Below are 82249 nucleotides of genomic sequence, written 5' to 3'. Positions count from 1 at the left end.
ACCTGCGCGGGCTTGCCGCGGCCAACTGCATGGCGCCGGCCAACGATTTTTGGCTGCTCGGGGCCTCCACCACGGTGGGCACCACGTCGGTACTGAAGCTGCACAACAGCTCCGAAACCCCGTCCTCGGTCAACCTGGAACTGATGTCCGGCGAGGGACCGATCCAGGCCGCCGGCACCCGTGGGCTGCTGCTGGCACCGGGGGAATCCCGGTCCATCGTGCTGGCAGGTCTGGCCGCAAACCAGGAATCACTGGCCGTGCGCGTCCAGTCCTCCGGCGGGCCAGTGACCGGCTTCATCCAACAGAGCGTCCTACGCCAACTGACGCCCGGCGGCGTCGAACTGCTGCAGGCATCGGCTCCGGCCGGCACCCGCCAATTGGTCACCGGCATCACCGTCGACGATGACAAGCTGGCGCGGAAAATCCGCGAACAGGACGGCTATGAGAATGCTGCGCCGGCGTTGGAAGTTGCGGTCCCGGGCGTAACCGACGCCGTCCTTGAAGTGCGGGTCATTGGCTCGGACGGGCCGGTCAGCCTCCCCGGCGGCGGCGTGATCACTGCGGCCGCCGGCAGCGTCACACGGGTTCCGCTTGACTCGCTGCCCAACGGCACGTATTCCGTCGAAGTCAGCGCCGATGTTTCCATCGCTGCCGCCGCACGCGTCAGCCGGGCGACGGAGGAAGCGGCCCCGGTGGACTTCGGGTGGGCACCGGCCGCCGGGCGGCTAGGCAGCAACCACCTGGCCGTCGTCCCCGGCGGACTTAACTCCCGGATGGCCTTCAGCGCGCCGGCCGGCGCTGCAAAGCTGGACATCACGCCGGTGGATCTGGAGGGCCGGCTGGGGAAGAAGCAGACCGTCGATGTTCCTGCCGGAACAACCGTGACGCTCAACCCGAAGGCCAACGACGCCGATCCCGCTGCCTTGCTGATCAGCGCGTCGGGCGAAGCGGTCTACGGTGCCCAGGTGCTGACCAGCGGCGGTTCAGCCGATGTCGCCGTCCTTCCGGTGCCGGCCGGGACGCAGGCGCAGAACGCTGTCCCGGTCAATCTCGGGTACTGACCCCGGCGGTCAGGGGCGGGTCCGGCCGTAGCCGGGATCGACGGCTTCCGGAGCCATGTTGAGCAACTGCGCGGTCTGCTCCACCACCACGTCGTGGATGATCTCCGGGAGTTCGGCCCGCAGCCGGGCAGCCATCTGCACCGGATGGCGGAACACTGTCACCACGGCCGGACGGCCCGGCGCGGCCGGAGTGAAGCTGCCTAACGGCGCCGCTTGCCCGCGCGCCAACAGTTCTTCGAGATTCGGCGGAATGTCCTCGACCACGAATTGGGCCGCTTCAATCCGCTCGCCCCAGAAGTACTCCAGCCGCTCGGCAGACTCGGAAACCCACTGCTCGAACTGTTCGGGCCGGGTCAGATGGCCGGGCAGATGGGCGGGCAGCAGATCGCCGCGCAGTCCGCGGCCGCGGCGGTTCCGGCGTCGTACGGGAAAAGGACGGCGCCAGCCACCGCCGTCGCCACCGAGCGACACCGTCAGTGATGGTCCGTTCTCCATATACCGACTTTAAGCCCGGCAGAGAGAATTAGGCACTGCCTATCAGCGGTGTGCCGAGAGGGCCCGCCGCGGCAACGCGCGGGGTAGCCTGATTGTGACCTAATCTTTCCGGGCCTGTCAGTGCCGGTGGCCCGGAAGCAGAGCGGCCCGGAGTAGGATTCTTTCTCGTGGGATCCATTCGTCAATGTTCACGCTCGGCCTGTCAGCGCTCGGCCATCGCTACTTTGACGTACGTGTATGCAGATTCCACCGCCGTGCTGGGCCCGCTGGCCACCTACGCCGAGCCGCACTGTTACGACCTGTGTGCCGACCACGCTGAGCGGCTGACCGTGCCCCGCGGCTGGGAAGTCATGCGGCTGGCGCTGCCCACACAGGCACCGGCCCCGAATCCTGACGACCTGCTGGCCTTGGCGGACGCGGTGCGCGAAGCTGCCCGCACACCGGAGGTCCCTGATGAGCTGCCGCAGCCCCGCGGGCAGCGTGAACCGCTGGAACCGCCGGCTGGCGCTGCCGGCACCCGGCGCGGACATCTTCGCATTCTGCGCGGACAACCGTAGAACGATACGCTGGGGAAGCGGGCAGCCCGCATTCCCGGCAACCTGCTGTCAGCTGCGAGGCCCCGCCCGCCGTCCACCTGACGCCGGCACAGCTGAAGCCGCTGATCGACCGAAGGACAACATTCGCATGGCACATCTGACACCCGAACTGCTGGCCGTCCTGCGCTGCCCGACGACCGGTTCTTCGCTGGTTCAAGAGGGAGACGAGCTGGTAGCGACCGGACGCACCGCAACGGGTGAGCGGCTGCGCTACCCGATCGAAGACGGCATCCCGGTGCTTTTGCCGCAGGCTGCCCTGGCCGCCGACGCCTCCGATTCCACCCCCGACGGCCCCGCTGACAACGCTTAGGAGCATGACTGTGACGATCGACTACAAGGTCAAAGACCTCTCGCTGGCCGCTGCCGGCCGGCACCAGATCCGCTTGGCGGAGCACGAGATGCCGGGCCTGATGGCACTGCGCGAAGAGTTTGGCGCAAGCCAGCCGCTGGCCGGTGCCAGGATCGCCGGGTCACTGCACATGACCGTGCAGACTGCGGTGTTGATCGAGACCCTGACTGCCCTCGGTGCCGAGGTCCGCTGGGCATCCTGCAACATCTTCTCCACCCAGGACGAGGCCGCCGCCGCCGTCGTCGTGGGCAAGGGCACGCCGGAGGACCCGCAGGGTGTGCCGGTCTTCGCCTGGAAGGGCGAAACGCTCGAAGAATACTGGTGGACCGCCGAGCAGATCCTGACCTGGCCCGGCGCGGCCGAAAACCCCGAGCTGGGGCCAAACATGATCCTGGACGACGGCGGCGACGCCACGCTGCTGCTGCACAAGGGAGTGGAGTTCGAAGCCGCGGGTGCGGTGCCGTCGGCCTCCGCCGACGACCCGCACGAGTTCACCATCATCCTGGATGTGCTGCGCGCTTCACTGGCCAAGGACCCGCAGAAGTTCACCCGGGTGGCCGCCAGCATCCGCGGCGTCACCGAAGAAACCACCACCGGCGTGCACCGCCTGTACCAGCTCGCGGAGCAGGGCCAGTTGCTGTTCCCCGCAATCAACGTCAATGACGCAGTCACCAAGTCCAAGTTCGACAACAAGTACGGCATCCGCCACTCGCTGCCGGACGGGATCAACCGGGCCACCGACGTGCTGATGGGCGGCAAGACCGCGGTGGTGTGCGGCTACGGCGACGTCGGCAAGGGCGCAGCCGAGGCGCTGCGCGGCCAGGGCGCGCGGGTTGTGGTGACCGAGGTGGATCCGATCTGTGCCCTGCAGGCAGCCATGGACGGCTACCAGGTCACCACCTTGGACAAGGTCGTGGGCGAGGGGCACATCTTCATCACCACCACCGGCAACAAGGACGTCATCATGGCGTCCGACATGGTGAAGATGCGCGACAAGGCCATCGTGGGCAATATCGGCCACTTCGACAACGAAATCGACATGGCTGGGCTGGCCCAGGTAGCGGGCGTGCAGAAGGTGGAGATCAAGCCGCAAGTCCACGAGTGGGTCTTCGACGCCGGCTCCGGGACCGAACGTTCCATCATCGTGCTGTCCGAGGGCCGGCTGCTGAACCTCGGCAACGCCACCGGCCACCCGTCGTTTGTGATGAGCAATTCCTTCGCCAACCAGACCATTGCGCAGATCGAACTGTTCACCAAGCACGGCAAGCCGGCCGAGGGATCGGCCACCGGCGAGCCGGAGTACGCCAATCAGGTCTACGTGCTGCCGAAGGTGCTGGACGAGAAGGTTGCCAGGCTGCACCTGGACGCACTCGGCGTCGAACTCACCGAACTGAGCAAGGAACAGGCCGAGTACTTGGGCGTGGATGTTGCCGGCCCGTACAAGCCGGACCACTACCGCTACTGAGTCCGGGCTAACGACGACGGCGATGGGCACCGACGGAGGTGCCCATCGCCGTCGTCGTTCGCGGAAGGTTACCGGATTGTTGGACGTCCTACGCCGCGCCGTGGCCCGGCGCATGCCCCCGGGCGACCTACCATGGAAGCAGGGCCGTGCTGTGCCCGGGCGGCGAGCACCATGCCGTGAGTCTCGTGAGTTTGGGTTGGGATGACTGAGGAAAAAAAGAAGCGCAAGGGCCTGAAGATCGCACTGCTGTGCATCGCCGGCGTGCTGGTGGCTGCCGCGGCAGCCGTCACCGCAGCTACCGTGGCATCGCCCACCTTTGCCGCCCAGTTGGGCCGGGTGTTGGCCGTCGCGCCGGCCGAGCGCCCGGGTTTCTCGGAGCCGGTTGCCAAGGCGATGTCCTTCGGTGTCTCCCCGGAGGACAAGGCCGTTGAGGTCAATCCGGCCACCGTTGCCACGATTACCGCCAAGAACGCCACCATCAAGGACGTGGTGCTGGCCCCGGCGAAGGGCGGTGAACCGGTTGCCGGTGAACTGTCCCAGGACGGCAGCGCGTGGAAGGCCACCGAGCGGCTGGACTTCTTGACCACCTACGACTTCAGCTACACGCTGGTGGACAGCGCCGGCGACGAGACCGCCAAGCAGCAGAGCTTCACCACGGTGCTGGCGCCCAACCAGGCCGACGGCTGGATGTACCCGCTGGACGGGCAAAGCGTGGGCATTGCGCAGCCGCTGGAGTTCAATTTCAGCGAACCCGTGCTGAACAAAAAGAAGGTGGAGGAGGCCATCAAGATCACCACCTCCGCCGGGCAAAAGGGCGAGTTCTACTGGTACTCGGACACCAAGGCCCGGTACCGGGCGGCCAAGTACTGGGCGCCCAACAGCACGGTCACCGTGGACATGAAACTCTTCGGCGTGGAGTTCGGCAACAAGATGATCGGGATGAACGACGAGAAGATCACCGTCAACATCCTTGATGACCGGCGGGCCATCGTCGACAACAAGACCAAGACCATGAAGATCTACGTGGCCGGCAAGCTGGCCCAGACTTTCCCGGTCACGCTGGGCGACCCCAACTGGCCGTCCAGCAAGGGAATCCACCCGATCATGGACATGCACAAGTCGCTGCCCTTCAACCCGCGCAGCATCGGGCTCAAGCCCGGGGATCCCGACTGGTACGAGCCGTTCAACGCCAAGTACGCCAGCCGGCTGAGCAACAGCGGCGAATTCGTCCACACCACGCTGGACCCCTCGGCGCTGGGCGTGCGGAACATTTCACACGGCTGCGTGGGCATGTCCGAGGCCGGCGCTAGGTATTTCTACGAAACGATGCGCACCGGGGACATCGTTGATATCCGCAACACCGACGGCGGCTTCCTAGACCCGACGGACGGCTTCGGCGACTGGAACGTGGACTGGAAGACCTGGACATCGCAAGACAAGGGCTAGCGGCACGGCGGACCGCTGCTGAGCGGACGAACTCAGCGAACCGGCCGGCGATCCTCATCTTGGAACGGTAACGAATGCAGCCGCGCGCCGCGCTGCACGGCGCGTTCGTGCTGCCGGGCCAACCGGTAAAAGTCGCGTTCGCGCCGTTCAGCCATGACCGCCAGCAAGTACATTTCCGGCGGAGTCCCCGCCGGCGGCGGGGGAGAGACGTAGCCGGAGGCCTCATTGGCCAGGGCGGTGGCCAGCCTGGCCCGGGAGGCGGGGATCATTTTGGGCGCCTGGGACAGGAACTGCACAATCCTGCGCGCCAGCGGTTCCGGCAACCGGCCCATATCGGCCAGCTTCACCCACGGCTCCAGCTGCGGGGGAACTTCCGGCAGGATCTTCGGCATCACGCCTACCCGCTCCCGCATGCTGTAGGTGCCGGCCAGGAGATCGCCCAGCCGCTTGGACCTGTCGTTGAACAGCGCGGCCATGAAGGCAACCGAACCGAGCAGCAAGTACAGCTCGAACACCGCCAGCAGCCCCCGGATGAGGGCATGCCGGAAACGGATGGCGCCGCCGTCGTCACGGACAATCCGCAGACCCATGACCCAGCGGCCCAGCGACTTCCCGCGGGTTAACGTTTCGACGGCAATGGGCACCACCACCAGGAAGAACAACACCACGGTGATGGCCAGGGCCCGGGCGGCCGCGGCGTCGAAGCCCACGTCCAGGGTTTCGGCCATCAGTACGAAGGCGGCTATCAGCAGCGCCACGTTGGCGAGCACGTCGATGATCGAGCTGAGCGCGCGGACCCCGAATGATGCCGGCCGCAGCTCCAGCACCACGGCTTCGCCGGTGATGACGTTGCTCATCGGACCCCTTTCCCGGGCGGCCGGTGCCGCCTGGTTCCACTCTATCCATCCGTGCGCCGCTCGGCGGCCCTGCGGAGCGTTGCTCCGGCCCGGTGCCGGATAGGCTAGGGGTGTGGATATTGATGCCTTCACCGCTGTGCACCAGCACGATTGGAAGCGGCTGGACGAACTGAGCGCCAAGCGCAGGCTCACCGGGGCTGAGGCTGATGAACTGCTGGTGCTCTACCGGCGTACCTCGACCCACCTGTCGATGATCCGCTCGGTGGCGGCCGAAGGCCAACTGTCGGCGGCCCTTTCCACGCGGCTGTCCCGCGCCCGTACCCGCTTCACCGGTGCCCGCTCCAATTTTGCCCGGGACGTTGCCGAATTCTTTGTGCTGTCTTTGCCAGCCGCGTTCTACCGGCTGCGGTGGCTGACCGTGGTCATCGGCGCCGTTTTCATCCTGGTCGCGTGGCTGTTCGGCGTCTGGGTTGCAGGGAACCCGGAGGTCATCAAGGCCATCGGCTCGGACGAGGAAATCCGGAAGTACGTGGAAGAAGACTTCGTCAATTACTACTCGGAAAACCCCAACGCGTCGTTCGCCGGAATGGTGTGGACGAACAACGCCTGGATCGCCGCGCAGGCGGTGGCGTTCGGCGTCACCGGGCTGTGGGTGCCGTACATCCTGTTCATGAACGCCCAGGGCGTGGGCATGGCCGGTGGAATGATGGCAGCCTACGACCGGCTGGACGTTTTCTTCCTGTACATCCTGCCCCACGGGCTGATGGAACTGACCGCCATCTTCATTGCCGCGGCGGCCGGCCTGCGGATCTTCTGGTCCTGGGTCTCGCCCGGGAGGCTGACCCGCACCGCATCGCTGGCCCGGGAAGGCCGGTCGCTGATCACCGTTGCCTTGGGCCTGGTCCTGGTGCTCTTCATCTCCGGCCTGGTCGAGGGCTTCGTGACGCCCAGCCCGCTGCCGGACTGGCTGCGCCTGGGCATCGGCGCGCTGGTGCTGGCGGGCTACTGGGTCTACACGCTGGCGCTGGGCCGGCGGGCCTACCTGGCGGGGGAGCGCGGCGACCTGGGCCGGTTCGACGCCGGCGAGACCGCCGTCACCGGCTAGAAGCCGGGCGGGCCGCGCCCGGGGTGGCAACCGCGAAGCATCGCCGGCCAGCGGTAGTCTCATAACCAGAGAGGCCAGCGGTACAGAAAGAGGCGACGGACGTGGCAGTCGAACAGACGAACCCCGGCGGAGACGGACGCAGAGCCCGAACAGCGCCCGTAGAGGCAGCCGGTGTTGAGTCAGAGCGGGCTCCCGCACCCCCGGTACCTGCCGCCAACGGCCGTTTTCGGGACGGAGCCAACCCGCTTCCGATGCGCCGGCCCAGCAGGCTGCCGGATTTGAGTGCCGTGGGGCAGGATCGCGGGACCGCGCCCGACGGCGGTGCCGCGGATAGGCGCGGAGCCGAACCTGCGCCGGCGGCTGCTGCCGGGCGCCCAGACCGAAGCGGAGCGGCGGCTGTCCCCGCCGCTGCCGCCTCAGGCAGGGAGGGCCAGAGTGGCAGCCCAAACCCGTCCCGTCCTGACACTGCCAACGCAGGCACGACAGGCCCAGACGCCGGCAGTGCCGGCCCGGCCGGCACGGAGGGCGAAGTGCCCGCTGCCCGGAGGCCGGTGCCGGCCGTAGCAGCGGCTCGGCCCGCCGGAGTGGACTCGACCGCCGGCGGTGACGCGAACCCTGCGACCACTGCGCTCTCGGTCCGTCCGCCGCGTTCGGAAGTGGTGCGGCGCACTACCGCACGCGAGGAGGCAGTGAACGCCAAGCCCTTGGCCGGTCGCATCCTGCAGGTGGTGCTGGCCGTGCTGTTCCCGCTGCTGCTGATCATCGGGGCCATCCGGCTGGTGGCCACCCCGCTGTTCCTCTGGGTCGAATACCACCGGCCCGGCTTCCCGGCCGACAGCTTCGGCTTCAGTACCGAGGACCGAATGACGTTCGGCTCCTACGCGGTGGACTACCTGCTGAACTTCGCCGGCCCGCGGTACCTGGGCGACCTCACCGGTCCAAACGGCGGCAGCCTTTTCCTGGACTCTGAGGTCAGCCACATGGCTGACGTGAAAAGCGTTTTCCTCGCGACCATGATTGCCGGAGCGGTGATGCTGATCCTTGCAGTGGTGTGCGTGGTGTACCTTGCCCGCCGCTACCACGGCGGTGTCCGGCGCGGACTGTTCGCCGGTTCGGCCGCTACGTTGATCCTCATCCTGGTGCTGGGCATCCTGGGGGCGCTCAACTGGCAGCAGTTCTTCACCGACTTCCACCGGATCTTTTTTGCCGACGGAACCTGGACTTTCTATGTGGACGATACGCTGATCCGGCTGTTCCCAGCCCAGTTCTGGATGGACTCCGGAATCGTCATCGCCCTGTTGGTGCTGATGGTCTCCTCGCTGGTGATGGCACTGACCTGGCCGACGCGAGGACGGCGGAACCGGAGCGCGGCCGCTGCGGAAGAACAGCGGCGCCGGCATGAACTGCTGCTGGCCCGGGAGCAGGACCAGACAGCGTAAGGCCGCAGGCGGCCCGGCCGTCACCAGGGCAGGGTCTATCGACGAGGGCACGGTCCATGGAGGGCGCCCTCGACGAAGTACCCCGCCGTCGCGAGAGAAACCGGCTAGCCGTAGAGCCCGTCGATCTGCCCGGCGAAATCCTCCAGCACGGTCATCCGCTTGAGCTTCAGCGACGGCGTCAGGTGCCCGGAAGCCTCGGTCAGGTCCTGCCGCAGCACATCGAATTTCCGGATCTGCTCCGCTCGGGAGACCAGCCGGTTGGCATGATCCACGGCTTGCTGCAGCTCCGCCCGCACCGCCGGATCTTCCGCCGCGGCAGTGAGGTCCATCGGGCTCCGGCCGGCCGCCGCCAGCCATCCGGCGAGTCCCTCTTCATCGAGGGAGACCAGTGCCCCGATGAAGGGACGGCCTTCGCCGACCACCACGGCCTGGGAGACCAGCCGGTGCTCACGCAACGCATCCTCCAGCGGCCCCGGTGCCACATTCTTGCCGCCTGCTGTCACCAGCAGATCCTTCTTCCTGCCGGTAATGGTGAGGTAGCCGTCGTCGTCCAGTGTGCCGACGTCGCCGGTGCAGAAGTAGCCATCCCGGAAGGATTCGGCATTGGCCGCCTCGTTGTTGTGGTAACCGGGAGTGATACCGATGCCCTTGATCAGGACTTCGCCGTCGTCCGCAATCCTGATGGTGGTGCCAGGCAACGGCAGGCCAACGGTGCCGATCCGGTTGGCTCGCGGCAGGTTGACCGCCGCGGGGGCGGTGGACTCAGTCAGCCCGTAGCCTTCCAACACCGGCACGCCGATGCCGGTGAAAAAATGCGCCAGCATCGGATTTAGCGCCGATGCACCGGAGACGGTGTACTCCACCTGGCCGCCAAAGGCCGCCCGGAGCTTGCCGTACACCAGCTTGTCGAACACGGCACGCTTGGCCTTCAACGCCAGGCCGGGGCCGGCCCCGGCGCCGCGGGCCTGGGCATCCCGAGCCTCCGAGTAGGCGACCGCCGTCTGCGCTGCGGCGTCGAAGATCCGGCCTTTGCCGCCGTCGTGCGCCTTCTGGCGGGCAGTGGCGTAGACCTTTTCGAAGACGCGCGGAACCACCAGCAGGAATGTCGGCTGGTAGCTGGCCAGGTCTTCGATCAATTCGGCCATGCTGGAGGTGTGGCCCATCTTCACTCCGGCGGCCAGGCAGATCACCTGCACCGCCCGGGCCAGGACGTGGGCCAGCGGCAGGAACATCAGCGATTTGGCATCCGGACGCTTCAGGATGTCCGGCAGGAACTCCACCGTGTTGACCGCCAGCTCGGCGAAGTTGCCGTGGCTGACGATGCAGCCGCGCGGCCGACCGGTGGTGCCCGACGTGTAGACCAGCGACGCCGCGTCCTGCATACCGCGGGAGGTGCGGCGCAGTTCGAGTTCCTCGTCGGTGGTGTCGGCTCCGGCTGCCTTCAGCTGGGCCAGTCCATCGGCGTTCCCATCCAGCTGCCAGACCGGCAGTTCGGCCGGCAGGCCGGACATGGCCTGGCGCACCACGGCCGCCTTGGCAGCGTCCTCGGCGAACACCATCTTCGCCGCGGAGTCCTGCAGTATCCACTGCACTTGGAGCGGGGAGGACGTCTCATAGATGGGGACGACGACGGCGCCGGCGAACCAGCCCGCCAAATCCACCACCGTCCACTCAAAGCTGGTCTTGGACATCACCGCGATGGTGTCGCCAGGTTCGATGCCGGAAGCCATCAGACCCTTGGCCAGCGCCGTGACCTGGCCCAGGAGCTCCGCCGCCGAGACGTCGGACCATGCGCCGTTGCGCTTGACGGCGTAGAGCGCCCGCTGCGGGTCGCGCTGGTGCTGTGCCACCAGGATGTCCGTGATGTTCGACCCGGCCGGCATGGTCGCCAGGAGTTCCGTTACCGCTTCTCGCACTTCGTGCCCCTCTTTCTGCTTCCGGGAAAAGTTGTGCCCTCTTGCCTGCATTAGATCCAGCTCGGCATCCACATGCGCCAGCGCCACTGGTTGTAATCGATCAGCTCCGCGGTCCATACCGGCAGGAAAAAGGCCGATACCAGGAGCGCTGCCGCCACAAAGAGCCCGACCACCAGCACGCCCTGCCGCCGGCGCCACGGCGGGTCGGTGGGCCGGCCCAGCGCCAGCCCCAGCGTGTAGGTCAGCGCCAAGACCAGGAACGGCTGGAAGGAGATGGCGTAGAAGAAGAAGGTAGTCCGTTCCGGGTAGAGGAACCACGGCAGGTAGCCGGCCGCGACACCCGACAGGATGGCACCCGCGCGCCAGTCGCGGCGGCCGGCCCAACAGAACAGCAGCACCAGCAGGCAGGCCGCAGCAGCCCACCAGATGAGCGGATTCCCGACCACCGTGACGGCTTCGGAACAGCCCCCGGCCGCATGGCAGGCACCTTGGCCGGCTTCTTCGGACTGGTAGTAGAAGGACGTGGGGCGGCCCATGAACAACCAGGTCCAGGCGTTGGATTCGTACGGATGCTCCGCATGCAAGCCGTTGTGGAAGGTGTAGGCGCTGCGGTGGTACTCGGCCAGGGAACGCAGCCAGTCCGGTAACCAGCCCCAGCTTCCGGAAGGGTTCGACGCCGCCCAGTTCCGGTCATACGCGTTGTCGGAGCGCAGCCAGCCGGTCCAGGACGCCAGATACGTCAAGGCCGCCACAGGAATCATGGTGAAGAACGCCGGCACACCGTCGCGGAGCACGCCGGCCGAGAACCATTCGCTGATGCCGGCGGTCCGGCGGGCGCTGAGGTCCCAGAACACGCACAGGAGCCCGAATGCCGCGACGAAGGCCAGTCCCGACCACTTGGTTCCCACCGCCAGGCCCAGGCAGACGGCGGCGGCCAGCCGCCACGGCCGCCAAAGGACCCACGGTCCGTACAGCAGCCGCGACGGGTGCGGTACCCCGGAGGAGCCGGTGAGCCGGGCAATCTTCGCGGCCAGCCGGCGTCGTCCGTCGCTGCGGTCCAGCAGCAGGCAGCCGAACGCGGCGACAATCCAGAACATCAGGAAAATGTCCAACAGCGATGTCCGGGAGTGGACCAAGTGGTGGCCGTCGATGGCGGTCAGCAGGCCGGCGATCCCGCCCAATGCCGTCGACTTGAACAGGGCCTGCGCGATCAGGGCGATGAGCAGGATAGACAGGGTGCCTGTCAGCGCGGCGCCGAACCGCCAGCCGAAGGCATTGTCCGAGCCAAAGAGCCACATCCCTGCCGCGATCATCCATTTGCCGACGGGTGGGTGCACCACATACTCGGGGGTGTCCAAGAGGACGTCCGGACGGCCGGCGTTGAAGGACTCGTTGGCGTCGTCTGGCCAATCCCGTTCATAGCCGGACTGCAGGTAGGAGTAGGCGTCCTTGACGTAGTAGGTTTCGTCGAACACCAGCGAACCCGGTTCGCCCAGGCGGTAGAAGCGGAGCACGCCGCCCAAAACGGCGATGAGCAAAGGAAGCAGCCAGGCCCAGATGCCGAACTGTGCCGGAACACCCAGCAGGCGGCGGCGCAGCACGGCCTCGCTGAAGGCCCAGCCAGGCGTTTCCAGCCAGCGTCCGTGGCGGGCTTCCGCAGCAGGAGCGGGCGTGCTATGGGTCACGGCCATCATGTTACCGGCCGGTAAGTATGTGGATGTGCCGCGACGCCAGAGGGGTTGCCGGCCGCACCAAGGCGGCCCTCGCTGCGGTCGGGCACATACTGACTCTATATAATGTGCGGACGAAACAGGCCATGGGCTGCCGCCGAAAGCAGCTGGATCCCCGTCCGCCGGGCTGCGGGTAGGGTTGTCCATGTGAATGAGCGGGAGGCTGGCGGTCCGGCACTGGGCCAGCCAGGGCAGATTGTGTTGGCGGGGACGCCGATCGGCAATGTCAGGGACGCCTCACCGCGGCTGGTCGAACTGCTCCAGACAGCCGATGTGGTCGCGGCGGAAGACACCCGCAGGCTGCACAAACTGCTGCAGCTCTTGGGCATCACCACCAGCGGCAAAATCATCAGCTACCACGAACACAATGAAGCCAGCCGCACCGCCGACCTGCTGGAACTGGTCCTGGCCGGCAGCACGCTGGTGATGGTGACCGACGCGGGCATGCCGGCCGTCTCCGACCCGGGCTTCCGTTTGGTCGAAGCGGCCGTGGCGGCCGGAGTCGTGGTGACCGCGGTCCCCGGCCCCTCGGCTGTGCTGACGGCGCTGGCGCTGTCCGGTCTCCCCACCGACCGCTTCACGTTCGAAGGGTTCCTGCCCCGCAAGCAGGGGGAGCGCGCGGCGAGGCTGGCGGAGCTGGCCGGCGAGCGGCGGACCATGGTGTTCTTTGAAGCACCGCACCGGCTGGCGGCCATGCTGCGCGCGCTCGACGCCGGGTTCGGTCCGGAACGACAGGCAGCCGTGTGCCGGGAGCTGACCAAGCTGCATGAAGAAGTACTGCGGGGTCCGGTCCGCGAGCTGCTCGAGTGGGCAGAAGCAGAAGAAGTGCGCGGCGAGATTGCCGTGGTGGTGGCCGGCGCTCCGGAGGCAGCCCCCGAACGGCCGGAAGACCATGTGCAGGATGTCAACGCACTGGTGGCCCAGGGCGCCCGCCTTAAAGAAGCGGTGGCCGCAGTGGCAGCCGATGCCCGGATTAGCAAGCGAGAACTGTACTCGGCAGTGCTGGCTGCCCGCTCCGACACCGTCAGCTAGGCGCGGACGGTGTCGGCCGCCGGCGTCGTCACATAACGCCCTCGCCCGGGTTCGATGCAGGTGCTGCGGGGCAGCCGTTGATATTGTCGATCTGCACAGTAGGGACCGCGGAATGTAGTGCACCCTCGCATTTACACCGGTGAAGCGGAAACCTACTGTGAAGGAAACCGGGCACTGCGCCCACGGACTCAATCCTGAACACTTGGAGGCACCGCCATGGCTGAAACCGCAGCCCGCGAAGCAGAACTGCTCGCCAAAGTACCTACCGGCCTGCTGATCAACGGCGAATGGCGCGACGCCTCCGACGGCGGCACCTTCGAAGTGGCGGATCCTGCCACCGGCAAGGTGCTGGCCACCCTGGCGTCTGCCACCAGCGAGGATGCGCTCGCCGCCCTCGACGCCGCCGACAAGGTACAGGCCTCCTGGGCCCGCACCGCTCCGCGTGAGCGCGCCGAGATCCTGCGCCGCGGTTTCGAACTGGTGACTGAGCGGGCCGAGGACTTCGCCCTGCTGATGACCATGGAAATGGGCAAGCCGCTGGCCGAATCCCGCGGCGAGGTCGTCTACGGCGCCGAGTTCCTTCGCTGGTTCTCCGAAGAAGCCGTCCGCGACTACGGCCGCTACCTGACCACACCGGAGGGCAAGAACAAGATCCTGGTCACGCGCAAGCCGGTCGGTCCCTGCCTGCTGATCACCCCGTGGAACTTCCCGCTGGCCATGGCCACGCGCAAGGTCGGACCCGCCATCGCCGCCGGCTGCACCATGGTGCTGAAGCCGGCCAAGCTGACCCCGCTGACCAGCCAGTACTTCGCCCAGACCATGATCGAGGCGGGCCTTCCGGCCGGTGTGCTGAACGTGGTTTCGTCCAAGAGCGCGTCCGGGATCTCCGGTCCGCTGATGCAGGACTCCCGGCTGCGCAAGGTCTCCTTCACCGGTTCCACTCCGGTGGGCAAGCAGCTGCTCAAGGACGCCGCCAACAACGTGCTGCGCACCTCGATGGAGCTGGGCGGCAACGCGCCGTTCATCGTGTTCGAGGACGCCGACCTGGATAAGGCCGTCGAGGGAGCCATGGCCGCCAAGATGCGCAACATGGGCGAGGCCTGCACCGCGGCCAACCGCTTCCTGGTCCAGGCCTCCGTGGCTGAGGAATTCACCACCAAGTTTGCCAATGCCATGAAGGCGCTCAAGACCGGACGCGGCACCGAGGCCGACACCACGGTTGGCCCGCTGATCGACGGCGGCGCCCGCGACGACGTGCACGCCTTGGTGACCGCAGCAGTGGAAGCCGGAGCGTCCGTCAGCACCGGCGGCGCGCCCGTGGACGGCGACGGCTACTTCTACCAGCCGACCGTGCTGGCCAACGTTCCGAACGACGCTGACATCCTCCGCAGCGAGATCTTTGGCCCGGTCGCACCGGTAACCACGTTCGAAACCGAGGAGCAGGCCATCGCCCTGGCCAACGCCAGCGAGTACGGACTGGCTTCCTACATCTACTCGCGTGACGTGAACCGCATGTTCCGCGTCTCCGAGCAGATCGAATTCGGCCTGGTGGGCTACAACGCCGGCGTGATCTCCAATGCGGCCGCCCCGTTTGGCGGAGTGAAGCAGTCCGGCATGGGCCGCGAAGGCGGCGCAGAAGGCCTCGACGAGTACACCACCGTCCAGTACATCGGCATCGCGGACCCCTACGCCAAGTAGTTTTGGTCCAACCGCCGGCCGTCCGCTCCGGACGGCCGGCGGCTGAACAGCGAGGCGGGCCAGAACAGCCCCGCCAAGCGCCGCTTCCAGCCGGCCCGCTCTTGGAGCCGGCCCTTGACGGCTTCCACGTCTGCCCAGCGGGCAGCGTTGTGGCCGTCCGGCGCCGGAGTCTCCGGCGCTGCATACGCCGCCCGTTCGTAGCCCGCCCGCAGCCGGGACAAGGCGGCGGCAGATTCGCCGGCGACCACTCCGGCGTCGTCCAGACGTTGTTGGAAAGCCCGCGGCGTCTCCGTGGCGGCCGCTGCCCAGCCGAGGTCCTCTGCGGCGTCGACTGCTTCTACCCACGCGGCGACGGCGGCCCTGCGCCCCGTTCCCCCGGCCGCGAGCGCCGCGCGGCGCCGACTGGTGCGACGGCGGCGCAGCAGCAGCGGCGTCAGCATGAGGCCCAGCACCACGGCCGCGGCCGCCGCCGACCACAGCTGCCGGGACAGTACGTCGTCCTCGGCAGGAACCGGCGAATTTGGTTCCGTCTGCTCGCCGGCCGCCCCGGCGCCCGGCCGGGGCTGGTCCGTGGGCCGGAGAACGTCCTCCGGCTGCGTGGGGGAGCCGGGGGTGGTTTCGGTCTGCGCGTACGCCGGCAGCACGCCGCGTGACGGGGTTGGCTCGAAAGAGACCCAGCCGACGCCGCTGAAGAAAAGCTCCGGCCAGGCGTGGGCGTCCCGGGAATCGATCTCGTACTCTTTCAGGTCCGCACCCGGGCCGTCAGTGAGCACGGTTCCGGTGGGACGCCCCGGTGCATAGCCGACCGCCATCCGGCTGGGGATGCCGGCGATCCGGGCCATAATGGCCATGGTCGCCGCGTAGTGGATGCAGTAACCGGACTTCTCCTCCAAGAAGGCCGCCACCACGTCGAACCCGCTCTGGTCGTAACCGCCGTCAACGGGGGCCTGTTCGGAGTACACGAAGCCGGAGGTCCGCAGGTAGGTCTGGATGGCCATGGCCTGCTCGAACGGACTGTCCAGGCCGTCAAGAACCGTAGCGGCGGTATCGGTAATGATGTCAGGCATGCTGCGCGGAAGCTCGGAGAAGACCGGGTCGACCACAGCATTGTTGGCGGGCTCGGCGGCGCGAAGCATGTCCCGGGTCAGCCGAGGCTTGACGCTGCGCACTTCGTAGTCTTGATTCGCGGTGGTGGTGCCCGATTCCCCGCGGATATTGAGCGTGCTTGGATCCCAGCTCCATTGGCCGCGGGCGCCGGAGACCTGCGCCGGAGCGTACGGAACCAGCAGCCAGGGGCTGGTGAAGGACGCCGTACTGATGAGCGTGGTGGTCACCTCGCCGGATGCCAGCAGGTTTTGCACGCCGGGTACGTCCAGTTCGTCGATGCCGATTCGTTTGTTGCCTCCGAACGGGCTGGGGCTCCAGCGCGCACCGGTCAGGTTCTCCAGCGTGACCGAGCGCAGGTACAGCGGCTCCTGTGCATCCGTGGCATAGGTCATCCGGCCGAAGGCACCGGGCCGCCGGAGGTTGTCGCCCAGGCTGACCACCGGATTCAGCCCGGTGGGCGCCCCCCAGTTCAGCCGCGACCCCTCCGGGAACAACCCGGAGGAGAAGCCGGGAATGGCCAGCGGGAGCACCATTGCGGCCGCCAGTCCGGCTGCGGCGATGCCTGAGGCGCGGCGCAGATGCTCAGCCGAGGCCAGGCGGCCCCTCCCGCTGCCATCGGCGGCGAGCCAATGCGCGCATCCCAGCAGCAGCAGATAACCGGCGGCGGCCGCCAAGAACCCGGCCGCACCGATGCTGTTCGGTTTGATCATTGCCGGAACAGAGACCAAACCCAGCAGGCCCAGACCGCTGATGGCAGGCATCTGCAGCGGGACGGCCAAGGTGTCCACCAGGAGGGCGATCAATCCGACTCCCACACAGGCAGCCAGGGCAACACCCGGGTTGACCAGCACCGGCGCCACCTGCGAGACCACGGTGTCCCGGGCTTCCTCCAGCAGGGGATCCAGGGCCGCGAACGTGTCCGGCCCGGGGATGACGCCCAGAAAACTGGTGGGCGCAAGGAACATGGCATTGACCGACATCACCAGAGCGGCCAGCCCCAGCAGCGCCCCGGTCAACGGCGGCCACTCCAACCGGCGTGCCAGGCCGGTGGCGGCCTCGATGGCACCAACGGTGACGGCGACTTGGAACAGCCAACTCCAGCCCTCGAGGACTCCGTGCAGGTTGGCGGCGGTGAGCAGCACAGCCACGGCGACGGCGGCGCTCATCAGCCACGGCGCGAAGCCGGGGGAGGGCGGCGGGCTGCCGGCGCGGCGGGAAGTTCCAGGCGCCAAGCGGTCGGCGGGCTTGTCCAGCGTGACGGTCACGACGCCGCTCCTGTTCCCACTGGCTCGATGCGATCGCTGACGTCGAAGTGCGCCCAGGCAGCCGACACCGAGGCTTTGGGGCTTACCGCCACGGTCCGCCAGCCACCGGCGCGCAACAGGTCCATGGCCGCCCTCGCCTGTTGCGGGCGGTCGCTAACGATCAGTGCGAAGGCATGCGAGCCGAATTCGGCAGCAGGTGCCAGCAGGCGCGCTTCGTCGATGCCGATCTGGCCCAGGATGGCGACCAGCGGCCCCTTGTATTTATGCGCCGCAAGTTTGTCCATCAACCGATCCCCGAAGGCAGGCGCGGCCGGATGCCGCTCGGACTTGCGGTGGTCGTCGGCCAGGCCCAGCGCGGCCAGCCCTTCAGCCAGATCCTGATAGCCAGCGGGCCCGTCGAATTCTTCCTGGCCCGGCGACGGAGCCGACGGGGACTCCAGCACGGCCGCGGCGGCGTGGGTGTCGAGGAGCCGGACGGTGTAGTTGCGCTGGAGGAAGTCGTTGGCAGCCGAAGCGACGGCGGTGACGGCCCATTCGAAGGTAGGCGAAGTATGCAGCAGGTCGCCGTGATGGCTGCCGCCATCGCCGAACGAGGGCAGGAGGCCGGGACCGAAGGCCGACGCGCGCCGGTCCAGCACGATCGTCGCTTGCGGGGTGGTCACTGATTCTTCCTGCCGGACCATGAGCTCGCCGTGCCGGGCGGTCGCTGCCCAGTGGACCCGCCGCATCGGATCGCCGTACCGGTATTCGCGGGTCATAACGTCGTCGTCGCTGGGATTGGCTTGCCTCCGGGTGCTGGCTGTGCCGTCGGAACCGCGTGCCCCGGTGAGCGACGTGGTGGGCAGTTGCACCGGGGCCGGAGTAACCACCAAGGGGCTGGTTTCCCCCAGATGGTGCCGGTGATTGGCCAATCCAAAGGGATCAGTGAAGTCGGCAGTGACCGGTCCGATGGCGAACAGCCCGCGCTGGCTGGAGCGCAGCTTGTATTCGTAGATGCTCGCTCCGGACCGGGACGGGTGCCGTGCCGGGAACCGGAACGACGGCGGCTTGCCAAAACGCAGCGGCAGCTGCTCCTCCATATAAACGAGTCCGGCCGAACCCCCGCTGCGGCGCACCGTCAGTTCGACCTGGGCGACGACGCCGGTTTCGACGGCGGCGGGCCGGAACTTCCGCTCCACGGTGAATTGGGGTTTGAGGAGCACCATCACGGCCGCCGCCAGCAGCGGCAGGGCGATGAGAAACACGCCCAGCGCCAGCAGGTCGCGGCGTCCCAGCACCTGCGCCAGCAGCAGCGCCAGCGTGCCGGCTGCCACAAATCCCCAGCCGCGAAGCGTGATGTACCGGGTGGGCAGCCAGCCGAACGCGTCCATGGCCGTCAGGGGGAGACGCGGCGGGACTCGCCGCCTACCGGGACCTTGGCGACCACCGAGGCCACCACGCTGGAAGCGTCTTCGCCGGCCGTCACGGCTTTCCGGTCGAGGATCAACCGGTGGGCCAGCACGGCTTCGGCCACGCTCGCCACGTCGTCGGGCAGGACGAAGTCGCGGCCGTTCAGGGCCGCCGTCGCCTTGGCCGCGCGCAGCAACTGAAGCATGGCGCGCGGGCTGGCCCCCAGCCGCAGATGCGGATGTTCCCGGGTGGCGCGGCCGATGTTGACCGTATATTCCTTCACCGCGGGCGATACATAGACATCGCGGACCTTGGCCACCATGCTGCGCACCTCGTCCACGGTGACCACGGGACGTACGTCCACCAGCGGCGAGACGGACTGATGGGTCTCCAACATGTCCATTTCCGCACGCAGGTCCGGATAGCCCATGGAGATCCGCGCCATAAAACGGTCGCGCTGGGCCTCCGGCAGCGGGTAGGTGCCCTCCATCTCGATCGGGTTCTGGGTGGCGATCACCATGAACGGAGTGTCCAGCGGGTAGGAGGTGCCGTCCACGGTGACTTGGTGTTCCTCCATGCATTCGAGCAATGCCGACTGCGTCTTGGCCGAGGCACGGTTGATCTCGTCGCCGATGACGATGTTGGCGAACACCGGTCCCGGCCGGAATTCGAACCGGTGCTTGTCCTGGTTGTAGATGGAAACGCCGGTGACATCGGAGGGCAGCAGGTCCGGGGTGAACTGGATCCGGTGCACACTGCAGTCGATGGTCTTGGCCAGTGTCTTCGCCAGCATGGTCTTGCCGACGCCAGGCACGTCCTCCAAGAGCAGATGCCCCTGGGCCAGCAGAACGGTCAATGCCAGCCGGGCCGCTTCCGACTTGCCATCGATGACGGTCTCGATCGCAGCCCTGATCCGGCCACAGGCGTCATGGAACTCGGCGAGTGCGAGCCCCTCACCTTCTCCCAGCCCAGCACTTTGTCCCAGCTCAGCGCTGTTGGAGCGGATAGTCCCGGCCTCTGCCATGTCCTGCTGCGTATCCATGAAAGTACCTTCCGGTATGCCTTCCCCGAGGGCCGGTTGTCTCAACCCTACTTGCTGCCTGTGTGATGCGGTAGACACATGAAACGTTTGTTTGAGACGCCCCTGACGGCCGCTCAATCGCAGCCGGTGCTTCAGTAGGCTGGCATCATGGCCAATTTTCCAGCCGCGGTTGCCGGCGAAACACCCCCCGCCTACACAGTTGACAGCACAGCAGCCCAGACGTCGGCCGTGCGCAGCCCCACAGAAGGCGACGGCCGTCGTCGTAATCTGAGCTATCCGCCGGCCCCCGAGCCACTGCCGGTGCCGGTGATGGACAACCACACCCATCTGGACTTTCGCGACGGCCTGGTGTCGGTCACGGTCCGGCAGGCAATGGACGCTGCCGAGGCGGTTGGCGTCGCCGGGGCCGTCCAGGTTGGCTGCGACCTGGAGTCCTCGCGCTTCACGCTCCAGGCGGTCCAGGCCGAGCCCCGGCTGCTGGGTGCGGTGGCCATCCATCCCAATGACGCGCCGCCGCTGGCCGAAGCCGGCACGCTGGAGCAGGCCCTGGCGGACATTGAGGAGATAGCCAGGCACCCGCGCATCCGGGCCATCGGTGAGACCGGCCTGGACTACTACCGGACGGAAGCCGACGGCAGGAGCGCCCAGCACGACTCGTTCCGCCGCCACATCGACATGGCCAAGCGACTGGGCCTGGCCCTTCAGATCCACGACCGCGACGCCCATGAGGACGTGGTCCGGGTGCTGCGCGAGGAGGGCGCACCGGAAAAGGTGGTCTTCCATTGCTTCTCCGGGGACGCGTCGCTGGCCAGGATCTGCAATGACAACGGCTGGCACATGTCCTTCGCAGGAACTGTCAGCTTCAAGAATGCCGACGGTCTGCGCGAGGCGCTGGCCACCGCCGAACCGGACCTGGTGCTGGCCGAAACGGATGCGCCGTTCCTGACGCCACATCCCTACCGCGGTCGCCCCAACGCCAGCTATCTGGTGCCCTACACCGTGCGTTCGATGGCCCACGTGCTGGACAAGGATCTGGCCACGTTATGCACAGAAGTGGCGGAGAACACGCAACACGTTTACGGCTCGTGGCACAGCGAATGACACAAAGGTGTTTTTCCTAGCCAGCCCCCGAAAGCAGGCAAGCTAGGCTACCGGAGCCAGGTGCTGCGCAGTGCGGCCCGTGGCTACCCGCCGGTAGCCCGGCTTGTCGCCATGTCACGTTTCGATTACGGTAGGTAGCTAATGGCCGGGGTCGGGGAAGGCATCCGGACATTGCCACACCTTTAGCGGTTGCCGTTGGACGTTCCGTTCGTACGCCCAAACAGCCGTTGTAGGTGCTGCCTGCACTCGCACCGTGCCGTGGAAATCGGCGCGACCTTGGCGTGTGCCTTTATGTCCCCGTGCCCGGATACTGCAACAGATTCGGGAACCGTGACTAACGCGCTGAAGAACCGCTGGGTGAAAATCGCCGGCCAGGTCGTCGTCATGACGGCACTGGTCCTTGGGCTGGTTGCTTTCGTGGGCAACAACAAGTCCGTGACGCTGACCGTTGACGGGCAGGCCAGCACTGTCTCCACCTTCGGTTCGACAGTGGCGGACGTGCTCGCCGAATCCGAGGTTGAGGTGGGCGAACTCGACGACGTCAGACCAGCAGTCGGCGAGGAGATCTCCGACGGCGCCAGCATTGAGGTGGTCACCGCCAAGCCGGTGAACGTGAACGTGGACGGCGACAGCTCCACGGTCCACACGACGGCCGCAACGGTCCGGGAACTGCTGGACGAGCTGCAAGTGACGAACAAGTCCGCCCTGTCGGCTCCGCTGACCGCCGAACTGGCCTCGGTGGGTGCGGTCACCATCTCGACCCCGAAGCAGGTCACGATTGCCGTCGACGGAAAGACCCGCAAGGAAGTCACCACCGCGACCACCATCGGGGACCTGCTGCAGGAACATGACATCAAGGTGCGCAAGGACGACAAGCTCTCCGTTGCTGCCAAGGAGCCCGTCGAGGAGGGCATCAAGGTCAAGGTGACCCGGATCGACCGCGAGCGGGTCGAAGAGACCGAGTCCATTGCGTTTGGCACGGACGAGACGACGAACTCCTCCATGTACGCCGACGAAGAAAAGGTCACCCGGGCCGGCGAGGCCGGCGAGCGGGTCAAGGTCTACGAGATCGTCCTGACCGACGGCAAGGAAACCAGCCGGAAGCTGGTCCGGGAAAAGGTCACCCGCGAACCGGTCAGCCAGAAGGTCACTGTCGGTACGAAGAAGCGCCCGGCCAAGGTCAACAACGCCAACGTGGGCGGCACCTGGCAGGCGCTCGCAGAATGCGAGTCCGGCGGCAACTGGTCCATCAACACGGGCAACGGCTACTCCGGCGGCCTGCAATTCAGTGCCAGCTCCTGGCTGGGTGCCGGCGGCGGCAAGTACGCCCCATACGCCTACATGGCGACTCCGTCGGAGCAGATCGCGACCGCCGAAGTGCTGCGCAGCAACGGCGGATGGGGCCACTGGCCGGCCTGTGCCTCCAAGCTTGGGCTGCTCTAAGCATCCCGCCAGCCATTCCTCCCTCGTCGGGCCCGGGCGTCACTACCCGGGCCCGACGTGCACTCAGCCGGCGGAGCGGCGGCCGCCCCGGCAGCGGCCGCCGGACCGATACGATGGCACAGTGACAGAACCACATTCCGCTCCCGGCAGAGGCTCCCGGCAGAACGACGGGGAAGCCGCGGCCGCACCCACCAAGCCGCTGCTCGGGGCAGCCGACATCCGCAGGCTCGCCGCCGAACTGGACGTTCGGCCGACCAAGACCCTCGGCCAGAACTTCGTGATCGACGGCAATACCATCCGCCGGATCGTGGCCACCGCCGACGTGGAGCCCGGCGAGACCGTGCTGGAGGTTGGTCCCGGCCTTGGCTCCCTCACGCTGGGACTGCTGGATGCAGCCGGGCACGTGGTCGCCGTCGAAATCGATCCTAAGCTGGCCGCCCGACTGGAGCAGACGGCGTCCGAATGGCGCCCCGAGACTGCCGGCCGGTTGGACGTGGTGCTGGCTGACGCGCTGCAGGTCACCGAACTGCCGAAGGCACCGGACGCCCTGGTTGCCAACCTGCCCTACAACGTTGCCGTGCCCGTGGTCCTGCACCTGCTGGAGCACTTTCCGTCGCTGCGGCACGGTTTGGTCATGGTCCAGGACGAGGTGGCCGACCGGCTGGCGGCCAAGCCCGGTTCCAAAATCTACGGCGTTCCCAGCGTCAAGGCCGCGTGGTACGGCAGCATGCGCAAGGCGGGGGTGATCGGCATGAACGTGTTTTGGCCGGCACCGAAGATCGCCTCAGGCCTGGTGGAATTCACCCGCGGCGAACCGCCGGTGACCCGTGCCCCGCGCCGCGAAGTCTTCGCTGTCATTGATGCCGCCTTCGCGCAGCGCCGCAAGACGCTGCGCGCGGCCTTGGCCGGGTGGGCCGGCAGCGCGGCCCGGGCGGAGGAGGCACTGCGCCAGGCGAATGTGGATCCCAGCGCCCGCGGGGAAGTGCTGGATGTTGCTGCCTTTGCCCGGATCGCCGAATTCAAGCATCCGCTGGTCGGCTAGGAAGATGGTGGCATGAGCAGAACACGTCCGGTCCGCGTGATGGCGCCGGGAAAGATCAACGTCTCCTTCCGGGTGGGCGGTCCCCGGCCGGACGGCTACCACTCGGTGGCCAGCGTTTATCTGGCGTTGTCGCTCTACGAGGAAGTCACTGCCACGGCACGCGACGACGAGGCCATTACGGTAAGTGTGCGCAATGGAGCAGGACTCGACTTCGACCTGGACGGCATCCCGCTGGACGCCTCCAACCTGGCCGTGCAGGCCGCGGAACTGATCCGCGAAACCTCCGGCCATCCGCAGGGCGTGCACCTGGACATCACCAAACGGGTCCCCATCGCGGGCGGGATGGGCGGCGGGTCCGCCGACGCGGCTGCCGCCCTGGTGGCCTGCAGCGCGCTGTGGAACACCGGCTACTCGCGCGATGAACTGATCGGGCTGGCCGGCGGACTCGGCGCGGACGTGCCGTTCGCGCTGCACGGCGGAGTTGCCGTCGGACTCGGGGTGGGGGACCGTTTGACTCCGGCGCTGGCGCGCAGCGAAATGCACTGGGTGCTGGTTCCGGCCTCGTTCGGTCTGTCCACGCCCAAGGTTTATGCCGTGGCGGACGACCTGCGGGCCCGCCGCGGAGAAGTGCCGGCCGAGCCCGAACAGGTGGAGCCGGCGATTCTGCAGGCGATGCAGGCCGGCGACGTCCACCAGCTGGCGGGTTGTTTGCACAATGACCTGCAGGAGGCAGCCATCGAACTGGCACCCGAGCTTGCCGATATCCTTGAACTGGGCCGGGGCGAAGGCGCGCTGGCCGGACTGGTTTCCGGTTCCGGCCCCACCGTCGCCTTCCTGACCGCAGGACGACAGGAAGCGGCAGAACTGGCACAGCGGCTCTCGGACGTCGCCGGTGTGGTTGCCTTGCCGGTCCGCGGACCGGTACACGGCGCCCGCATTATGGCCTGACGCCCCGCCCGCGCGAGGCCAGCCTGCGGTCCGCCTGAAGCACTCCGTCAAAGCAACAGAAAGCAGCATCCTTGGTCCACTTGCTCGGCGCAGAAAACGTCAGCGTCTCCTTTGCCACCCGCACCATCCTGGATTCGGTGTCCCTCGGCCTGAACGAAGGCGACCGGATTGGCATGGTGGGGCGCAATGGCGACGGCAAGTCCACCCTGATGCGGCTGCTGTCGCAGCGCAGCACACCCGACGACGGCCGGGTCACCAAACGCGGCGACGTCAACGTGGGCTACCTGGACCAGCAGGACGTACTCGACGGCGACCTGCCGGTTGGCGTGGCCATCGTGGGCGAGGCAGCCGAGCACGAGTGGGCGTCGAACCCCCGCATCCGCGAAATCATGGACGGGCTGGTGGGCGACGTCGACTGGCATGCCACCGTGTCCTCATTGTCCGGCGGGCAGCGGCGCCGGGTGGCCCTCGCCAAGCTGCTGATCGAGCCGCATGACGTGATCATGCTCGACGAGCCGACCAACCACCTCGACGTCGAGGGCGTGGCATGGCTGGCGCGGCACCTTAAGACCCGGTGGCGCCCGAATGAGGGTGCCTTCCTGGTGGTCACCCACGACCGCTGGTTCCTGGACGAAGTGTGCACCCGCACGTGGGAAGTCCACGACGGCGTCGTCGACCCGTTCGACGGCGGATATGCCGCCTACGTTCTGGCCCGTGCCGAACGCAACCGGATGGCCGCCGTCGTCGAAGGGAAACGGCAGCAGCTGGTCAAGAAGGAGCTGGCCTGGCTGCGCCGCGGGGCGCCGGCCCGGACCGCGAAGCCGAAGTTCCGGATCGAAGCCGCCAACGAACTAATCGCCGACGTGCCCGAGCCCCGGGATACCGTGGCGCTGAACAAGATGGCCACCGCCCGGCTGGGCAAGGACGTGCTGGATCTTGAACATGTGACTTACACCCCGCCGCCCCGGCCCAGTGATCGAGCGCGCCCCGGTGATCGACCAAGCGAGGAACGAGCGCGCCCCGGTGATCGACCAAGCGAGGAACGAGCGCGTGGAGATCTCGACGGTGGATCCAGTCCGCTCTTCGACAACATCACCCTGCGGCTGGCACCGGGCGAACGGCTTGGCCTGGTGGGCGTCAACGGCGCAGGCAAGACCACCCTGCTGCGGCTGCTCAACGGAGAAATCGAGCCGACCACCGGCAAGGTGAAGCGGGGCAAGACGGTGCAGACCGCCATGCTGACCCAGGAGGTCCGCGAACTCGACGATGTCTTGGACCTGCGGGTTGTGGAAGTGATCCAGCGCGAACGCCAGGTCTTCAACATCGGCGGGCGCGAGGTATCAGCCGGGCAACTGGTGGAACAGCTCGGCTTCTCCAAAGAGAAGCAGTGGACGCCGGTGCGGGACCTCTCCGGCGGCGAGCGGCGGCGGCTGCAGTTGCTGCGGCTGTTGGTCGGCGAGCCCAACGTGCTGATGCTGGACGAGCCCACCAACGACCTTGATACCGACACGCTGGCAGCGGTGGAGGACGTGCTGGACGGATGGCCGGGCACGCTGGTGGTGGTCTCGCACGACCGGTACCTGCTGGAACGGGTGACAGACCACCAGATGGCCCTGCTGGGCGACGGCAAGCTCCGCGGGCTGCCTGGCGGAGTGGACCAGTACCTTGAGCTGCGCGAAGCGGCGCTGGCCGGCAAGTCCTCGGCGGTTCCGGCCGGCAGCAGCGGCTCTGTCGAAACGACTGCCGGAACCGTGCACTCCGAAGCGGACAAGCGTCAGGCGAAGAAGGACCTCAACCGGATTGAACGCCAGCTGGGCAAGCTGGGCCAGCAGGAGGCCAAGCTCAAAGAGCAGATGGACGCGGCCGGCGCCAAGGCCGACGTCGATTTTTCCGGGCTGGCGGAGATGAACCGGAAGCTGCAGGAGATCGCCGAGGAGAAGGAAGGCCTGGAAATGGAGTGGCTGGAGGTTTCCGAAATCCTGGAGTGACCGATGCCGCCCAGCGCGTCTTTCCGGTCAGGACGACAGGGCCAAGGCGTCCTGCCGCCCCGAGAGAGTTTCCGGTCAGGACGTCTTTCCGGTGTTCCCCCAGAGGCCGGCGTCGCGGACGGACTGCTGGATCTTGGTGGTTGCCGAGAGCAGTGCCTCGCGCTCCGCGGCCGAGAGCGGATCAAAAACGTTCTCCCGCACAAAGGTCACGTGGCCGGGCGCTGCCTGGTGGATGAGACTCCAGCCGGCCTCGGTCATTGAGACGTTGAAACCGCGGGCGTCGGTGGGGCACGCTACCCGCTCCACCAGCCCGCGGGCTTCCATTCGCTTGAGCAGGTGGGACAGCCGGCTTCGCTCCCAGTCCAGTTGCTGGGCGATGTCCCGCGCCCGCATGACGCCATCCTCGGCCTCCGACAGGGAGGCCAGAACCGAATACTCCACTGCGGAGAGGTCGGAGTCCCGCTGCAACTGCCGATCCAAGGCCGACTCGAAGCCCCAGAGCAATTCGCGGAAGGCGCGCCAGATCTCCTGCTCGTGATCGTCCAACCAACGGGTTTCGGAGTTCACGCTGTTCCCTTTCTCGCCCTTAGTTGACAATTCAAGTTTGCGTCCTGCATCATTGACGTGTCAACAAAACCATGACGTGTCAACAACATCGGCACGTCGGGACCAGACCTCGAAGGGGTTCATTCATGACCAAGATCGCTATCGTCACCGGCAGCACCCGTCCGGGTCGAGTCAACAAGCAGGTTGCCGACTGGGTTCTCGCCCAGGCAGCCGGCCGCACCGACGCCGAGTTCGAGGTTGTCGACATCGCCGACTTCAACCTGCCCCTGCTGGACGAAGCTTACCCGGCCGCCTACCAGAACTACCAGAACGACCACACCAAGACCTGGTCGGCCAAGATCAGCGAGTTCGACGGCTTCATCTTCGTCACCGGCGAGTACAACCACACCGTCACCCCGGCCCTGACCAACGCCCTGTCCTACCTGAACGTCGAGTTCAACAACAAGGCTGCCGGCATCGTGTCCTACGGTTCGATGGGTGGCGCCCGCGCCGCCGAGCACCTGCGCAACATCCTGTCCGAACTGCAGATCGCCCACGTGCGCAACCAGGTCATGTTCTCGCTCTTCACCGATTTCGAGAACTTTGCCGATTTCAAGCCGACCGAGCAGAACGCCGGCACCCTGGCCCCGATGATCGACCAGCTGGTCCCGTGGACCAAGGCCATGGAGTCTGTCCGCGCCGCCGCTGTCGCTGCCAACTAACCTGCGGAACCGGCGGCCGCTGGCTGCCTGACGCTCCGCGCAGCAGGGCGCTCCGTGCTTCCCGGAAGGGAGCCGGGGCGCCCTGCCGCCGTTAAAACCCTGCGCTGTTAAGCTGGTTCCCGGCCGGAGCGGCTGAACGCATGGAATCGACAGCAGCCTGAGGCTCAGCGTTGCGGCGGATCGGGAGAAGGAGGGCCTGCGTGGACGCGGGAAACACTGCGGCGGTCCGGCCCGGCAAGGCGCGCACCCGGCGGCGCCTGCTGGACCATTTCGAACGATCTGCTTCCGCTGCCGGCTTCCGCCTGGATGGTGACCAGCAGGAGGCGGTGCGGTTGCTGGCCAATGCCGGTGCCTCGTTGACGGCGGGCACTACACTGGCGCTTCCGGCCAGGCGGCGCGGGCTCTACCTGTGGGGGCCGGTGGGCCGGGGCAAAAGCTGGCTGGCCCGAGAGTTCTTCGAAGCGCTGGACCTGCCGGAGAAAAAGCGCTGGCACTTCCACGACCTCTTCCGCCAATTGCACGCCCACCGGCGCGATGCGCAGGATCCGGCTGCCCGGCCGCCGGGAACCAGCGCCGTCGACATGGCCATTGCCACCTTGCTCAAGGACTGTTCTCTGCTGGTCGTGGACGAGTTCCACGTCCATGATCCAGGCGACGGACAACTGCTGGCGCGGCTGCTGCGTGAGATCCACCGCCGCGGCATCACCCTGGTGGCCACCTCCAACTATCCGCCCGAGCGGCTAATGCCCAGCGAGAACTTCCACTCCCTGTTCGAGCCGACGATTGCGCTGATCCGCAGCACCATGCACGTTGCCTCCGTCGCCGGCCCCCTGGACTACCGAACGCTGTCCGCCGGCCGGCCCAGCGGCCGGAATAACGACGGCGGCGCCCGCCCCCAGCGATTCAGCGACGGCGCCATGGTGCTCGCCCCGGAAGGCCCCAACGACCCGCGGATCGCCGAAGCCGGCCTGACGTGGCCGGCCGCGCCCGAGGCCCGTGAGCTGCGGCCGGGGAGCCAGCCGCTCCCTGCGCTCCGGTGCACGGCGGATGAAGCCTGGTTCGATTTTCAGGATCTGTGCGAAAGCCCCACGGCGGCCTCCGACTATTTGGCCCTGCTGCCGCACTCGGCCCACTGGATCATTTCCGGAGTGCCGGGCCGCGGGGACATCAGCATGAATGGATGGCAGCGCTTGAGCAATATCGTGGACATCCTCTATGACGCAGACGTGCCGTTGACGCTCATTTGCGCTGAGCCGCTGGATCTGGGGCCGTCAGCCAGCCCGTCCGCGGTGGACGTCTCCCGCATTGCCAGCCGGCTGCGGACCCTCGGCAGCGTTGGCGTCGGCGGCTGACGGCCCCGCCAGCCGGCCGCGCCGGCGGGAAAGGGCCACGCCCAGCAGGCAGACCATGCCGCCGACTATGGCCACCGCCGACGGAACTTCCCCGAGGAACAGCCATCCGAGCAGGATGGCAACCGGTGGAACCAGGTAGGAGGAAACGCTCAATTGCCCGGCCGGCATCCGCGCCAGGGCATAACCCCACGTGCTGAAAGCCAGCGCAGTGGGAACAATGCCCAAATACACCACTCCCATGGTCGCTGCCGCCGGCGCACTGGCCAGGTCGGCCAGGAGTTCGCCGGCGAAGGGCAGCGATGAGACCGCCCCGACGGTGCAGGCCAGCCAGGTGACTTGGCTCGGGGGAACGCTGCCGAGCGCTGGCTTCTGCAGCAACACGCCGGCCGAATAGGTCAACGCCGCCGCTAGCGCCCACAGCAGTCCGGTCCCTCCGGCGGCGCCGCCGCCAGTGCCGAAGCCAATCAGGACCACGCCCAGGAAGGCCACGCCGGCACCGACCGCCAGCCAGCCGGGAATGCCTTCCCGCAGGAACAGTCCGGCGCCCAATGCCGTCAGGATGGGGGCGAAATTGACGATCATGGCGGTAGTGCCGCCGTCGAGCGTCTGCTCGGCGGTGTTGAGGGCAAAGTTGTAGACGCCGAACCACATGAGGCCGCAACCGATGATCAGCAGCCACGCCCTGCGGTTCGGCTTCACCCAGGGCCGGCCAATCAGCAGCACGGCCAGTGCGGCCGCGCCGATGGCGAGCCGCAGCAGGCTGAGCGGACCGGGCCCGAAATGCGGCAACACGCCGCGGATCACGATGAACGCGCTGGCCCACGCCAACACAGTCACGGCGATGGCCGCGAGGACCAGCGGCGGGACGGCGCCGATCTGCCGCGCGACGGGTGGCTGTGCTGCGGCCCCGCCACTCAGGTGCGGTTTCATATGGTCTGTTTCCTGGTGGTGCGGATGCCGATCGCCAGCCCGACGGCGGCCGTCAGCACCGCGGCCAGCAGACCCCACAGCACATCCGTGCCGACGGTGCCGGCGAAGAGTTCCCGTTCGGCGTTGACCAGATAGGTGAGCGGGTTGTACCGGCTCAGCACCTGCATCCAGCCGGGCCCTGCCTCGATCGGCAGCATGATGCCGGAGAGGATCATCAACGGGAAGAGCAGGGTTTGCTGCACGCCCCAGAAGACCCATTCGGTCCCTTGGGTCATCAGGGCCAAGGTGTAGGAGAGCGCACCAATCCCGATCCCAAAGATTCCCAAAATGAGCAGGCCCAGGAGCACGTGCAACGGATAAAAAACGAATCCGAACGGGATGCAGACCAGCGCGATCAGCAACCCTTGTACCACCAGCGGCGCCCATTCCTTCAGCGCCCGCCCTATCATCAGCGAGGACCGGGACAACGGCGTGGCCAGAATCCGCTCGTAGGATCCGGTCATCAATTCGTACTGCAGGTTGGATCCGGTCATGGTGGTGCCGAAGAGGGAGATCATCACGACGACGCCGGGCAGGAACCACTGCAGCGAGCTCTCCCCGCCGAAAGCCTCAGTGCCAACGGCGGCGCCGAGCAGGGGACCGAACAGTGCCAGGAAAATCAGCGGCTGCAGCAGCGAAAAGACCAGCGAGAACGGATCCCGCAGAACCAGCAGCAGCTCCCGCCAAAACACGAACCTTGTATCTTGGACGATTTTTCCCAGGCCCGGTTTTGTGACGGCGGCACCGTCGGGGTGGGCGAGATCGATCGATGAGGCGTGCATTAGACCTCGGCTCCTTCCCGCAGGCTGCGGCCCGTCAGTTCCAGAAACACGTCGTCGAGGGTCGGTGGGTTCAGCTTTAGCGACGTCGCCGGAGCACCGGCATCGTCGAGCGCTTTGAGTAGCCCGGGCGCAAGCCGCGCTCCATCGGGCAGCCGGACACGGAAACTGGCACCGCCGTCGTGCCTGCTCTCTTCCAATTCCCCGTCCGCTGCCGCTTGGCCCAGGACAGCGCGCGCTGCCGGGACGGAGGTGAGAGCGACCTCCACCGCCAGCAGGTCTCCGGCCAGATTGGACTTCAATCGGGCAGCTGTGTCGTCGGCGATGATCTCGCCGTGGTCGATCACGATCACCCGTTCGGACATGGAGTCGGCCTCGTCCAGATAGTGCGTGGTCAACACGATGGTGGTTCCGTGCTCAGCGCGCAACCGCATGATGTGGTCCCACAGGTTCGCACGGTTCTGGGGGTCCATGCCGGTTGACGGCTCGTCGAGGAACAGCAACTGGGGCGAATGCATCAGTCCCAGGGCCACATCCATCCGGCGGCGCTGGCCGCCGGAGAGTTTGATGACCGTCCGCTTTTCCAGGTCCTGCAGGTCCATCGTGACCAAGAGTTCGCGGGCCCGGGCGCGGGCATCGGCGCTGTTCATGCCGTAGAAGCGGCCCTGCATGACCAGCTCGTCGATGACCCGGTAGCTGTGGCCGCCGCCGTTGCCTTGGCCGATGTAGCCGATGCGGGAGCGGACCCCAGCGGGATCTGCCACCACGTCGACGCCGGCCACCCTGGCACTGCCCGAAGTCGGGGAAAGCAGCGTGGTCAGCATCCGAAGCGTGGTGGACTTGCCGGCTCCATTGGGGCCGAGGAAGGCCACCAGCTCGCCTGGCGCAATATCGATGTCGACGCCTTTAACCGCCTCCACCGTTTCCTTCTTGTTCTTGAAGTGCTTCGTGAGCTTGTCGGTATGGATCACTGGTTTTCCCCCGTCGGTGCCATGCCAAAAACGCTACGCCCACGGGAGTGACGAGTCTATGGAGTGCGGAGGGATTCAGGACAGGAACAGTCCTCGAACAGCTGGCCCCGGGCGGGGTCGCTCCGCCGACGTACGGTGTCTTCGCCGCGGTTGGGAACTCCTGCGTAATCTGCCATTGACCGTCCTAGTGCACTGCTAGTCTTCATTCATAACGTCAGGGGGACCGGGACGACGCCGGGCCGCGTTCAACGCAGGAGGAATCGCCGTGCGGACCGTTGCAGGTGAGCTCGGGCCAGCAGTTCGCCCAACGGTACTGGTCGGTGCAACCGACGCGGCAAGCCGGGAGTTTCTGAGCGCGGTCCTCGAAGCCGACGGGATGGCCGTGACGGCCTTTGCCACCGCCGCAGAGGTATTGGACGAGCTGCAGCGAAATCCACCGGATATCCTCCTGGTGGACGCGGGCGATATGTCGCTCGCAGGGATGGAAGCCGTTCGACGGTTGTCCGACCGCCAGGCCGGGAGCCAATGGCGCGTGATGTTGATGGCTACGGAAGACGAACTCCCGCTGGTTGAACGCGGCTATGCAATGGGCGTCTCGGACTATCTGATCAAGCCGCTGTCGACGTCGACCGTAGTCAACCGCGTGCGCGTGACACTCGCCAGGTCGGAACACCGGAGGCGTGAGCGCAACGGCGTGGCTGTCCTTCGAGACCAGATCCGGCGCGTATCCGAGGGCATCCGCAGCACCAACGACCCGAACGAGATGATTTCCCTTGCGCTGAGCGGGATCGGCGCGGCCTTTGAAGCGGACCAGGTCTGGATCCGCACCTTGGACGACGAGCGGGTTCCGCACACCGACGCCCAGTGGGCCTGCGAATCCGCGCAGGACACCATGGCCATGCCGCACCGCACCGAGGAGCAGGTGCTCCAGTTGGCCTCCGCTCTCTGGACCAAGGGCAGCGTCCTCACGTCAACAGACGACGGCAGGATCGACATTGCAGAACACCCGGATCTGGCCGAATGGTTTGCTACGGCGCGTGGCAAAGCGTCAGCGCTGGCGCCGCTGGGACAGGGGGCGAAAGCGTTCGGGCTGATGTGCCTGATCCGGCACGGCCAGCCGCGACCGTGGTCACCGGCCGAAATTTCGCTGCTGCAACATGTGGCAGGGAACCTGGCCCACGGCCTGATCCAGGGACACTTGATCACGGCGCAGCAAGAAGTCGTGGAGAAGCTCCGCGAGCTGGACCAAGCCAAGTCGAACTTCGTGGCCACCGTCAACCACGAGCTCCGGACCCCGTTGACGTCGATCACCGGATACCTGGAACTGGTGCTGGACGGAGACGCGGGTGAAGTCCCGGAGTCGGTCGCCCGCATGCTTAAGGTCGTGGGGCGCAATGCCACTCGCCTGCGCGAGCTGATCGAAGACATGCTGACGCTGTCCCGCATGGACTTCCAGAGCAGCGGATTAGCCACGGAACCGGTAGACCTGCCGCAGTTGTTGCGCATGGTGTCCACGGCACTCGAGCCGGCGGCCCAGGCCAAGAACGTCAGACTTGTGGCCGAGGGAATGGATACCCGGCTGTGCGCAGACGGTGATGCCAAGATGCTGGAGCAGGTCTTCGCCAACATCATGTCCAATGCCGTCAAGTTCACCCCGCAGGATGGGGCGGTGCGGGTCACCGTCGGCTCTGGCCCTGATAACGACGACGGTGTGCCCTGCGCCATTGTGACCGTCGCCGACAGCGGGATCGGCATTCCGGAAGAGGACCTGCCGCAGTTGTTTTCCCGTTTCTACCGCGCGTCCAACGCGCACGCCATTCAAGGCACCGGCCTGGGTCTGGCGATCGTCAAGGGAATGGTGGACCAGCACCGCGGCAGCGTTTCCGTCGAGTCGACCGTCGGAGTGGGCACTACATTCACCATCACGTTGCCGCTTTCCTCCGATGACGGTCAGCACCACGCCGCCGAAGCCACAGACTCCGTGAGTGTTTCCTAAAAGTAGAAAGGCCGTGACACGCATCCGAAGATGCGCATCACGGCCTCAGCCGGTGAGCGGAACGAATTCCGCTCGCCTCAACAACTTAGTGCGGCCAGTTGCCGATCAGGGGCTTCTGGGTGCCGCCGTCAATCGTCTTGCTCTGAACGATGATGGAGGACGAGTCGGTTGTATCCGCCGCAGCAGCCGGAGCCGCAGCACCAACAACTGCCAGGACTGCAGCTACCAGAACGGATGCAGAAAACTTCTTCATCAGGTTCCCTCGTTTCTTTCTTTATGCACGGATCTGCAAATCCATACAGGTTGCGGTGACAAAGATAGTGTACATTCCGCATTACAAAGCGCCTAGGGGTTAAACGACACATTGCGTCGGTGCCGGATCTAAGCGTGGCCACCGAATATGATCGACAGTAAGGCCGTCTGATGATCGTACGCACGGCTCCGGAAGTATGGAGGACGTATGGGGCTGGCAGCTGGTGCGGGCGATGAAGTCTTGCTTGAGTTGCGTGCACGGGAAGCGTTCTCGAAGCGTGACTATCAAACAGCAGGTCAGCTAGCGAAAGTTTGCGCTGAGCAAGCAGCCGCCGGCGGTGACCAGGGCACCTGGTGGCATATGACATTTCTGGAAGCGGAATGCTACCGGGACATGGGCCAACAGCAGGATTGCATTGCAGTGACTAAGCGACTGCGCGTGCACTCCCTTACCGCCGAGTCCTCGGAGTTAATGTGTAGAGTGCTCACCCTGCAGTCCGTATCCTTACAGGGATTGGGGGAGTTGGACGCCGCCTTGGCAGATGCGGAAGCGGCAGTCCACATCGGCACGGATAACCGCTTGAGAACAGAGATCCGGATAGAGGCCCAGACCGCGTTGGTGGCTACCCTGGCCGAGCGGGGTGACAATGACGAGGCTTGGGACCAGTGTCGAGTCCTGATCAAACTACTGGAGGCATCCACGGACGCCCAAGCGGCAGGCAAGGGCTATTGGGCGGTAGGCAACGTCGCCTTCCTTCGGCAGGAGTCCGGCCACGGTGTGCACTACCATCAATTGGCGGCTGAACGTCTATCGCCATCGAACGATCTTGCTCTTTGGGCCTGGTTCAACCGCGCCTCGGCGGCGATGCGCCTCGCAGCGGGTATTGCGGACGCGGAAACTGAAGATTGCATGGATCGAGCGGAACTGGCGGCATCAATCATCGGAGTGACGGACGATATCCGTCGGTCGAACAATATGAACCGGGCGCACTGGCACTTTCAGCGAGGCGAAATTGATGAAGCTGCCCAACTTCTGGTGCCGATCTGTGAGGAGTCGCCGTCAATGGCTCATCAAACCGCAGGCGAAGCCAACCTATTGCTCAGCAAGACGCTCAGAGTGAAAGGTGATTGCTCGGCGGCCCTGCGTCATTTGAAAGAGAGTCGAGCCTATTTCGACCAGTCGGGCGCCAAGGACCGTGCTGCCCAGGTGGCGGCGGAGATCGCAAGGTTCCCGCAGGCTTCGTAAATGTATTATTCGTCGTGTCATTGCGCGTGTCGTGAACGCCGTTCGTTTACGCTATGAACAAATGACGGACAGTCGTTGTGGCAGTAGGTAATGAAGCAGTAAGTTCTGGATTTGTTGGACGGGAGCGCATGCTCCCTTCGAATCGTTGGGGAGCGAATGCACGTGTTAGGTCATGGCTGGTCCGCAAGGGTTACAGGAGCGGTATCCAACGACAACACGGCCGTATGGGCCGCGTGACCGGCGCGGTCGGCGCCGCTGCTGCCGACGTCAGCCGTTCGGGCGACGGGATCATCAGTGTCGACCTGCCGAGGGGCGCTGCTTTCACGGACGAAGTTGCCGTCAGCACGTCGTCCCAGCTTCAGGTGCTCTCCGGCGGCCGGCCCTGCCGAGTACTGATGCGGTTGAAGGGCGTGGCTTCGATTTCGCGCATGGCTCGTTCGATGCTTGGCCGGCAGACGAATGCTTCCGCGATTGCCCTGGTCGGTGAATCGCCCGTGGACCGGGTGATTGCCAACTTCGTGCTGGGGGCTGAACCTTCCGAATGCCCCGTTCGATATTTCGACTCCGAACCGCAGGCCCTTGAGTGGCTGGAACGGGATAATGCCGCATAACCCCGACCCGCGGCTCCAGAGGCTGGTCGATGGCATGGTTAGCCTGGCCGGCGGGGATCTGACCACACGAGTCGAACCGTCGGCGGCACGGGACGAGATCGACGCGGTGATCACCGGGGTTAATCTCTTGGCTGAGGAATTGCAGCTGAGCTACTCGGAGCTGGAACGGCGCGTTGAAACCCGCACCGCGGAGTTGCGGCAGGCTCATCGGGACATGAGCCGGATGGCACTGACCGATGCCCTGACCGGTCTGGCCAACCGAACCGCTTTGGCCAACGAGATGGCCGCCGCCCTCGAGGACGCACGGTCCGGCCAGCGAGCTCCCGCCCTGCTGCTGCTGGATCTGGATTCCTTCAAGCAGGTCAACGACAGTTTCGGACACGACGCCGGCGACCGCGTGCTGACAGTGGTTGGAAACCGGCTCCGGTCGATCGTGCGCGATGTAGACACAGTGGCGCGGTTGGGCGGAGATGAATTCGCTATCCTGCTGCCGCGCGCCACCACCGATCTTGCGCTCCAAGTGGCCCACCGGATCCTGGGCGTCCTGAACGACGACATCCGGCTGGACGAACTCACGGTGTGGCCGCAGGCCAGTATTGGCGTACGAGTGGCAGATGCCGGGCAGAGCTCGCAGAGCCTGCTACTGGATGCGGATACGGCCATGTATGAGGCGAAGAAGGATCCGCAGAACCGCATCAAGGTTTTCCAGTCCCACATGCTGCAGGCGCGCCAATTGCACAACCAGATGGCGTCCGAGCTCCGCGGGGCCATAGCCACCGGGGGATTCGAGCTGGAGTACCAGCCGGTGGTGGATCTGTGCACCGGGCGCCCGCTGGGGGTGGAAGCGCTGGTCAGGTGGAACCACCCGGTTCGGGGCCGCATCATGCCCAGCGACTTCATTCCGATGGCCGAGCAGACTGGCCTGATCATTGACCTTGGCCGTTGGACTCTGTCGGCGGCTGCGCATCAGTTTGCTGAGTGGTCCGCGGCACTGGAGTTGGAGCCTGGGTTTCAAATCCGTGTGAATCTCTCCGTAGCCGAACTGCAGCGGATCGACTTGGTGGACTACGTCCGTGGCGTCTTGAGGGATTCCGGGATAGCCGCCGAATCGCTGGTCCTGGAAATCACCGAAACCGGTCTGGTCACCGGCGGCGAAGTGGAGACTTACTCGTTGCTCGCCCTGCGCAAGCTCGGCATCGGCATTGAAATAGATGACTTCGGCACCGGCTACTCGTCGATCAGCTACCTGCGCGAGTTGCCGGTGGACCTGGTCAAAGTCGACCGCTCCATCATTGCCACGCATTCGGCCGACGGATCGCAGCAGGATTTCATCGCGGCGGTGCTGCAGCTTATCCGTGCGGCGGGCCTGGATGCGATTTTCGAAGGAATCGAGACGCGGGAACAGGCCGAGCAGTTGCGTGATCTGGGCTGTACCGGGGGCCAAGGGTTCTACTTCAGCAAACCCGTATCAGCCGACCGTATCGCCCATCTGCTGCGCAGCGGCGATCGGCTCCCCGTCGCACCCGAGGCAGCAGACACCGACCTCGCCAGCATGACGTCCTCGGTGCTCCCCGAATAGCGCCCCGGTCATAGTTCAGCGGGCCCGTGGGGCAAGTGGGCTGCGGGGTAAGTGGCCGCTGGGCCCCCGGGCCAGGTAGAGGAGAAACGCTCCCGCAACAGGTCCATAGCCGCCGGCGGATTCACCGAAACGACACCAGTCGGACGCCAAGTCGCATTGGGGTCAGAAACCGTGGCAAAATGGACACTTGTGCCGAGCAGGCAATCCTGCTGCGGCACATTCCGCCCTGGTGTAATGGCAGCACCCCAGCCTTTGGAGCTGCGGAGTATAGGTTCGAATCCTATGGGCGGAACGATCACCGGCCGGTGAAGATGCGGTGTGGCAGGTAGGATGCCGTTAACCCCAACGCTCCGGCTACACCGGAATCAGCGCAGCGAGGAGTGCCACTTAGTGAGCCCCCAGGACGTCCCTGAAAAAAACGTCACATCAGCTTTATCGCCGGCAGCGGTCATTGTTCTGGCCGCGGGGGCAGGCACCCGGATGAAGTCCAAGAAGCCGAAGATCCTGCATGAGATCGGCGGCATTTCCATGGTGGGCCATGCGCTCGCTGCAGCCCGCGGTCTGGCACCCCAGGTGCTGGCCGCCGTCGTACGCCACGAGCGGGACCGTGTGGCTGAGCACATTTCCGCACATGACCCCGACGTCCTGGTTGTTGATCAGGACGAGATCCCCGGCACCGGTCGGGCCGTGGAGGTGGCGCTCGAGGCGCTCCCGGCGGGACTGGACGGAACCGTGGTGGTCACCTACGGGGATGTGCCGCTCCTGACCAGCGAACTGCTCCACGACCTGGTTGCCGAGCATGCCTCCAGCGGCAACGCCGTCACCGTGCTGACCGCGGTCCTCGACGACGCGGGCGGGTACGGCCGCATCATCCGGGCCGCCGACGGCAGCGTCCAAGGGATCGTTGAGCACAAGGACGCGACCGAGGAACAGCGCGCCATCCGCGAGGTCAATTCCGGCATCTATGCCTTCGACGCCGCGGTGCTTCGCGGTGCGTTGGCCAAAATCACCACCGACAACGCCCAGGGCGAGAAGTACCTCACCGACGTGCTGTCGCTGGCGCGGGCCGACGGCGGGCGCGTGGCCGCCGTCGTCACCTCCGACCGGTGGCAGGTGGAGGGCGCCAATGACCGGGTCCAGCTGGCGGCGCTTGGCGCGGAACACAATCGGCGGATTCTGGATGCTGCCATGCGCTCCGGCGTCAGCATCGTGGATCCCGCGACCACGTGGATTGATTCGACCGTGACGTTCGGAACCGACGTGACGCTCCTGCCCGGGACGCAACTGCACGGGACGACCCATGTTGCCTCGGACGCGGTGGTGGGACCGGACACGACGCTGAAGAACGTGACGGTTGGCGAGGGAGCATCCGTGGTCAGGACGCACGGTTCCGACTCAGAGATCGGACCCGGCGCCACGGTTGGCCCCTTTACCTACCTGCGCCCCGGAACCGTGCTGGGTGAGAAGGGCAAGATCGGCGCATTCTACGAAACCAAGAATGTGACCATCGGCAAGGGCGCCAAGCTGTCCCATCTTGGCTACGCCGGGGATGCTGAAATCGGTGAGAACGCCAACATCGGCTGCGGCAACATCACTGCCAATTACGACGGCGAAAAGAAGCACCGCACCGTCATCGGCTCCAACGTGCGCACCGGCTCCAACACGGTTTTCGTCGCCCCCGTTCAGGTTGGCGACGGCGCCTATTCGGGTGCCGGTGCCGTGATCCGCAAGGATGTCCCGGCCGGTGCGCTCGCCGTCAACGTTGCGCCACAGCGGAACCTGGAAGGGTGGGTCCAGAAGAACCGCCCCGGCAGCTCCTCCGCGGAAGCTGCCTCCCGAACCTCCTCCGATCAATCTCCAACTGTAGAAAGTGATCCTTCATGAGCGGAATCAAGGCACAGGGCGAAAAGAGGCTGGTACTGGCTTCTGGACGCGCACATCCTGAACTGGCGCAGCAGATCGCCAAAGAACTGGACATCGAACTGCTGCCGACGTCCGCCTACGACTTCGCAAACGGCGAGATCTACGTGCGGTTCGAGGAAAGCGTCCGCGGCACCGACGCCTTCGTCCTGCAGGCGCACCCGGCCCCGATCAACGAGTGGCTGATGGAGCACCTGATCATGGTGGACACCCTCAAGCGCGCCTCGGCCAAGCGGATTACCGTCGTGGCGCCGTTCTACCCGTATGCCCGACAGGACAAGAAGCACCGCGGCCGCGAGCCCATCTCGGCCCGCCTGGTGGCGGATATGTACAAGACTGCCGGCGCCGACCGGTTGATCTCCGTAGACCTGCACACCGCGCAGATCCAGGGGTTCTTCAACGGACCGGTCGACCATCTGATGGCCATTCCGCTGCTTGCTGACTATGTCCGCACCAGGGTGGATCTGGACAACGTCACCGTGGTTTCCCCTGACACGGGCCGCGTCCGCGTCGCCGAGCAGTGGGCCGAGCGCCTCGGCGGTGCCCCGCTCGCCTTCGTGCATAAATCCCGCGACGTCAGCGTGCCCAACCAGGCGGTATCCAAGCAGGTCGTGGGCCTGGTGGAAGGCCGCACCTGCGTGCTGATCGATGACATGATCGACACCGGTGGAACCATTTCCGGTGCTGTCCAGGTCCTGAAGAACGCCGGCGCCAAGGACGTGATCATCGCGGCCACGCACGCAGTGTTCTCGGATCCGGCTGCCCGCAGGCTCTCCGAAAGCGGAGCCCGGGAAGTGGTGGTGACCAACACCTTGCCGATCCCGCCGGAGAAGAACTTCAAGGAACTGACCGTCCTGTCGATCGCCCCGCTGATCGCCCGTGCGGTCCGCGAGGTCTTCGAAGACGGCTCGGTGACCAGCTTGTTCGACGGTAAGGCCTGATAAAAGACGTTGCCGGCTGAGCTTGCCTCGGCCGTCACGGCTCTCTGCGAGGGGCCGACGATGGAAGCCTGAAGAAATTCGGGCCAGCAGTGCCATCGTCGGTCCCTTTGCCATGTTCCCGTTTCACGCCTAAGTTCTGTGGCCGGCGCTGGTCAATCCACCTGGTGAACCGGAGCTGACCCTCTTCCCGTGAGCCCGTGCGGAGCGCATTCCATCCGAGTGTTCGCTACAGTCCCGTTGGGCCGGACCGGCTGCTGCAACGTTCAAGGTTTGCCCAAGAATCTGGTGATATTCCTAGGACGTCAGCATCACCGGAGGGGGGCCGCAGCATGACTGTGGTAAGTCGCATGCCGCTAGGATACGCAGGCAAAGGGCGGTTCCGCGGCTCCTCCGAGCCGCACTCATTCCCACACGTCCGCCGCTCATCCCAACGCGGCTGGAGACGTTCCCTGCTGATTGGCCTGCTGGTGTCGGATACGGTCGTTATCGTCGGTTCCGTTGTCTTCGCCCAGAGCCTGTGGGCCGGAAGGAGCCTGGAACGGCTTCAGATCATGTCCGGGTCCTCCTGGCTTCTCGCGGGGACGCTGTGCGCCATCTGGCTGGCAGCGATGTCCGTCGGCCAGAGCCGCGCGATTCCGATCCTGGGCTCAGGGACCGATGAGTACCGGCGCGTCATCAATGCGACGTTTGCGGCCTTCGGGCTATTCGCCATCTGCGCCACGCTCCTGAAAATCGACGTGGCACGAGGCCTGCTGGTCACGGCGCTTCCGACCGGGGTTGCCGCGCTGTTGCTGACCCGGCACTGCTGGCGGCGCTGGCTTGCGAACAAGCGGGCCACCGGCGCGCTGTGCGAGCGGGCACTGCTGGTCGGACCCGCCGCCGATGTGGAGTTTGTCGGCCGCCGGATGCTCAAGACGCCTGGTTGTGGCTACCGGATCGTCGGCGCCGCGGTGGGGGAGACAAACTCCGGGACTGTCGAGCTTGGGGGCTCTTCCACCATTCCGGTCGTGGCAGCGCCCGACGACGTGCATGAAGCAGTCAGGCGCCTGGACATCGATGCCGTGGTGATCACCGGATCCGAGTTGGGCCGGACCGAACTCCGTGAGCTGGGCTGGGCGCTGGGGGAGACGGGCACAGTCCTGGTGGTGGCCAGCAGCGTGGGGGACATCTCCGGACCCAGGATCAACTGGCGCCCGGTCGAGGGGCTGCCCCTGATGCGGATTGAGTTGCCGCATTTTGACGGTGCAAAGTACGTCCTCAAGCGGGCCTTCGATGTGGTTGCGGCAGGTGCTGGACTGATGATCGCATTGCCGCTGCTGTTGTTGGTGGCGGCCGCTGTCAGGCTGGACAGCCCCGGACCGGTCCTGTTCGTCCAAGAACGGATCGGGCTGGGCGGCAAAGCGTTCCGGATCCTCAAATTCCGCTCCATGACCGTCGATGCCGAGCAACAACTGCTCAAAGTCCTCGGTGGCGGAATGAGGGCGTTCTATAAGACGAAGCGGGATCCGCGGGTAACCCGGGTCGGGGCCTTCATCCGCAAGTACTCCATTGACGAACTGCCGCAGCTCATCAACGTTCTCCGCGGCGATATGTCGTTGGTAGGCCCCCGTCCTCAAGTGGCAGAAGAAGTGGAGCTTTACGATGCGGCCATGCGTCGGCGGCTACTGGTCAAGCCCGGCATCACCGGGCTGTGGCAGGTCAGCGGGCGCAGTGACCTGGACCTGGATGAAAGCGTCCGATTGGACCTGTATTACGCGGAGAACTGGTCGCTCGCCGGTGACGTGGCCATCATCCTCCGGACGGTTCGGGCTGTGCTCCTCGGAGCCGGGGCCTATTGATGGCAGTGCCAGGAGTCAGCGTTGTCATCCCGGTATTCAACCGCGCTGCCACTGTAGAGCGGTCGGTGCGGAGCGTCCTTGAGCAGTCCCCGCCGGTGCTGGAGGTGCTGGTAATCGATGACGGCTCCACGGACGAGACAGCCCGCGTTGTCGGCCAAATCGCCGAAGAGGACTCCAGGATCCGGTATATCCGGCAGCCGCATGCCGGGGCCAACGCGGCACGCAACCGGGGCATCGAGTTGGCCGAAGGAACGCTGGTTGCTTTCCAAGACAGCGACGACGAGTGGTTGCCGGGCAAGTTGCAGGCGCAACTGACGGCGCGGCAAGCTGCTGGGGGACCGGCGCTGGTTTTTTGCCGGCAGGCCGTGCACGAGCCGGGCCGGCCGTGCCGGCTGGTGCCCGACGAAGTGGTTCCTCCCGGGGGGCACCGTCGTCAGCTGCTGCGTGAAAACCACATATCGACCCAGACGGTTTTGGTCGACAAGGCGCTGTTGGCTGCCAGCGCAGGGTTCGATCCTGTGTTGCGCAGGCTTCAGGACTGGGACCTGTGGCTCGGAATGCTGCGGCAGCGGAGGCAGCAGGTGGTGCTGGTTCCGAAGGTACTGGTCAATGTCTACCGGCAGCCGGACAGCATCAGCGAAGACGACCCAGCGTACTACGCCGCCTTGGAACGTATAGTCTGCAAGCATTGGCCCTTGCTGGCTGCACACCCCTACGCTCTACTGCGGCATTTGTATCGGATCGCCAAAGGCCGCCTCGCAGGTGCGGTGCCGCCGTGGCTCTTTGGTTCCGGCCGGACGGCACCATGAACTCCGCGCACCTGGGCCGATACGTGGCGCTCACCACCTTCGGCAATCTGGTGCCACCGCTGGCAGGCCTTGTCATCGCCCCACTGCTGGCCCAGTCCCTGGGCGTCACGGGACGTGGAGAACTGGCAGCGGCCAACGCCGTTTTGCTGGTGGCCACCATTGCCGCGGCTTTCGGACTGCCCGAAGCACTGACCTACTTTGTGGCGCGGGGCCGGGACTATGTAGGAGGCCTCCTGGCCCGTTCCGGGGCATTACTTCTGCTGGCGGGCATCGTCGGCACGGCAGCGCTCATGGCGGCCGCCCCGCTGCTGTCCGGAGGGGACGATCGGGTTGTCGGCCTGATCCGGTTGGCAGTCCTGGCCCTGACACCAGCCCTGTTGGTAGGAGGTTTGCGGGGCGCGGCCGCCGGCTGTCAAGCGTGGGGGCTGATCAGCGCGGACCGCATCCTCGCCGCCCTGGTGCGGCTGGCCGCCGTCGCCCTGTTGGCGCTGTCGGGGGCTTTGACCCCCGAGTCTGCGGTGGCCGCCATCGCGGTGAGCTATTTCATTGGTGCAGCCGTCTATATCCGGTTGCCTGCCCTGGTCCGGCAACTCCCGGGCTGCCGTCCGTACGGTCCGGAGAGCGACAGCGGGCTGTTCAGGTACGGAATGGTCCTGTGGCCAGGAGCTTTGACCGGGATTCTGTTGATGCGGGCAGACCAACTGCTGCTTGCCCCGTTGGCGGGCGTCGCGGAGCTGGGCATCTACGCCGTTGCCGCGACCATAGCCGAGGTCTCCTTGGTGTTCAATGCGGCGGTGAAGGACGTCATTTTCAGTGCAGAATCGGCTGACCAGGACGAGCATCGGCTGGGGGCGGCAGCACGGATCTCCACCTTAATCACCGTCCTGGTTGCCGCCGGCCTGATCGCGTTGTCAGCCTGGGCTGTGCCGCAGTTTTTCGGGACTGACTTCATGCCGGCCGTGCCGGTCCTGTGCGTGCTGCTGGCGGGGACGGTGCTCGGCAATCCGGGTTCCGTGGCAGGCGCCGGCCTTGGCGCGCGGGGCCGGCCGGGGCTGCGCAGCTGGTCTTTGGGGGCCGCCTTGCTGGCCAACGTGCTGCTGCTGATGCTGCTGGCCGGACGATGGGGTGCCATGGGGGCGGCCATCGCGGCCTTGGCTGGCAACGTCCTCGCCGGCGGCCTGAACGTCTTGTGGCTCTGGCGTTGCTTCGCCATACCACCGGGACTGCTGCTGCGCCCGCGCCGTTCAGATCTCTGGGCGCTGGGACAGGGGCTGAGAACTGCGGCCGCCCGGCTCTCGGTTCGGGCCCGGGCGGATCGGCCCACGAGAGTACCGTAGGCACCGCAACGGCTCTTCCGCAGGGGAGCCGGGCAGAAACCGGACGAAGCATGCGCACGCCCTTGCCTGCGGGGAACTTCGAAGGTGCAGCCGAATTAACGCTCCAGCGCCACGGCGGGGCTATGGATTTCGGCCGGATTGGAAGCCGCTATCCCGGTAACCAACGGCGACGAGGGAACCCCGTTGTGCGCGGCATGAACGGCACGTTCCCGGTGATCGTGGCGCTCGCGGGCAATACGGGAGGGCAGGCGGTTCATCACCACACCCAAGATGGACGCGCCAGCCCGCGCCAGGGAGCGCACGGCGTCACCCAGTTCGTCGTCCTGGGTATCCTCCCGAACCACCACCAGCGCCCCGTCTGCCATCTTGGTCAGAACCGCCACCTCCGGCGCGGACCGAAGGGGCGGCGCGTCCACCAGCACAATAGCCCGCTGGGCCAGCTGAGCGAGCAGGACGCCGGCGGCGGGCGTGCCGAGCAGCTCATCGGGTTCGCCCATGCTGCTGCCTGCCGCAATCACCTGCAAATTGCTGCGGCGCGCCCAGGTTTGCAGGACGTCCTCAGGCCGGCAGGTGCCGGCCAACAATTCGCCGAAGCCTGGGCCCTCTTGGACGCCGAAAATGTCGGAGATGGAGTGTGCATGTAACTGGGCGTCGACCACGATCACCGGCTGACCGGATGCCGCAATAGTGACGGCCAACTGCGCGGTAAGGAAAGAGCGACCCGACCGCGGCATCGGACTGGTAATGACGATGGAGCGCAGTGGCCTGCCGACGTCGGTAAAGCGCACGCCGGTCCACAGTGACCGAAGAGCATCCTGCATCGCCTCGGAACGGGGCCACGGCAGCTCGACGCCGGTTCTCCCTCGGACCGGCCGGCGATTCCGTTCCCGCGGCAGGACGCCGAGCACCGGCAACTGGAACATGGCTTCTACTGTCTCGGCGCTGCGAACCCGGCGGTCGCTCGCAGAGCGAACGGCGGCAATGGCCAGGCCGACGACCAGGCCGCCCAGTCCGCCGAGGCCTAGCGACAAGACGGGATTCGGGAACACGGGCCGAAGGGGCAGGGACGCCGTACCAAGCGGGTCCAGCCGGATCAGTTCGTCGGCACCGCCGGAGTGCCCTTCAATCTGACGGATTTGCCTCGACAGAGCCGCAAGCCAGGCGTCAGCCAGGGTGACGGCGTCATCAGCCTCGGCCGCTTCCGCCGTGATGCGCAGGATCGTCGTTCCCGTGGGATTGTCGACGCTGATTTGCTCCAGCAGTTGCGCGGCCGGAGCGGACAAACCCAGTTCCGAACGAACGCGCTCCGCGACGGGAAGGGACTCGGCGATGAAGAGATAGCCAGCAGTTTTGGACTGTGCCACGCTTTCCGCCGACTGCAGTGAGGCAACGTCCGGGCCGGGTGCAACTACTATGTAGCCGCTGGCCTGCGTGGCATACAGCGGACGTTGGACTTGAGTCCATGCCAGGGCGGTGCCCAAGCCAAGCGCAAGACAGGCCACCACGATGATCCAGTAGGTTGCGATCAGGCGCCCGTAGTCCCGAATCTCCACCGGACCGCGCTTCGCACCGGATGATGCATCGTTCATTTCCGTCTCTCCCCCAAGTCGACGCGATGCCTCGCAGTCTAGTCCAGCCACGACCCGCCAGCCTTGGGATTTTCTGACGACCGGGTGTCGGAAGCCCAGAAAGTCACCTACATTGAGCGGATGGGGATGCGCGTGGGGGACGCTCGGCCGGCAGTTCGGCAGGCGCCGGCTGCTGCCCCACTGTTGGCGGCCGGACTCATTGCCGCTGTTTTCACGAGCGGGATCATCAACCTGCTGCCAGCGCCGGCCGGGATAGCGCCGGGCAGCCTGGTCATTGATGCCCTGGTCATGATGATGGCGTTGGCAGCCGTGGCAGAAACCATTCGCTGCCGAGGCAGGGCCGTCGTCCCGGCGTGGCTGCCTCTATTTGGGCTCCTGCTTGCCACCTACCTGGCTCTGCTGCCGCACGGGCCGGAAGCATTCCCTGCGAAGCTGCTCGACCTGCGAAGCCAAGTGCTCTACATCGTGGCGGGGGTCGCGGTAGCCATTGCGGTTCCCCGCAGCAGCGATCGACGGATGCTGGTCCGGGTGGCGATGTGGTCGGCTCTCGCCAGCGCGTTGTTCGGTATCTGCCAGTTCGTGTTCCGCGGCGTGCTGCCGGTGTGGCTGCTGCATCCGGCAGACGCAGACCTCTTTGGCTATTGGGGGACGGATATTATCCGGTCCAACGGGTTGCTCGGCAACACCATCGTCTACGCGAACGTGCTGGTGCTTTTCCTTGCGCTGTGGGCCGCCCAATTGGCTGTCGGGTTTAGCTGGCGACGGCTTGCCGCCGTGTGCGTGCTGTTCGCGGCGGTTCTGACCACTTTTTCCCGGATCGCCATCGTAGGTGCCGTGGCCGTTTGCGCCGTGCTGCTCATTCCTGCGCTGCTCCGGTGGGGCGTTCGGCTACGCCGGATGAATCGCGGAGCTGCCTGGGGGCTTTTCGGCGTGCTGCCTGCCTCGGCGGCGCTCGCCGGTCTGGCACTGGGGGCCGCCGGGGCGTTTGACCGGGTCGCCTCAAGCTTCCTCATTGGGGACCTCTTCCTCAATCGAAACCCCTCTGTGCAGGCTTCGACGGCGATCCACAACGATTTCATCGATGTCGCCTGGCGGATTCTTGCGCAGAGTCCACTAGTGGGGGAGGGCATCCACACGCAGAGGGCCGATTCGATCAACGCCCGAACCTCGGTGGTGATTCTTGATGGCGCCGCCTGGCAAGTACTGGCCGAGGGGGGCCTGCTGCTCTTCGCCGCGTTTGCTGTGTTGGCGGCCGCAGTGGCTTTGGTGCTGGTGCGGCTGATCAAGGCTACCGGGCACTTTGCAGCAGCAGGGCTGTTGGCTTTCTGGATCTACGAGTTCTGCGCCGCTGTGTTTGTGAACTCGGCCTTGTTCGGTAAGGCGAGCTTTCTGCTGATGTGGGTATTGGTCGGCGCAGTCACTGCGGAGGCTGCGTCGCGAAACCGGGGACAGCTCAATGGGACGCTGACGCATAGATCGATTCAAGACGCGCCGTCGTCCTCATGATGTCGAAGTCCCTCATCACCCGCTCCCTGCCAGCCAGCCCCATTCGGTCCCGTAAATCTGCGTCTTCAAGTAGAACGGTGATGTTGGCCGCGAGATGCATGAGGTCACCCTCCGGTGCCAGCAAGCCCGTAATTCCGTCTTGGACTGCCTCCGGTATGCCTCCGCTTCGGTAGGAAGCCACCGGAAGACGGTGCGCGGCCGCTTCCAGAAACACCAATCCGAATCCCTCAGTCTGGTGTGTGGGCGTTGTCACCGAGGGCCCACAGAAGACTTTCGCACCGGCGAGCAGGGTGTGGATACCAGGCCCGTCCAGCATGCCCAGGAAGTCCGCTTGAACACCAAGCTGTTGGGCAAGAAGGACCAACTTGTCACGCTCTGGTCCGTCTCCGGCGATGCCTACACTGATTTTCCGGTTGCCGTTCCGTTCTGCTGAAGCGACCGCGCGCAGCAGATGGTCCACGCCTTTCACCGGCACCAGGCGGCCAACGAAGACAACGTCGTACCCGCCGGCGCGGTCCACCCGGTCCGGCACCGGAATACCCACATGCGCCACGCTGCAATTCGGTTCGCTTGCCCCCAGCGCGATGGCTTGCGCCTTGGTGAAATCCGAAACCGCAACCACGTGGGCGGCGCCGCGAAGCACCCGCGCAACGGAGCGCCGGTACAGGTACCCCATGAATCCCGGCCGGCGCGGCGCTTCGGTCACGTCGTTGCCATGAACGGTCACCACATACGGAATGCCCAGCCGCCGCGCTATCAGGTCAACGCCCCGCGCCTCTGAGGCGAAATGGATGTGGATGAGGTCCGGCTGCAGGGATTTCAGGTAGGCTGCGAGCCGCGGATGCCAGCCACAGAAGGTCAGAAGACGTTCTTCCAAGCCGCCGCGCAGACCCGGGCGCCCCAGCAAGATATCCGATTCGCGGGCCAACGGGCTTGGCTGCCGCCGTAGCCCCAGCGGCCTCGGGGTCCAGTTGACCAGGGCATCCATCTGGTGGCGAATGAAGGTCTCCGAACCGGGGAGCCAGCAGCTCTTCCACACCACGACCTCGCCCATGAATGCTCTCCTTCTTGGTTCTAGCTCCGCGCCGCCACCGCTGAACGCAGCTCATCAACGGCAGCATGCCCACTGCCGGAGCCAGCAGCCAGCCCCAACTTGAGGCCTCGCATCACCCAGCGGGACGCTGCCCATTCACCGCGGAGGACGCGCACACCCAGGCGGAGCATGGCGCGCCAAGCCAGCCCACAGTAGGCCGCGCCGCCAAGCCGCCGAGCCAGCACCGCCAGTCCCATCATCGAGTACGCATCAATCCATCCACCCGCGCGTCCATGCGAGGCGGACAGCCGATGCAGCACCGTCGCGTCGGGCACAATGTGTGTCTCCAGCCCGAAGCGGCGGCAGCGCAGGCAATATTCGACGTCTTCCCAGTACATGAAGAAGCCTTCATCGAGCAGTCCCACCCGGTGGAGAACATCGATGGGCAGCAGAACGCAGGCGAAAGTGGCGAAGTCGGCGATGCTGCCGGCCGCCGGCGGCAGCACGGACCCGGTGGTTGGCCGGAAGCGGTGCCCGGCAGATTGCAGCCTGCCGTCCGGGAAGCGGATCACCGGGGCGACGATACCGGCCTCAGGGCGGCGGACGGCATGGCGGATCAGGAGGTCCAGGCACCCAGGCGCCAGCTCGGCGTCGTTGTTTATCAGCAGCAGATATCTGGTGTCCGGGCTGCGGGCACTGACTCCCAAATTCACGCCGGCGGCGAACCCCAGGTTTTTTCGGGACTCGATCAGCTTCACCCGTCCGGCATGCGCCGCTGCAAACTCGCGCAGCGAACCGCTTGATTCGTTGTCCACGACGATCACCTGGCCCGGTCCTCCCGGCGCCAGCAGCGATTCGACGCACCGGTTGGTGCCCACCGGATCTTTCCAATTGAGCACGACGGCGGTGACGGCGAGCAAGTCAGAGCCCACGCAGAACACCCCCTACCCGGTCAGCAACCCTGTTCCAACAAAAGCGTCCGGCGTCGAAGCCACTCACCGGCTGAGGCTGCTCTAACGCATTGCGGAGTGCCTCGCGCCACTGCCCGACGTCCGTGGCCGACGCAACGGCGGTGCCATAGCCGGCGCAGATTTCGTGAACGCTGTTGCAGCCCTGCCAGTAGACCACGGGCGTGCCGCAGCTCAACGATTCCACTGCCGGCAGCCCAAAGCCCTCCGCCGTGGAGGGCAGCACGGTGGCGGCCGCGCCCCGGTAGAGGGACGCCAGCCTGCGGTCGTCCAACCCGGAGAGCACTTCAGACCGTTGGCTGAGTCCGTGCCTGGCGAGCGCTGTACCGAAGCGTGTGTGGTCGGGGGAAACCACGATCAACCTCGCCTCCGGCAACCCGGCGAGTGCCGTCAGCATGGTCGGAACGTTCTTGTGCGGCCGAAGCGCCCCAACGTAGAGGAGGTAGGGTCGCTTGGGCGTGGAAGCAGCAGCATCCGGTGTGAACTCACCCGAGCAGCCGTTTCCCGCATTGATGACTTCGACCGTGTCGTCACGGAGCCATCGGCGGATTTCTTCGGCGGAGGTTTCCGATACCGTGAGGACCCGCCCGAGCCGCCTGATGACTGGACGGATCAATGCTTCGTAGTAAGCCAGACGCTGGGAGCGGTTGGGCAGGCCTGGACGCAAATGGATCAAGTCGTGCAAGGTCAGCAACTGGGGGACCGCGCTGGCAAGCGGGTTGAAGCCGGGCGTATAGAACAGGCGGGTGCTGCGGCCCAGCCGGAACCCGTCCAGCAGCCCGGCAGGAGATGACGGATTGCGGCCGCTGCTTAATCCTGACCATTCGAGCCCGCTGAGCCGGCCCGTGACCTCCCGGGCGTAGCGGGCTATGCCATGGTGTCCCGTGAACCGGGTGTCGATGGTGATCACCGTTGGGCTCCCGGGCCAGCTGCCGCCGTCAGCAACGGGGGTGCCTCGCCGGTGTGGCGGCTGACCCAAGCCCCCATCCGCTGTTGGAAGATGTCCTCGCCGAAGTCCATCGCGCGCTGGCGGGCGGCACTGGCGCCAGACGTGAGCGCGGCGGCGATCCCCGCGCGGAGTGAGTCCTCGTCGTCGAAATCGGCTAAGCCGCCGGTGACGCCATGGACTACGGTTTCTGCCGCCCCGCCGAGAATATTGGCTAACACGGGAGCCCCGGCGGCCATCGCTTCCACGGGCATGATCCCGAAGTCTTCGACCGCAGGAAAGACGAACAGCCGGCAACGCTGGTAGAGGGCGAATAGCAAAGCGTCCGAAATCCTGCCGGTCAAGTGGACGGGCACGCCGGCGGATCGGCCTGCTGCCATGAGCTGCTGGGCCAGCGGACCCATCCCGGCGATGACGACGGGCAGCTGCAGCAGACGGCCGGTTTCGATGACCTTGTCCAACCGCTTGTAGGGGACCAGCCGGGAAGCGCCCAGGACAAAGTCTGCCGGTAGTGCCGCCAAGGCGGCGGACTCCTGCTCCGTCAACAGCGACGACCAGTCGCCAACCGAAGCGATCCGGTGAACACCGACGGGAGGGTGGATGACCTCGGCGTCCCGTCCCCAGTACCGCCGGATCCGTGCCCGGACAAAGCTGCTGTTGGCGGCCACCGCGGAACTCTCTTGGGCGCGGAAGGCATCCAGTGGTTTTAGCGCGGCCGCGGCTGCGCGAGCCAGCGGATGGCTTCCGCGGGGATCGAATTCGGGCGTCCACAGGTAGCGGGCGGGGGAATGCACATAGGAGAGCTTGGGGGTATCCCGGGTGCAGTGGGGGAACTGGACGTGGTGGGCGAACAGATGGGAGCTGGTCAGTATCCAGGAATAGCGTGCGGGGGCACGCCGGTGGCGCCAGACGAGGGGCATCAGCGGAAGCGCCGCCAGCTTGTGCCGGCGCAAGGGGGTGCGGGCCAGCCAGCTCTCGTTCACCGTCTCCGGCAGGAATCGATCGGGGGCATCGTTCCACAGGCAATGCAGGTGGGCTGTCGGGTACAACCGGCTCAGCCCTGCCAGGACGTTTTCGGAGCCGCCCAGCGGCGCGATCCATTCATGAACCAATGCCCCGACCATGATGATGATCCTCCGTCCCGCCCGTTCGAATGACAGGAGGCTAAGTCTGGGCGGATGGGAAAACCTTGGAGTCATAACCTTGGCCACCACCAACGCTTGATCGGCTGCTGGCTCAGTTCCGCCGACCCCGTGGTTTTCCGCAGCTGCCACAGCACTGGTAAAGTAGGGCCATTGCCTAGGCGAGGGAGAGCCGGAACCGGCTCTCCGTTATCGACGGTGGCTAGCAGCTTCGCTTCTCTGCGCTGGTATTCGGTGCGGCGGGACGGTTTCTAGACACCCGCCCTGAACCATCCAGCACAAGGAGTAACACCATGTCCGAGCAGAAGCTCGCCGCTGAAGTCCGCAACGAATTCGGTAAGGGTGCCGCACGACGCGCCCGCCGCAATGCACAGATCCCCGCCGTGATTTACGGCCACGGCGCAGAGCCGCTGCACGTTCTGCTGCCGCAGAAGGCCACCACGCTGGCCCTGCGCACCGCCAACGCCCTGCTGACCCTGGATGTTGACGGTGAGGAGCACCTGGCCCTGGCCAAGGACGTCCAGCGCGATCCGATCGCCCAGATCATCGAGCACGTTGACCTGCTGACCGTCCGCAAGGGCGAGAAGGTGCACGTCGACGTCAACATCCACGTTGCCGGCGAAGTTGCCGCCGGTGCCGTCTTCGATCTGGAAGAGTTCACCGTTCTGGTTGAAGCCGATGCGACCGCTCTGCCGGAGACCCTCACCATCAACGTGGAGGGACGCGAGATCGGCGAGCACGTCCACGCCACCGACATTGAGCTGCCCGCCGGTGTCAGCCTGCTGATTCCGGAAGATACCGTCATCGCCACCGTTTCCGCACCGGCAGTGGCAGAGCCTGAGCCTGAGGCCGAGGCAGCCGAAGCCGCTCCGTCCGCCGAAACCCCGGCCGAGTAGCAACTCCCCGTCGAAGCCCCCGGCGACTGCCTGACGCATTCGCCGGGGGCTTCGGTCTATCCCCAGGATGATCCTGGGTCCCCTGCATCTACCATCCAAGGAGCACCTGTCCCGTGAGCAGCGACACCTGGCTGATGATTGGTTTGGGCAACCCCGGTCCGGGATACAGCGGCAATCGCCATAACGTTGGCCAGATGGCCCTCGACGAGCTATCCCGCCGGATCGGCGGTTCGTTCAAGTCTCACAAGACCCACGCGCAGGTAGTGGAAGGCCGTCTGGGTATCGGAGGGCCACGGGTGGTGCTTGCCAAGCCGCTCACGTTTATGAACCTTTCAGGAGGTCCGACGGCGGCGCTGTGCAAATTCTTCTCGATCGCACCAGACCATGTGGTTGCCCTGCATGACGAGATCGACATTCCGTTCAACACGATTAAACTCAAGATCGGTGGGGGAGAAGGCGGGCACAACGGCCTGCGCGACATGTCCAAGGCGCTGGGTACCAAGGACTATTACAGGGTCCGCATCGGTGTGGGCCGCCCGCCTGGGCGCATGGACACGGCGGACCATGTGCTGCGCGATTTTTCCACGACGGAAAAGAAAGATCTCCCGTTCCTCGTGGACGACGCCGCCGACGCAGCCGAACTTCTGCTGCGCGAGGGACTGCTGGCGGCACAGCAGAAATTCCACGGCACGGCGAAGCAGCAGTGAGTCTCTAGCGTCACAAAACCGTCGATTGGCCAGTCCGGGCGCGGATGCCTAGAATCGAGTTAGCCATATTTGGCTCCACACGCGGGGGTCGACGATGGGCGGCTTACGAGACTGGGCCACCCCCATCCCATCGTCGGCCCCTTTCCAATGCCCACGCCCCGCCAGCGGCACCACTTCGGTGGCCGGCCGGAAGAACGGCGTCGGCATCGAAGACAAGTTCCGGGCGCATTTCGGGCCACCGCCGGGACGTGAATCTGTGCTCGCACGCGCCCCGCCGACCGGCTTCGTTTCCTCAATGTACCGAGGTCGCCCTGAATAATGGCCCTGTTGGGAATCGCGATTTGCAGGTACGCTGAGCTTCAGCCAGCAGGAAGGCTCATCGAGCGGGGGGCCTGCGGCTGCAACTTTAGATAGTGAATCCGGACTTGGGGGTCCGAATTCAGCAATAACGGTTTCTTGGGGGGACCGGTATGACCCAGCCAACTTTGTTGTGGCCTTTCTCCGGCCGCACAGCTCAGGTCGAGGCTCTTGGATCGTTGCTGTCTGGTCCTGACCGGCGAGGTGTTGTGGTTGTCGGCGAAGTTGGAGTGGGGAAGACGGCCCTGATCCAGCACGTCCTGCGACGTGTAGGGGACCAGACGCACGTAGTGCATCTGCGCGGTTCTGCTTCACTCGAAGGCACGTCCTACGGGGCATTCAACGTCATCCTCAGCCGGCACCAAGGGGAACTGAGTCATCCTTTGCGGATCCTCAGCGGCATCGCCGATGCGATCCGAACTATGGCCGCAGGCCGGCCCGTGATCTTGTTCCTGGACAACGCGGAATTTCTGGACAGCCACTCCGCCATGGCCGTCGCACAGTTGGCCGCAGCCGGCATCGTGACCCCGGTGGCCGCAGTCCGCGATCTGACCCACGCCCCTGAGCTGATGCGCATGTGGACCGACGGCGGGCTGGAGCGGCTTGACCTGGAAGGGCTGTCGCCCGAGGAATGCCGGGAGATGCTCGCCGAAGCCCTCAGCGGCCCCATCTCAGAGACGGTCACCATGCAACTCTGGGGAGCGTCCAGCGGCAATCCAATGCTTCTTCAGGCGCTGGCAGAGGAGCAACGCGACGCCGGCCATCTGCTGCAACGCGAGGGCGTGTGGGTTTGCCGCGATGACCTGATCGAACACGGCGGACGCATCGCCGAAGTCGTGGATCTGGGGCTCGGACCTCTCACCGCGGCCCAGCGTTCCCTCTTGGAAATGTGCGCGCTGGTCGGGGAACTGCCGCTGTGGGTTGCGACCGCGGTGGCAGGCCGGGACGAAATGGACCAACTGGAGGCCCGGCGGCTGGTCAGTATCAGGTTGGCCAACGGGCCGGTGCTGGCCGTGGGCAGTCGGTTCTTGAGCGAGGTCATCAGGGACAACGTGCCTCCCGGCCGGGCCAACAGACTGCTGGAGCGGCTCGAAGGACTCACCGATGACACGGGCTTGACCCCCAACGGCCGGCTCGCGCACACCCTGTGGCGGCTTGATTGCCGGAGAGACGCAGACCGTGGACTGGCCTTGGAAAGCGCCCGATTGGCGAACCGTGCAGGGGATTTCGAGACCGCTTTGCGGATTCTTGACTCGCTGGGAAACGAAAACGGCGATCCGGAAGTAGCCCTGGTCCAGCTGGTTGCCCTGGTCGGTTCTGGACAGGAAAACAAAGCCCGGCAGTTGCTTGTATCGCTGGGGGACATGCAGTTGGACCCCAGGGCACAGTTGGAGCTGGACCTTGTCACGGCGGAACTGGCCGATCACGGCGGCGACCACGAATCCGCCCACCGGACGATCGCTGCGGCCAAGGACCGGATAGGAAATGTCCCAGAGGACGCTGACAAGGCGGAGCTGCGCCTTCGGATCGAGCTGGCCGAAGCCGAGTTGTTCGCGCGTGAAGGTCAGCATGCCTCATCCATTCCTGGGTTGGAGCAGGCTCGGAAGGACCTGCCGGGCAACGGTGGCGAAGATTCTCTCCGTGCGGAGAGCCTCCTTGCCGAAGCCATGGCTGTGGCGGGCAGGAACGAGGAAGCGTTGCAGCTCGCCCAGACGCTTCTGGAGCGGCACAAGCGGGACGGGCACCCCGCCGAGGTACTGGAATCAGCCGCCCGGGGCCTGTCCGTAGTCCGACTTACTGCCCGGGAATGGCAGGTGACTGACACCGTTTCCGAGGTTGAGCAGTCTCCTGAGGCCGCACAGGGGCGCATTCCCAGCGTAATTCCCAGCGTGGCGGCGGGCGTCATGCAGGTCCATTGCGGCCGTGCGGCCCAGGCCTTGAAGACGCTCCGACCGCTGATTAGCCAGCTGCGGCAGTTTGATCCTGACGGTCTCGTCGGGATCGCCTCGGCTGCGGCCGCTTATGCAAGTTGCCTTTGCGGCGATGTGGAAGAGGGCCGCCAGTATCTTCGCATGGCGCAGGAATGCCGCAGCGTCCACAGCAGGGCTGCCTGGATCTTCGACTGCGACAGGGACTACTTCCTGGAGATGGCGACTGCTTCCTTCACGTCCAAAGATGTGGCCGCCGCCAAACTGCTCGAACAGGCCGAGCAGCACCGTTTACGAGGGGCGCTCACCGCCGAACTGTTTGCCATCAGCGGCGCGGTGCGCCTTGGAGAATCCGCGGCCGCGGAAGAACTAGCCACTAAGGCCTCGATTGTCCAGGGTGCGTTCGCCAGGCTCTGCGAGCACTATGGCAAAGGGTTGGCGGGCGGGGACCCCGATCAGCTGTTGTTGGCCGCCGAGCGCGCCCACCTGATCGGGCATGATTTGTTTGCCCTGGACGCAGCGTTGGCTGCGGTCTCGTTGGCTCAGGTCGCCAACGATGGGCCAAGGACCGCAGCGGCGAGGGCGCGCACCCAGCAGTATCGGGCAATGTTGGGACCGGTCGGAGTGCAGGGTGAATCACACACCCCGCTCACCGCAAAGGAAACGGATATCGCTTTGCGCGCCGTCGGCGGCTTGACGAACCGACAGATCGCGGACGAACTAGTCGTGTCCGTCCGGACCATTGAGAGCCACTTGTACCAGATTTACGCGAAGCTGCATGTCAGTGGCAGGGCGGAGCTCTCAGATGTGCTCGAGGTGTCCTGCAAGTGAGCCCCTTCGGCGCGGGGGACGATTCCTTCGTCGGCCGCGCCCTTTTCCGCCAGGGTCTCAAATCGAGCCTGGACTCCGATCTGGTGAATGGTGCAGTGCTCGTGGCCGATGCCGGGATGGGAAAGTCCGCGCTCGTCCGCCACGTTCTCAAGGACCCAGCGGATGGAACACTGGCCATCTGGATCCAAGGGTCTCCGGTTCTCAGCGCCGTCCCGTTCGGTGCGATGGCGCCGCATCTATCCCTCGGGACCTCTGCGGACGCACTCTCCGCGCTCGCCGTCCTGCGCGGCTTTCGGGAGTTTCTGGAGATGATTCAAACAGGCGCTGGGGTCCGGCCAGTGGTTGTTGTTGACGATGCCCAGCATCTCGACACGGACTCCGCATTGCTTCTGGCCCAGCTGACAGCTGCCGAAGAAGTGCGGCTGGTGGTGCTCACCCGGTCAATAACAGAGTTGCCGAATGACCTGCTCGCGTTGGGCAAAGATGGACTGTTGCGTCGGATCGATCTTGCGCCCTTGACGGCTGCAGAAGCACACAGCCTGTGTGCTTCCCACCTAGGAGGCGATGTCCTGCCATCCGCGAGCCGTTATTTCCACGCCGCGGCCGGGGGCAATCCCTTGTTCATGAAACTGCTCATTGACCGTAGCCGAAGCGTCGGCCACGTGGTGCAGCGCAAAGGGTTCTGGGTGCTGTCGGGAGAACCGCCCCAACCAGGCCGGCTGATCGGTGACCTGGTGCAGGCCCAACTGTCCAGCCGTACCATATCGGAGCGGATGCTGCTGGAAACTATTGGACTGGGCGAACCGGTGCCGCTTTCGGCGCTGCTGGACCTGGGCAACCCATCAGCTGTGGACGCCCTGGAAAATGACGGACTCATTACGCATGAAGACTCGCCGATGGGCCTCGCTCGGCTGACGCAGCCCCTGGTCGCCGCCGTTATCCGCGAAACCGTGCCTATGGGACGCCGGATGGACCTGAGGAATGCGCTGACCCAGGTTTTCAATCCGGAGGATGAACCCGCTGCACATACACTCCGCTGGGTCGAGTGGGCGCTTGACTGCGGTAGCCCCGTGTCCTCCAGCGCCCTGCTGCGTGCCGCAGCCGAGGCCAACCAGTTCTTCGATCCGGACTTTGCCATTCGGACTGCCGCGAAGATTACGGACCCAGAGCTGGCAGTAGAGGCAACAGTTGAACTTGCCCGCGCACGGATGCTCCGAAATGAGCTCGAAGATGCGGAGGAACTTCTCGGTGGCCTCATAGCTGCGGCAACGAGTCTCGAAGCGGCTGAAGCCGCGGCGTGGATGTCGGCCAGATATGTCTTGGCGGCCAAAAAACCCGGATCACGTGTGGGGAAATACGCCGAAGAATGGCGCGCAGCGATTGAACGCATAGCTCAGCTGCCTGACGGTGAAACCGGCGCCGAGCAGCTGAAGATCGCCCGGGACAGCAATCAATTGCTGGAGTACTACGCGCTGAACGGTGAAGGCCTGTACTCACGTTCGCTGCCCGGATTGACTGCCATGGCCCAGAAGGACGCGAGTACACCGGTCAACAGAATGCTGGCGCTGGCACTGTTGGGCGAGGCCCTGGCGTACTCCGGAAAAATTGAGTCTGGGCTCCGGGCCAGTGCTGAAGCCATGCACCTGATGGGCACCGGCGGCCATACGACGGCGGTTCACGCCGGGCTGGTAGTTCGCCGGCACCTCGAACTGCTGATCCTCGGGGGCAGATGGGAACAGACCGAAGCTGACCTCGCCTTGTACCCGTTCACCGAACCGCGGGCATCGACTTACTTCGGCGGCACCGTCGGTCTGGCCCAGGCAAGGGTGCTGTGCCGGCAAGGCCGGTTTGACCTGGCATTGCCGCAGATCGGCATGAGCATCGAAGCACTGCACCAACATGACATGGAACAGCTGTTGCCACTGGCCTTGGGACTGGGTGCCTACGCCGCGGCTGTCTGCGGCGAAAGAGAACTGGCTGAACGCTACAGCGGCGAATTCGAGGCGGGTCGTGCCACCGGACATGCCCCCACATTGATGCTCGGCCGCTGTTACGCTGTGGCGGCGCGGGCAGCCTTGGACGAAAATCCCGCGGAGCTGATGAAGCTGGCGGACCAGTTGGCCGCCCTCGGGCTGGTCGCCGTCGAAACACAAGCTCTGGAGCTGGGCCTTCATTTGGGGTGTGTGGACCTGCTGCTCCGCCTTGCGGATACCCCTGATCAGGGGGAGGGGACGGACCGCAGGATTCTGGCCAGCATCGCGAAGGCCCATGTCGACGGAGACCTTGAAGCCATGGCCTCCGCCGCAGCCGAGGCCACCGACGCCGGCTATACGCTGATGGCTGCCGCCTGTTTGGACAACGCCCTCGCATACGCCCAGGAGCTGCCCCGACATCCGCAGCTCGCCAAGGTGCGCCGCGACATCATTGCTGCCAGAGAGCAGTTGTCGGAGGTTCCCAGGCCCATACCGGCCCAGGCGGCTGGAGCACTGCCGCAGCTGACCCGCAGGGAGTTGGCCATAGCTGCACTGGTGCGGCGCGGTGCTTCGAACAGGGAAATCGCCAACGAGCTCTCCGTGTCCACACGCACGGTGGAAGGCCATCTCTACCGGATGTTTTCGAAGCTGGGTATCAGCCGGCGGGAAGATCTTCCGAAACTGATCGGCAAGTAGCCGTACGCCACGAGCACTGCCCGGCGCTTGGGTTGCCCCTGACCGGCCGCCGTGCATTCTGGTGAATCGTACTTCCGAGTACCCGTCCGCCGGTACTGAGTGGGAGCCCCCGGCTGGCCCAAGGACTTCAGAAAAAACCCAGTGGTGAGTACTCGTGAGAGCCCATGACTGGATCCGTAGGCTTCTGGGCACGAAGAACTTCTCAAACAGTTTGCTGTTTGTGGGGGTTTAGCTGGGGGTTCGACATCATTGATGGTCTTTTCGGGGGAAAAGTGCGGCCCGGCCGCCCTCCCTTCCTTAATCTCGCGTGTTCTGCCGGCCGGTGGGGGGATACCCGCCGGGAGCACGCAGATCGCCCTGCCTGCCGCTGCCTCAATGCAGCCGAGCCGAGCCAGGGCCCCCAATACGGAGCCGGCGGCGCATGGGCTTGATTTCAAAGCCCTGCCCCCAGCCGCCGCCGGCTCCTTTTACGTCCAGACCGGGAGGCCGCCCCGGTTCCAGTTCTCGACGCTCAGGCTGAGGGAGAATTGCTGTGCACAGTCCTATGACCTTGACCCGCGAATTTGGCTTTCGCACCGTCGTTCCGCGACCGCAGACAAGGGCTGCGGTTCATTCCGGAGTTGCGTGGCGCCGGCGCTACCTGCTGATGCTCCGACTCACGGACGGTTTGTTGATCGCCGCGACGATGGTGGCTTCGACGATCTGGCTGGATTCGGCCGGCGAGCAATCGTCACGAGCCGTCCTCGGCCCCGCCGCGGTTGCGGGATTCATCGCCGTGGTGTGGTTCGGGATGACCAGCCTGATGCGCACCCGGGATCCCAGGCTGATCGGCGTCGGTGCGGGGGAGTACAAGCGCGTCGTGGACGCCAGCGCAGCGACGTTCGGACTGGTGGCTGTGTGCTACGTGTTCCTGGACGCTCCCGGCCCGCGCGGATTCTTCTTCCTGACCTGGCCCGCGGGGCTGATCTTGCTACTGGCGGGGCGATGGGCCTGGCGGCGCTGGCTCAACTACCAGAGCCGCTTCGGCCACTATCTGTCCAAGGTCATCGTGATGGGGAACCGCCACGACGTGGGCTACGTGGTGGCGCAGATCGCCCGAAAATCCGGTGCCGCCTACGACGTCGTCGGTGTGGCGCTGGAAGGAAAGCTGAAGTTCCCGGCCCTGCAGGTCGGAAAGAACGCCGTGCCAGTCCTGGGGAATCTGGATACGATCCAAGACGCCGTAGCTGCCAGCGGCGCCGACGCGGTCATAGTCGCCGGACAATTGCACCGCGGGAACGGGTACATCCAGCGGCTCAGCTGGGACCTGGAGAAGACCTCCACCGAACTGGTAGTCGCCTCCGCCCTCACCAACGTGGCCGGACCGCGCATTCGCGTCCGGCCGGTTGAAGGCCTGCCGTTGATGCACGTCGAACTACCGTCATTCACCGGTGGCCGGCACGTCATCAAGCGCTGTCTCGACGTCGTTGGATCACTCATCGCGCTGACCATCCTTGCCCCGGTCATCGCCATCCTGGTGGCGGCCGTGAAGCTGGACAGCCGCGGCCCTGGCTTTTTCGTCCAAGAGCGAGTGGGCAAGGGCGGCCGGACCTTCCGGATGTACAAGCTGCGCTCGATGGTGGACAGCGCAGAAGACGAACTCGCACAACTCAAGCATTTGAACGAAGGCAACTCAGTCCTCTTCAAGCTTCGGGACGACCCCAGGGTTACACGGGTTGGCCGCTGGATCCGGAAGTATTCGCTGGACGAGCTGCCGCAGCTGTACAACGTCTTGCGGGGAGACATGTCCCTGGTGGGGCCGCGACCGCCTCTGCACGACGAAGTCAGCAAATACGAAACCCATACCCACCGGCGCCTCTTCATCAAGCCGGGCTGTACCGGGCTGTGGCAGATCAACGGACGCTCTGACCTGGACTGGGAGGAGAGCGTCCGGCTCGACCTCTATTACGTGGAGAACTGGTCGGTCTTGGGCGACCTGATCATCATGTGGCGGACAGCGAAAGTCATGCTGAATCCCGTGGGGGCCTACTGATGAATAGAAGTGGGCGGCTGATGGCCGCCGCAGCCCTGATCGCCGCCTTGACCTCGTGTTCCAATGCAGCGGCCGTGGCAGAGCAGCATCCGGCGCCCGGAACCGCAGGCGCTTCGGCGGCGCCAATCGATGACCCCAGGCCAAGTCCGGAAGCAGGGCAGCCTAAGGGCCCCGTCGGGGGCCCCGCATACGAGGCCAAGAAGCCCGGATTCGCCATGGTTGACCGCGGGAAGAGCGGGAAACAGAGACGAATAGCGGTCTCAGCCGCCAGTTTCGCCGGCGAAGCGAAGTACGACGACGGGGTCACCGTTTCGACCGGCAACTTCAGCGAGGGAGTGGTCACCGAGCAGGGCGCCGGCGCGATGACCGGGGCACGGTACGTGCGCTTCACGGTCAGCGTCCGCAACGGTTCGGCGGAAACACTGGATCTATCGGCAGTAGTGCCCACCCTGGTGTACGGCTCCGATCAGGTACCGGCCGCGCCGCTTTACACCGGCGTCCAGGTAGCGGACCTGGTGGGCACAGTGGCGGCGGGCGCTTCAGCGGAAGGAACGTACGCCTTCTTGGTCCCTGCGGGTGCTCCGAAAACGGTGCTGTACCTTGACCTTAACGGCACCCACGCTCCGGTCTCCTTCACGGGTGATCTGCCGTGATCGCCAGGCGGATACCTGCTTCCCTGACCGGCGCCTTTTGGGCGCTGGCTGCCCAAGGGAGCCAGGCAGTGGGCAGTTTCCTCATCATGGCCCTTGCGGCCAGGACTCTGGGGATCGAAGAGCTGGGCAAACTGGGCGTCCTTTACGGTGTGCTGGTGCTCTGCGCGGCGACGACGAGCGGGTTTGTTGGAGATTCCCTCACCGTGCTGGACCGCTCAGGCAGAAGACTTCGGGCCGGGATGCAGCTGTGGTTGCTGACTTTGAGCTGTGCCTGCGGAGTCCTTGTGCCGGCCGTTAGCTTCACCATCGGCTTCGTGTCCGGAATGGAAGCGCTACTGCTCGGCCTGGCCGTTGCGGCCTACCTTGTGGAGGATGTGCTCCGTCGGCTGCTGATGGCACATCTCGGCTTCGCCCGGATCGTCGTGATGGATCTGTCGGTCACCTGCGTCGCACTGTCCATGGTGTGGCTGCAGAATGTGAACGGGCAGCCGTCGCTGACCGGATACCTGGCTGCGATCGCCTGCGGCCAGGCAGCAGGAATAGTTGTGGGCGCCCTGCTGGTCCCGGGGCCGGACCGCTACCTGGTGCGGCTCAACGGCGCGGATTGGAAAGCCGTGGCAGCCTACGGATCGTGGCGAGCGGCGCAGCAGATGCTTCGACCGGGCCTCATGACGGCCATGCGGCTGGCGCTCCTGATTCTGGTCGCGCTCGCCGCCACGGGCCAACTGGAGATTGCGCGCATTTACGCGGCTCCGGCCATGCTTTTTGTCGGCGGGATTTCTTCCTACCTCTTCGCGGCCTACGCGAAGAACAGGGCGTCCACGGTTGCAGCCCTGCTGGCGCAAGCCGACCGCGCGATCCTCGCGGTGCTGGGCGTCACTGCCGCAGGCGCGGCCGTCGCGCTGTGGGCGCTGCCCGTTGCTGGTCCGCTGGCAACCGGCCAGACCCCCAACTTCCTCGCAGTCGCCGGCTGGCTGGCCTATGCCGCCTCGGTGGCCCTCGTTTCCCCCTACGGGGCGTTGGCAGCCATCAAGGGGAGCGCCAAGCGTGTTTTCGCGCTGCGGTTGGCTGACACGGTCCTGTCGCTGGCCTGCGTTGTTCTGGTCTTGCACGTGACCGGGGAATTCGCGCTCGCGCCGTGGGCCGCGGCGCTGGGGTCAGCCCTCGGTGGTGTCGCCATTCGACTTCTTCTGTTGGTTCCGCTGAAACGGGACGAGATGCGGACAGCCCGCAACACGTCACCTTACGAAAGGCAGTCGGGTACGCATGTCTGAATCCAAACGGCACGTTGAGGCTTACCCCGGCACCTTCGCCATCCGGGGACGTATCTGGCGCAGCCAGGTGCTCCTCATCGCCGGCGCCATGCTGGCCAGCCTGTTTGCCGCAGTACCGGCGCACGCTGCGGACTCAACGCAGGAAGGCACGGTGCTGCCGCAGACAGTGAGCGCGGACGTCTTGCCCACCCCTCAAATCAACGGCGTCGTCTGGAGCACCGCAGTGAACGGGAACACCGCCTACGCCGTCGGCAGCTTTACCCGGGCCCGGCCGTCCGGGGTTGCCGCCGGGGGCGCAGGCGAGGTCCTCCGGAATAACGCCATGGCGTTTGAGATCAGCACCGGGAAAATCCTGCCGTGGAATCCCAATCTGAATGCCCAAGGCAAAGAGGTGGAAATCAGCCCGGACAAGACGCAGATTTTCGTCGGCGGGGACTTCAGCGCGGTCGGCGGCCAGCCGCGCAGCAAGATCGCAGCATTCGACCTCGGCACAGGGGCCCTGCAAAGCTTCGGTACCAGCGTCGGCGGCCAGGTGGAGACCATCTCCGTCACCGGGAGTACGGTCTACATCGGCGGTTCCTTCGGCAGCGCGGGAGGCCAGCCCCGGCAGAATGTCGCTGCCCTCAACAGATCCAACGGCGCGCTCCTGCCGTGGGCGCCAGCCGTGGACAGCATCGTGCACGGCGTCATCGCCTCGGCCGACAACAGCCGGGTCGTTATTGGAGGCCGGTTCCAGAGTCTCAATGGCGAGCGCAAAATCGGCATCGGTGCCGTCAACGGAATTACGGGTGCGTCGCTGCCTTGGAGCAGCACTCCGATCCCGCAAACCCGAGGCGTCGACACCTCGTGGGTAACCCAGATGATCGAAAAGGACGGCGTTGTCTACGCCGGGGCCAACGGAATGGGCGGGCACTGGTTCGACGGCCGGTTCGCCGCCGACTTCGAGACCGGCGACCTGATCTGGATGGACAACTGCTACGGCTCCACCTCTGACATCGCGGTGATGGACCAGGTCATGTACAGCGTCTCGCACGCGCATGACTGTTCTTCGCTGGGCGAGTTCCCGGAAGAGGATCCGCAGGTCTGGAAGCGGGCGCTCGCGGAGACCACCTTTGCTACCGGAACGGACCAAGCCCCGCCGGGCAGCAACAGTACATACTCCGGACAGCCTGTTCCCACGCTGCTGCACTGGTATCCCGCACTCAACACCGGCTTTTTCACCGGCCAATACCAAGGCGGGTGGGCGCTGGCCAACAACGACACCTATCTGGTGGCCGGCGGAGAATTCACCACGGTGAACGGCGTCGCACAACAGGGGCTGGCCGTCTTTGCTTCCCGCACCGTCGCACCGAACAAGATACGGCCCGAGTACACCGCCGACCTCAAGCCGTCGACCGTTTCGCTCTCGGCCGGATCCGTCCGCGTCGCCTGGCCCACCACCTGGGACTACGACGACGCAACGCTGACCTACGAAGTCCTGCGGGACAACAGCCTCACGGCAATCGCGACCCTCAACGAACCCTCCATCTGGTGGAAGAAAAAGTCCATTGGTTTCATCGATATGGGGCGGACGCCGGGTGCCACGCACACGTATCGAATCAGGGTCAAGGATCCCGCCGGCAATGAGTACATCGGGCCGCGATCCGCCCCGGTGACGGTAGCCGCCACGGCGCCGAACGCTTACGGCGACGTCATCAAGGCGGACGGGGCATCCACCTACTATCCACTGAATGAAGCCTCTGGCACGGTCGCTTTCGACCATGCCGCGTTCAACGACGGCGATGCCGGCGACGGGGTCACCCGCCCCGTCGAAGGGGCGATGCCCGGCGACACCGCAGCAGGCTTCAGCGGGGCCGCCACGGCGTCGATCGCCACCCGGAACTTCGCTCCGGCACCGGATACCTTCTCGCTGGAGACCTGGTTCCAGACCACGTCCACCAGGGGCGGCAAGATCGTGGGCTATGGCAATGCGCGCACCGGTGACTCGAGCAGCTATGACCGCCACGTCTGGATGGATAATTCCGGCAGGCTGTGGTTTGGAACCTGGCTGGGCTATGCCGCCACGGTGAATTCGTCGAAGAGCTACAACGACGGTCAATGGCACCAGCTGACTGCCACCCTGGGGCCCCAAGGCATGGTGCTTTATGTTGACGGCGTGCGCGTAGCCGATCGCTCAGATGTGACCTCCGGGCAGAAATACGGTGGCTACTGGCGAATCGGCGGCGACAATCTCAACGGGTGGCCGAACCAGCCGAGCTCAAGCCGGTTCACCGGCAACCTCGACGATGTGGCCATTTATCCGACAGTGCTTGACCGGCTGACCGTGGCCAATCATTACCGGGCCAGCGGGCGCACGCCGGACATCGCTCCGGTGCCGACCGACGGGTACGGGGCCGCGGTGTACGCCGACGATCCTTCCCTCTACTGGCGGCTCGAGGACGCCAGCGGTCCTACCGCAGCGGACACCAGCCTGTACGGCAACCCGGCCCACGTTGCGGGCGGTGTCACGGTGGGAGTGCCCGGCGTCATCAGCGGGCCAGGCGGCAAAGCGTTCACCTTTGACGGCGCCAGCGGCATGGCCGCGGCCAGCAGCGCCGTCAACAACCCCAGGGTGTACTCCGCGGAAGCGTGGTTCAAGACCAGCACCGTCCGGGGCGGCAAGATCATCGGCTTCGGCAATTCGAACACCGGGCTCTCCAACAGCTACGATCGCCACGTCTATATGCGCGACGACGGAAAACTGACCTTCGGCACGTATACCGGAGCGATGAACACCATCACCACCGCGCTGCCGTACAACGACGACAAGTGGCACCACGTGGTGGCGACCCAGTCCGGGGCGGGCATGAAGCTGTACGTGGACGGGATGCTGACCGGCTCACATCCGCAGACCGCCGCCGAACCCTACACCGGATACTGGCGCATCGGCGGGGATCGGGTCTGGGACGGGGCCTCCAGCGGCTATTTCGCGGGGACCATAGATGAAGCCGCGGTCTATTCGACCTCCTTGACCCTGGAACAGGTGCAGGCCCACTACGCCTTCGGCGGCACCCTGAACAAGGCCCCGGTCGCCCACTTCACCAGCGTCGTGGACGGCAAGAACGTGGTCTTCGATGCCCGGGAATCCTCCGACGCAGACGGACGGATTGTGGCTTACAGTTGGGACTTTGGCGACGGTACAACGGGTGAAGGGGCCGGCATCCAGCACCTCTACAACGAGGTGGGAACGTTCACGGTCACGCTGACTGTCAAGGACGACGGCGGTGCCACGGCGAGCAAGCAGGTGGAAGTGACCACCGTCCGACCGAACGCGGCTCCGACGGCTGCTCTGACCAGTGACTCCACCGGGCTAAGGGTTTCTTTCGACGCCGCGGGCTCGGCAGATTCCGACGGCACGATCGCCAGCTACGCGTGGGATTTTGGCGACGGCAGCACGGGGACCGGCGTCGACCCACTCCACCGCTATGCTGCCGACGGCGAATACCAGGTAACCCTGACCGTTACGGACAACGACGGCGCATCGGCCGCTGCTACGGTGCAGCTGCTGGTGGCTAATGTCGAGCCGTCCGCGGTGTTTAGCTTCAGCACCGACGGGCTGGACGCTGCCTTCGACGCGGGCGGATCGGACGATCCTGATGGCGGGGTCTCCGGGTACGCCTGGGATTTCGGTGACGGCAGTACCGGTAGCGGCAAGACAGCTTCCCACCGCTATGCACAGGCCGGCACGTATGAAGCAGTGCTCACCGTCACCGACGACTTGGGCGCCAGGAGCACGGCGAGCCAAAGCGTGACCGTGAACGTGCCCGAAGGGCCCGGCGCCGTCTTCAGCAAGGAGGTCAGCGGCAGGACTATCCGGCTGGACGCGTCCGGCTCCGGTTCGCCCAACGGCACGGTGACCGGCTACGCGTGGGACTTCGGTGACGGCGACAGCGCCGCCGGCGCCACGGTCAGCCACGCCTTCGCTGCCGACGGCACCTACACGGTCACCCTGGTGGTGACGGGCAGCAACGGGGGGACCAGCAGCTACTCCGAAGAGATCACCGTCGCCAATGCTGCTCCGGTTGCCGTCTACCAGTCCACGGCGGAGGGGCTAAACGTCGCTTTTGACGCCACCGGGTCCGGCGATCCGGACGGCACGGTGGAATCCTACGCCTGGGACTTCGGCGACGGCAGCCAAGGAACGGGGGCCACGGTCGAGCACCAGTACGGCGCTTCAGGCGACTACGAGGTGTCGCTGACCGTTACCGACAACGCCGGCGCCGAGGCAACGGTCACCGGCACCGTTTCCGTGGAGGGCAGCCAGGGGCCGCTCACCTACGCGCAGGATTCGTTCGGACGCACCGCCACCGGCGGTTGGGGCCAAGCGGACCAAGGCGGAGCCTGGCAGCGGCTGGGGTCGGCCGCCAACTTGAGCGTGGCAGACGGCCAAGGCAAGCTGCGGATGGGCAGCCCGGGTGCCGGGCCGAGGGTCACCTTGCCGGGTGTAGAGGCCAGCGATACGGAAATCGCCGTCCAGCTTGGCAATGACAAGGCCGCCACCGGAGGCGGTGTCTACAACCACATCGTGGTCCGCGAGGTTCCGGACGTGGGCAGATACGAGGCGGCCGTCCGGTTCCGGGCCAGCGGTCAAGTAGCGGTGAGCCTGTACCGCGTCCTGAACGGCGTGGAAACGTTCATCGCCAACGAGACGGTCATTTCGGGCCTTACGATCCAGCCAGGGGAACTGCTGAACGCCAGAGTGCAGGCAACCGGGACGTCGCCGACCCAGATACGCTTCAAGATTTGGGGCCATGGCTCCGCCGAACCCGGGCAGTGGCAGTTGACCGCGGCCGACTCGACGTCCGCCCTGCAGATGCCGGGACGGATCGGACTCGGAGCCTACCTGTCAGGCTCGGCCACCAACGCACCGGTCCACTCCCTGTGGGACAACCTGTGGGTGGGCCAGACCAAGGCCGAGTGATACCAGCGAACGCACTCGCCGACCGGTCGTTGATGGCGCGACCGGCCGGACGGGACTAAGGAGGAAGGTAACGGTGCGGGAACGCACCCGCCGCCGGTGTGCCGCGGGTGCTATGTTGTGTACACCTCCGGTTGGGGCACTGGAAAGGTGGGAGCAATGGATTTGCGCGACTACGGCCGGGCATTCGTGAGCCGCTGGGTCATTATCCTTGTCTTGACGCTGGCAGGCATCGCAGGTGCCTTGGCAGCAAGCAATGCGATGCCCCGGGTCTACGAGGCGCATGCCACCCTGTTCGTGAAGGTTGAAACAGGCTCGGGTTCGGCCTACGAAAGATCGCAGTTCAGCCTGCAAAGGGTCAAGTCCTATCCGAGCCTGGTCAAGAGCCCGGAAGTCTTGGAACCGGTGATCCGCGAACTCGACCTTGAACTCAGCCTGAGCGAGCTCAGGGACAGCATTGCGGCGGACAATCCGTTGGAGACGGTCTTCCTCAACGTCATCGCCGAGTCGTCCGAACCGCAGATGGCGGCGGACATCGCCAATGCGGTGGCAGAACACCTGGGCCAGCACATCCAGCGGCTGGAAACCACATCCGGGGACAGCAGGGTTACCGTCGTCCCGGAGCTGACAGTCCCGGCCTCGGCGCCGTCCAGTCCTGCTTCGCCGCGGACCGTTTTGAATGTGGCCGTGGGGGCGCTCATCGGACTGTCCGGCGGCCTGCTGTTCGCCATCGCCGCGTTCCGCCTGGACTCCCGCCTTCGAACCAGCCGGGACGTTCAGTCAGCCGTCGGCATGGCGGTAGTGGGGCAGCTTCCCCGCTACCGCGGCCGAGACGGTAAACCGGGTGAGTGGCCTAGCAACAGCAAGCATTGGTTGGCGCACCGCGAACTCCTCACCAACCTGCTGCTGGCGGGGCGAACGGCGCTGCCGCCACTGCTGTTGCTGGTACCTGCTTCCGCGCGCGCCGGCGCTACTTTCCAACGCAGGAACTTCGCGCTCATGGTGGCGGAGCTGGGTAAGGACGTCTGCGTTTTGGAGGCGGACTCCACGCTGCCGCCGGCCTTTGGACAGGAGCACGACGGCGCTGGGGTGGCCGAAGTCCTCAGCGGGAAGACGAACCTGACCGCCGTCATCAGGACCACCGATTCCGAATCCGTCTCCTATATCTTGCCGGGCAGTTCTGCGGACATGAAGGGCCGCAGCCTCGACCGGGCGCGCCAGGCCGTGCCCGTCCTGGACGAACTCAAGGTGCGATTCGACATGACGCTGGCCGAAAGCGCCGTTACGTCCAGCCCCTTGAACGCGCAGCAGCTGGCTCCTTCCGCGGACTACACGCTTGTCATCTGCCGCTACGGCAAGACCAAGAGGGACGATTTGCGCCGGACTTTTGCGGAACTGGCCGCGGCCGGGAGTCCGCCGCAAGGAGTGGTCATGACGGGGGTGCCGTTGCGCAGGCGGCCGTCCGCGGTGCCGCTCATCCAGCAGGCGGAGGCAGTGGCCGGCCGGCATGCGCGGGTCCGCGACGCTGACGTGAATGCCTGAAACCGGCGTCAAGCGGGCCGTCGTCCCGTTCTTGATCTGGCTGCTCGTGGTGGTCAGCCTGGTGCGTTGGCGTCAGGGCAGCATCTACAGCGGAGGCGCCGATCCGGTTGTGGTGATCAAGGCAATGATCCAGTGCGTCGCCTTGCTGGCAGCCGTGGTTGTACTCATCCGTACCCCGGTGCGGCAACCGCTGGGCGGACGCTCGCTGGGCCTGTTGTTGTTGATCGTGGCGGTATCAACCATCGGCGCCTACGCTCAGGGCACCACGGCGCCTTCCACGGTACTGGCGCTGCGCGTGGTGCTGCTGGCCGCTACCGTCATCATGCTGCTGCTCTCGTTTCCCGCCCGGTTGGCGGTGAAAACACTGCTGGCGGCCATGGCGGTGGTCGGAGCATTCAGCGCCATTACCGGCCTCGGGCTGATGCTCTCCGGGGGAAGGCTCGGCGGAGGCATTCCGCCGTTGTCGCCCAACGACATTGCCTCGTTGTGCGGCCTTCCCGCCCTGGGCGTGCTCCACGAGATCGCCCACGGGCGCGGCTCGGGCAGACTCGTGGCTGTTTTCGCCGTGCTTTCAGGCCTGGTCCTGGCCACCGGATCCAGAACGGCACTCTTCGCCTTGGTTGCCGCGATGCTTGTGGTCCTGCTGCAGGTCCGCAGGCCGCCGATCGCCGTCGCCGCCATGGTGCTCATCGCGGTGCCCACCGCCGTCGCAATCCTCGCGTACACACCTACCCTGGCCAACATCGTGACCCGGGGGGGACAGCTCGTCGCTGGTCACACTCAATTCCCGCACCATCAGCTGGGAAGCGGTGCTGGAGATCCCCTTCCATACCTGGCAAAGATGGCTGGGCAGCGGGCTCTCGGTGAAGCAGATTGCGGTTGCCGGCCAGTACTGGGATGAGCAGGTTTTCGATTCCAGCTGGATCTCCGCGCTGGCCCAGGCCGGGCTGGTCGGAACTGCTCTGCTGGCCGTGTGGGTGGTGCTCACCTGCTGGGACAGCCTGCGCACGCCACACCTGGGCACGTTCACCAATGGGGCGCTGCTGTTCATCCTGTTCCGCAGCGTGACCGAGAACGGGCTGGTTGATGCCAGCGTAGACTTCGTGGTTTTCTTCACCTTGTCCGTGCTGCTGGAAAAAGCCAGCTCAGGCAGCCCGCCGCGTGCTGCGGCTGGCCACACATTCCCGGGTCCGAAGGAATACCCCGCCACATCACCCTCCCGGCCCTGAGACCCCGGCCTTGAAACTCCAGCCCTGAGCCCCCGACCTTGAGCCCCCGACCTTGAGCCCCGGCCTGTAGGCCACCAGAGGCAGGCCATACCGACCCGGCCGACCTTCCACGACGCGAAGGGCAGCGCCCGCCTGCTGCGAGTACATACCGGCTCACTATCAGTATTGCGCGACCTGCTGCGAGTAATGGGTCCGGTTGACTTACGTACCACCCACTCATGTGCCCTCAGCTGATTTTTCCTAGGCTGTGGCTTGGGGCAGCGGAGCGGCCAAACGATCCGTAGATTCGGTAGTTGCCGCCTCGCTGAGCAATGCATGTGTGATCCATCTGGGGGAATGACCATGACGGTAGTTGGCTATGCGGCAGGCGCATTCGATCTGTTCCATGTTGGCCATCTGAATATTCTTCGCCAGGCACGCTCACGGTGCGACTACCTGATTGCCGGTACGGTTTCCGACGAAATCTGCTACGCGACCAAGGGCCGCTACCCGGTGGTGCCGCTGCAGGAACGTTTGGAAATCGTCCGCCACATCAGCTTCGTTGACCGGGCCGTGGCCGAGGTTTCACCGGACCGGCTGCAGACGTGGGCGGAGGTCGGTTTTGACGTCTTCTTCAAGGGCGACGACTGGAAGGACACCGAGAAGGGGCGCCGGCTGGAGCGTGATTTCGCGACGGTTGGCGTCTCGGTGGTCTATTTCCCGTACACCGTCCACACCTCGAGCACAGCGCTGCGCCAGGCGCTGGCCGCCCTCGACGGCACTCCGTCGTCCCGGGGCAGGCCAGGCACGGTGGTGAATGAGTAACCGACCGCCGGGTTGCGGCCAAGCAACCGCACCAAACACAGACACAACCATGCTGGGGATGGGGATATGTCAAAATCACGCGAAGACCGACGGCCGTTGCGCATTGCGCTGATGGGAACGCGGGGAGTACCTGCGCGCTACGGCGGTTTCGAGACCTGTGTGGAGGAAGTGGGCGGGCGGCTGGCAGCCCGCGGCCATGAAGTGGTGGTCTACTGTCGGAACACCACCGGGGCCGACGCCACACTGCGCGAGTACGCCGGCATGCGGCTCGTGTATCTTCCGGCGCTGCGCCGCCGCAGCCTGGAGACGCTGAGTCATTCCGGGCTGTCAGCCATCCATCTGGCGGCGAACCGCGTGGACGCCGCAGTGGTGTTCAACGCGGCGAACGCCCCGTGGCTGCCGCTGCTGCGTGCCGCTCGAATTCCAGTGGCCACGCACGTGGACGGGTTGGAGTGGAAGCGGGGCAAGTGGGGGCCGGTCGGGCGGAAGTACTACCGGCTGGCTGAATCCATGGCGGTGCGTTGCTCGGACGCCCTGATCGCAGACGCCGCCGGCATCCAGGATTACTACAGCGACCAATTCGGTGCCCCCACCCGGCTGATCACCTACGGCGCGCCCCTCATCGCCCCGGGACGGCATGAGCGGCTAGCCGAACTCGGGCTGGAACCGGGCCGCTACCACCTGGTGGTAGCCCGTTTTGAGCCGGAGAACCACGTCCACCTGATCGTGGAAGGCTATGTTGCCAGTGAAGCACGGTTGCCCTTGGTGGTGGTCGGCGGCAGCCCCTATGGCGACGAGTACACGCGCCGGGTCATGGACCGGGCTGACGAGCGGGTCAGGTTCCTGGGCGGGGTATGGGACCAGGAGTTGCTGGACCAGCTCTATGCCAACGCACTGGTCTACTGGCACGGGCACTCCGTGGGCGGCACCAATCCCTCATTGCTGCGGGCTATCGGCGCGGCGGCCCCGACCAACGCGTTCGACGTGAACTTCAACCGCGAGGTGCTCGCCGAGACCGGCAGCTTTTTTTCCACGGTTGCGGAGGCAGCCGCCCTGGCTGCAGAAGCCGAAGCGAGTCCGGAGGCCGCCAAGACCCGGGGCCTGCTGGGGCAGCAGCGTGCCGCACACTACGACTGGGACGTGGTCGCCGACGGTTATGAGCAGCTCTGCCGGGATCTCCGCGCACGCAGGGTGCGGCAGTCCGGTGGCCGCCGTCGTCCCTCCGCCGCGGACCGGACCCCGGCGGGTGTGGCATGACCCGGCAGTTGCTGGGGCGGGACCGGCCGAGCTACTTGGAGACCGTCCGGATCCTGGCCAACGCTCAGAAATCGGTGGCCCCAGGGGCCCCGGCATATTCGGTGCTGGTCAACCGCCGTGCCGGCAGGTTGCTCGCCGCTGCAGCCTACCGGGCCGGCCTGACACCGAACATGGTCAGCGCGATCAGCGCGCTGTTCACCCTGTCCGCCATCGGCTTTCTGGCCTTCACGCCGACGGACGGCGGGGCAGACGGTCCGGCGGGGCCCGTGGTCTGGGCCGGACTGGTGGTGTGGGCAGGGCTGGCCGTTGGCTATGCCTTCGACTCCGCGGACGGGCAAGTGGCGCGGCTGCGCGGAGGGGGCTCGCTCAGCGGCGAGTGGCTGGACCATGTGCTGGACAGCCTGAAGAACTCCAGCGTGCATCTTGCGGTCTTGGTCTGTGCCTACCGCACGTTCGGACTGGAGGATCCGGCCTGGCTGCTGATCCCGATCGGCTACTGCTTGGTGGACGGGGTGGGTTTCTTCACGATGATCCTCACCGAACAGCTGCGGAAGACGCATTTACTGAAGTCCGGCACCGCGGCCACACCGCGCAGCGGGTCCAGATTGAAATCGCTGGCCCTGCTGCCGACGGACTACGGAATCTTCTGTTTCGTGTTCCTCTTCGTGGGCACACCCGTGCTGTTCATGTGGCTCTACACGCTGTTCTTCGTAGCGAATCTGGCCTACCTCATCTTGGCCGGCGTGAAGTGGTTCCGGGAGCTGGGCCGTCTGGATCCAGCGGGTCCCCGTGCCGACGGAGGTGGACGGAATGCCTGAACGCAGCGACGAAACCGAGGCCGGCCTTCCCACATCCGGCAACGCAGAGCGCGGACGGCGCAAACAGCGCTGGATAGCGGCCGCTCTGGTAGGCGTCGCGGGAGCGGCGGTGGCCGTCGCCGCGGCCTGGTCCGTCTGGACCGGCGCGGGAACGACGACGGCGCCCCCTTCGGCTGGCGCGGTGGCTTCCGCCGCGGCGGGCCAGAAGGCAGCCTCCGGAAAGACCGGTCAGGCGGGCGAGACCGCGACACCCTCCGAAGACGATGCGGAGAAGTCCGATGAAAAATCCGGAGAGGAGAAGACCGGCCAGGCCAAGACGAAGCCCGGTGAAGCGGCCAAAGATCCCGGGGGCGGACCGGTCGACAACGCACCCTCCGGCTCGCTGGCCGTGGCCAAGGACGCTGATCGCGCTGCGACGCCGAAGCCCGTTGCTCCGGCCGTCGAACTGGAGGAGACCGCCGAGGTCGCAGGCGGCGTCGCCACGATCTCCAAAATCGAGGCCATCGAAGCCAAGGCGGACGGCATTGGGCAGATCGCCGGGCCGGCCATCCGTTTTGTGGTGGAAGTACGAAACACCTCGGACCAAGAACTGAAGCTGGACACTGCCGAGATCACCGTGGAGGCAGGCGCGCAAAAGCTACCCGCCATCCGGCTTGACGGTTCCGGCACCAAGCTCTTCCCGCTGGAAGTCGCGGCGGGCAAGAGGGCCTCCGGCACCTTTGTTTTCCTAGTACCCGAGGACCAGCGAGGTCAGGTGCGGATTTACCTGAACTACGCTGCGTCCGAGTCTGTGGTTGCGTTCGAAGGCGCAGCTCCAAGAAAGGCAGGATAGCTATGCATACACGCTGGCGCAGGAGCGCCGTCTTCCTATCCTCAGCCGCATTGGCAGCCTCCATAGCCATCGTGGGTGTTCCGTCCGCGACCGCGGACTCAATGCCGGAGAACCCAGCGGATCCGCTGACTCCGGCCACCGTCACTGCCGACCGGCTGCCGACGGCCCAGATCAACGGCGTCGTCTGGTCACAGGTGATCATCGGCAACACGGTGTATGTCGGCGGGAAGTTCACCTCCGCCCGGCCGGCCGGTTCGGCGGCTGGAACCAACGAGGTGGCCAGGTCGAACATCATGGCCTACAACCTCACCACTGGGGCGCTGATCGGTTCCTTCGCCCCGCGTTTCAACGCCCAGGTGCTCACCCTCGCGGCCTCACCGGATGGATCGCGGCTGTACGTGGGCGGGGATTTCACGCAGTACAACGGAACCACCCCGGTCTCGCGGATCGTGGCACTGAACCCGTCCACGGGTGCATTGATCCAGGGCTTCCAACCGCAGGCCTCCTCGTCCGTCCACGGCATCGTGGCCACGAACAACACCGTCTATTTCGGCGGCGACTTCAACTTTGTGGGGAGCGTGGCGCGCGGCAAGCTGGCGGCTGTTCGGGCATCGGACGCGGCGCTGCTGAACTGGGCACCGCAGGCGGCGGGCGGCCAGGTCAACGGGCTGGCCCTGTCTGCCGACAACACCAAGATCGCCGTTGGCGGCGCGTTCACCAGCCTGAACGGATCGGACCGGCCCGGCTACGGGCTCGGCGTACTGGACACGGCAACCGGTACCCAATTCCCGCTGCCGGCCAGCGCCTACATCCGCAACGGCAGCGACAACGGTTCAATCACCAGCCTGACCTCGGACGGAACCCACTTCTACGCCAGCGGCTACACCTTCGGCCGCATCAGCACACTGGAGGGCGTGGTCTCGATCAGATGGTCGGATCTGGGAACCGAATGGGTCAACGACTGCCACGGTGACACCTATTCGGTCTACGCGGGTCAGCCCGATCTGATCTATCTGGCCGGGCATCCGCACCACTGTGCCAACGTTGGCGCCTTCCCGCAGGAAGTCGATTGGGAATGGAAGCGCGGAATGTCGTTCAGCAAGGCTGTGGGCGGCACCATCACGCGGGAGCTGTACGACTACACCAACTTCGAAGGACTGCCGCGGCCCGAGCTGCAGAACTGGTTCCCGGACATGAACTCGGGTACTTTCACCGGACAGTTCCAGGGACCGTGGTCAGTCACCGGCAATGACCAGTACGTGGTGATGGGCGGCGAGTTCACCAGGGTAAACGGCGTGGCCCAGCAGGGACTGGTGCGCTATACGGTGCGCCAGAATGCACCGAACCTGCGCGGACCGGAAGTCAGCGGGGCCAATTTCGTCCCCACGCTCAGCTCCCCGAAGAAGGGCACTGTCCGCGTCCGCTGGCAGGCCAACTGGGACATGGACAACAAGAAGCTGAGCTACAAGGTGATCCGTGACGGCAACCTTGCCAGTCCGGTCTACACCACCAGCGCTGCCACGACGTTCTGGGACCGGCCGGGCATGGCCTTCCTGGACACCGGGCTGGTGCCCGGGCGGCAGTACTCTTACCGGATCATCGCCACTGATCCCACCGGAGTGGAGGTCCGCGGCAACACGGTCACGGTCACCGCAGCGGCGGAGGATCCGGCGGCCAGCGCCTACGCAGCCACGATCAAGGCCGACCAGCCCGCCAATTACTGGAGGTTTGGCGAAACATCGGGTGCCGTGGGCATCGACCAGTCGGGCAAGGACGACCTGCGGCTGAACGCCGGAGTAACCCTGGGCACCGCCGGAGCGGTGGCTGGCGATGCGGACGCTGCCGGAACCTTCAGTGGAGCGTCAACAGGGTTTGCCTCTACAACCTCCCGGGTGAAGCCGGCGAACACCTTCAGCACCGAAATGTGGTTCCGCACCACCACCACCCGTGGCGGGAAGCTGATTGGCTATGCGAACTCGACCACTATCAACTCGGACCTGATGGACCGTCACCTGTACATGGCCAACACCGGCCAGTTGTACTTCGGCGTCATCCAGAACGGTGCGCGGCAGACAGTCAACACCACCGGCAGCTACAACGACGGCAAGTGGCATCATGCGGTGACAACGCTTGGCCCGAACGGCATGCAACTGTTCGTCGACGGACAGGTGGTGGCGCAGCGGGCGGACGTGACCAAGGGCCAGGAGGTTCTGGGCTACTGGCGGATCGGCGGAGACAGCCTGAGCCGGTGGACGCCGCGGCCGACCAGCGCCTACTTTGCCGGCGACATCGACGAAGTGGCCATCTACCCGGCCGTGCTCAGCGCCGCGCAGGTGCAGAACCACTTCACAGCCGGCACCACCGGGACGCCGTCCAACGCGGCTCCGACGGCCTCCTTCACCGCCACGACCAATGGGCTTGGCGTCGCTGTTGACGGGTCCGGGTCTTCGGATCCGGACGGCACCATCGCCAGCTACGCGTGGGAGTTCGGCGACGGCGCGACGGCCAGTGGCGCGACGGCGTCGCACACCTACGCGACGGCCGGCGCCTACACGGTGAAACTCACCGTGACTGACGACGACGGCGAGTCGCGGAGCAGCAGCCAGGAGGTCTCCGTCGATGCCGGGCCTCCGCCCGCGACCAACATCGCGGCGGACGCCTTCGGACGGACCTTGGCCTCCGGCTGGGGGAGTGCCGACACCGGAGGGGCATGGACCCTGCGCGGATCGTCCACGCACTTCACCGTCGCCGACGGCGTCGGACGGATGCGGATGAACGCACCGGGGCACGGGCCGGGCTCTTCGCTGAATGCAGTCTCGGCGACTGGCACGGACACCAACGTACGGTTCTCATTGGATAAGCCGGCCACCGGCGGCGGCATCTATGTAGATGTCGTCGGGCGACAGATTGGCACCACCGGGCAGTACATGGCCACGGCCAGGGTGGCCTCCAATGGGGCGGTGACACTGCAAGCCCTGAGGGCGGTGGGCTCCACGGAGACCACATTGCGGCAGGCCACGGTTGCTGGACTGACCTATCAAGCCGGACAGCAACTGCAGCTACGCCTGGAAGTCACGGGCACCTCGCCGACCACGGTTCGGGCCAAGCTGTGGCCGGTCGGAACGGAGGAGCCCGCGGACTGGCAAGTGTCCGCCACGGATACGACGCCGGAACTGCAGGTGCCGGGAGCCGTTGGGCTGGGGGTCTACGCCTCCGGCTCCGCGACCAACACACCGGTGTTCGCTTCGTTCGATGACCTGATGGTGAAAGCGAGCAACTGACACCATAAGGTAGCGGCGACAATGCTGGGGCGGGACCGTGAAGGTCCCGCCCCAGCTTCCGTTTCCGGCGCTCACCGCGCTTCCGGCGCGCATCGCGACTCCGGCGCCCACCGCGCTTCCGGCGGGCACCCCCAATCCCCGGAGACGGGCGGTACGGCGACCAAGCCCTGTCCGGCTCGGCTCCAGGCGAGCGGACTATCTGCCAAAGGCGCCGAGAGAGCGCGTACCGGCCGGCTGACCAGCCAGCTGCGCGATCTCCCGGGGCAGCGGTTGGGCGAAGGTGGAATTCCTGCTGGTGACGGTGTCGTCCGGTAGGTAGCCGGAGACGAAGGGAGCAGCACCCTCGAGGTACAGGTGCTGGAGCTCCTGGCCGGTGGCTGCCCTGAAGTCGTCCGGACTCGCAAACAGTGCGGGTTCGCCGGCATCCATGGCCCAGATCACGGCTGACCCTGGTGGCGCCGGCAGCGCACGATGATAGACGTTGCCCAAGGCCGTGACCTTGAGCTCCTCGGCACTGTAGGTTCCGGAATAGTCCTCCACGCACAGCAGGCAGTCGGCAGGCGAGCCCGGGTTGGACATGATGTTGTTGCGGACCTCAACCGGGCCGTTGATCCAGGACATCGCCGGATCCGGGAAAGGCTGCCGCGGGTCATGCCCGGGCGTGTCCGGGTCGCTGGCACGCCTGCCGTCCTGGACGATATTAACCGCGCGCCCGCTGGCGCTGATGGTGTTGTTCCAGATTCGTACATCGCTGGTGTTGTTGACTTTCAACCCATGCCCGGCATTGCCGGCTATCACGTTGTTGACGACATCTGCTTGCGCCGAAAGTTCAAGCGTCAGCCCGTGACCGGAGTTGTCCAGCAAGTCGTTCCCATGGACAGCAGCATCAAAGACCGACTCGTCCAGCCACAGGCCCGGTCCGTTATTGTCCCGGAAGACCGAGTCGCCGATATCAACACCGCGGCTGCGGCCGACCTTGACGCCGCCGGAAACCGGTGCGGTGTTGAATAGTTCGGTGTTGTTGCGCTCCGCCACCAGGCCGGACACCTGCAGCCCGTCGGCATAGGTGGCCGCCGCCCCCAGCATCCCGTTGCCGACCAGGCTGACATTGCGTAGGGCCACGCCGCCGGCTCCGACAAAGAGGCCGGTGGTTGCATTGTCGGTGACGGCCACATCCTCCAGCACGGCGTTCGGGGCCTCCACCGTCACCGCCCCCATCTGCGGAACCGCGGTCGCGTAGCGCCGGATCCCCACGCCGTGCAGCTCGGACCCGGCTCCTTGGATGCTGAGCGCCCTGCCCAGCGTGCTGGCCCGGACGGCGCGGTCCTGCGGATCCGAACCGAGGTACAGGCGGTTTGCGGCATAGTCCACGTAGAAGGTGCCCGCCGTGACTTCGTTCCGGCTGCCCACCTGCCGCTGCGCAACGCCGTCGATCCAGACCTGGTCCGGGTGCGCAGCCATCGGGTGCTGATCGCTGACAAACTGCCACCCCTGCGACGTCCCATCGGGGGCACCGCGCTTGTAGGTGGGGCTGGCATCGAACTCGGCCGTCCAACCGTCGACTACATAGGCGTTGCCCTGCCGGGCGAATCCGGTCACCGGCTGGCTGCCGTCCAGCCACACCTCTTCCCCCGGGTAGGACCGCAGAATCAGTTTCTTGGCTGGCGGAATGGTCACGAACTCGTGATAGCTTCCGGCACGAAGCACGATCGTTTGGCCGGAGGCTGCCCTCGCCACGGCGGCCCGGACGGTGCGCAGCGGCGCCGCCGGTGTGCCGGCCGCGTCGTCCGACCCCTCGGGCGAAACCACCACGGTGCCGGGCACAGCCGCCACCGCAGCGGAAAGCCCTGCAGCGGAACCCGACGTGGCAGCCTGGCCGGCGGCGGACGGACCAGGAGGCGGCGGAGACAGGCACAGCAGGCCAAGGGCCGTTACGGCACCGGCGACCAGGAACTTCACTGGCGGCCGGCGGTGTCGCGAGGTGGAACCGTCCGTCATCGCAGATCTCCCCGCTCTGGTGGAGGCGGAAGTTGCACAACTTTATTGCCGTTGGCCGCAAGCCGCAACCTGTCCGCTAGACTGGCGCGCACCGGCTGGCCGCAACGGGGCGGCCTGCTCGAGCGCATCGACGGCGGTACGCATGTCCCCTGGGGGCGGGCGCGTCCGCCCGAACCGAAAGGGCTGATTATGTCCGGCTTCACCGTGCAGCGCGAGGACGACTTCGACTTCCTCAGCAGTGAGTACGACGACCTCTATGCGCAATCCGCTGCGACGCCGTTCCAGCACGGCGTGTGGCTGGACCGTCTGTACACCCTGCTCGCACCCGCCCGGGAGGCGACGAAGGTGGTGGTGACTGTACGGCGCGACGACGGCCACCTGGCCCTCGTCCTGCCGTTTGTCCGCCGTCGCGTGGGTCCGATCCGCCTCGTGGAATACGCCGACTTGGGCGTGGCCGACTACGCTGCCCCGGTACTCGACGGGACCGCCGGTCTTGGTGCCGACCCCTCGGTGGCCCGCCGCATTCGCGAGGCCTTGGGCCGGTTCGACCTGCTGCGGATCGAACGCGTCGCCGACTCGCCCGATGCCGTGACCGCACTGCTGGCTGGCGCCACGAGTGCCAGGCATCTCTACGACACCCATTTAATGTCGCTGGCTTCTTCGGTAGAGGAATGGCGAGGCGGCCTGGACGCCGGTTTCGTCCGCCATCTCGACCGTAAGCACAAACGGCTGCGGCCCAAGGGCGAGAAGCGCCTGCTGGAGATCACCGACGTCAGCGCCGTCGACGACCTCATGCGACGCACGCAGGAGTTCCGGGCCGCGCGCTTTGCGGAGCGCCGGGGGATCGACCTGGTGCAGGACCCTGACTGCTTTGAGTTCTACTGCGCGGTGGTCCGGGACAGCGTCAAGACCGGGGCGCCGGGAACGTTGGCCGTGCTTGAGGTGGGCGGCGAGCCAGTGGCGATTGCCTTCGACCTGATCGCTCCGGACCGCGACCTGTTCCTGCTGGTGGGCTATGACATGCAGCGGCTGCGCAACTACTCGCTTGGCCTGCTGATCGTGGAGGAACTCGCGAAGGACGCGATCGGCCGCGGGCAGCTGTTCTTCGACCTCACCGTCGGTGACGAATCCTATAAAGCTGATTTTGGCGCCTGGCGCCGTCCGCTGTACGAGGTGCGGGTCATCGCCACGCTGCGAGGCCGTGCCTACGTTCTGGGCAGGACCGCCTATCTAAGGGCCAGGCGCATGGCCAAGAAGACCGTCGAAGCATGGGCGCGGCTCCGGGCGGCCAGAGCGGCGAAGAAAGCCACGTCGCCCGCTTCCCCATAAAGGCCGGCAAGGCCCGGCGGAGCCACTGCCGGGCCCGTGCTGGATGAGAAGCGGGGCGTGCCGGCGGCATGGCACTCTGGCAGCTCAAGCCGCCAAGGTAGTAATGCGTGTGTTCAGCGCCTGCGGCCCGCGCCGGGCGTCCCGGCGATGACTTCGGCGATGCTGTGCCGGTACCGGAGCGGGGCGTGGCGTTCGAGGGCGTCAGCTGCGTCGTCGGCGGCAGCGGCGCGGAAACGCTCCCAGTCCACTGCCACCCGCTCCAGGGCATCGGCCAGCGCCGCGGCGTCATCCGGTGCCGTGAACTGGGCGCAGGCATAGTGCCCAGCGGCCTCACGGAGACCGGGGACCGAGCTGGCTACCAGCGGCCGGCTGGCCAGCACCGCCTCCACGGCAGTGTTGCCGAACGACTCGTCCAGCCGCGACGGAACTACCGCGGCGTCCGCGTCGGCCAGAACCTCCCAAGGGGTGGGCTGGAAGCCGTGGAAGAAGACCTCGTCGCCCAGACCGAGCTCGCGGACGCGGCCCCGCAGGGCGCGCTCGTAGTCCTCATAGCCGGGGACCGCGGTGCCGACAATGGCCAAAGTGGCGGCTACACCGCGCTGCCGAAGCCGCGCAACCGCCTCCACGGCCACGTCGGCTCCCTTGCGGTGCGACAGCCGGCCCACGTAGGCCACCCGCAGGCCGCCGTCGAGCCCCATGCGGGCGGGCAGCGGCCCCGCCGGTCCCGGCACGCCGTTGTAGACAACCCGGGCCTGGCCGCGCAGCGCCGGCAGCGCATGTCCCAAGGTGTCCGCGGTGAAGCGGCTATTGGCCACGATCCGGTCCGCCAACAGCAGCGGCAGCGCTGTCGCCAGCTGCAGCCGGCGCGGGGTATGGCGCTCGGCTTCGTGGACGTGGGCCACGGTGGGCACGCGGTACAGCCAGCCCATCAGCGGCCACAACGGGACAGCCACGGTGTTCACGTACAGTACGTCCGGACGGTAGCGGCGCATCACCCGCATGCCCCTCCAGAACCCATAGAGGCCTTCGCCGGCCAGGCGCAGCAACCCCGTCGGCGAGAGCAGGGAGCGGCGCAGCACCAGGGTGGGGCTGAACTCCACCAGGGCACCGCGGCTGGTCAGCTCCTCCACCAAAGGCCCGGGGCCGGGCAGGGCCACAGCCACCTGATGGCCATGCTCCAGGAGCGCCTGAACGGTTTCCAGCAGCACCCGGTCCGAACCGTACAGGTCCGCGGAGGGGTGGGCCACAAGTACGCGCAGGGGAGTATCTGTTGATGTCATCGCATTCCC

At 65.9% G+C, this 82249-nt stretch carries 62 protein-coding genes and 1 tRNA gene; 44 read left to right on the top strand and 19 right to left on the bottom strand.

What is annotated here, in order from left to right:
- Nucleotides 1-1061: DUF5719 family protein (locus ACMX2H_RS10545; RefSeq protein ID WP_414960451.1), on the top strand; the 1061-nt coding region annotated here is incomplete at its 5' end.
- 9 nt (nt 1062-1070) lie between these two features.
- On the opposite strand, the gene ACMX2H_RS10540 is transcribed toward ACMX2H_RS10545, so the two are convergent.
- Nucleotides 1071-1556 (bottom strand): metallopeptidase family protein, encoded by a 486-nt coding sequence (locus tag ACMX2H_RS10540; protein ID WP_414960450.1) that lies wholly within the window; start codon nt 1554-1556, stop codon nt 1071-1073.
- A 167-nt stretch (nt 1557-1723) separates the two neighbouring features.
- Between ACMX2H_RS10540 and ACMX2H_RS10535 the strand changes: the two genes are divergently transcribed.
- The 4 genes from ACMX2H_RS10535 (at nt 1724) to ACMX2H_RS10520 (ending at nt 5412) form a co-directional block, all read left to right on the top strand.
- On the top strand, nt 1724-2113 hold the full coding sequence (locus ACMX2H_RS10535; RefSeq protein ID WP_414960449.1) for a DUF3499 domain-containing protein: 390 nt from the start codon (nt 1724-1726) through the stop codon (nt 2111-2113).
- 127 nt (nt 2114-2240) lie between these two features.
- A complete protein-coding gene (locus ACMX2H_RS10530) occupies nt 2241-2462 on the top strand; it encodes a Trm112 family protein (RefSeq protein ID WP_414960448.1) in 222 nt (73 codons plus the stop codon).
- Nucleotides 2463-2472: 10 nt separating this feature from the next.
- Nucleotides 2473-3966 carry an adenosylhomocysteinase gene (gene ahcY / locus ACMX2H_RS10525; RefSeq protein ID WP_414960453.1) on the top strand — a complete coding sequence of 498 codons (1494 nt, stop codon included), beginning with the start codon at nt 2473-2475 and terminating at the stop codon, nt 3964-3966.
- 201 nt (nt 3967-4167) lie between these two features.
- Nucleotides 4168-5412 carry a L,D-transpeptidase gene (locus tag ACMX2H_RS10520; protein ID WP_414960447.1) on the top strand — a complete coding sequence of 415 codons (1245 nt, stop codon included), beginning with the start codon at nt 4168-4170 and terminating at the stop codon, nt 5410-5412.
- A gap of 32 nt (nt 5413-5444) precedes the next feature.
- Here ACMX2H_RS10520 and ACMX2H_RS10515 read toward each other — a convergent pair whose 3' ends face one another.
- Nucleotides 5445-6269: an RDD family protein gene (locus ACMX2H_RS10515; RefSeq protein WP_414960446.1), complete on the bottom strand. Its 825-nt coding sequence runs from the start codon at nt 6267-6269 to the stop codon at nt 5445-5447.
- Nucleotides 6270-6381: 112 nt separating this feature from the next.
- Here ACMX2H_RS10515 and ACMX2H_RS10510 point away from each other — a divergent pair, with 112 nt between their 5' ends.
- Together ACMX2H_RS10510 and ACMX2H_RS10505 are read left to right on the top strand one after the other, a co-directional pair.
- Nucleotides 6382-7374, top strand: coding sequence for a stage II sporulation protein M (locus tag ACMX2H_RS10510; protein ID WP_414960445.1), 993 nt, complete (start codon nt 6382-6384; stop codon nt 7372-7374).
- A 530-nt stretch (nt 7375-7904) separates the two neighbouring features.
- Nucleotides 7905-8813, top strand: coding sequence for a TIGR01906 family membrane protein (locus ACMX2H_RS10505; protein WP_414960444.1), 909 nt, complete (start codon nt 7905-7907; stop codon nt 8811-8813).
- Between the two features lie 104 nt (nt 8814-8917).
- On the opposite strand, the gene ACMX2H_RS10500 is transcribed toward ACMX2H_RS10505, so the two are convergent.
- The gene (locus tag ACMX2H_RS10500; protein WP_414960443.1) at nt 8918-10729 is read right to left on the bottom strand and encodes an AMP-dependent synthetase/ligase; all 1812 of its coding nucleotides are present in this window, start codon (nt 10727-10729) and stop codon (nt 8918-8920) included.
- A gap of 50 nt (nt 10730-10779) precedes the next feature.
- Nucleotides 10780-12420 (bottom strand): dolichyl-phosphate-mannose--protein mannosyltransferase, encoded by a 1641-nt coding sequence (locus ACMX2H_RS10495; protein WP_414960442.1) that lies wholly within the window; start codon nt 12418-12420, stop codon nt 10780-10782.
- Between the two features lie 186 nt (nt 12421-12606).
- On the opposite strand from ACMX2H_RS10495, the gene rsmI reads away from it, so the two are divergent.
- Complete coding sequence (gene rsmI / locus ACMX2H_RS10490) at nt 12607-13491, top strand: 16S rRNA (cytidine(1402)-2'-O)-methyltransferase (RefSeq protein ID WP_414960441.1); 885 nt, start codon at nt 12607-12609, stop codon at nt 13489-13491.
- A 216-nt stretch (nt 13492-13707) separates the two neighbouring features.
- Nucleotides 13708-15189 carry an NAD-dependent succinate-semialdehyde dehydrogenase gene (locus ACMX2H_RS10485; protein ID WP_414960440.1) on the top strand — a complete coding sequence of 494 codons (1482 nt, stop codon included), beginning with the start codon at nt 13708-13710 and terminating at the stop codon, nt 15187-15189.
- Here the strand turns inward: ACMX2H_RS10485 and ACMX2H_RS10480 are convergent.
- Genes ACMX2H_RS10480 through ACMX2H_RS10470 form a run of 3 tightly spaced genes read right to left on the bottom strand, consistent with a single transcriptional unit; the run spans nt 15177 to nt 19992 of the window.
- On the bottom strand, nt 15177-17561 hold the full coding sequence (locus ACMX2H_RS10480) for a transglutaminase TgpA family protein (protein ID WP_414960439.1): 2385 nt from the start codon (nt 17559-17561) through the stop codon (nt 15177-15179). The genes ACMX2H_RS10485 and ACMX2H_RS10480 overlap by 13 nt on opposite strands.
- The gene (locus ACMX2H_RS10475; RefSeq protein WP_414960438.1) at nt 17558-18931 is read right to left on the bottom strand and encodes a DUF58 domain-containing protein; all 1374 of its coding nucleotides are present in this window, start codon (nt 18929-18931) and stop codon (nt 17558-17560) included. The genes ACMX2H_RS10480 and ACMX2H_RS10475 overlap by 4 nt, the downstream gene beginning before the upstream one ends.
- A 5-nt stretch (nt 18932-18936) precedes the next feature.
- Nucleotides 18937-19992, bottom strand: coding sequence for an AAA family ATPase (locus ACMX2H_RS10470; protein ID WP_414960437.1), 1056 nt, complete (start codon nt 19990-19992; stop codon nt 18937-18939).
- Between the two features lie 147 nt (nt 19993-20139).
- Here ACMX2H_RS10470 and ACMX2H_RS10465 point away from each other — a divergent pair, with 147 nt between their 5' ends.
- The 5 genes from ACMX2H_RS10465 to ACMX2H_RS10445 all read left to right on the top strand — a co-directional run bounded on the left by ACMX2H_RS10465 (nt 20140) and on the right by ACMX2H_RS10445 (nt 26514).
- A complete protein-coding gene (locus ACMX2H_RS10465) occupies nt 20140-21093 on the top strand; it encodes a TatD family hydrolase (RefSeq protein WP_414960436.1) in 954 nt (317 codons plus the stop codon).
- A 330-nt stretch (nt 21094-21423) separates the two neighbouring features.
- Nucleotides 21424-22536, top strand: a complete 1113-nt coding sequence (locus tag ACMX2H_RS10460; protein ID WP_414960435.1) for a ubiquitin-like domain-containing protein — start codon at nt 21424-21426, stop codon at nt 22534-22536.
- 121 nt (nt 22537-22657) lie between these two features.
- Nucleotides 22658-23578: a 16S rRNA (adenine(1518)-N(6)/adenine(1519)-N(6))-dimethyltransferase RsmA gene (gene rsmA, locus ACMX2H_RS10455; RefSeq protein ID WP_414960434.1), complete on the top strand. Its 921-nt coding sequence runs from the start codon at nt 22658-22660 to the stop codon at nt 23576-23578.
- A 12-nt stretch (nt 23579-23590) separates the two neighbouring features.
- Complete coding sequence (locus ACMX2H_RS10450) at nt 23591-24526, top strand: 4-(cytidine 5'-diphospho)-2-C-methyl-D-erythritol kinase (RefSeq protein ID WP_414960433.1); 936 nt, start codon at nt 23591-23593, stop codon at nt 24524-24526.
- A 71-nt stretch (nt 24527-24597) separates the two neighbouring features.
- Nucleotides 24598-26514 carry an ABC-F family ATP-binding cassette domain-containing protein gene (locus ACMX2H_RS10445; RefSeq protein ID WP_414960432.1) on the top strand — a complete coding sequence of 639 codons (1917 nt, stop codon included), beginning with the start codon at nt 24598-24600 and terminating at the stop codon, nt 26512-26514.
- 75 nt (nt 26515-26589) lie between these two features.
- Here ACMX2H_RS10445 and ACMX2H_RS10440 read toward each other — a convergent pair whose 3' ends face one another.
- Nucleotides 26590-27081: a MarR family winged helix-turn-helix transcriptional regulator gene (locus ACMX2H_RS10440; protein ID WP_414960431.1), complete on the bottom strand. Its 492-nt coding sequence runs from the start codon at nt 27079-27081 to the stop codon at nt 26590-26592.
- A 125-nt stretch (nt 27082-27206) separates the two neighbouring features.
- On the opposite strand from ACMX2H_RS10440, the gene ACMX2H_RS10435 reads away from it, so the two are divergent.
- Nucleotides 27207-27782 (top strand): NADPH-dependent FMN reductase, encoded by a 576-nt coding sequence (locus ACMX2H_RS10435; RefSeq protein WP_136784306.1) that lies wholly within the window; start codon nt 27207-27209, stop codon nt 27780-27782.
- Between the two features lie 200 nt (nt 27783-27982).
- Complete coding sequence (gene zapE, locus ACMX2H_RS10430; protein WP_414960430.1) at nt 27983-29134, top strand: cell division protein ZapE; 1152 nt, start codon at nt 27983-27985, stop codon at nt 29132-29134.
- On the opposite strand, the gene ACMX2H_RS10425 is transcribed toward zapE, so the two are convergent.
- The 3 genes from ACMX2H_RS10425 to ACMX2H_RS10415 are packed head-to-tail and all read right to left on the bottom strand — an operon-like array spanning nt 29054 to nt 31853.
- The gene (locus tag ACMX2H_RS10425) at nt 29054-30064 is read right to left on the bottom strand and encodes a DMT family transporter (protein ID WP_414960429.1); all 1011 of its coding nucleotides are present in this window, start codon (nt 30062-30064) and stop codon (nt 29054-29056) included. The genes zapE and ACMX2H_RS10425 overlap by 81 nt on opposite strands.
- Nucleotides 30061-30885 (bottom strand): ABC transporter permease, encoded by an 825-nt coding sequence (locus ACMX2H_RS10420; protein ID WP_414960428.1) that lies wholly within the window; start codon nt 30883-30885, stop codon nt 30061-30063. Before ACMX2H_RS10420 ends, ACMX2H_RS10425 begins: the two co-directional genes overlap by 4 nt.
- Complete coding sequence (locus ACMX2H_RS10415; protein WP_414960427.1) at nt 30885-31853, bottom strand: ATP-binding cassette domain-containing protein; 969 nt, start codon at nt 31851-31853, stop codon at nt 30885-30887. The genes ACMX2H_RS10420 and ACMX2H_RS10415 overlap by 1 nt, the downstream gene beginning before the upstream one ends.
- A 265-nt stretch (nt 31854-32118) precedes the next feature.
- Between ACMX2H_RS10415 and ACMX2H_RS10410 the strand changes: the two genes are divergently transcribed.
- The gene (locus ACMX2H_RS10410) at nt 32119-33849 is read left to right on the top strand and encodes an ATP-binding protein (RefSeq protein ID WP_414960426.1); all 1731 of its coding nucleotides are present in this window, start codon (nt 32119-32121) and stop codon (nt 33847-33849) included.
- A gap of 85 nt (nt 33850-33934) precedes the next feature.
- On the opposite strand, the gene ACMX2H_RS10405 is transcribed toward ACMX2H_RS10410, so the two are convergent.
- A complete protein-coding gene (locus tag ACMX2H_RS10405) occupies nt 33935-34102 on the bottom strand; it encodes a hypothetical protein (RefSeq protein ID WP_414960425.1) in 168 nt (55 codons plus the stop codon).
- Between the two features lie 207 nt (nt 34103-34309).
- Here ACMX2H_RS10405 and ACMX2H_RS10400 point away from each other — a divergent pair, with 207 nt between their 5' ends.
- The 9 genes from ACMX2H_RS10400 (at nt 34310) to ACMX2H_RS10360 (ending at nt 44382) form a co-directional block, all read left to right on the top strand.
- On the top strand, nt 34310-35347 hold the full coding sequence (locus ACMX2H_RS10400) for a hypothetical protein (protein WP_414960424.1): 1038 nt from the start codon (nt 34310-34312) through the stop codon (nt 35345-35347).
- A gap of 224 nt (nt 35348-35571) precedes the next feature.
- On the top strand, nt 35572-35958 hold the full coding sequence (locus ACMX2H_RS10395; protein ID WP_414960423.1) for a SpoIIAA family protein: 387 nt from the start codon (nt 35572-35574) through the stop codon (nt 35956-35958).
- Complete coding sequence (locus ACMX2H_RS10390; RefSeq protein WP_414960422.1) at nt 35948-37537, top strand: bifunctional diguanylate cyclase/phosphodiesterase; 1590 nt, start codon at nt 35948-35950, stop codon at nt 37535-37537. The genes ACMX2H_RS10395 and ACMX2H_RS10390 overlap by 11 nt, the downstream gene beginning before the upstream one ends.
- A gap of 220 nt (nt 37538-37757) precedes the next feature.
- Nucleotides 37758-37829 (top strand) — tRNA-Gln (locus ACMX2H_RS10385).
- 38 nt (nt 37830-37867) lie between these two features.
- Complete coding sequence (glmU, locus tag ACMX2H_RS10380) at nt 37868-39421, top strand: bifunctional UDP-N-acetylglucosamine diphosphorylase/glucosamine-1-phosphate N-acetyltransferase GlmU (RefSeq protein WP_414960421.1); 1554 nt, start codon at nt 37868-37870, stop codon at nt 39419-39421.
- The gene (locus tag ACMX2H_RS10375) at nt 39418-40398 is read left to right on the top strand and encodes a ribose-phosphate diphosphokinase (RefSeq protein ID WP_414960420.1); all 981 of its coding nucleotides are present in this window, start codon (nt 39418-39420) and stop codon (nt 40396-40398) included. Before glmU ends, ACMX2H_RS10375 begins: the two co-directional genes overlap by 4 nt.
- A 347-nt stretch (nt 40399-40745) precedes the next feature.
- The gene (locus tag ACMX2H_RS10370) at nt 40746-42236 is read left to right on the top strand and encodes a sugar transferase (protein WP_414960419.1); all 1491 of its coding nucleotides are present in this window, start codon (nt 40746-40748) and stop codon (nt 42234-42236) included.
- Nucleotides 42236-43045, top strand: coding sequence for a glycosyltransferase family 2 protein (locus ACMX2H_RS10365; RefSeq protein ID WP_414960418.1), 810 nt, complete (start codon nt 42236-42238; stop codon nt 43043-43045). The genes ACMX2H_RS10370 and ACMX2H_RS10365 overlap by 1 nt, the downstream gene beginning before the upstream one ends.
- Nucleotides 43012-44382 carry a lipopolysaccharide biosynthesis protein gene (locus ACMX2H_RS10360; RefSeq protein ID WP_414960417.1) on the top strand — a complete coding sequence of 457 codons (1371 nt, stop codon included), beginning with the start codon at nt 43012-43014 and terminating at the stop codon, nt 44380-44382. The genes ACMX2H_RS10365 and ACMX2H_RS10360 overlap by 34 nt, the downstream gene beginning before the upstream one ends.
- A 95-nt stretch (nt 44383-44477) precedes the next feature.
- Here the strand turns inward: ACMX2H_RS10360 and ACMX2H_RS10355 are convergent, their stop codons facing one another.
- On the bottom strand, nt 44478-45971 hold the full coding sequence (locus tag ACMX2H_RS10355) for a tyrosine-protein kinase domain-containing protein (RefSeq protein WP_414960416.1): 1494 nt from the start codon (nt 45969-45971) through the stop codon (nt 44478-44480).
- A gap of 183 nt (nt 45972-46154) precedes the next feature.
- On the opposite strand from ACMX2H_RS10355, the gene ACMX2H_RS10350 reads away from it, so the two are divergent.
- Complete coding sequence (locus ACMX2H_RS10350; protein WP_414960415.1) at nt 46155-47477, top strand: hypothetical protein; 1323 nt, start codon at nt 46155-46157, stop codon at nt 47475-47477.
- On the opposite strand, the gene ACMX2H_RS10345 is transcribed toward ACMX2H_RS10350, so the two are convergent.
- The 4 genes from ACMX2H_RS10345 to ACMX2H_RS10330 are packed head-to-tail and all read right to left on the bottom strand — an operon-like array spanning nt 47425 to nt 51548.
- Nucleotides 47425-48531: a glycosyltransferase gene (locus tag ACMX2H_RS10345; RefSeq protein ID WP_414960414.1), complete on the bottom strand. Its 1107-nt coding sequence runs from the start codon at nt 48529-48531 to the stop codon at nt 47425-47427. The genes ACMX2H_RS10350 and ACMX2H_RS10345 overlap by 53 nt on opposite strands.
- Before the next feature lie 20 nt (nt 48532-48551).
- A complete protein-coding gene (locus ACMX2H_RS10340) occupies nt 48552-49442 on the bottom strand; it encodes a glycosyltransferase family 2 protein (protein WP_414960413.1) in 891 nt (296 codons plus the stop codon).
- Nucleotides 49432-50388: a glycosyltransferase family 4 protein gene (locus ACMX2H_RS10335; protein ID WP_414960412.1), complete on the bottom strand. Its 957-nt coding sequence runs from the start codon at nt 50386-50388 to the stop codon at nt 49432-49434. Before ACMX2H_RS10335 ends, ACMX2H_RS10340 begins: the two co-directional genes overlap by 11 nt.
- Nucleotides 50385-51548 (bottom strand): glycosyltransferase, encoded by a 1164-nt coding sequence (locus tag ACMX2H_RS10330; RefSeq protein ID WP_414960411.1) that lies wholly within the window; start codon nt 51546-51548, stop codon nt 50385-50387. Before ACMX2H_RS10330 ends, ACMX2H_RS10335 begins: the two co-directional genes overlap by 4 nt.
- A 311-nt stretch (nt 51549-51859) precedes the next feature.
- Here ACMX2H_RS10330 and ACMX2H_RS10325 point away from each other — a divergent pair, with 311 nt between their 5' ends.
- The 16 genes from ACMX2H_RS10325 (at nt 51860) to ACMX2H_RS10250 (ending at nt 77633) form a co-directional block, all read left to right on the top strand.
- Complete coding sequence (locus tag ACMX2H_RS10325) at nt 51860-52462, top strand: 50S ribosomal protein L25/general stress protein Ctc (RefSeq protein ID WP_414960410.1); 603 nt, start codon at nt 51860-51862, stop codon at nt 52460-52462.
- 134 nt (nt 52463-52596) lie between these two features.
- Nucleotides 52597-53169: an aminoacyl-tRNA hydrolase gene (pth, locus tag ACMX2H_RS10320; protein ID WP_414960452.1), complete on the top strand. Its 573-nt coding sequence runs from the start codon at nt 52597-52599 to the stop codon at nt 53167-53169.
- A gap of 470 nt (nt 53170-53639) precedes the next feature.
- A complete protein-coding gene (locus ACMX2H_RS10315) occupies nt 53640-56285 on the top strand; it encodes a helix-turn-helix transcriptional regulator (protein WP_414960409.1) in 2646 nt (881 codons plus the stop codon).
- Nucleotides 56282-58954, top strand: coding sequence for a LuxR C-terminal-related transcriptional regulator (locus ACMX2H_RS10310; RefSeq protein WP_414960408.1), 2673 nt, complete (start codon nt 56282-56284; stop codon nt 58952-58954). Before ACMX2H_RS10315 ends, ACMX2H_RS10310 begins: the two co-directional genes overlap by 4 nt.
- Before the next feature lie 532 nt (nt 58955-59486).
- Entirely contained in the window at nt 59487-60986 is a 1500-nt protein-coding gene (locus ACMX2H_RS10305) for a sugar transferase (RefSeq protein WP_414960407.1), read from the top strand.
- Between the two features lie 215 nt (nt 60987-61201).
- Entirely contained in the window at nt 61202-61639 is a 438-nt protein-coding gene (locus ACMX2H_RS10300; protein WP_414960406.1) for a hypothetical protein, read from the top strand.
- A 68-nt stretch (nt 61640-61707) separates the two neighbouring features.
- Nucleotides 61708-62913, top strand: a complete 1206-nt coding sequence (locus ACMX2H_RS10295) for a hypothetical protein (protein ID WP_414960405.1) — start codon at nt 61708-61710, stop codon at nt 62911-62913.
- Nucleotides 62906-67873, top strand: coding sequence for a LamG domain-containing protein (locus ACMX2H_RS10290; RefSeq protein WP_414960404.1), 4968 nt, complete (start codon nt 62906-62908; stop codon nt 67871-67873). Before ACMX2H_RS10295 ends, ACMX2H_RS10290 begins: the two co-directional genes overlap by 8 nt.
- A gap of 156 nt (nt 67874-68029) precedes the next feature.
- A complete protein-coding gene (locus ACMX2H_RS10285; RefSeq protein ID WP_414960403.1) occupies nt 68030-69412 on the top strand; it encodes a Wzz/FepE/Etk N-terminal domain-containing protein in 1383 nt (460 codons plus the stop codon).
- Entirely contained in the window at nt 69405-70313 is a 909-nt protein-coding gene (locus tag ACMX2H_RS10280; protein ID WP_414960402.1) for a hypothetical protein, read from the top strand. The genes ACMX2H_RS10285 and ACMX2H_RS10280 overlap by 8 nt, the downstream gene beginning before the upstream one ends.
- Nucleotides 70276-70641: a hypothetical protein gene (locus tag ACMX2H_RS10275; protein WP_414960401.1), complete on the top strand. Its 366-nt coding sequence runs from the start codon at nt 70276-70278 to the stop codon at nt 70639-70641. The genes ACMX2H_RS10280 and ACMX2H_RS10275 overlap by 38 nt, the downstream gene beginning before the upstream one ends.
- A 342-nt stretch (nt 70642-70983) precedes the next feature.
- Entirely contained in the window at nt 70984-71445 is a 462-nt protein-coding gene (locus tag ACMX2H_RS10270) for an adenylyltransferase/cytidyltransferase family protein (RefSeq protein ID WP_414960400.1), read from the top strand.
- A gap of 66 nt (nt 71446-71511) precedes the next feature.
- Nucleotides 71512-72702, top strand: a complete 1191-nt coding sequence (locus tag ACMX2H_RS10265; protein WP_414960399.1) for a DUF1972 domain-containing protein — start codon at nt 71512-71514, stop codon at nt 72700-72702.
- Nucleotides 72699-73520 carry a CDP-alcohol phosphatidyltransferase family protein gene (locus ACMX2H_RS10260; protein ID WP_414960398.1) on the top strand — a complete coding sequence of 274 codons (822 nt, stop codon included), beginning with the start codon at nt 72699-72701 and terminating at the stop codon, nt 73518-73520. The genes ACMX2H_RS10265 and ACMX2H_RS10260 overlap by 4 nt, the downstream gene beginning before the upstream one ends.
- Nucleotides 73513-74352: a hypothetical protein gene (locus ACMX2H_RS10255; RefSeq protein WP_414960397.1), complete on the top strand. Its 840-nt coding sequence runs from the start codon at nt 73513-73515 to the stop codon at nt 74350-74352. The genes ACMX2H_RS10260 and ACMX2H_RS10255 overlap by 8 nt, the downstream gene beginning before the upstream one ends.
- Before the next feature lie 50 nt (nt 74353-74402).
- Complete coding sequence (locus tag ACMX2H_RS10250) at nt 74403-77633, top strand: PKD domain-containing protein (RefSeq protein WP_414960396.1); 3231 nt, start codon at nt 74403-74405, stop codon at nt 77631-77633.
- Nucleotides 77634-77828: 195 nt separating this feature from the next.
- Here ACMX2H_RS10250 and ACMX2H_RS10245 read toward each other — a convergent pair whose 3' ends face one another.
- Entirely contained in the window at nt 77829-79631 is a 1803-nt protein-coding gene (locus tag ACMX2H_RS10245) for a right-handed parallel beta-helix repeat-containing protein (RefSeq protein WP_414960395.1), read from the bottom strand.
- A 189-nt stretch (nt 79632-79820) separates the two neighbouring features.
- On the opposite strand from ACMX2H_RS10245, the gene ACMX2H_RS10240 reads away from it, so the two are divergent.
- Nucleotides 79821-80960, top strand: coding sequence for a GNAT family N-acetyltransferase (locus tag ACMX2H_RS10240; protein WP_414960394.1), 1140 nt, complete (start codon nt 79821-79823; stop codon nt 80958-80960).
- A gap of 113 nt (nt 80961-81073) precedes the next feature.
- Here ACMX2H_RS10240 and ACMX2H_RS10235 read toward each other — a convergent pair.
- On the bottom strand, nt 81074-82249 hold a 1176-nt coding region (locus tag ACMX2H_RS10235), incomplete at its 5' end, for a glycosyltransferase (protein ID WP_414960393.1).

Origin of the sequence: Arthrobacter sulfonylureivorans (genome assembly GCF_047607445.1) — a bacterium.
GTDB classification, from domain to species: Bacteria; Actinomycetota; Actinomycetes; order Actinomycetales; family Micrococcaceae; genus Crystallibacter; species Crystallibacter sulfonylureivorans_A.
The sequence above is the reverse complement of the archived record's forward strand: the minus strand, read 5'-3'. Positions and strand labels throughout refer to the sequence as shown.

Bases quoted from the DNA above. Each gene is read 5' to 3' on its own strand.
- ACMX2H_RS10540 (WP_414960450.1), bottom strand. From the start codon at position 1,556: ATGGAGAACGGACCATCACTGACGGTGTCGCTCGGTGGCGACGGCGGT.
- ACMX2H_RS10530 (WP_414960448.1), top strand. From the start codon at position 2,241: ATGGCACATCTGACACCCGAACTGCTGGCCGTCCTGCGCTGCCCGACG.
- ACMX2H_RS10520 (WP_414960447.1), top strand. From the start codon at position 4,168: ATGACTGAGGAAAAAAAGAAGCGCAAGGGCCTGAAGATCGCACTGCTG.
- ACMX2H_RS10515 (WP_414960446.1), bottom strand. From the start codon at position 6,269: ATGAGCAACGTCATCACCGGCGAAGCCGTGGTGCTGGAGCTGCGGCCG.
- ACMX2H_RS10495 (WP_414960442.1), bottom strand. From the start codon at position 12,420: ATGGCCGTGACCCATAGCACGCCCGCTCCTGCTGCGGAAGCCCGCCAC.
- ACMX2H_RS10485 (WP_414960440.1), top strand. From the start codon at position 13,708: ATGGCTGAAACCGCAGCCCGCGAAGCAGAACTGCTCGCCAAAGTACCT.
- ACMX2H_RS10475 (WP_414960438.1), bottom strand. From the start codon at position 18,931: ATGGACGCGTTCGGCTGGCTGCCCACCCGGTACATCACGCTTCGCGGC.
- ACMX2H_RS10470 (WP_414960437.1), bottom strand. From the start codon at position 19,992: ATGGATACGCAGCAGGACATGGCAGAGGCCGGGACTATCCGCTCCAAC.
- ACMX2H_RS10465 (WP_414960436.1), top strand. From the start codon at position 20,140: ATGGCCAATTTTCCAGCCGCGGTTGCCGGCGAAACACCCCCCGCCTAC.
- ACMX2H_RS10450 (WP_414960433.1), top strand. From the start codon at position 23,591: ATGAGCAGAACACGTCCGGTCCGCGTGATGGCGCCGGGAAAGATCAAC.
- ACMX2H_RS10435 (WP_136784306.1), top strand. From the start codon at position 27,207: ATGACCAAGATCGCTATCGTCACCGGCAGCACCCGTCCGGGTCGAGTC.
- ACMX2H_RS10425 (WP_414960429.1), bottom strand. From the start codon at position 30,064: ATGAAACCGCACCTGAGTGGCGGGGCCGCAGCACAGCCACCCGTCGCG.
- ACMX2H_RS10420 (WP_414960428.1), bottom strand. From the start codon at position 30,885: ATGCACGCCTCATCGATCGATCTCGCCCACCCCGACGGTGCCGCCGTC.
- ACMX2H_RS10405 (WP_414960425.1), bottom strand. From the start codon at position 34,102: ATGAAGAAGTTTTCTGCATCCGTTCTGGTAGCTGCAGTCCTGGCAGTT.
- ACMX2H_RS10400 (WP_414960424.1), top strand. From the start codon at position 34,310: ATGGGGCTGGCAGCTGGTGCGGGCGATGAAGTCTTGCTTGAGTTGCGT.
- ACMX2H_RS10395 (WP_414960423.1), top strand. From the start codon at position 35,572: ATGGGCCGCGTGACCGGCGCGGTCGGCGCCGCTGCTGCCGACGTCAGC.
- ACMX2H_RS10390 (WP_414960422.1), top strand. From the start codon at position 35,948: ATGCCGCATAACCCCGACCCGCGGCTCCAGAGGCTGGTCGATGGCATG.
- glmU (WP_414960421.1), top strand. From the start codon at position 37,868: ATGCCGTTAACCCCAACGCTCCGGCTACACCGGAATCAGCGCAGCGAG.
- ACMX2H_RS10375 (WP_414960420.1), top strand. From the start codon at position 39,418: ATGAGCGGAATCAAGGCACAGGGCGAAAAGAGGCTGGTACTGGCTTCT.
- ACMX2H_RS10370 (WP_414960419.1), top strand. From the start codon at position 40,746: ATGCCGCTAGGATACGCAGGCAAAGGGCGGTTCCGCGGCTCCTCCGAG.
- ACMX2H_RS10365 (WP_414960418.1), top strand. From the start codon at position 42,236: ATGGCAGTGCCAGGAGTCAGCGTTGTCATCCCGGTATTCAACCGCGCT.
- ACMX2H_RS10355 (WP_414960416.1), bottom strand. From the start codon at position 45,971: ATGAACGATGCATCATCCGGTGCGAAGCGCGGTCCGGTGGAGATTCGG.
- ACMX2H_RS10345 (WP_414960414.1), bottom strand. From the start codon at position 48,531: ATGGGCGAGGTCGTGGTGTGGAAGAGCTGCTGGCTCCCCGGTTCGGAG.
- ACMX2H_RS10330 (WP_414960411.1), bottom strand. From the start codon at position 51,548: ATGGTCGGGGCATTGGTTCATGAATGGATCGCGCCGCTGGGCGGCTCC.
- ACMX2H_RS10325 (WP_414960410.1), top strand. From the start codon at position 51,860: ATGTCCGAGCAGAAGCTCGCCGCTGAAGTCCGCAACGAATTCGGTAAG.
- pth (WP_414960452.1), top strand. From the start codon at position 52,597: ATGATTGGTTTGGGCAACCCCGGTCCGGGATACAGCGGCAATCGCCAT.
- ACMX2H_RS10315 (WP_414960409.1), top strand. From the start codon at position 53,640: ATGACCCAGCCAACTTTGTTGTGGCCTTTCTCCGGCCGCACAGCTCAG.
- ACMX2H_RS10300 (WP_414960406.1), top strand. From the start codon at position 61,202: ATGGTTGACCGCGGGAAGAGCGGGAAACAGAGACGAATAGCGGTCTCA.
- ACMX2H_RS10290 (WP_414960404.1), top strand. From the start codon at position 62,906: ATGTCTGAATCCAAACGGCACGTTGAGGCTTACCCCGGCACCTTCGCC.
- ACMX2H_RS10285 (WP_414960403.1), top strand. From the start codon at position 68,030: ATGGATTTGCGCGACTACGGCCGGGCATTCGTGAGCCGCTGGGTCATT.
- ACMX2H_RS10280 (WP_414960402.1), top strand. From the start codon at position 69,405: ATGCCTGAAACCGGCGTCAAGCGGGCCGTCGTCCCGTTCTTGATCTGG.
- ACMX2H_RS10270 (WP_414960400.1), top strand. From the start codon at position 70,984: ATGACGGTAGTTGGCTATGCGGCAGGCGCATTCGATCTGTTCCATGTT.
- ACMX2H_RS10265 (WP_414960399.1), top strand. From the start codon at position 71,512: ATGTCAAAATCACGCGAAGACCGACGGCCGTTGCGCATTGCGCTGATG.
- ACMX2H_RS10260 (WP_414960398.1), top strand. From the start codon at position 72,699: ATGACCCGGCAGTTGCTGGGGCGGGACCGGCCGAGCTACTTGGAGACC.
- ACMX2H_RS10255 (WP_414960397.1), top strand. From the start codon at position 73,513: ATGCCTGAACGCAGCGACGAAACCGAGGCCGGCCTTCCCACATCCGGC.
- ACMX2H_RS10245 (WP_414960395.1), bottom strand. From the start codon at position 79,631: ATGACGGACGGTTCCACCTCGCGACACCGCCGGCCGCCAGTGAAGTTC.
- ACMX2H_RS10240 (WP_414960394.1), top strand. From the start codon at position 79,821: ATGTCCGGCTTCACCGTGCAGCGCGAGGACGACTTCGACTTCCTCAGC.